This window comes from Paraphotobacterium marinum (assembly GCF_002216855.1).
GTDB lineage: Bacteria > Pseudomonadota > Gammaproteobacteria > Enterobacterales > Vibrionaceae > Paraphotobacterium > Paraphotobacterium marinum.
Genome location: NZ_CP022355.1, coordinates 1,153,428 through 1,268,770, shown reverse-complemented (window position 1 = coordinate 1,268,770; position 115,343 = coordinate 1,153,428). Strand labels below are relative to the sequence as shown.

Annotated in this window: 104 protein-coding genes and 7 pseudogenes (2 of these 111 cut by a window edge); 45 read left to right on the top strand and 66 right to left on the bottom strand. The window is 30.3% G+C overall.

From position 1 onward, the window contains the following. Nucleotides 1-257: the 3' end of an FUSC family membrane protein gene (locus tag CF386_RS06600; protein ID WP_089073597.1), read on the top strand. Its footprint begins 1,807 nt before the window's first position; the window shows 257 of its 2,064 coding nt (coding positions 1,808-2,064); its start codon lies off the left edge, out of view; the stop codon is at nucleotides 255-257. On the opposite strand, the gene CF386_RS06595 is transcribed toward CF386_RS06600, so the two are convergent. The 7 genes from CF386_RS06595 to CF386_RS06565 form a co-directional block, all read right to left on the bottom strand. Beyond that, nucleotides 241-1,173: a DMT family transporter gene (locus tag CF386_RS06595; protein ID WP_089073596.1), complete on the bottom strand. Its 933-nt coding sequence runs from the start codon at nucleotides 1,171-1,173 to the stop codon at nucleotides 241-243. The two genes, CF386_RS06600 and CF386_RS06595, sit on opposite strands and share 17 nt — an antisense overlap. Before the next feature lie 119 nt (nucleotides 1,174-1,292). Further along, nucleotides 1,293-1,958, bottom strand: coding sequence for an FtsX-like permease family protein (locus CF386_RS06590; RefSeq protein ID WP_158522316.1), 666 nt, complete (start codon nucleotides 1,956-1,958; stop codon nucleotides 1,293-1,295). Between the two features lie 146 nt (nucleotides 1,959-2,104). Next, on the bottom strand, nucleotides 2,105-3,745 hold the full coding sequence (locus tag CF386_RS06585) for an FtsX-like permease family protein (RefSeq protein ID WP_089073594.1): 1,641 nt from the start codon (nucleotides 3,743-3,745) through the stop codon (nucleotides 2,105-2,107). Further along, nucleotides 3,726-4,400 carry an ABC transporter ATP-binding protein gene (locus CF386_RS06580; RefSeq protein ID WP_089073593.1) on the bottom strand — a complete coding sequence of 225 codons (675 nt, stop codon included), beginning with the start codon at nucleotides 4,398-4,400 and terminating at the stop codon, nucleotides 3,726-3,728. Before CF386_RS06580 ends, CF386_RS06585 begins: the two co-directional genes overlap by 20 nt. Continuing rightward, complete coding sequence (lgt, locus tag CF386_RS06575) at nucleotides 4,397-5,215, bottom strand: prolipoprotein diacylglyceryl transferase (protein ID WP_089073592.1); 819 nt, start codon at nucleotides 5,213-5,215, stop codon at nucleotides 4,397-4,399. The genes CF386_RS06580 and lgt overlap by 4 nt, the downstream gene beginning before the upstream one ends. An 83-nt stretch (nucleotides 5,216-5,298) precedes the next feature. After that, complete coding sequence (locus tag CF386_RS06570; protein WP_089073591.1) at nucleotides 5,299-5,994, bottom strand: pseudouridine synthase; 696 nt, start codon at nucleotides 5,992-5,994, stop codon at nucleotides 5,299-5,301. A 2-nt stretch (nucleotides 5,995-5,996) separates the two neighbouring features. Continuing rightward, the gene (locus tag CF386_RS06565) at nucleotides 5,997-6,305 is read right to left on the bottom strand and encodes a Dabb family protein (RefSeq protein WP_089073590.1); all 309 of its coding nucleotides are present in this window, start codon (nucleotides 6,303-6,305) and stop codon (nucleotides 5,997-5,999) included. Nucleotides 6,306-6,463: 158 nt separating this feature from the next. Here CF386_RS06565 and CF386_RS06560 point away from each other — a divergent pair, with 158 nt between their 5' ends. Continuing rightward, nucleotides 6,464-8,158 (top strand): DEAD/DEAH box helicase, encoded by a 1,695-nt coding sequence (locus tag CF386_RS06560; protein ID WP_089073777.1) that lies wholly within the window; start codon nucleotides 6,464-6,466, stop codon nucleotides 8,156-8,158. A gap of 136 nt (nucleotides 8,159-8,294) precedes the next feature. After that, nucleotides 8,295-8,573: a 50S ribosomal protein L25 gene (gene rplY, locus CF386_RS06555; RefSeq protein ID WP_089073589.1), complete on the top strand. Its 279-nt coding sequence runs from the start codon at nucleotides 8,295-8,297 to the stop codon at nucleotides 8,571-8,573. A 28-nt stretch (nucleotides 8,574-8,601) separates the two neighbouring features. Here the strand turns inward: rplY and CF386_RS06550 are convergent, their stop codons facing one another. The 5 genes from CF386_RS06550 to CF386_RS06535 all read right to left on the bottom strand — a co-directional run bounded on the left by CF386_RS06550 (nucleotide 8,602) and on the right by CF386_RS06535 (nucleotide 12,065). After that, nucleotides 8,602-8,769: a DUF1289 domain-containing protein gene (locus CF386_RS06550; protein WP_404824966.1), complete on the bottom strand. Its 168-nt coding sequence runs from the start codon at nucleotides 8,767-8,769 to the stop codon at nucleotides 8,602-8,604. A gap of 180 nt (nucleotides 8,770-8,949) precedes the next feature. After that, nucleotides 8,950-9,345 (bottom strand): MFS transporter, encoded by a 396-nt coding sequence (locus tag CF386_RS13065; protein WP_225971697.1) that lies wholly within the window; start codon nucleotides 9,343-9,345, stop codon nucleotides 8,950-8,952. Then, a complete protein-coding gene (locus CF386_RS06545) occupies nucleotides 9,315-10,151 on the bottom strand; it encodes an MFS transporter (protein WP_225971696.1) in 837 nt (278 codons plus the stop codon). Before CF386_RS06545 ends, CF386_RS13065 begins: the two co-directional genes overlap by 31 nt. Before the next feature lie 119 nt (nucleotides 10,152-10,270). Next, the gene (locus CF386_RS06540; RefSeq protein ID WP_089073776.1) at nucleotides 10,271-10,918 is read right to left on the bottom strand and encodes a GTP cyclohydrolase II; all 648 of its coding nucleotides are present in this window, start codon (nucleotides 10,916-10,918) and stop codon (nucleotides 10,271-10,273) included. 28 nt (nucleotides 10,919-10,946) lie between these two features. Continuing rightward, nucleotides 10,947-12,065, bottom strand: coding sequence for a patatin-like phospholipase family protein (locus CF386_RS06535; RefSeq protein ID WP_089073587.1), 1,119 nt, complete (start codon nucleotides 12,063-12,065; stop codon nucleotides 10,947-10,949). A 123-nt stretch (nucleotides 12,066-12,188) separates the two neighbouring features. Between CF386_RS06535 and CF386_RS06530 the strand changes: the two are divergent. The 3 genes and pseudogenes from CF386_RS06530 (at nucleotide 12,189) to CF386_RS06525 (ending at nucleotide 14,953) form a co-directional block, all read left to right on the top strand. Continuing rightward, nucleotides 12,189-13,660: pseudogene (locus CF386_RS06530) on the top strand (sodium-dependent transporter). Between the two features lie 161 nt (nucleotides 13,661-13,821). Further along, on the top strand, nucleotides 13,822-13,980 hold the full coding sequence (locus tag CF386_RS12780; RefSeq protein ID WP_158522315.1) for a hypothetical protein: 159 nt from the start codon (nucleotides 13,822-13,824) through the stop codon (nucleotides 13,978-13,980). 418 nt (nucleotides 13,981-14,398) lie between these two features. Continuing rightward, the gene (locus CF386_RS06525; protein ID WP_225971695.1) at nucleotides 14,399-14,953 is read left to right on the top strand and encodes a LysE family translocator; all 555 of its coding nucleotides are present in this window, start codon (nucleotides 14,399-14,401) and stop codon (nucleotides 14,951-14,953) included. Between the two features lie 238 nt (nucleotides 14,954-15,191). On the opposite strand, the gene CF386_RS06520 is transcribed toward CF386_RS06525, so the two are convergent. From CF386_RS06520 to CF386_RS06505, 4 genes are read right to left on the bottom strand one after another with little or no spacing between them, the layout of a single operon-like run. Then, a complete protein-coding gene (locus CF386_RS06520) occupies nucleotides 15,192-15,758 on the bottom strand; it encodes an HAD family hydrolase (protein WP_089073586.1) in 567 nt (188 codons plus the stop codon). 7 nt (nucleotides 15,759-15,765) lie between these two features. Beyond that, nucleotides 15,766-16,773, bottom strand: coding sequence for a glucokinase (locus CF386_RS06515; protein WP_089073585.1), 1,008 nt, complete (start codon nucleotides 16,771-16,773; stop codon nucleotides 15,766-15,768). Nucleotides 16,774-16,799: 26 nt separating this feature from the next. Then, nucleotides 16,800-17,822: an AGE family epimerase/isomerase gene (locus CF386_RS06510; protein ID WP_089073584.1), complete on the bottom strand. Its 1,023-nt coding sequence runs from the start codon at nucleotides 17,820-17,822 to the stop codon at nucleotides 16,800-16,802. A gap of 48 nt (nucleotides 17,823-17,870) precedes the next feature. Continuing rightward, on the bottom strand, nucleotides 17,871-18,791 hold the full coding sequence (locus CF386_RS06505) for a GntR family transcriptional regulator (RefSeq protein WP_225971694.1): 921 nt from the start codon (nucleotides 18,789-18,791) through the stop codon (nucleotides 17,871-17,873). Nucleotides 18,792-18,938: 147 nt separating this feature from the next. Between CF386_RS06505 and CF386_RS06500 the strand changes: the two genes are divergently transcribed. After that, nucleotides 18,939-19,958, top strand: a complete 1,020-nt coding sequence (locus CF386_RS06500; protein ID WP_192867707.1) for a zinc-binding alcohol dehydrogenase family protein — start codon at nucleotides 18,939-18,941, stop codon at nucleotides 19,956-19,958. A 117-nt stretch (nucleotides 19,959-20,075) separates the two neighbouring features. Here the strand turns inward: CF386_RS06500 and CF386_RS06495 are convergent, their stop codons facing one another. From CF386_RS06495 to CF386_RS06485, 3 genes are all read right to left on the bottom strand, one after another. After that, a complete protein-coding gene (locus tag CF386_RS06495) occupies nucleotides 20,076-20,423 on the bottom strand; it encodes a DUF4870 family protein (protein ID WP_089073583.1) in 348 nt (115 codons plus the stop codon). A 300-nt stretch (nucleotides 20,424-20,723) separates the two neighbouring features. Further along, complete coding sequence (locus CF386_RS06490; protein ID WP_089073582.1) at nucleotides 20,724-21,413, bottom strand: hypothetical protein; 690 nt, start codon at nucleotides 21,411-21,413, stop codon at nucleotides 20,724-20,726. A gap of 4 nt (nucleotides 21,414-21,417) precedes the next feature. Then, the gene (locus CF386_RS06485; protein WP_089073581.1) at nucleotides 21,418-22,266 is read right to left on the bottom strand and encodes an ABC transporter ATP-binding protein; all 849 of its coding nucleotides are present in this window, start codon (nucleotides 22,264-22,266) and stop codon (nucleotides 21,418-21,420) included. A 742-nt stretch (nucleotides 22,267-23,008) separates the two neighbouring features. Here CF386_RS06485 and CF386_RS12775 point away from each other — a divergent pair. Both CF386_RS12775 and CF386_RS06480 read left to right on the top strand, forming a co-directional pair. Further along, nucleotides 23,009-23,182, top strand: coding sequence for a hypothetical protein (locus CF386_RS12775; protein WP_158522314.1), 174 nt, complete (start codon nucleotides 23,009-23,011; stop codon nucleotides 23,180-23,182). A 291-nt stretch (nucleotides 23,183-23,473) separates the two neighbouring features. Further along, nucleotides 23,474-24,145: a phytochelatin synthase family protein gene (locus CF386_RS06480; RefSeq protein WP_089073580.1), complete on the top strand. Its 672-nt coding sequence runs from the start codon at nucleotides 23,474-23,476 to the stop codon at nucleotides 24,143-24,145. A 555-nt stretch (nucleotides 24,146-24,700) separates the two neighbouring features. Here CF386_RS06480 and CF386_RS06475 read toward each other — a convergent pair. The 3 genes from CF386_RS06475 to CF386_RS06465 all read right to left on the bottom strand — a co-directional run bounded on the left by CF386_RS06475 (nucleotide 24,701) and on the right by CF386_RS06465 (nucleotide 28,237). Beyond that, nucleotides 24,701-26,026, bottom strand: a complete 1,326-nt coding sequence (locus tag CF386_RS06475; RefSeq protein ID WP_089073579.1) for an MATE family efflux transporter — start codon at nucleotides 26,024-26,026, stop codon at nucleotides 24,701-24,703. 91 nt (nucleotides 26,027-26,117) lie between these two features. Further along, complete coding sequence (locus CF386_RS06470; protein ID WP_089073578.1) at nucleotides 26,118-26,606, bottom strand: LabA-like NYN domain-containing protein; 489 nt, start codon at nucleotides 26,604-26,606, stop codon at nucleotides 26,118-26,120. Between the two features lie 137 nt (nucleotides 26,607-26,743). Continuing rightward, nucleotides 26,744-28,237: a UxaA family hydrolase gene (locus CF386_RS06465; RefSeq protein WP_089073577.1), complete on the bottom strand. Its 1,494-nt coding sequence runs from the start codon at nucleotides 28,235-28,237 to the stop codon at nucleotides 26,744-26,746. Between the two features lie 354 nt (nucleotides 28,238-28,591). Here CF386_RS06465 and CF386_RS06460 point away from each other — a divergent pair, with 354 nt between their 5' ends. The 7 genes and pseudogenes from CF386_RS06460 (at nucleotide 28,592) to CF386_RS06430 (ending at nucleotide 36,706) form a co-directional block, all read left to right on the top strand. Continuing rightward, a complete protein-coding gene (locus tag CF386_RS06460) occupies nucleotides 28,592-30,049 on the top strand; it encodes a tagaturonate reductase (protein ID WP_089073576.1) in 1,458 nt (485 codons plus the stop codon). Nucleotides 30,050-30,053: 4 nt separating this feature from the next. After that, nucleotides 30,054-31,064, top strand: coding sequence for an aldo/keto reductase (locus CF386_RS06455; protein ID WP_089073575.1), 1,011 nt, complete (start codon nucleotides 30,054-30,056; stop codon nucleotides 31,062-31,064). 19 nt (nucleotides 31,065-31,083) lie between these two features. Next, on the top strand, nucleotides 31,084-32,304 hold the full coding sequence (locus CF386_RS06450; RefSeq protein ID WP_089073574.1) for an amidohydrolase family protein: 1,221 nt from the start codon (nucleotides 31,084-31,086) through the stop codon (nucleotides 32,302-32,304). A gap of 9 nt (nucleotides 32,305-32,313) precedes the next feature. Next, nucleotides 32,314-33,255, top strand: a complete 942-nt coding sequence (locus tag CF386_RS06445) for a sugar kinase (RefSeq protein WP_089073573.1) — start codon at nucleotides 32,314-32,316, stop codon at nucleotides 33,253-33,255. 11 nt (nucleotides 33,256-33,266) lie between these two features. Continuing rightward, a complete protein-coding gene (locus CF386_RS06440) occupies nucleotides 33,267-33,899 on the top strand; it encodes a bifunctional 4-hydroxy-2-oxoglutarate aldolase/2-dehydro-3-deoxy-phosphogluconate aldolase (RefSeq protein WP_089073572.1) in 633 nt (210 codons plus the stop codon). A 212-nt stretch (nucleotides 33,900-34,111) separates the two neighbouring features. Further along, nucleotides 34,112-35,398: an MFS transporter gene (locus CF386_RS06435; protein ID WP_089073571.1), complete on the top strand. Its 1,287-nt coding sequence runs from the start codon at nucleotides 34,112-34,114 to the stop codon at nucleotides 35,396-35,398. Nucleotides 35,399-35,597: 199 nt separating this feature from the next. Next, nucleotides 35,598-36,706, top strand: a pseudogene (locus CF386_RS06430) (phosphoribosylaminoimidazolesuccinocarboxamide synthase). Nucleotides 36,707-37,015: 309 nt separating this feature from the next. Here the strand turns inward: CF386_RS06430 and CF386_RS06425 are convergent. From CF386_RS06425 to CF386_RS13060, 7 genes are all read right to left on the bottom strand, one after another. Beyond that, on the bottom strand, nucleotides 37,016-38,071 hold the full coding sequence (locus tag CF386_RS06425; RefSeq protein WP_089073570.1) for a hypothetical protein: 1,056 nt from the start codon (nucleotides 38,069-38,071) through the stop codon (nucleotides 37,016-37,018). A gap of 262 nt (nucleotides 38,072-38,333) precedes the next feature. After that, a complete protein-coding gene (locus tag CF386_RS06420) occupies nucleotides 38,334-39,152 on the bottom strand; it encodes an ABC transporter ATP-binding protein (protein ID WP_089073569.1) in 819 nt (272 codons plus the stop codon). Further along, nucleotides 39,152-40,096 (bottom strand): FecCD family ABC transporter permease, encoded by a 945-nt coding sequence (locus CF386_RS06415; RefSeq protein WP_225971693.1) that lies wholly within the window; start codon nucleotides 40,094-40,096, stop codon nucleotides 39,152-39,154. The genes CF386_RS06420 and CF386_RS06415 overlap by 1 nt, the downstream gene beginning before the upstream one ends. 306 nt (nucleotides 40,097-40,402) lie before the next feature. Continuing rightward, nucleotides 40,403-41,734 (bottom strand): N-succinylarginine dihydrolase, encoded by a 1,332-nt coding sequence (gene astB / locus CF386_RS06410; protein WP_089073567.1) that lies wholly within the window; start codon nucleotides 41,732-41,734, stop codon nucleotides 40,403-40,405. Nucleotides 41,735-41,808: 74 nt separating this feature from the next. Then, nucleotides 41,809-42,012 (bottom strand): hypothetical protein, encoded by a 204-nt coding sequence (locus CF386_RS06405; protein ID WP_089073566.1) that lies wholly within the window; start codon nucleotides 42,010-42,012, stop codon nucleotides 41,809-41,811. A 98-nt stretch (nucleotides 42,013-42,110) separates the two neighbouring features. Further along, entirely contained in the window at nucleotides 42,111-44,453 is a 2,343-nt protein-coding gene (locus CF386_RS06400) for an FAD-binding and (Fe-S)-binding domain-containing protein (protein ID WP_225971692.1), read from the bottom strand. After that, nucleotides 44,450-45,148 (bottom strand): FAD-binding oxidoreductase, encoded by a 699-nt coding sequence (locus CF386_RS13060; RefSeq protein WP_225971691.1) that lies wholly within the window; start codon nucleotides 45,146-45,148, stop codon nucleotides 44,450-44,452. Before CF386_RS13060 ends, CF386_RS06400 begins: the two co-directional genes overlap by 4 nt. A 197-nt stretch (nucleotides 45,149-45,345) precedes the next feature. Here CF386_RS13060 and CF386_RS06395 point away from each other — a divergent pair, with 197 nt between their 5' ends. The 5 genes and pseudogenes from CF386_RS06395 to CF386_RS06375 all read left to right on the top strand — a co-directional run bounded on the left by CF386_RS06395 (nucleotide 45,346) and on the right by CF386_RS06375 (nucleotide 50,221). Further along, nucleotides 45,346-46,374 (top strand): amino acid ABC transporter substrate-binding protein, encoded by a 1,029-nt coding sequence (locus CF386_RS06395; RefSeq protein ID WP_089073565.1) that lies wholly within the window; start codon nucleotides 45,346-45,348, stop codon nucleotides 46,372-46,374. Between the two features lie 76 nt (nucleotides 46,375-46,450). Next, nucleotides 46,451-47,593, top strand: coding sequence for an amino acid ABC transporter permease (locus CF386_RS06390; protein ID WP_404824965.1), 1,143 nt, complete (start codon nucleotides 46,451-46,453; stop codon nucleotides 47,591-47,593). 3 nt (nucleotides 47,594-47,596) lie between these two features. Further along, nucleotides 47,597-48,684, top strand: a pseudogene (locus CF386_RS06385) (amino acid ABC transporter permease). Between the two features lie 36 nt (nucleotides 48,685-48,720). Next, entirely contained in the window at nucleotides 48,721-49,455 is a 735-nt protein-coding gene (locus CF386_RS06380) for an amino acid ABC transporter ATP-binding protein (RefSeq protein WP_089073563.1), read from the top strand. 103 nt (nucleotides 49,456-49,558) lie between these two features. Continuing rightward, nucleotides 49,559-50,221: a Bax inhibitor-1 family protein gene (locus tag CF386_RS06375; RefSeq protein WP_089073562.1), complete on the top strand. Its 663-nt coding sequence runs from the start codon at nucleotides 49,559-49,561 to the stop codon at nucleotides 50,219-50,221. A gap of 50 nt (nucleotides 50,222-50,271) precedes the next feature. Here the strand turns inward: CF386_RS06375 and bioD are convergent, their stop codons facing one another. From bioD to bioB, 4 genes are all read right to left on the bottom strand, one after another. Continuing rightward, complete coding sequence (gene bioD / locus CF386_RS06370; RefSeq protein ID WP_158522313.1) at nucleotides 50,272-50,925, bottom strand: dethiobiotin synthase; 654 nt, start codon at nucleotides 50,923-50,925, stop codon at nucleotides 50,272-50,274. Between the two features lie 73 nt (nucleotides 50,926-50,998). Further along, a complete protein-coding gene (gene bioC / locus CF386_RS06365; RefSeq protein ID WP_089073560.1) occupies nucleotides 50,999-51,745 on the bottom strand; it encodes a malonyl-ACP O-methyltransferase BioC in 747 nt (248 codons plus the stop codon). Continuing rightward, entirely contained in the window at nucleotides 51,735-52,889 is a 1,155-nt protein-coding gene (locus CF386_RS06360; protein WP_089073559.1) for an aminotransferase class I/II-fold pyridoxal phosphate-dependent enzyme, read from the bottom strand. The genes bioC and CF386_RS06360 overlap by 11 nt, the downstream gene beginning before the upstream one ends. Continuing rightward, complete coding sequence (gene bioB / locus CF386_RS06355) at nucleotides 52,873-53,901, bottom strand: biotin synthase BioB (RefSeq protein ID WP_089073558.1); 1,029 nt, start codon at nucleotides 53,899-53,901, stop codon at nucleotides 52,873-52,875. Before bioB ends, CF386_RS06360 begins: the two co-directional genes overlap by 17 nt. A gap of 91 nt (nucleotides 53,902-53,992) precedes the next feature. Here bioB and bioA point away from each other — a divergent pair, with 91 nt between their 5' ends. Both bioA and queE read left to right on the top strand, forming a co-directional pair. After that, nucleotides 53,993-55,267 (top strand): adenosylmethionine--8-amino-7-oxononanoate transaminase, encoded by a 1,275-nt coding sequence (gene bioA / locus CF386_RS06350; RefSeq protein WP_089073557.1) that lies wholly within the window; start codon nucleotides 53,993-53,995, stop codon nucleotides 55,265-55,267. A 30-nt stretch (nucleotides 55,268-55,297) separates the two neighbouring features. Then, nucleotides 55,298-55,963, top strand: coding sequence for a 7-carboxy-7-deazaguanine synthase QueE (queE, locus tag CF386_RS06345; RefSeq protein ID WP_089073556.1), 666 nt, complete (start codon nucleotides 55,298-55,300; stop codon nucleotides 55,961-55,963). On the opposite strand, the gene queD is transcribed toward queE, so the two are convergent. Beyond that, nucleotides 55,960-56,322 carry a 6-carboxytetrahydropterin synthase QueD gene (queD, locus tag CF386_RS06340; protein WP_089073773.1) on the bottom strand — a complete coding sequence of 121 codons (363 nt, stop codon included), beginning with the start codon at nucleotides 56,320-56,322 and terminating at the stop codon, nucleotides 55,960-55,962. The two genes, queE and queD, sit on opposite strands and share 4 nt — an antisense overlap. Nucleotides 56,323-56,499: 177 nt before the next feature. Here queD and asnS point away from each other — a divergent pair, with 177 nt between their 5' ends. Together asnS and CF386_RS06325 are read left to right on the top strand one after the other, a co-directional pair. After that, nucleotides 56,500-57,897: an asparagine--tRNA ligase gene (asnS, locus tag CF386_RS06335; protein ID WP_089073555.1), complete on the top strand. Its 1,398-nt coding sequence runs from the start codon at nucleotides 56,500-56,502 to the stop codon at nucleotides 57,895-57,897. A gap of 34 nt (nucleotides 57,898-57,931) precedes the next feature. After that, nucleotides 57,932-59,121, top strand: a pseudogene (locus CF386_RS06325) (amino acid aminotransferase). A 41-nt stretch (nucleotides 59,122-59,162) separates the two neighbouring features. Here CF386_RS06325 and CF386_RS06320 read toward each other — a convergent pair. The 5 genes from CF386_RS06320 to msbA all read right to left on the bottom strand — a co-directional run bounded on the left by CF386_RS06320 (nucleotide 59,163) and on the right by msbA (nucleotide 63,344). Next, the gene (locus CF386_RS06320; RefSeq protein ID WP_089073552.1) at nucleotides 59,163-59,471 is read right to left on the bottom strand and encodes a hypothetical protein; all 309 of its coding nucleotides are present in this window, start codon (nucleotides 59,469-59,471) and stop codon (nucleotides 59,163-59,165) included. A gap of 89 nt (nucleotides 59,472-59,560) precedes the next feature. Next, on the bottom strand, nucleotides 59,561-60,322 hold the full coding sequence (locus tag CF386_RS06315) for a TSUP family transporter (RefSeq protein ID WP_089073551.1): 762 nt from the start codon (nucleotides 60,320-60,322) through the stop codon (nucleotides 59,561-59,563). A 95-nt stretch (nucleotides 60,323-60,417) separates the two neighbouring features. Continuing rightward, nucleotides 60,418-60,591 carry a Trm112 family protein gene (locus tag CF386_RS06310; RefSeq protein WP_089073550.1) on the bottom strand — a complete coding sequence of 58 codons (174 nt, stop codon included), beginning with the start codon at nucleotides 60,589-60,591 and terminating at the stop codon, nucleotides 60,418-60,420. Then, entirely contained in the window at nucleotides 60,588-61,592 is a 1,005-nt protein-coding gene (gene lpxK / locus CF386_RS06305; protein WP_089073549.1) for a tetraacyldisaccharide 4'-kinase, read from the bottom strand. Before lpxK ends, CF386_RS06310 begins: the two co-directional genes overlap by 4 nt. Nucleotides 61,593-61,595: 3 nt before the next feature. Further along, nucleotides 61,596-63,344 carry a lipid A export permease/ATP-binding protein MsbA gene (gene msbA / locus CF386_RS06300; RefSeq protein ID WP_089073548.1) on the bottom strand — a complete coding sequence of 583 codons (1,749 nt, stop codon included), beginning with the start codon at nucleotides 63,342-63,344 and terminating at the stop codon, nucleotides 61,596-61,598. A gap of 114 nt (nucleotides 63,345-63,458) precedes the next feature. Here msbA and CF386_RS06295 point away from each other — a divergent pair. Further along, nucleotides 63,459-63,973: pseudogene (locus CF386_RS06295) on the top strand (DUF2062 domain-containing protein). A 32-nt stretch (nucleotides 63,974-64,005) separates the two neighbouring features. Here the strand turns inward: CF386_RS06295 and lolE are convergent. The 3 genes and pseudogenes from lolE to CF386_RS06280 all read right to left on the bottom strand — a co-directional run bounded on the left by lolE (nucleotide 64,006) and on the right by CF386_RS06280 (nucleotide 67,147). Further along, nucleotides 64,006-65,265: a lipoprotein-releasing ABC transporter permease subunit LolE gene (lolE, locus tag CF386_RS06290; protein WP_089073547.1), complete on the bottom strand. Its 1,260-nt coding sequence runs from the start codon at nucleotides 65,263-65,265 to the stop codon at nucleotides 64,006-64,008. After that, nucleotides 65,258-65,937: pseudogene (lolD, locus tag CF386_RS06285) on the bottom strand (lipoprotein-releasing ABC transporter ATP-binding protein LolD). Before lolD ends, lolE begins: the two are co-directional and overlap by 8 nt. Then, on the bottom strand, nucleotides 65,930-67,147 hold the full coding sequence (locus CF386_RS06280; protein WP_089073546.1) for a lipoprotein-releasing ABC transporter permease subunit: 1,218 nt from the start codon (nucleotides 67,145-67,147) through the stop codon (nucleotides 65,930-65,932). Before CF386_RS06280 ends, lolD begins: the two are co-directional and overlap by 8 nt. Before the next feature lie 43 nt (nucleotides 67,148-67,190). Between CF386_RS06280 and mfd the strand changes: the two genes are divergently transcribed. Beyond that, entirely contained in the window at nucleotides 67,191-70,700 is a 3,510-nt protein-coding gene (gene mfd, locus CF386_RS06275; RefSeq protein WP_089073545.1) for a transcription-repair coupling factor, read from the top strand. A gap of 225 nt (nucleotides 70,701-70,925) precedes the next feature. Here the strand turns inward: mfd and CF386_RS06270 are convergent, their stop codons facing one another. The 5 genes from CF386_RS06270 to CF386_RS06250 all read right to left on the bottom strand — a co-directional run bounded on the left by CF386_RS06270 (nucleotide 70,926) and on the right by CF386_RS06250 (nucleotide 74,011). Continuing rightward, entirely contained in the window at nucleotides 70,926-72,212 is a 1,287-nt protein-coding gene (locus CF386_RS06270; RefSeq protein ID WP_089073544.1) for an NAD(P)/FAD-dependent oxidoreductase, read from the bottom strand. An 88-nt stretch (nucleotides 72,213-72,300) separates the two neighbouring features. After that, on the bottom strand, nucleotides 72,301-72,579 hold the full coding sequence (locus tag CF386_RS13665; protein ID WP_225971751.1) for a phosphotransferase: 279 nt from the start codon (nucleotides 72,577-72,579) through the stop codon (nucleotides 72,301-72,303). Nucleotides 72,580-72,596: 17 nt separating this feature from the next. Continuing rightward, nucleotides 72,597-73,061: a protein kinase family protein gene (locus CF386_RS06260; protein ID WP_089073542.1), complete on the bottom strand. Its 465-nt coding sequence runs from the start codon at nucleotides 73,059-73,061 to the stop codon at nucleotides 72,597-72,599. After that, a complete protein-coding gene (locus tag CF386_RS06255; protein WP_158522312.1) occupies nucleotides 73,054-73,632 on the bottom strand; it encodes a hypothetical protein in 579 nt (192 codons plus the stop codon). Before CF386_RS06255 ends, CF386_RS06260 begins: the two co-directional genes overlap by 8 nt. Nucleotides 73,633-73,660: 28 nt before the next feature. Then, nucleotides 73,661-74,011, bottom strand: a complete 351-nt coding sequence (locus CF386_RS06250; RefSeq protein ID WP_089073540.1) for an HIT domain-containing protein — start codon at nucleotides 74,009-74,011, stop codon at nucleotides 73,661-73,663. A 95-nt stretch (nucleotides 74,012-74,106) separates the two neighbouring features. Here CF386_RS06250 and pyrC point away from each other — a divergent pair, with 95 nt between their 5' ends. Further along, complete coding sequence (pyrC, locus tag CF386_RS06245; protein WP_089073539.1) at nucleotides 74,107-75,135, top strand: dihydroorotase; 1,029 nt, start codon at nucleotides 74,107-74,109, stop codon at nucleotides 75,133-75,135. A 56-nt stretch (nucleotides 75,136-75,191) separates the two neighbouring features. Here pyrC and CF386_RS06240 read toward each other — a convergent pair whose 3' ends face one another. Continuing rightward, on the bottom strand, nucleotides 75,192-76,724 hold the full coding sequence (locus CF386_RS06240) for a fumarate hydratase (protein ID WP_089073538.1): 1,533 nt from the start codon (nucleotides 76,722-76,724) through the stop codon (nucleotides 75,192-75,194). A gap of 106 nt (nucleotides 76,725-76,830) precedes the next feature. On the opposite strand from CF386_RS06240, the gene pabB reads away from it, so the two are divergent. From pabB to CF386_RS06210, 6 genes are all read left to right on the top strand, one after another. Continuing rightward, nucleotides 76,831-78,228, top strand: coding sequence for an aminodeoxychorismate synthase component I (gene pabB, locus CF386_RS06235; RefSeq protein WP_089073537.1), 1,398 nt, complete (start codon nucleotides 76,831-76,833; stop codon nucleotides 78,226-78,228). After that, the gene (locus CF386_RS06230) at nucleotides 78,209-78,802 is read left to right on the top strand and encodes an NUDIX hydrolase (protein WP_089073536.1); all 594 of its coding nucleotides are present in this window, start codon (nucleotides 78,209-78,211) and stop codon (nucleotides 78,800-78,802) included. The genes pabB and CF386_RS06230 overlap by 20 nt, the downstream gene beginning before the upstream one ends. 245 nt (nucleotides 78,803-79,047) lie before the next feature. Next, nucleotides 79,048-80,409, top strand: coding sequence for an L-serine ammonia-lyase (locus tag CF386_RS06225; protein ID WP_089073535.1), 1,362 nt, complete (start codon nucleotides 79,048-79,050; stop codon nucleotides 80,407-80,409). A gap of 48 nt (nucleotides 80,410-80,457) precedes the next feature. Further along, the gene (locus tag CF386_RS06220) at nucleotides 80,458-80,715 is read left to right on the top strand and encodes a GrxA family glutaredoxin (protein WP_089073534.1); all 258 of its coding nucleotides are present in this window, start codon (nucleotides 80,458-80,460) and stop codon (nucleotides 80,713-80,715) included. 123 nt (nucleotides 80,716-80,838) lie between these two features. Beyond that, the gene (locus CF386_RS06215; RefSeq protein ID WP_089073533.1) at nucleotides 80,839-81,516 is read left to right on the top strand and encodes a response regulator; all 678 of its coding nucleotides are present in this window, start codon (nucleotides 80,839-80,841) and stop codon (nucleotides 81,514-81,516) included. Nucleotides 81,517-81,521: 5 nt separating this feature from the next. Then, entirely contained in the window at nucleotides 81,522-82,934 is a 1,413-nt protein-coding gene (locus CF386_RS06210) for an ATP-binding protein (RefSeq protein ID WP_089073532.1), read from the top strand. A 64-nt stretch (nucleotides 82,935-82,998) separates the two neighbouring features. Here CF386_RS06210 and fabV read toward each other — a convergent pair whose 3' ends face one another. Next, a complete protein-coding gene (gene fabV, locus CF386_RS06205) occupies nucleotides 82,999-84,198 on the bottom strand; it encodes an enoyl-ACP reductase FabV (RefSeq protein ID WP_089073531.1) in 1,200 nt (399 codons plus the stop codon). A gap of 15 nt (nucleotides 84,199-84,213) precedes the next feature. Then, nucleotides 84,214-85,725 carry a sigma 54-interacting transcriptional regulator gene (locus CF386_RS06200; protein WP_158522311.1) on the bottom strand — a complete coding sequence of 504 codons (1,512 nt, stop codon included), beginning with the start codon at nucleotides 85,723-85,725 and terminating at the stop codon, nucleotides 84,214-84,216. Nucleotides 85,726-85,834: 109 nt separating this feature from the next. Between CF386_RS06200 and CF386_RS06195 the strand changes: the two genes are divergently transcribed. The 4 genes from CF386_RS06195 (at nucleotide 85,835) to CF386_RS06180 (ending at nucleotide 89,425) form a co-directional block, all read left to right on the top strand. Continuing rightward, nucleotides 85,835-86,770: an ABC transporter permease subunit gene (locus CF386_RS06195; RefSeq protein WP_089073529.1), complete on the top strand. Its 936-nt coding sequence runs from the start codon at nucleotides 85,835-85,837 to the stop codon at nucleotides 86,768-86,770. Beyond that, nucleotides 86,757-87,647 carry an ABC transporter permease subunit gene (locus tag CF386_RS06190; protein WP_089073528.1) on the top strand — a complete coding sequence of 297 codons (891 nt, stop codon included), beginning with the start codon at nucleotides 86,757-86,759 and terminating at the stop codon, nucleotides 87,645-87,647. Before CF386_RS06195 ends, CF386_RS06190 begins: the two co-directional genes overlap by 14 nt. Nucleotides 87,648-87,650: 3 nt before the next feature. Next, nucleotides 87,651-88,640, top strand: a complete 990-nt coding sequence (locus CF386_RS06185) for a peptide ABC transporter ATP-binding protein (RefSeq protein ID WP_089073527.1) — start codon at nucleotides 87,651-87,653, stop codon at nucleotides 88,638-88,640. Between the two features lie 155 nt (nucleotides 88,641-88,795). Next, on the top strand, nucleotides 88,796-89,425 hold the full coding sequence (locus tag CF386_RS06180; protein WP_264080462.1) for an ATP-binding cassette domain-containing protein: 630 nt from the start codon (nucleotides 88,796-88,798) through the stop codon (nucleotides 89,423-89,425). On the opposite strand, the gene pyrF is transcribed toward CF386_RS06180, so the two are convergent. The 9 genes from pyrF to gyrA all read right to left on the bottom strand — a co-directional run bounded on the left by pyrF (nucleotide 89,412) and on the right by gyrA (nucleotide 99,582). Then, on the bottom strand, nucleotides 89,412-90,110 hold the full coding sequence (pyrF, locus tag CF386_RS06175; RefSeq protein ID WP_089073526.1) for an orotidine-5'-phosphate decarboxylase: 699 nt from the start codon (nucleotides 90,108-90,110) through the stop codon (nucleotides 89,412-89,414). The two genes, CF386_RS06180 and pyrF, sit on opposite strands and share 14 nt — an antisense overlap. 16 nt (nucleotides 90,111-90,126) lie before the next feature. Beyond that, the gene (gene lapB, locus CF386_RS06170; protein ID WP_089073525.1) at nucleotides 90,127-91,293 is read right to left on the bottom strand and encodes a lipopolysaccharide assembly protein LapB; all 1,167 of its coding nucleotides are present in this window, start codon (nucleotides 91,291-91,293) and stop codon (nucleotides 90,127-90,129) included. A 30-nt stretch (nucleotides 91,294-91,323) separates the two neighbouring features. Further along, nucleotides 91,324-91,605 (bottom strand): LapA family protein, encoded by a 282-nt coding sequence (locus CF386_RS06165; RefSeq protein ID WP_089073524.1) that lies wholly within the window; start codon nucleotides 91,603-91,605, stop codon nucleotides 91,324-91,326. A 130-nt stretch (nucleotides 91,606-91,735) separates the two neighbouring features. Beyond that, nucleotides 91,736-92,014, bottom strand: a complete 279-nt coding sequence (locus CF386_RS06160; protein ID WP_089073523.1) for an integration host factor subunit beta — start codon at nucleotides 92,012-92,014, stop codon at nucleotides 91,736-91,738. 75 nt (nucleotides 92,015-92,089) lie between these two features. After that, nucleotides 92,090-93,763 (bottom strand): 30S ribosomal protein S1, encoded by a 1,674-nt coding sequence (gene rpsA, locus CF386_RS06155; RefSeq protein WP_089073772.1) that lies wholly within the window; start codon nucleotides 93,761-93,763, stop codon nucleotides 92,090-92,092. Between the two features lie 94 nt (nucleotides 93,764-93,857). Then, nucleotides 93,858-94,538 carry a (d)CMP kinase gene (cmk, locus tag CF386_RS06150; RefSeq protein WP_089073522.1) on the bottom strand — a complete coding sequence of 227 codons (681 nt, stop codon included), beginning with the start codon at nucleotides 94,536-94,538 and terminating at the stop codon, nucleotides 93,858-93,860. A gap of 56 nt (nucleotides 94,539-94,594) precedes the next feature. Continuing rightward, nucleotides 94,595-95,893 carry a 3-phosphoshikimate 1-carboxyvinyltransferase gene (gene aroA / locus CF386_RS06145; protein ID WP_089073521.1) on the bottom strand — a complete coding sequence of 433 codons (1,299 nt, stop codon included), beginning with the start codon at nucleotides 95,891-95,893 and terminating at the stop codon, nucleotides 94,595-94,597. 6 nt (nucleotides 95,894-95,899) lie between these two features. Continuing rightward, nucleotides 95,900-96,985, bottom strand: a complete 1,086-nt coding sequence (gene serC / locus CF386_RS06140) for a 3-phosphoserine/phosphohydroxythreonine transaminase (protein WP_089073520.1) — start codon at nucleotides 96,983-96,985, stop codon at nucleotides 95,900-95,902. An 8-nt stretch (nucleotides 96,986-96,993) separates the two neighbouring features. After that, nucleotides 96,994-99,582, bottom strand: coding sequence for a DNA topoisomerase (ATP-hydrolyzing) subunit A (gene gyrA, locus CF386_RS06135; protein ID WP_089073519.1), 2,589 nt, complete (start codon nucleotides 99,580-99,582; stop codon nucleotides 96,994-96,996). Between the two features lie 188 nt (nucleotides 99,583-99,770). Here gyrA and ubiG point away from each other — a divergent pair, with 188 nt between their 5' ends. The 5 genes from ubiG (at nucleotide 99,771) to CF386_RS06110 (ending at nucleotide 105,484) form a co-directional block, all read left to right on the top strand. Then, a complete protein-coding gene (ubiG, locus tag CF386_RS06130) occupies nucleotides 99,771-100,478 on the top strand; it encodes a bifunctional 2-polyprenyl-6-hydroxyphenol methylase/3-demethylubiquinol 3-O-methyltransferase UbiG (RefSeq protein WP_089073518.1) in 708 nt (235 codons plus the stop codon). Between the two features lie 246 nt (nucleotides 100,479-100,724). Beyond that, on the top strand, nucleotides 100,725-102,989 hold the full coding sequence (gene nrdA, locus CF386_RS06125) for a class 1a ribonucleoside-diphosphate reductase subunit alpha (RefSeq protein ID WP_089073517.1): 2,265 nt from the start codon (nucleotides 100,725-100,727) through the stop codon (nucleotides 102,987-102,989). Between the two features lie 25 nt (nucleotides 102,990-103,014). Then, complete coding sequence (nrdB, locus tag CF386_RS06120) at nucleotides 103,015-104,148, top strand: class Ia ribonucleoside-diphosphate reductase subunit beta (RefSeq protein WP_089073771.1); 1,134 nt, start codon at nucleotides 103,015-103,017, stop codon at nucleotides 104,146-104,148. Between the two features lie 15 nt (nucleotides 104,149-104,163). Continuing rightward, nucleotides 104,164-104,439, top strand: coding sequence for a class I ribonucleotide reductase maintenance protein YfaE (yfaE, locus tag CF386_RS06115; protein WP_225971690.1), 276 nt, complete (start codon nucleotides 104,164-104,166; stop codon nucleotides 104,437-104,439). Nucleotides 104,440-104,533: 94 nt separating this feature from the next. Continuing rightward, nucleotides 104,534-105,484 (top strand): AEC family transporter, encoded by a 951-nt coding sequence (locus CF386_RS06110; protein ID WP_089073516.1) that lies wholly within the window; start codon nucleotides 104,534-104,536, stop codon nucleotides 105,482-105,484. Here the strand turns inward: CF386_RS06110 and CF386_RS06105 are convergent. The 7 genes and pseudogenes from CF386_RS06105 to CF386_RS06075 form a co-directional block, all read right to left on the bottom strand. Continuing rightward, nucleotides 105,470-106,438: a LysR substrate-binding domain-containing protein gene (locus CF386_RS06105; protein ID WP_089073515.1), complete on the bottom strand. Its 969-nt coding sequence runs from the start codon at nucleotides 106,436-106,438 to the stop codon at nucleotides 105,470-105,472. The genes CF386_RS06110 and CF386_RS06105 overlap by 15 nt on opposite strands. Nucleotides 106,439-106,481: 43 nt before the next feature. After that, the gene (gene miaE, locus CF386_RS06100; RefSeq protein WP_089073514.1) at nucleotides 106,482-107,261 is read right to left on the bottom strand and encodes a tRNA isopentenyl-2-thiomethyl-A-37 hydroxylase MiaE; all 780 of its coding nucleotides are present in this window, start codon (nucleotides 107,259-107,261) and stop codon (nucleotides 106,482-106,484) included. Between the two features lie 5 nt (nucleotides 107,262-107,266). Beyond that, a pseudogene (gene topA, locus CF386_RS06095) lies at nucleotides 107,267-109,884 on the bottom strand (type I DNA topoisomerase). 29 nt (nucleotides 109,885-109,913) lie between these two features. After that, complete coding sequence (gene sohB, locus CF386_RS06090; RefSeq protein ID WP_089073513.1) at nucleotides 109,914-110,975, bottom strand: protease SohB; 1,062 nt, start codon at nucleotides 110,973-110,975, stop codon at nucleotides 109,914-109,916. A gap of 31 nt (nucleotides 110,976-111,006) precedes the next feature. After that, nucleotides 111,007-111,900 (bottom strand): 23S rRNA pseudouridine(2605) synthase RluB, encoded by an 894-nt coding sequence (gene rluB, locus CF386_RS06085; protein ID WP_089073512.1) that lies wholly within the window; start codon nucleotides 111,898-111,900, stop codon nucleotides 111,007-111,009. A gap of 23 nt (nucleotides 111,901-111,923) precedes the next feature. Next, on the bottom strand, nucleotides 111,924-112,547 hold the full coding sequence (locus CF386_RS06080; protein ID WP_089073511.1) for an L-threonylcarbamoyladenylate synthase: 624 nt from the start codon (nucleotides 112,545-112,547) through the stop codon (nucleotides 111,924-111,926). A 17-nt stretch (nucleotides 112,548-112,564) separates the two neighbouring features. Continuing rightward, complete coding sequence (locus tag CF386_RS06075; protein WP_089073510.1) at nucleotides 112,565-113,404, bottom strand: PHP domain-containing protein; 840 nt, start codon at nucleotides 113,402-113,404, stop codon at nucleotides 112,565-112,567. 136 nt (nucleotides 113,405-113,540) lie between these two features. On the opposite strand from CF386_RS06075, the gene trpD reads away from it, so the two are divergent. Together trpD and trpCF are read left to right on the top strand one after the other, a co-directional pair. After that, the gene (gene trpD, locus CF386_RS06070; RefSeq protein WP_089073509.1) at nucleotides 113,541-114,554 is read left to right on the top strand and encodes an anthranilate phosphoribosyltransferase; all 1,014 of its coding nucleotides are present in this window, start codon (nucleotides 113,541-113,543) and stop codon (nucleotides 114,552-114,554) included. After that, nucleotides 114,551-115,343 carry the 5' portion of a bifunctional indole-3-glycerol-phosphate synthase TrpC/phosphoribosylanthranilate isomerase TrpF gene (gene trpCF / locus CF386_RS06065; RefSeq protein WP_089073508.1) on the top strand. Its footprint extends 584 nt past the window's final position, so only the first 793 of its 1,377 coding nucleotides appear in the window; the start codon lies at nucleotides 114,551-114,553; the stop codon falls past the right edge of the window. Before trpD ends, trpCF begins: the two co-directional genes overlap by 4 nt.

Sequence of the window (115,343 nt, the reverse complement as noted above, 5' to 3'; positions counted from 1 at the left end):
TAAGCCTAATATCATCATTGGGATCGCATAGATTTAACCAAAAATTTTACCGATACAAGAATCAACTAAAACAATTTTATTTCTATAATGAACAATTAACGAAAAACTTAAAAGAAAGTGACAAAAAGTATATTTTTAATAAAATAGATGCCGTTATTGAAAATATACTTTTACAAGCAAAAGAAGAAAATCAAAGTGACTTAATCTTTATTACACTACAAATTAAACAAATTGAGGAGCTTATGCGTTTACATTAGTTTTTAGTTTATTTTTTAATCGCAGTATAAAATGAGTTATCTGTTCTTTTTCAACTTTTGTTAACAAAACACCTATAAATAACGGAATCAACAACAGAACTGAAATACCTGAAATAGTTGTATGATTAACATAGGCTCCGATTAATAATGCTACAACTGGAAAAATTAAAAAACAATTAGAAGCTAAAAACGGAGTTGAGATAGAGTTTAATTTGAAATATGCCATTATCCCACCGACACTAGCGACTATACCTAAGTAAATAATTGCATAAACTGAACTTTCAGAAAAATTACTGACCTCGATATGTTCAAAGCATAATGACACAATAATTAGAAAAATAGAAGCTAACAAACAAGGCAATGTATTATAGGTAATTACTGATATCTGATTACAGTGTTTTTGAACTAATACATAAATCACGGCTTGTATAATAACAGCTAATATCAGTGAGCCGATACCAATAAAATAGGATGCCCCAGTGATATTAAGTTCACGAAATAATATAGCACTTACACTTACTATGCCAAGTAATAGACCAAAGACTTGATGTTTCGAAAGTTTCATATTCAAAAAAAGTAAAGATGACAACATTACAAAAATTGGCATATTTGCAAAAATTATTGCTCCCAAGCCTGAAGATATGTATTTTTCACCATATATCATTAAAGTAAAAGGAATAGCAAAGTAAGCTAATGACAAAATTATAACCCACTTACCTGTGCCCTTTGGAAAAAATATCGGTTGTTTATAAATATATGCAAGAAAAAACAATACTGGACTTGCAATTAAAAATCTTAATCCAGTTGCTAAAATGGGAGGCACGGTTAATACAGCAATTTTCATAGCCATCCATGTTGTGCCCCAAATAATACACACACTTATAAATAAAAAAATTTGAAACTTTCTATTAATCATAACTATCTTACATGAAATTTTAATTAAGAAAATTATACCAATAATGTCATGGAAATATTTAACTTATTTATCAAATAAAACAGTTTTCTGGAAAAATTTTTTCTACTTCACTGATTGATTTAGAAATATTTTTTTATTTCTCTCGATGTGGACGACTTTGATAACTTAATTAATGGAAGTATGCCAATAATCAACAATGAGAACAATGCAAAAACTGCATCATACAAAATAGTTATGTAAGGTAAGCTAAATGATGAATCCATCAAAATATTGGCCGAAATAATAAAGTTAGTAATACTTAAACAAAATATTATTGATAAAGGTAAAGCAAAAATAAAACAAATTAAACCGGTGTAAATTAACTCTCCTAAACTTACCAATATTAATTGCACATTTTTAAGCCCCAAACACTTCAACAAAGCTAATTGCTTAATTTTTCTTTCTTCTCCAGCTAATGAAGAAAAATATATTCCTAAAATAGCTAAAATAAAAATAAACTTAGAAAAATAGCCTATAAAGTAAAAAGACTTATCAAGAACTTGTCTAAAAAAATCATGTCTATATTTAGATTTGTTAATTAAATTGGGTTTTAAATTAAATTTGGAGATTAACGTAGAGCTTATATGATTAGCTTTTAAACTTTTGAGGGAAAAGGATATTTGATAAATATCCCCTGAGGAACTAAGAAGCCTAAATAAATTTTGTTTAACAATAATTTCAGGATAAAAGGTATCCCCTCCATACAAAACATTCTCTATTTTTAATTTTTGATTTATCTCATCCATTTTAAATATACTATTTTTTTGAAGATGAAATTTCTCCAAAAACTTTCTATTAACCATAATGTGATGATAGTTATGAACCTGCTTTACAGATAACTCTTCATTATTTAACCCTTTTTTATTATTGAGGTAAACATTTTGAAAAGAAATTATTTTAATAATTTTTTTCTAAAATAACTATAGTTTATCATTTTAATATGGATATTGTTTACATCTCTTTGACTTTCAAGCCAAGATAAAACTGGCTCATATTCAGATGATTGAAGCGATATTTCAAAATCATACTTATACTTTTTTTCAAGCCAAGTATTTGAATTATGCTCATAATTCTTTACTAAAATTTGAATACTAATCATCCCAATAAAAGAAAGTAATAAGAGGACAGTAGATATGGTTCTGAAAGATAGGCTTGATGAGATATCGAGAAAAAACCATTTAATTAGATTATTTTTAGAAACCTTAGATAAAAATTGTGTGATTAATCTTAAAAAATAAGGAAAAATCAAAGAAGAGCAAATGACAAACGCTATAAGAAATAAATACTCTTTATATTTCCATTCAATATCTAAGCTAATTAACATTATCACAGATATTATGAACACAGCTAACGATGTAATGGCCTGCCATAGATATTCCCTTTTTAAGATATAATAGAACGAAATATGCTTGGCTAAATCTTTTGAGTTGATCTTCACAACCCTTAGAATAGGCCAGCCAAATGCCAATAATAAACCAATAAAAGCTAGAGAAAAGCTAACTTTGAGCCAACTATAATCCCAAGCAGGGCTATTATATAAGCTGAAACCATATATTCTTTCAAAAGTATATGAAAGCTCAGATATACTCAGATTAACAAGCCAAAAACCTATTATATTCCCAAAAAAAAGTCCTAATAACAAAAAAGCTATTATCTCTAATAAAAATATAAAAATTATTTTTATTCGACTCAATCCAAGTTTTCTAAGTTGTCCTATCAAAATCTGCCTTTGAGCAAAAGATAATGACATTGTTTGATAAAAAACAAAAATCCCTATGCAAAAAGCAAGCATGCCTATTGTAAATAAAAGAATATAAAAATATTGAGTAATTGGTTTGAAGTTATATGTTTGTTTTTTTTCAAAACGAAAATCTTTATCAACCACTGAAAAGACTTTCTCTAAACTATCAGATGATAAATTAATACAACTTATATGTTGACTTTCCTTGGTAAAAGAAGCGAGGTTATGAGTTTTGTAGTTTTTACTAGCTAAAATAACATTAGGCTCTCCCCAAAACAGGTTCGTGATATAAAAGTCAAAATTTCTATTTTGATTTATATGTTGGGCAAAAGGCTCGTTACTTTGAATATTAATCCCCCTAGCTGCATTAGGCGTTAATAGCACATTATTTTGCTCTAGTTTTTGAGTAATATTTTTTAAAAAAACTTGTGAGTTACCTTTATTTAATCGTTTTAATTGGAGCGGATCTATTAATGTAAGATCTATGGAATGGTTTAGTGTTCTTAACTTTGCATTCTGTAAAATAAGACACTTATCTGGAACTTTATTATTTATTAGTTGGTATTGTTTGTATACAGAAGGACCTGTTTTTTTAATTGGTGCGATCGTATATCGAAATTCATCAAGGTAGTTTGCCTGATTATTAACCATGACAGATTTAGTTAAAACATTTATTTCAAGAACGCTTACTAATAAAGAGATAGAAAGAACTAAGCTTATAATCAAGAGTACAAGCTGGAGTGAATTTTTTCTGTAATGTTTATATAAAGCTTTATAAGGTAGGACTGACACTATTTAAAATCCCACCATATAATTTATATTTATGCTCAGATAACTTTATATATTTTAAACTATGTGTGACCAATATTAAGGAACAACAAAACTCTTTAGATAATTGAAAAAGCATGTTCATTACAATTTGCGAATTTTTTTCATCAAGTGATCCTGTTGGTTCGTCAGCTAACAATAACTTAGGTTCCATATAAAGTGCTCTTGCTATTGCCACTTTTTGTTGCTGTCCTCCTGAAAGTTCCTCTGGATACATATGCAATAAGCTAATTAAGTTAAGAGATGAAAGAAGCTTTAACCATAATGTCTCATCTTCCTTTAGTCCTTTTATTGCTCGACTGAACTTAATATTATCGCTGATATTTAAAGTAGGTATTAAATTATAATTTTGAAAGATGATGCCAATATGATTGCGTCTCAAAGAGGTTCTCTTCGTTTCACTCATTAAATGAACAGGTTCTCCAAAAAACCAATATTGACCACTTTCTACTTTCTCAATACCAGCAAGGATATTAAGAAGCGTACTTTTCCCTGAGCCACTTTCACCTATCAAAGATATATTTGAACCTTTATTAAGTGTTAGTTCAAGGTTTTGCAGTATAGAAGAATAACCTTGGGAGTCTTTATAACTTTTATTTATCTTTTCTAATTTAATCATATATTGTTTTTTATAGATTTCTCTCCACAAAGACTGGGAGCTTTATTTCTACTTAAATATATTAAAACAAATCCAGCTAAAATCATTGGAATACATAATATTTGTCCCATGGTTAACCAACCAAAAGCAATATACCCAATTTGAGGATCTGGTTGCCTAAAAAATTCGCAAAAAATCCTGAAGACCGAATAACCAATTAAAAACAAAGCAGAAGTTTTCATGGGCTTTCGAGGTTTACTAGAATAAACCCACAAAATTATAAATAATAGCACTCCTTCAGTAAGAAATTCATACAATTGACTAGGATGTCTAACATAAGGACCTCCGTCAGGAAAAACCATACCCCAAGGAACATCTGTAATCTTTCCAAATAATCTACCATTAATAAAGTTACCAATTCTACCTGCAGCAAGACCAATAGGAATAACTGGTGCTATCAAATCAGCAATTGAAAAATAACTACGTTTGTGAAGTTTTGAATAAATCCCAATACTAATTAAAACACCTATTAAGCCACCATGATAAGACATTCCTCCTTGCCATATTTTGAAAATATTTAAAGGATCACTTACATAATAAGGTAAGTCATAAAATAAAACATATCCAATTCGTCCGCCTAAAATACATCCTATACCAACGTAGAGAGTTAAATTTTCAAGCTGAGATTTTGTCCAACTCAGTTGGAGTTTCTTTATTCTTTTGAATAAAAGACTGCCTCCTATAAAATAACCAAACAGATACATTAATGCATACCAGTGGAGTTTTAATGGACCAATTTGTAAAGCAACTGGGTTTATATCAGGGTATTGAATCATAACATCTATTGAATAATAAAATTTATTTATTATAACGGAATCAATTAGGTAATCCTATAAATATTATATGTTAAGTTGCTTTTTTATAAAAAAGAAGCGATTTCTAAATCGGTTAAACGGCGGTATTCTCCTAAATTTAAATTTTCGTCTAATTTAATATTACCAATTTGGATCCTTTTGAGAGAGTTTACTTTATTTCCTATCGAGGCAAACATACGTTTAATTTGATGATACTTCCCCTCATGAATAGTAATATATAATTTTTTTTCAGAAAGAACTTCAATATGCGCTGGTTTAGTTTTTTTTATTTCATTTTTTAGAAGTAACCCCATCTCAAATTCTCTAACATACTTCATATCGAAAGAGTATTCTAATCCAACCAGATATTTTTTAGCGCACTTTTTGTTAGGTGAGATGACATTGTGAAGCCACTTTCCATTTTCAGTCATCAAAACCAATCCTGTTGTATCGACATCTAGTCTCCCTGCTATTTTTAGATCATACTTATCAATTTGCGAAAATAAGTCATAAACTGTCTTATTGCTAGAATCTTCAGATGAGCAGACATAACCTACAGGTTTATTCAACATAAAATATTTAGTTTCAGGTAATTTTACTTCCCTTGTTTCAAATTCGACGATATCCGATATCGGATTTAATTTAGTAGCTGGCTTATTTATCTTTTTTTTGTTGACCAAAATTTTATTTTTTTTCAAAAGCAACTGAGCATCTTTTCGGGAAATATGTAAGGCTTTACTTAAAAACTGATCTAGTCTCATAATTATATTTCATGGTCAAAGACTAAAATTGAGTCTAGATTATTCTTTAAATGTGGGATTAAATATTGCTCCACAACTTTTTGATGCTTGGGGTGTTGAATATATATTTTTCTCGTCTGATGACTTTGGAAATTAAATTCAAAACAATATGTGAATCCTTTACTTAATCCTTCTTCGCTATTATTTTTATACCACTTAAAACCTGAAACTCCATCGATTAATTCTAAGCTCATTAGTTGTTTTTTTAGTTCACTAATTTTTTCATCTGTTATAGAGTCTTCTAACTCTACATAGACTTTGTGTTTCAACATTTTCTTGTGTCTTATATAAATTTCAATTATGGTTGTAGATTATCATAAAGTTGATTTTATTTATATGTGTTTTTATTCGAGTAAATTATTTATTAAGAACTCAATTACCTAGATAAAGTATATATTATTTGTATTACATTTTTCATCAAAATCTTATTATGGAACTTAGAAATTATCAAAAAAGTGCTGTGCAAAGCGTCATCTCTCATTTCAAAGAATCAAATGAATCTGCCGTCCTGACACTGCCGACTGGAGCCGGGAAAAGCTTAATTATTTCTAAGCTTTCTCAACTAGCAAACAACAGGGTGTTAGTGTTAGCACATGTTAAAGAGCTTGTAGAACAAAATAGTCAAAAGTTTAAGTATTATGGCTTAAATTATTCTATTTTTTCTGCTAGCTTAAATCAAAAAAATAGTTCTGCAAAAGTTGTTTTCGGTACGGTTCAATCAGTTGCCAAAAACCTTAGCAATTTTAATCAAAAAATTTCATTGCTGATAATTGATGAATGTCATCGTGTTGGTAAAGAAAAAAACTCTGAATACTTGAAAATTATAAACTATTTTAGATTAAAAAATAGAAGATTAAAAATTTTGGGTTTAACTGCTACCCCTTACAGAACAGATTTGGGCTGGATTTATAAATATCATTACAACGGCTACATTCAGTCTGAAAAACAAACTCCTTTTTCTAAATGTATTTTCGATTTACCAATATCAAAATTAATTCGTGAGGGTTATCTGTCAACACCTATACAAGTTAACCCACCAAAGGATAGATATAACTTTAATACTGAAGATGACCTTTACAACTATGAAAGTTTAAATAAACAGATTGAACAGTCTCCCAGAATCACTAAAGCTATTATTGAACATCTCAAAAAAATTGCCGAAGAAAGATTAGGAGTCATGATATTTGCTAGTTCTATCCAACATGCAAGTGAAATTCATACTTATTTAGGTAATGAAAGTTATCTCATCACTGGAAACACTTCCCTTTCTGATAGAGAGGCTATTATCTCTGGTTTTAAAAACCAAAATAAAAAATTTTTAATCAACGTATCAGTTTTAACTACTGGATTTGATGCTCCCCATGTTGATTTAATAGCTATATTGAGAAAAACTGAATCAGTAAGCTTATATCAACAAATAGTAGGTAGAGGTTTGAGGTTACACCCTAAAAAAACAAATTGTATAGTTATTGATTATGCTGCAAATAATCATGACATTTTTCAGCCTGAAATTGGAAAAAAACCTAAAAATCCAAATGTAAAGATTGTTCAAGTTCAATGTCCAATTTGTGGCTTTCAAAATTTATTTTGGGGAATTTTAGATCCTCACGAAAATATAATTGAACACTATGGTCGAAAATGTAAAGGAATTAATATCAACCAAAATAAAAATGAACAGTGTAGTCATTACTTTAAATCTAAAGAGTGTCCACAATGTGGTGGAACAAATGATATTGCTGCAAGAACATGTTCAAATTGTAATTTTCAACTTATAGATCATGATAACATACTTAAAAAAGCATATGATTTATCCAATCAAGATGTTTTTGTATGTGCAGGAATAACATATTCGTCAGCAAAAAATGGTATCTTTCTAACTTATCATGATGAGAATGGCCAAGAGTTTACTGAAATAACTCCCCAAATCCATACAGAAGCTTTTCATGAGTTTTTCAAACCATACTTCAGCAATCAAAAAATACAAAACTTCAGTGATTTTGAGAAATACTTTTCTTTTATGAAGTACCCTGACTTCTTAATTTTAGAGAAAAGAAAACTTAAATGGGTAATTATTCATAAAATATTTGACTATGTCGGTTTAAAGAGAAAAGCTAATCAAATATGATCATTGAACTTTAAAAATATAATTTTTTTATTTGATTTAGTCCGACATCAATGATAACATCGGCATCGTTTTACAAGTATTAGTAAGGTCGCATTACTAGTATATTATTTTACTTAAATAACAAAGAGAATTAACTATGAAATTCGAAGCAAAAATTAGAACTGACTTAGGGAAAGGTGCGAGCCGCCGTCTTCGTCATGCAGATAAGTTCCCAGCTGTAATTTACGGTGGAAACGAAAATGCAATTTCAATTGAATTAAAACACAGCGATATTATCAATAAGCTTGATGATCCAAAATTCTATGAAGCTATTACATTGATTATCGATGGTAAAGAAGAAAATGTAAAACTTAAAGACATTCAAAGACATGCTTTTAAACCAAAAGTTATGCACATGGACTTTATCAGAGTTTAATGTTTTCTATGAGGCCTCTATTTTATTCTTAAAAGAGGCTTTTCTGCTCAAAAAAATCCTTATCAATATTGTCATTTCGTTTTAATCTAGTAATTTTATTCTTCCTGAGTCTACATAGTCTAATGACATTTCTCTTTTGTTCATTCGTCAATTTGTTCCAATGAAAGCGCTCATTCCTATTTCTAAAGCAGCCCAAGCAATAACCTTTATCATTAACTTGACATAACCCAATACAAGGACAAGGAACATCAAAAAAGTCCAATTGTTCCAAAGTGATTTTCTCTTTAATTAAGATAAAAGGTATTTTATTATAGAACTATCTGACGACTTAATACAAGTAAAGACTCTGGTTAATGAAGTTACTTACCTTTACCAGTTAAACTGACAAGGCATACTTCCTAAATGTTCTATATACCATGGATAGCATTAACAAACTCAAGAAAGAACAAAACAATAATACAATACCTAAATCAATTTCAGTTTGAGTTGACATTTCTGATCCTAACAATACAAAAATACCTGCTCCTAAATTTTGCACTCCTCCTAATAAAGCTCCAGCCGTTCCAGCTTTATTCTTAAAAGGTTCAATGGCAAATGAAACCGATAAGGGAAATATAACACCTGCGCCTAAAAAGTATATAAGCCCACCAAGTATGATAGATATTGTATTAACCTGGTACAACACACCTGCACTGAGTATAATTAATGAACCTAAAACCAAACACAGAGATGATGTCAGCATTAACTTATAAGAACTTTTTTTGTGTGACACTTTCCAGCCAACCAAGATCCAATTAAAAACCCTGGTAGAGGTATAATAAATAGAATGCTGACCTCGGCAGGTTTGAAGTGTAAAGTTGAACCTAATAAAATACCTGCTTCTGCTTCATAAATTGCAAGACCTGAACAAGTTGCAAGGATACATAACAAAAAAGTACTAAATTCTTTATTTAATAGCACATCCTTATATTTTCTGATTATATTCTCTTTTTTTCGCAATTCTACAGGTAACGTTTCGTCAAAAGAAGTTTGCATCAAAATATATACAACCACGCACATACACAACAAAAAAATATAACTTGATTGCCATGGAAAAATGGTAGATAAAAAGCTTCCGAGTAATGGGCCTAGTAATGGACAAATTACTAAACCCATACTAGCTATACTATTAGCCTTGCGTAATTCAAAACCCGAATATTTATCCCTTGGTACAGTCCGAACCATAGCACCACTAGACCCAATGCCAATCCCCTGAATAAATGTTCCTAATAAAAATAAATCAAAATCTGATGTGCAAACTGCTAAAGCAGTCCCTACCAAAAATATAATCAAACTAATAAGAATAATATTTTTTCGACCATATATGTCAGATAAAGGACCATAAATGAACTGTGAAAACCCATAAGGTATCATGTATACAGCCATAACAATAGCTAAATTAGACGGAAGAGTGTCAAAATATATACTCATTAAATTAATAGATGGGACATACATGGTTTGAGTCATTTGTCCCAAGGCCGCTAAAATTACGATTAAAAAAATTAATTTATATGATTTTAATTTTTCAAAAAAACTCATCTCGCAGCCCTAACTATAAAATCTTCATAATATGTGGAAATATGGGCGAATCTTAAATAAATTAGGTCTATAATGCAAGAATGATTTGAGAAAATGTGATGTTTTTTTTGCTATTTTTTTTAATATTTAAGATTAGTAAATCTAATCCAATTTATTTTTTTTATATTTATTTGATGGTTTCCCTTCTCAGCCTTAGTTTTTAAGTATGCTTCGTTTTCACTTTTCAAATGAACTTTAGTATGAACTACTTGTTCAACATCTAAACCATAATCTCTAACTTGCTTTATTTTTTTTGGATTGTTAGTGATTAATTTTATTTTCTTTATATTAAGTGCCTCAAGCATTTGAACAGCCTCTTTAAAATCTCTCAAGTCAGCACCAAAACCAAGATGCTTATTTGCTTCATATGTATTTAAACCTGATATTTGTAACGTATATGCATCTATCTTATTGTAAAGTCCAATACCCCTCCCTTCTTGACGCAAATACAACAACACTCCACCCTCCTTCCCCATTTTTTCAATGGTCTCATTTAATTGTTCGCCACAATCACATCTTGAAGAGTGGAACACATCTCCTGTTAAACACTCAGAGTGAAGCCTTACCAAAGGCGTTTGAGCCCTATTCAAATCAGCATTACCAAAAATAATTGCAATATGTTCTTTTTTGGAATCTAAGCCATGAAAGGTTACAATTTCTGCTGGAATGTTGCTTTGATACCCTACTTTAAATGGGACTCTTGCTCTAATAGTTAATTTAGGGGACATTATTTTTTCTCTTTGGTTTATAATTTTTTTAAAACTTAACATATTTGTTAGACATTAACTCATCAAAATTTTCATTTAAAAATTTCAATCCTGTTTCGTAACCCATCTCATAGTCAGAATTAAGATCATCTTTCTTACTCATTAATACTCTGGCTTGAAGTTGCTTTGGTGGTGCAATTTGTAATATATTAACATTTTTGGGTGGGTTATGAATAAAATTTTCTGTATCAACCATGTTTTGATAATGTTTGGTCATTATATCAAGAAGTTTTGCATGAGTGGGTGTTTTTTCATATTTAATTTCATTGACAATTAAATTAAAGTAACTTTCATCAGCTGACTCCCATGCCAGTTGTGGAGTATGCTCAATATTATGTTCTGAATTATGATGAATGTTGGACATTTTTTCTTTCAAAGCTGCTCTATAATCTAAATACTTATTTCTTACATTTGTTTGCCAATCTGAAAACTTCTCTAATGTCTTTCTATATTTAAATTTCGACCAGTAATTTGGAAGAGATTCCATAATTTGCAGCTTCCATTTAATAATGGTTTCAATATCAATTTTTTTTTCAAATGCAATTGGTTCTGTTCTGATCACAATGATTGTGTCCGATGACAAGCTCCATGCTTTATGGATGGGAACTTGAGCTGAAACTCCTCCATCAAAATAATGTTTTGCACCAATTTTAATAGGTTGTGAACATAAAATAGGTACGCTACTTGTACCAATCAAAACTTCTTTCCAGTTTTTTCTATACAGTGGGAAATATTCATCTCTAAGAGAAGTGCTTTCGGTTAAACAAGCCAGAGCATGCCTTCCATTCATTAATGTTTCATGTGCCTTCTTAAAATCTAATGGTAAACCTCCATCTCTACCAATTTGACTAATACCCCAATTTAAATTTAATGAATTATGTCCTCGAATATATTCCTTCAAGTTAAAAAAATTACTTTGCGAAGAAAAATCTAAAATGAACTCTTTAGCAAGATTTGATTGCCTACTTATGTAAGAAGACAAATTTAAGGCACCTGCAGATGTCCCAACATACAAAGAAAAGGGATCAAACTTATTTTCTAAGAAAGCATCAAGAACACCTGCTGTGAATATCCCTCTTTGTCCACCGCCCTGTGTAACTAATGATATTTTTTTTTATTTTTATCAATCATAATGTTGTGTTTTTCCTAAATTTATTTAAATATCAAAATCTATAAAGTCTTAAATTATATTCTATAATCATATTTATGTAAAAATTAAAAGAACATAGATATGAATGCTCAACGCTGGAATTCTCGATTAGGTTTTATAATGGCTGCAATTGCATCAGCTATTGGTTTAGGCAATATTTGGAGATTTCCATATATTACATTTGAAAATGGTGGTGGAGCGTTTTTAATACCCTATTTATTAGCAATGTTTACTGCAGGGATACCTCTAATGATTTACGAGTTTTATCTCGGTAATAAATATAGATACGGTGCTCCTAAAACTTTTAAAACTATAAATAATAAGTTTGAATGGTTGGGTTGGTTTCAAGTTATCATTGGCGTAGTAATATCAGTTTATTACATGGTTATAATTGGTTGGTCTATTAGTTATTTTTATTTTCTTTTTCCGGTATATGGGGCAATGATACTGAACAATTTTTTATGCAAGATTTTTTGCAGTTATCTGACAGCGTTGACAATCTTGGCTCTATTCAATGGCATATAGCACTAGCGGTCTTCATAGGATGGGCTGCTACATATCTAATAATTATCAGAGGAGTCAAAAAGGGAATAGAAAAAGCCGTAAAAATATTAATGCCACTTCTTTTTTTCATGGTATTAATTTTAATTGCTTCAGTTATTAATTTACCCGGCGCAATAAGTGGCATCAATTATCTTTTTGAACCAGATTTTTCTAAATTATTAGACATAAATATTTGGGTAAGTGCATACTCCCAAATGTTTTTTACACTTAGCATTGGTTTTTCAATCATGATTGTTTATTCAAGTTATATGCCTAAAGAAAGTGACGTATCCTCTAACGCATTCATTACGGTTTTTATTAATTGTGGTTTTTCATTACTTGCTGGTATATTAGTCTTTTCAATAATTGGTTATATGGCTCACGCTGAAAGTCTTTCAATGAAAGATGCTGTTTCATCTGGTCCTGGTCTAGCCTTTATAACCATTCCAAAAGCAATTAATTTATTACCCTTTGCACATATTCTTGGTCCAATCTTCTTTCTAGTATTAACATTTGCTGGATTAACCTCGATAATATCGATCGTCGAATCAGTTATTTGTGCTTTACAATCAAAATTTAATTTTCGGCGATCGTCGATCGTCAATATTTTCTGTTTGTGTGGATTCGTCCTTTCTTTAATATTTACACTAAATGGAGGATTGTATTTAATAGATATTGTTGATTATTTGATGTGTAATATAGGACTATACTTCTCCTGTTTAATGGAAGTAATAATTGGCCTCCTTTTTATAAAATACTATAACATTAGAAATTACATAAACTCGCATTCCGATATCAGAGTAAATACATTCTTTGAATATTGTATAAAATTTGTAGTTCCCGTAATACTTTTCATTTTGTTAATTGGTACAATATACAAGCTATATAACAGTGGTTATGAAAATTACTCAAGCTCAAATCTTTTCTATTATGGTTGGATTATCCTTCTCATAAATATTTTTATAAGTGTTCTTTTGAATATTGTAACTTCCAAAAGGAACAAATTATGACATTTCTTGCAATAATATTTTTAATAATTTCATTTATCCTTACTTGGGGTTTGGGTGGTTTTTTCTTATTTAAGATATTGAGAAAGTAATTTTTTTATTGAAAATTGATTTCAATGGAGTATAGTGAAATCTTCAATCTATTTTTATAAATGGAAATTACAATGGAAGCAAAAAATTTACAAAATAGAAACCAGCTTTTGTTTAATAAGTTCAAAGAGTTCAATATTTCTCCTGATATTGATTCTCTCACTGATATATTAAAAAAATTTAATATTGAGCAAACAGCAGATAGATTAGACGCGTGTGAAAATTTTTTTTAAACTTATCGAGCATGGAATCCAACGACATTAAAAAGTCATTTATGGACAATTTTTCTGTCCAACTTTCCAAAATCAAATTGAATACAGAACTGAAAAATACTCAGGATTTGCTGGATTGCATTCTTAATCTCAATCAATCTGAGTTTATTGAGTTATTATCAAACTGGAAAAAAATTTAGATAATCTTGCCTCGTTATCAACATTTATTCATGAATTAATATTAAAATATACTTTAAATAAGCAATATTAAAATTAATATTGCTTATTGTGCTTTTCTTTAATTTATAATAATAGGTATATTAAATTAATTATTATTTCCTAAAATGAAAAATACCTTTCAATAAAATTCACTTTAAATCGGGAGTTTTTTAATTAAAATATATATCAAATTATTTTTCAATTGGTTCTTGAATAGTTTATGCATCACTATTTAATATATTTATCGATCACTGCTTTTACAGTTTTGTTGCCTGGCCCAGGTGTGTTATTAACCCTACATAATTCAATGCAAAAAAGCACTAAACAGACCTTGACCGGTATCCTTGGGGTTTCAGTTGGTATATTTTTGGTTGGCTTAATTTCAGCAACAAGTTTAGGGTTAATTTTATCCAAATCAATGATTGCCTTTACGTGTATTAAAATTTTAGGTTCAATATATTTGATGTATTTAGGCATTAAAATGTTTAAAAAAACAGGTTTAAACCTAAACTTAGAGTCAGATAAAAATAACCCTAAATCAGTTTTTTCATCATTTTCAAAAGGATTAATTGTCTCTCTATCAAACCCCAAAGCAATCGTTTTTTTTATGTCTGTTTTTCCTCAATTTATAAATTTAAACGAATCATACGCTCCTCAATTCTTAGTTTTAACTCTAACTTATAGTTTTCTTATAATTATCATTCACGCTATCTATGCTATTTCCGCATCATTTGCTCAAGATAAATTATTGTCAAAAAAGGGAATGCAGTTTTAAATAAAGTATGTGGAAGCATTTTTATTATTTTCGGTATAACCCTTGCAGCATCCAATAAATAATTATTTTATAAAAAACATTAGAATCAATAAAGTTTCAGTAAAATGTTTATAAGTAAGCGAAATAACTGATTTCTTGCTTTGATAAAAGAAAAGTTAATAAATAACTTTTAATAGCTTTCCAATTTAACTCATATAAATATAATAGAAGAATCTCTTTGTGATTAAAAAGATTCCATTCAACCGAGAAAAATTTTTTGCTCTATAAATCTTAGGATATTAAAAAATACTTCATTTAACCTATTTTTGTTTTTATTAATTAAAGGATTCGTTAGAAGTATAGGATAACAGCCAGAAATTATAGAAGATAAGCATCCGGTTAATAGACGATCATCAACCAGGCAAATCTTACTAGACTCAATTCCTGAAATTGAAATGATTTCATTTAATCCATCTGGGTATGGTTTTTTTCTGAAAGCTCTTATAAATATAATATTCGGCAAGTTTTTTTTAAACATTTCCGCTCTTATTAAAGATGGTTTATTGCTTAAAATATATATTCTTCCCGGACCTAATTCTTCCGATAAAGAGCTCAAATGTTGAAGTATAGTTTCACAAAGAACATTTTCACCATGTGGTGCTAAAACCCCGTCATAATCCAGCACAAGACATGAAATCTTTAGCTCTTTCAAATATGATTTTGTTAAACAAAAAACATCCTTAATTTGATGTTTTTTATCCTTCAAATTATAGAGACAAGCTCTATATTTGAAGGCGTTAATAATAGTATATATAAATCGCTTCATAAACGTTTTATTTATTCATATTAAAAGCATATTGTTCTGCACCCTGAAGTCCGATATCAGGATTGAGTGAAACATAAACAGGAATATTATGAAGAAGAGACGACAACCTACCTTTATCTCTAAACATAGACATAAATCGTCCATCCTTAAGTTGATCTAACATTTTTGGAGCTATGCCTCCTACAATATACAAACCACCATAAGGCAACGTACTTAAAGCAAGATTACCTGCACTTGAACCGTATACTTTAATAAATATATCAATAACTCTTAATGCTAATGGATCATTATGCTTAAAGGCATATTCAGCAATGGTAGCCCCTAAATCCTTTGAGTTATACATAGCTAAATGCATTTCTGGACTTTCATTTTGCCCTGGAAGTGGATTGCTCAATGCATATTTGTAAATATTGACTAAGCCTGTACCACAACAAACCCGCTCTAGAGAAACTCTACGAAGTTTTTTTCTCAAAAACTCAAGCAATGCTGTTTGATCATCTCCTACTGGAGCAAAATCAACATGACCAGCTTCTGTTGGAAATACGTGTGTTTGTCCATTGGATTCATAACAGATACCTACCCCTAAACCAGTACCAGCACCGATATATGATATGGGTGATTCGCTTCGTAAGTCACCTTCTTGCAGAGTGTAAATATCTTCTTTATTAAGCGTGCTAATACCAAAACCAATAGATTCAAAATCATTAATTAGTTTAACTTTTTCAATCTGAAGAACTTCTTTCATTTGCTCTTCAGTGACAATCCATGGCAAATTAGTTAATTCAACTTCTCCATTTTTAACAGGTCCTGCAACTGCAATACAGGCTGATTTTATCGAAGTTACTTCGATACCTGACTCAACAATAAAAACTTTCAAAACTTCAGCTAAACTTGAAAAGTCAGCTCCTTTGTATTTTTTAATACATAATACTTCATCTAATTGAAATTTTTCATTCATTTTAGCTAGGCGAAGTCTCGTGTTTGTCCCACCAATATCACCTGACAAAACAATCATATATTTTCCTTATCTTTTTTTAAATTTTAAAACGCTTCTTTAAAAGCACTTATCAAATGATATCCAGTTGTTGCTTTAATTTTTTTTGTTAAAGCTTTACCCCTTGAATCAATATATTCTATAGGATAACACTTGTTAAAGTAAAATTGACATATTATTTTAGTTGCAGTATCACTTTTACTATCATTATTTGTCAATAAAAAATATCTAAGTCTTTCTAGGTTCGGCCAAATTCTAAACTCAGCATTTTTCTCACTCACATTTAACTTAGGATATACAAAGCCTAAAGTGGACAAACCCATATTTTCCATAGAATGTACTAAATGTTCACAAAAATCTTTGGTCTCAATTTTCAGTCCTAGTTTTTCACTTTCTAATAATAAAGAAGCCCACTCATAATTATGTCCGGGCTCGTAAACAGTTTCATGATGGTTTTTTGAGTACTCTGCAATCAAGTTGGTTTCTGGGTTAATGAATTTCTGTTTAATCACACTAAACAATAATTTTATTTCTATTTTAGTTGAAGTAGAATTCGTAACTCTATAATACTCTAGCAGTGCTTCATATAAATGCATTATAGCATTTTGACAAATAACGCCACTATCATCTTTTATTGATTCAAATCCTTTTGAAATAAAATCTTGTCTCACTTCATCAAAAAGGAAAAGAATATCATTTTTAATTTCATCCAATAAAAAGTGTTTATATAAAATTGAAAAAGAAAAAATTAAAAAAGAAAATTCATATAAATCATTTAATTTTCCAGATGATGGACGCTTTTTCCAATAACCTTGGACTGGATCAAAATAATTTTTTTTTGTTTGCTTATAAAGTCTTAATGCTAAAAACTTAGATTCTTCATCTTTAAATAGTTCATAATATTTAATTAAGAAATAAATATTTCTGGTTTGACATAAAAGGCGAGTATCCTCAAAGTCAACGTTGAATTCATCATCTAAGATTTCAGGTATAAAATTAAACATATTAAATGACTCTTTTATTAGATTGCAGTAAGAGTCTAAGTATTTTTTATAATTATCATTATTCATTTTAAACCTAATATTTTCTGGTTATAAACTTAATTTTATTATATACATTTAGTTATGTAGACCTTCAACCATATTCTTTTTTGCAGTGTTAAGATGCCTATATAACTCATGAGTTGCGCCGATATCATTTTTGTTAATTAAACAAGTTAAGACAGCCATATGTTCTTCAATTGCAAGAATGTTTCTTTCTTTCAAGTTATCTGATTTTCCCCATTGATAGTGTGAATGAAAAATTATAGTAAATATATCCCAAAATTGGTCAACAAATGGATTGTCAGCCGCTGAAAAAATCAGTTGATGAAATTGCCTGTCTAATTCAAAAAACAATTTGTAATCGCTTCCAACTGTATCTCTTAAACTTCTGTGAGAAATCAAAAGCTCTCTAGCCTGAGACCACCTAATATCATTATCAGGTAGGTTTATAAATTTATGTAAAGCATATGTTTCAAGAAGTTCACGTAATTCAAACACTTGCTGCGCATATTTTTCATCAAAAACTTTCATCATCCATTGACCTCGATTAATATTTTCAATCAAGTTATATTTTGAAAAAGTTAACAAAAACTCCCTTACTTCAATAGGTTGAACACCAACTCTCCGAGCAAGCTCAATTTCTGAGAATGTGTCTCCGGGCTTTATAATACGATCATAAATTAATTGAGTAAATACTTGGCCGAAATGTTCGTTATCATTTGATTTGTTGTGGATAATATCTTTAAAAAAATCTTCTTCTTTCGGTTCTCTTTTTAAAAAATATTCTGTTCCCTTTTCAGACAAAACTCCAATCTGACATAAATATAGGATTACATTTTTGACTGTAGTTCTACTAACATCAAACATATTTGAGAGTGCGCTATTAGATGGAAGTGGTGAGGAGAGATTTCCTTGGCTAATAGAGTCTAAAAATTGGTTAATTACTGTATTTCTCAGGTTCTGATTTCTAGGCATTATTTTTTGAAATAAAAACATATTTAATACATAATAACACGATATTGATCACATTATTATGTCGTAGTTAACACTTTTAAAAATTATTCGTTAATTTAATCACCATTCATGTTCAACACTCATTTAAAGCAGTATTTAAATGAAACAAAATTTAGGCAAATAATTATTATGAAAACACTAGTATGCACAGAACCAAAGAATTTAGAGTATGTAACTCGAGTTAAACCTGAACCTAAATCCAATGAAGTTGTTTTAAAAGTTAAGGCTGTTGGTATATGTGGAACAGATATTCATGCATGGGCTGGGGTCCAACCTTTTTTTGAATATCCCAGAGTTTTAGGTCATGAGATATTTGGCGTTATCGACAGTGTTGGCTCTAATGTTACAAACCTTCAAAAAGATCAAAGAGCCATTGTAATGCCATATGTTTCATGCGGCAAGTGTGATGCATGTCTGAATGGGAAAACAAATTGTTGCGAAAATATTTCTGTTATTGGCGTTCATCAAGATGGAGGTTTTTCTGAGTTTTTAACGGTACCCGCTGATAACATTTTACCTGTAGATGATAATGTATCAGCCGATGCAGCTGCATTTATAGAGCCTTTTTCAATATCAGCACATGCTGTCAGAAGAGCTAATATTAAGCCAGGTCATAATGTTCTTGTGGTTGGTTCAGGTCCAATTGGTTTAGGAGCTGCTGCAGTAGCGAAAGCAAATGGTGGTAATGTTGTTGTTGCTGACATAAGTAAAGAGCGTCAAGCCTTCATTGAGGATAAATTAGAACTAAAAACAGTTAACCCAATGGACGATAACTTCGAAGAGTCATTAAGAAACGCGTTTGGTGGAAGATTACCTCTTAAAGTTCTTGATGCTACAGGTAATATGCACTCTATGAATAATGCGGTAAATTTAATAAGCCATGGAGGAGATATTGTTTTCATAGGACTTCATAAAGGCGATGTTACTTTTAAAGATACAGAATTTCATAAAAAAGAAACGACCATGATGGGGAGCAGAAATGCTACTAAAGAAGACTTCCAACATGTTATTAATTTAATGAGTCAAGGAATTTTATCTTATAAATTAATGTTAACACATAAATTTAAGTTTGATACTTTAGCAAATGTTTACGAAGAAGAAGTTGTAAACAACAAGAATTTATTTAAGGGAATTATTGAGTTTTCATAATTTTCAAAATAGGTCTTAATGAAGCTTCAAAAAGAGAAACCGATAAACGATATAGTGTTTATCGGTTTTCTTTTAATATAGTCATCTTACAAACTACAAATCTAGTGTCAAATAATCTTAAAAGAAGTCTTTACAAGAAGTTAAGTTTGCTAAGCCTTTCAAGAGTCTATAAATAACCCAAATATATGCAAAAAACAAAATGAACCAGCCAATTAAAATTAATGTAGTAAGAAACCCAATAATAGTTAAGCCCAAGCCCACCCAGAATGTAAATTGTATATTCTCGAAATGCCTAGAAAACATTGAATTAATTATTTCATCTTTTTTGACTAATGCCCAAATATACCCCACTATAAAAAAAATTCCCGATATCAATCCTAGAAGCATCATGCCATAACTTATATACAAAGTTACTTTAGCTTTTTCATCTTGTTCATTAGGTACGATTTTGGTTGGCTGACCCATTTTTTTCAATTTCCTTTTTTCAAAAATAATCAATAATATTTTAAAACATAATATTATTGATGTAATTTACTATCTTCAATTATATATATTTTATATATTTCTTACTAGGAATTTAGTTCATTTGGTACATTCAAATAAAAATTTTTAAAATCAATATTTACTATATTGAAAATCGTCGCGACAAACTTTCCTTTCCATATAATTTACTAGCATATAAAAATAAACCAAACCCAATAAATAATAAACCTATCATTCGATTTAAGCCAAAATTAGTTATCTCTTGATAAGGGTGTTCAGAGGTTATAACTTTAAATGATAGGGAAAAATAATTATGGAGCAAGTATTCATACAATATTCCATGAAGAAATAAAGAGCTGAATAAAATATAAAAAATGAAGCTATTATAACAATAACTATCGGACGTTTTGTAATTTGAGACACTACCAGAAACAATGATGCTAATGGAAATAATACTATGCTTGTAAAAAAGATATTTTTTAAAAAATTCAGCAAATTAAATATAAAAAAACTCAAAATTTCCTGAGATACGATATTTCCCCAATGAGCTAAAGTATATTTTATTAGAATCGAAAGTTCCAAAGATAAAAAAAGTAACAAACAATAAAATGGTAATACAATTAAACTATAAAACAGTTTAGAAATTAAGTGCATTGAATTACTTACAGGCATGCTTCTCCAAAACATATAACTACCATTTTTTCTTTCTTTTGGAAGTGTGCTGGAGATATATGAAATAAATAAAAACAAAAAAAGCACTCCAGATAAATCAAAAGCAAAGTTTGACGATATGCCAGAAATGATATGATTAGAAATAAATAAATTTGTAGAGTTAGATTCATAAATAAAATCTTGATTTTTCCAACTTGCGGTGAAGTTAAATAAAATAGATAAAATACCAATTATTAATGGTATTTTAAAATTCATTTTATTTTCTTTAATCTCTCTTTCTACCAAAAAAAACAATTTCATATTATTAGGCTCCCTTTTGATGAGCAAGAAAAATTTCAGATATATTCGGTATGATAGTTTCTATGGATTCTACCTCATCAAGAAATTCTTTTTTAATTAAGATTATATTTTCTCGATTGTTCGACTCCAAAATATAGGGGTTGAACTTTTTCAATTTTTCAAAATGTGAAACTTCCACCTTGCACTTACAATATTCGCTGATTATATTTTCCAAGCTGCTGCGTGTAGTAACAAAACCATTTTTGATAAAAACAACATCTGTTATAAAATTTTCAAGTTCATTTATTTCATGACTCGTAATTAGAATACTTCTTCCGGATTCATTAAACCACTCCTGGACTAATTGATAAAACTCATGTCTATACATTAAATCCAACCCCAAAGTAGGCTCATCTAATATCAAAATTTTACAATTAGTAGCCATAATTAAAGACAAATGAAGTTGCATTGTCATGCCTTTAGATAATTCGGCTATTTTGGTAGTTAAGTTTATATCTGTTTTATTTAAATACGAAACTGCATTCTCTTCTGAAAATTTAGGATGAACTCCTTTCATATATTTTATGATATCTCTAACCTTCATCCATTTCGGAAGACACTCAGCATCTGATAAATAAGCCAAATCTTGCATGATAATTTGTCTATCTTTGTATGGGGTCTTCCCCATCACATTAATTACTCCAGTATAATTATCTGCACCAAGCAATAAATTAATAATAGTTGATTTACCTGCGCCATTATGACCAAGCAAACCAAGTATTTGCCCTTCATATAAATCAAAAGAAATTTTATTTAATATAGTTTTGTGGGCAATTTTTTTGCTCACCTCATCAAATGAAATCAACTTTTTCACATATTCACCTTACAAAATTGATAAAAAATGCTGTTAATCAAACAAATCTACTAAGAAGCGAAATGATCCTGTAATACAAATTGTATAATCAATCGAATAAAAAAAAATTGCAAGAAAGTTTTTTTAAAAATCACTAATTGAACAATGTGCATATAATGATTTATAATGTTCTTTATCAACTATAATAGTAATTAATTAAAAATATGATCCGTGCTTTTTTAATCAACTACATATTGCTGCTCATATTTGTCATGTTCAGTTTTTTTATTTATTTTGTTATACGAAATAATCAAAAATTTGTTACATTTATTTTATATAAATTTCACAATAAAACCTTTCTTTTGTCTTCATTTCGCTTTTCTCTCGTAGGAATTTTAACTACTATTTGGCTTTTCACTTTATTTTACTTCTGTTTAATTGAATGGGTCATTTTTGGCTTTGCCTTTTCTTCATTAAAACCGCCATGAACTTTATACATACCATTTATAATAATATCAATAATATGGTATTTGTTTAAAATTGATATTCAACAATCTTTTAAATCTAAAAAGGGCTTAATATTGAATTTGCTTTTCATATCGCTCTTTATAAATTCATGTATTTTTTTAATGTTAGGTATACTGACTATTTTTATCCCGCAAACAATTTGGTAAGTATATAACTCATAATAAAAATTGATCATTATCTCAAAATAAATTAAATTATATATATTGATGGTTTAATTACATAAAAGGATTTTTGTATGTCACCTCAGGAATTATCAAAACTTAACATTCATATTACTCATGAAGAAACAATTTATTTTAAAGAAATGTATTTAAAACTTTTTCAACTTGAAAAAAAAATAAACTTAACCCTTGAACAAATATTATTAGTCGACAGAATTAAATCTTTTCAAATCACGAAACTTGTTTAAGCTCAAACGCATTTGAACTTATGAAAAGAAAAATAGCTAAATTAGAGCCACAAGAAAAACAAAAATTAATTTTAAAACACCTTCCTAAAGAAGCTCTTCAGTATACTTTTTAATACAAACAAATAGATAAAAAACAAAAGTTTTTTATCTATATCATAATACAGCATGTTCAGACTAAATTTGAAAACATAATATTTTAGTTCTATAAATATCATATAAATAATCACATTTAAAAAAAATTAAAGTGACTTTTATTCTAAAAAATTATTACTATTAAGCTTCTTATTAACTTTGTGCTCATATGCCAAAGTCCCTAAATTTAAACCCGGTTTAATATCTTTAAACTCAAAAGAAGGACAACTAATTTTCGAACAAACAACTTATAAAAATAGCTTTTGGCAATTAATACCCTATTTTATAACACAAAAAAACTTAAGCTTTTGTGGACCAGCTTCTATAGCTATGACCTTAAATGCATTGAAGCTTGACCCGCCTGCTCTAACTGAAGAAAATCTAAATAATTATAAAATGTTTGATCAAGACAACATTTTTAATATTAAAGTAAATAAAATTATAAAAAAAAATAAAATAAAAAAATCCGGGATGACACTAAATGAAATGTTTGAGGTTTTGAATACCTTTAATCTAAAAAATAAGATTTACTATGGTTCTGATATAAATGAAAAGCAATTCATTGAAATTATCATTCAAGCGATTCTAAAAAACAAAATAGTTATTATAAATTATTGTCGTAAGTATATTAGAAACACCACATCCTGTGGTCACTTTTCACCAGTAGGCGCATATAACGCTCATAAGAAAATGTTTTTAATATTAGATGTTTCAAGATATAAATATCAGCCCACTTGGATTCCTCAACAAAAATTATTCACAGCAATTTCTAAAGGAGTTGACTCTGAAAGCAAGAAATCTCGTGGATTCATTATAAGTTACAAAGAATAAAATGAAATACTATTTTTTTTGGTTGATGGGTTTACGTTTACAACAGATCCCATGGGTAGAAATTTTAGTAATGCTCACTAACTCTTTGACTTTAAAATTCGTCCGATCGAACTTAAAATTAAATTTTTCCATTGCTTATTCCTCATTTTTTATGTTTCATAGTTTGGATGCAATATATATCAAACGACAACTTTGAATGTATATTTAAAAAATTTTGGTCTTAATTTTGTGATTATTCAAGTATATTTGAAAATTTTCCGATATAAAGACCAGTTTTATTTTTTACTAATAGATATTCACGTTTTAAATTAAAGAAAATTAAGAATACTAAATTTTACACTGATTACTTTATTCGAAAGTGGTTTTTTTATATTTAATATAAAATATCTCTAAAATTATTCTTTATAAGAAGATACTTCTCACAATTAATTTATAGAAGTACTAAAAAAAGATTTACACAATAAATCACATGAGATTCTAAAATATTAATTTAGATAAATACCAAACCAATAGTTAGAAAGTAGATATAACTTTAAATATTTCGATGATATTTGATTAAGAGCCGTACCCTTTGTAATCTTTATAGGCCCAAAAATATGCAACGCCAGCAACAAATAAGGTTGAAATATTGAAAGAGATAAACACACCTTTAAAACTATATAAATTAAACATAAAATATGAAAGTGGAATAAATAATATTAACATCCTAAAAAGGGAAATTAAAGTTGACCTTATAGGCTTTCCAAGTGAATTAAAGTTTGCACATACCATCATAATTATACCCCACCCTATGTAACTGACTGGTACAATATACATATAACTATCAGAAACCTCTGTTACTTTCAAATTATCACTAAAAACTCTAGATAGATACGGCCCTAAAACGAGTAATAGTAAACTTATAAACACTCCCCAAAATATCGAAAAAATCGAACTCATTTTAAGAGTTAAAAAAGATCTATCCCATTTTTTTGCACTAAAATTTTGACCAATTATAGGTCCAATACTGCCAGATAATGCAAACATGGGAATAACTGCAATCATTTGAATTTTTGTTGCAACACCAAAGCCTGCGACTGCAAATTGACTTACTATTGATAATAAATAAGTGATCCAAAAAGTAGCTAATGGTCCAATCATATTAGCTAGACATGCTGGAACACTCATTTTTATAATTTTATTCCAAGATAATAAAAAACCTTTCATATGATTTTGATAATCAAAGGTAATCATATCCTCTTTTATCAAAATTCTTATCAATATAAACAAACCTGCAAATCTGGAAATCAGACCTGCTATCGCTGCTCCCATAATTCCTAAATTAAGTGAAAAAATAAAAATCGGATCAAGTACCAAATTCAAAATTGCCATATATATTTGAATTTTTGCAGGCCCCTTTGCTTTACCATTAGCTCTCAAAGCATTAGAGCAAACAAAAATCATAAATAATGGGAAAACGCCCAGAAACCATACAATCATGAAATTGTGAATTTCAACGAGTGTATTTCCAGCAGCACCAAGACCTTTAAAAATGGTATCAATATTTAATATGCCAAAAATTGTAATAATCAAAGATAAAAATAAGCAAAATAAAAATGCATGGAAAATAAATGTTTTAATATTTTCAAAATCACCAGAGCCAAACATTCTTGCACCAATTGATGAAATAGCAATACCGATACCTATTGCAACACCGATAATAATATCAATCATAGGTGTTGAATAACTTATAGCAGCAAGTTCATTTTGCCCAAGTAATGAAATAAAATATGTATCAACAATTGTAAAGCTAAAAGTACATAAAATACCGACTAAAGCTGGCAATGTTAACTTAAGCAAATGCGTCGAAATTGAACCAGTTGTTAAAACTGCTTTTGACATGGTTAGAGTTCTCTGCGATTAAAGGATGTGCAATTATAAATAAAATGTGTTTTTTTTCATAGAAAAATATATGACCGAAAACAAACACCTACTATCTCAATAATAATGTATCATCAATTGTTCTAAATAAGTTAGCACTGTTAATAAGGGAGTTTGAAGTGAGAGAATTAACTCCGTAAACATCAACCCTTTTTCTAAATTTAGTTTTTATGGTATCTAATAAAATGGTAAAGTCTCCGTCTCCAGACAGAAGTATTAATCTATCCGAAGTCTCTGCTGCATCAAGCATATCAATTGTTATCCCTACATCCCAATCTCCTTTAGCCGTCCCATCTTTTCTTTTAATAAAAGGTTTTAGCTTAATTTGGAAACCAATGGCCTTTAGGATATTTTGAAATTGTATCTGTTTAATTTCATTTCTTTGGATTGCATATGCATATGCATCTATGATGTTATAACTTTGAGATATTTCAGACCAAAACGCATTGTAATCAAAGTTTCTTTTAAATGCCTCTTGGCAAGTGTAGTAAATATTTTGTACGTCCACAAAAATTGACACATTTTCTTTATCTTGAACCATCTTAAACTTATTACCAGCGTATATCTTTATAATATTAGTGGAGTTATTTTAGTCAAGCTAATTAGAACAATCAACCAAATTTTTAAGGCCTCTAATAACAGAGGCCTATGTAATAAGTTATTTCAAAACAAAAAACTTTAAAGCGTCACACCACTCTTAAAAATAACTAACTCTCGGAAATCATTTATTTCATTTTTAGACTCTTTACCTGATGCAACATCTTGCACTAAATCAATAAAATCAATCAAAAGGTCGTCCATATTTTTGTCTTCAACTAAACTACCTGCATTAAAATCAATCCAATGTTTTTTTCGGTTCGCTAGATCCGAATTAGTCGAAATCTTTAAGGTAGGAACAGAGCCACCTAAAGGCGTTCCTCTGCCAGTTGTGAATAAAACTAAATGACAACCTGCAGCAGCCAGTGCGGAAGTTGCGACAGCATCATTTCCAGGTGCAGATAATAAATTTAGTCCTGGCTTTTTTAAAACCTCTCCGTACTTCAATACATCAACAACATTTGAGTCTCCAGCTTTTTGAGTACAACCTAGGGACTTATCCTCAAGTGTAGAAATGCCGCCTTGTTTATTACCTGGAGAAGGATTTTCATAAATAGGTTGTTCATTTTTAACAAAATAATGTTTAAAGTCATTGATCATATCAACGGCATCATTAAAAACTTCTTTAGAGTCACATCTAGAAAAAAGAATTTCTTCTGCTCCAAACATTTCAGGTACTTCCGTTAATACAGAAGTTCCCCCATAGTTAATTAAATAATCTGAAAATTGACCTAATAATGGGTTGGCAGTAATACCTGATAAACCATCTGAGCCGCCACATTCTAAGCCAACCTTTAATTTACCAATTGAATGATCTTCCCTTTTAAAGTCTTTCATATAATTGAAAAGATCTTTCATCAAGCTAACGCCCTGTTCTATTTCGTCTTCAACTCTCTGAGCTGCCATAAATTTAACTCTTGATTCATTATAAGGGCTTACTAACTCCTTAAAAGCATCTATTTGATTATTTTCGCAACCTAAACCAATCACAAGAACAGCACCAGCATTTGGATGATTAACCATATCCGCAAGAATTTTTCGGGTATTTTCATGATCATCACCTAATTGAGAACATCCATAATTATGACTAAATAAATGAACTCCATCAATGACAGAAGTATCAACTTCTCTTTCAAAAGTTTTGATAATCTGGCGAGCTGTAGCATTCACACATCCAACCGTTGGGATAATCCACAGTTCATTTCTTATACCTATCTCACCATTGTCTCTGGTATATGCTTTTATCTTTCTTTCAGGAAGAGTAACGTTAACTTTGTTAAATTCAGGTTTATAAACATAATCACCTTCTTCTGAAAGTAATGTTTTAATATTATGAACATGAATTATTTCCCCCTGTCGAACATTTTCCGTGAGTTGTCCAATCGGATAGCCGTACTTGAAAACAACATCAAACTTGTTCATATCTTTAATAGCTATCTTAGATCCACGAGTTACATTTTCTTTTAGGATAAAATCAAAACCTAGTTCTACATCTTTAATTTTATCTCCCTCAATCATATCTTTTAGAGCAATAAGAACTGAATCCTTTGGATGGATTAAAACAAACGATTTCATTTTAGACCTCAATAATAATTTAATGTAAATATGTTAAATTTTAGAATTTTTAAAAGCAATTAAACTCATACATTCACAACAATAACATTTATATTAAAAAAAACATTATAAATCAGTATGTTAATATTGTGCACCAAGCCCAAGAAGATAATAATATCTATTAAAATCAACAAGTTAATAATTTTCAAAAAAACAAAACAATATCAAAATAAATATAAAAATCATATAAAAAACACTTTTATGATGCATGAGGCACATTATTTAATTTATAAAAAAATAAAGTTTTTATGAATTTTATTTTTAGGTAAAATCTTTAATATTATTAAGATGACTAGATCCTATCGGAATTAAAATATGAAAACATTAAATAGAACAAACTTTCCAGGTAATAAATACCCAGAAAAAATTATACAGTTTGGAGAAGGCAACTTTCTAAGAGCCTTTGTTGATTGGGTTATTGACGGCTTAAATACTTCTACAGATTTTAATAGTGGTGTTACGATTGTGCGACCTATTGATACACCTCAACCCAAACTAGATAGTCAGGATGGTTTATATACATCGGTTGTGCGAGGTATTAACGAACTTGGCCAAAAAGTAGTTGATACAAAAATTATAAGAAGTGTTAATAAAGAATTATTGGCATATGGTGAATTTGATAAAATTATAGAGTCATTTGAAAATCCAGAGCTTGAGTGGGTTTTTTCAAATACTACGGAAGCTGGAATCAGGTTTGAAGCATCAGATAATCTAAGTGATATGCCTCCATCCACATTTCCAGGTAAATTAACCAAATTATTATTCCATAGATTTAAATACTTTAATGCTTCTCCAGACAAAGGTATGATTCTTATTCCATGCGAGCTAAATGAAAATAATGGTCCACTTCTGAAGTCATGTATTGAAAAGTATGCTCATCATTGGGACTTAGGAAAAGATTTTTTAAATTGGTTTGAATCAAGCAATACAGTTTGCTCTACCTTAGTCGATAGAATAGTGACAGGCTATCCTCGAGATGAAATTTCAGAGCTGCAAGAAAAATTGGGTTACGAAGACAAATTTCTGGTTACTTCAGAATATTTTCATTTATTTGTAATTGAAGGTCCTGAGTTCTTAAAAGAAAAGCTTAAGCTTAGTAAAGTAAATTTAAATGTTGAAATTGTTGACGATATCAAACCCTATAAAGAACAGAAAGTAAGTATCTTAAACGGTGCCCATACAGCTATGGTTCCTGTTTCATTTTTATCAGGAAATAAGACTGTAAAAGAGTCAATGGATGATGAAATAATTTTTTCATTTATATCAAATATGATTAAAGACGAAGTGATTCCAACCTTATCTTTAAACAAAGATCGATTAGAGGATTTTTCACAAAATGTTTTTAAACGTTTTAAAAACCCTTATATTAAACACGAGTTATCTGCAATTGCTTTGAATTCTATTTCAAAATTTCATACAAGGCTTCTACCATCACTTACTCATTATATTGAAAAATTTAACGAAGTCCCCAAAAACATAGCTTTTTCCCTTGCTTGTTTAATTCTTTTTTATAGAGGTACTTTTAGAGATATAAAAACACCTGTAAAAGATAGTACTGAAATAGAGCAATTTTTTAAAGAAAATGATTCTCTATTTGAGAATGACCTAGAAGAACTTGCAAATAAGACACTAGCCAATCAAAGCTTTTGGGGTTGTGACTTAAATCAATATATTGGCTTGAAAGAAACAGTATATCTTTTCATGCAAGAAATTAATAAAAACGGAACCGTATCAACTATTCAAAAATTTGAGTTAGCATCAGAAAGAGTGTAGTAAAATGAAGAAAAATATTATAAAGAAATCAAACCTTGAAATCAGTAATGTTGGTTACGGTGCTAGTGGATTTGGAAATCTGTACAGAACTGTAAAAACTTCCGATGCAATAGATGTGATAAAAAAATGCCATGAAGTTGGAATTAATTATTTTGATACAGCTCCTCATTATGGGGCCGGTTTATCCGAAAGAAGACTTGGACTCGCATTAAGTGAACTCGACGTTGAGAGAAGTGATATTATTATTTCCACAAAAGTTGGTCGGCTTTTAGAACCTAATAAGAATATAGGTAAAGGTACCATTGATGGCTTTGTCAATGCTGGCCCATTTGACAGAACGTATGACTACTCATATACAGGCATCATGAGATCTTTTGAAGATAGCTTACAAAGATTAGGCACCAGCTATGTAGATATTTTATTTATCCACGACATTGGTTCTATGACACATGGAGAAAAAAACAAAGAATTGTTTAAAGTAGCTATGGAAAGTGGGTATAAAGCTTTAGATGAGCTTAAATCAGCTGGACTTGTTAAAGCTATAGGTCTTGGGACGAATGAATGGCAAGTTCAGCAGGAAACCTTTAAATATGCTGATTTTGATTGCTTTATGCTATCTGGTCGATACACCCTATTAGAGCAGACGGCAGAATCTTTTCTAGATCAATGTGTTGAAAAAAATGTATCAATCATTGCTGCAGCAATTTATAACTCAGGAATCTTAGCTACGGGACCTAAAGAAGGAGCCTATTATGATTACGAGCCTGCACCTGAATATATATTAAAAAAAGTTGAGCAAATTTTTGATTTGTGTCATAAATTTAATGTTGCACCTACAACAGCTGCAATTCAATTTCCGTTTGTTCATCCTGCCGTTGTTTCTGTTATGCAAAATACAATGAAATTTAAAAATATTGAGAAAATCAACGCTATGCTTGATTATAAAATTCCATCTGAATTTTGGTCTGAGCTCACGAAAAGTGGACTTGTGACAAGTAAATATTTAAATGAATAAAATTTAAAGGAAATATTAGATGAAATTTTTTTGTAAATATTTAAAAATTGAAAGAAATACTAACCTCACTGAATACATTAAAATTCACCAACCTGAAAATATGTGGCCTGAAATTGTTAAAGGTATGGAAGATGTAGGTATATTAGGTATGGAGTTGTATCATGTGGAAAACATGATCATAATGACAATGAGAACCACAGATTCTTTTTGTGCTGACAGAGATCTATCTTTATTAGCCAGTAAGCCTCGTCAGTCGGAATGGGAAGCTTACGTAAGTTCTTTTCAAGGAGTTGATGCAGATGCATCCGCAAAAGCTAAATGGACAGAAATTCCAGAAATTTATAGCATGGAAAAATGTCAAAAGTACTTAGAAAAACAAAAGCAAAATATAAATAATAAATTAAAAGTGATTGATTCACATCATCATCTATGGGAGTTTAATCAAAGTGAATTTCCTTGGATTGATAATGAAATGTCAGTTTTGAAAAATAATTTTTATCCTAATGATTTAAAAAATGTAACTCAAGAACATAATGTTGTTGGAAGTGTTGTTGTACAAGCTAGACAATCATTGGATGAGACTTTGTGGTTAATTAATCAAGCCGAACAAGATGAATTAATCAAGGGAGTTGTTGGTTGGATTGATCTTAAGTCACCCCAATTAGAAAAACAACTCCAATTTTTCAAAAAATTTAAAGTGTTAAAAGGTTTTAGACATGTAATCCATGACGAGCCAGACATTGACTTTATGATTGACCAAAAGTTTGTGGATGGAATAAAGTTATTAGCAAAGTATGATTATACCTATGATATTCTTATAAAATCATACCACCTGGAAAATACTATCAAACTTCTTCACAAGCTACCCCCCATGAAATTGGTCATTAATCATATCGCGAAACCAAATATGTTAGAAAATGAATGGGAATCATGGGCTAACCACATATCATATATTTCAAAAAATTTTCCACATGTTTTTTGTAAATTATCTGGATTGGCTACTGAAGAAAATCATCAAAATGTTGATTGGGCAAATATAGAAAGATACTCCAACTTTATACTTGAAACATTTACTCCTAGTAAGGTCATGTTTGGAAGTGATTGGCCTGTTTGCATGCTAGCAACTACATACGATGAACATATTTATTTTATTCAAAAAATTTGTGACTCTTTTATACAAACAGATATCGAAAATATCTTTTTTAATGTATCAAAAGATTTTTACGGTATTGAAATTTAGGAAATCTTTATGAATAAACCAAAAATAGCTTTTATCGGTGAGTGTATGATCGAGCTATCAGGAACAGCTTTTGGGTCTATGATTCAAAGTTATGGCGGTGATACCTTAAATGCGGCAACATACCTATCAAGAATTTCAAAGTCAGATATTGATACTCACTTTATTTCTGCTTTGTCTAATGATCAAATTAGTGAAAAGATGAAAAATATCTGGAAAAATGATGGAGTTTTAACGGATTTAGTCATGACAGATCCATTGCATAGCACTGGTCTTTATATGATAGAAGTTGATAAAAATGGTGAAAGATCTTTTTCATATTGGCGGGATAACTCTGCTGCTAAGCATATGATGCACCACCCAGATTTCGGTAAAATAATTGATCAACTACATCATTTTGACTTTATTTTCATTTCAGGAATTACTTTAGCTATCTTATCTGATGCTGATAAAATTGAATTCGTAAAGTTTTTAAAGTCTCTTAAGAAAAATAAAAAAACTCAAATTATTTTTGATTCAAATTATAGACCCAAATTATGGGACTCTAAAGAAAAAGTAAAAAGTACTTATAGGGAGATTCTGGAAATTTCAGATTTAGCACTAATAACATTTGATGATGAAAAAGAGATATGGGATGATGTTGACGTTGAACAAACAGCTAGGCGTTCGGTCAAAATGGGTGTCAAAACAGTTATTGTCAAAGATGGTGAGAATGGTTCTTATATTCTTGAAAGAAATAACGAACAAATAAAACATGTTCCGACAATTAAAGTTAATAATGTTATAGATACAACATCAGCTGGTGATTCATTTAATGCAGGGTTCCTATCAGGTTATATAAAAGGCCTTTCATTAGAAGATTGCTGTGAGCGAGCAAATAAAATTGCAGGTGTAGTTATCCAACATAAAGGTGCAATTATATCATCATCTATAACAGATCAAATTAAATTTTAAGAAGATTAATCATGAAAAATAGTATTATAAATAAAATTGAAAATTTAAAAGTTTTACCAGTCATTGCAATTGAAAATGCTTCAGATGCTGTTAATTTGGGTAAAACTTTAGTAGACAATTTTTTACCTGCTGCAGAAATTACTTATCGAACTTGTGCAGCTACCAAAACAATTGAGAGTTTGAAAGATAATTTTCCAGAAATGCTGGTCTGTGCTGGCACAGCAATAACTAAACAGAATGTTCTAGATGCGACTCAAGCTGGCGCAGATTTTGTAATCACTCCTGGATTTAACCCAAAGCTAGTCGATTTTTGTTTGTCACAAGATATTGATATTATTCCTGGAATAAATAATCCATCTCAAATTGAAATTGCTTTAGACTTTAATTTAAAGTATTTGAAATTTTTTCCCGCAGAAGCATCTGGAGGGATTAAAATGTTAAATTCTTTATTGGGACCCTATAAAGATATAAAGATCATGCCAACAGGTGGCATTACTCCTAGTAATTTAAAGGACTACTTATCAATCAAAGGCGTAATAGGCTGTGGTGGAACATGGATCGCACCCTCAAAAACAATTAGTGAAAATGACTGGCCAACTATTGCAAAAAACGTAAAAAATTTAAATGACCTCTTAAACAAATAGTCTCAAAAACCATTACTTTATCAGAGCTAAAATTTTTATAATTTTAGCTTTTTTTTTACAATAAAAATAAAAGTATAAACATATAAAATAAAAAGCATATAAAAAACACTTTAATTTTAAATATGACACACTTTGGTTCATAATCTTTCTAAAACCCATAAAAAACATTTAAATTATTTGCAATAAAAAACTATTTAGGTAATAGAAATAATATGAAAACACAAACAATGACAAGCCAAACCCATTCGGGAACAAATACAAATAGTAACACTAAACTTGCTTTTTATGTTCTTTGCTCAGCTTTTTTCATTTGGGCTATTCCAAATAATCTACAGACCATAATGATGCCACAACTTCAACTTGGTTTTATGATGAATAATTTCACTACATCGTTACTAGATACAAATTTTTATATAGGTTATTTTTTCGCACCAATTATTGCTGGATTAATTGCGAACAAACTTGGATATAAGTCAACCATAATAATTGGTTTTCTTATTATGGCTCTGGGCTCCTTGCTGTGCTTTTCAGCATTAGATACATATACCTTAAGTTTATTCTTAGGTGGGTTAACAACGACAGCACTTGGTTGTGGTTTTCTAGAAACAGCTTGTAATCCATTAGCTACTGTTTTAGGGCCTAAAGAACAAGCTTCATATAGAATTAATTTTGCTCAAATCTTTAATCAAGTAGGTAATTTAACTACCGCATCAGTTGGAGCAATGATTATTATAGGGGGTTCCCATTATAAAACAGCTGAAGAAATTGCAAAACTACCTAAAGATAGCGCCACACATTACCACCATATGTTAGTAGCCTCAGGCATTCCTGTATATATTTTTATGGCTGCTTTACTTGTATGTCTATCTATTTTATTTGCACTTATTAAATTTCCACATACTAAAGCTCTTGATGAATCATCCGACGGATATTTTTCAACATTTAAAAGAGTTATGAAATTTAGTCATTTTAGATGGTCTTTATTAGCTATGTTTCTGATGAACGGAACACAGGCATGTATGATGGGTTTCTTTTTAAGATATGCAATAGTTGAATTGAACACAGATCCTGGTCATGTATCATTTTTAGCGTCAGTGCTAGCAATTGCAGCAATTTCTGGAAGGGTTGTAGGAACCTATATCCTAAAAAATACAAATAAAGATGGAAATGTGCTCGGGATGTTTAATGCTTTAGGTGTAATTGCCTGCTTGGCTGCCGTTGTTTTACCAGGATGGTTCGGTATATGGTCAATACCAGTCGCATTCTTCTTCTTAGCTCCTTCATATCCAACTATTTTTGCTCTTGGAATTAAAGGACTTGGAAAAGACACAAAAATTGCTTCTTCATTTATGGTCATGATGATTGTTGGTGCAGGTATAATTCCAGTCATACTTGGCTTCTTAGCTGATAAAGTTCCAAGCTTTTCTCTTGTTTGGATAATACCTGCTCTTTGTATGGCTATGATTTCTTACTTTGGTTTTAAAAAATCTAGTCTTTAGTAATTAAAGTTATTTAATTGTAATTACCGCAAAGAAAGCCTCTTAATAAAGATAAGTTAAGAGGCTTTCTTTTTAAACCCACCTAATATAAAAAAACTTTCTAAGTATATTTATTTAAAGCAATCGTTTGCTTTTTTTAAAAAACCATTATCATAAGCATTATTTCTTGTTTACAAATATTCCAAAAAAAGGTAGTAAAATGAGTCAACACAACTTTATATTATCTCAAAATGATGACTTTCCAATAAAAACAGATCAGCCAATTCATAGTGGAAAAGTCAGAGCTGTTTACTGGTTAACAAAAGAAGATAGCCAAAGATTGATTCGAGAAAAAGGATATAATGTATCTCCTGATTCTGACTTGGCAGTGATGATAATAAGCGATCGTCTATCAGCCTTTGAGTGTCACTGGAAAGGTCCAAATGGAAAAATGGTATTCCAGGGAAAGGAGCGGCTCTCAATGCAATCTCTGCTCATTGGTTCAAACTATTTCAAGAAAATAACCTAGCTGACAGTCACATCTTAGATGTTCCTCACCCTCTTGTTTGGATTGTACAAAAAGCTAAACCACTTATGGTAGAAGCTATTGCAAGACAATACATCACTGGTTCAATGTGGCGTTCATATGCTAAGGGCGAAAGAGAATTTTGTGGGATACAAATTCCCGATCATTTGGAAAAAGATCAAAAACTACCTGAACTATTAATTACACCTTCAACGAAAGGTATCTTAAAGGGCATACCAAATGTACCCGAGTTAGATGATGTAAATATTACTAGAGAAGATATAGTAAATAATTTAGAGGCCTTTAATTTTAAATCAGCTGATGATGTTAATTTATATGAAAAACTTTTAACGGAAGGGTTTGATTTAATTAGCGATGAATTAAACAAAGTTTCTCAAATTTTTGTGGATACAAAATTTGAATTTGGTTACGCAAAAAACTCAAATGGCGAAGAAAGACTAATATATATGGATGAAGTTGGAACACCTGATTCTTCGAGAATTTGGGACAAAGAACAATATCAAAATGGCGTCATAGTTGAAAACTCAAAAGAAGAATTTAGACAAGCTCTTCTTAATTTCGTAAATGAAGATCAAAAGGATATTATTGTAAATAAAGATCGCATGGAAGAACGTACAAAATTAGCTGAAACTCTTCGTTTACCACAAGAGCTAATTAATAGCGTATCTAAAACTTATCTAGATATCGCTGAAACAATAACTGGAAACAAAATATCAATAATTGACTCTCCAAGAGAAGAAATTATATCTATCTTGAGAGAACAGTATAAATTAATTAATTAATTAATTAATTTATCCAAAAAAATTGAAAAGCTACCTCTTTATGAAAAATAGAAATTATGCTCAATGGAGGTAGTATTTTAATCCTACTTACTAAAACTGATAACCTATTTATCCGATAGTTATTTTTTATATTTAACTCAATAGTAATACATAAAAAATCAAAACAATTATTTGAACAAAAGAGTGTAAATATCAGTAGAAATCATTAATCAACTTCATGATAAATTGTTTTAAAAATAGGCTTAACCAAATAAAATAAGAAAAGATCAGCTCTAAGTGTAATTTGGTGTTTTTATTTATTTTATATTTTTACCAAGTGTATTGGACTTGAGCATAAAGTCCATTTCCTTGGTGATACGAGCTTTTCTTAGAGATTAAGTCATAAATATATTCAACTCCAGCAGACATGTGCTTATTCCAAACATGATTATATGTTAGGAGTACTTGGTTGATGGCATCATTTGAACCGGTAAGGTTTAGTTTTTTCGTTGAATCTATTTTTAAATTTTCCGAGTTTTCATAATCGTAAAACTGGCCATAATCATATTCTAAACCAATTTGATGTTGACCAGAGGTATATTTTATTCCTGTTATAGATGCGGCAAACCTTGCTAAAGAAGTCCCCCATTTAATAGGGTTAGGATCTGGAATCATAGGATCTGCTTGATTAGTAGCTTTACCAAAAACATATTGTCCTGTCTGATCGATTCCAGAAATCCCTGAAGTAATGCTTTTACCTAGCATAAAAGTTTGTCCAAAAAACCAATTACTATTTGAATATTTTAGATCTGCTTCAGTCATCCAAGCTGTGCCATAATTACCTTCAGGTGTTTTAATTTGTGCAAAGCCACCTCCCCCACCAATTGTGACACCTGTATTATCTAATGCGTATGATAAAAATACTTGATCAGCTCCTTTGTAACCAGAGTTATTACTTCCAATTTTAAGCTCAGATTCGTGATAATTCCCATCACTAAGAGAGAAAGTACTTTTTAAGTAAAAATTGCCTTGATTAAAATTATAACCGATTGTATTTTTTGTTCTTTTTTGAAAGGGCTGAGGTATTATAGATGTTGCTGAACGACAATCCCAATTAAGACCAACATTTCCATATTCCCCCCATGATAACGCTCCATACATAAATCCATATACTAATTGGCCATACCGGTCATCACCAATACCCGCATATAAAGATCTAGGAGCAACACCAACACTACTGCCCCAAATTCTTGTGTAAAAATAACCAATGCCATATGAATGCTCTGAAAAATAGGACTTTCCTTGAATGTATGTATTCATGTAATTAAGATTATACACTGACCCTTTTGAAGCGTGTTCATAATCATCAAAAGTCATCCCTTTCATATGAGATCCACTAATATCGTTATCTAAAGTTGTTAAATTAGATCTTATATATCCCCCCCATAGAATTGAGGTTTTGTTTGGATCACCAAAAGTAATACTTGCTTGCGCATTTAGAGAAAGTATAACCCCAGATAGAATTGTTAATTTTATAAACTTAATTTTTAATTTACTATTTTTTATTTTTTATTTTTCATTTTATACTTTTTTTGTTTTTTGTTTTTTTGTTTTTTGTTTTTTGTTTTCCTTTTAAAGGATTAAGCTGTTAGTAATTTTCATTTTTAATTTTTCTGTTCCTCCGTTCGTGAGATTTAAAGTTTAGGTATTGATTTTTCATATAAATTTTATTTATAAGTAAATAAAATAGGTTTTTTTCAGTTACAATAATTTTTGAATTTACATCAAATACATTTTTAATTAGTGCTGGATCAATAATATTTAAATTTCCATAATCATATAATTCACCATTTTTTATAATTGCAACTTTATCTGAAAATTGTATTGCTAAGTTAATGTCATGAACTACCATTAACCCATAAATGTTGTGTTTTTTAATATAATCGTGCACAAAATGCATTAAAAGTAATTGATTATTTAAGTCTAATGCTGAGGTGGGCTCATCCAGAATAATTATTTTAGGGTTATTAATCAAAGCTAAAGCTAAGCCAACAAGCTGACTTTCACCACCTGAAAGTTGGTTACAGTATTTATTCGCTAAATGAGTGATATCGATTTGTTTTAAGATCTTAATAGAATGTTCTAAACTATTTTTTTTCGTCAATAACGATTTATTGTGCAAGTTTAAAGTTGTTATTAGTAAGTCAAGAACTGTAACTGATAACGGAATACTATAATTCTGTGGTAAATACCCCACATCATCATAAGACACAACTGAAGAATTAATTTTAGCTACTGGTTTTTTTTTACCGATTAAATCTATAAGTTCTTTTAAAAAGGTTGATTTACCTGCACCATTCTTACCTAATATAGTGACTATTTCCCCTTCGTAAATAGGAGGTAATGTAAAGTTATTTAAAATATTTGTTTTTCTAATTTTTTTTGAAATGGAAGAAATAGACAACATCAGAATTTACCTCCACTTTTAATAATCAAGAAAACTAAAAAAGGCACACCGACCAGTGACATGACAACAGTTAACGGTAAAACAGTACCAGGTAATATTATTTTAGATGCAATAGATGCAAGCTCTAAAGATATTGAACCAATTAAAAAAGATGCTGGAATAAAAAAACGTTGATCCTCTCCAATTAACATACGCGTTATATGTGGTGCTATAAGTCCAATAAATCCAATTGCTCCTACAAATGAAACTGAAAGTGCTGTCAAAATAGATATCAATAACAAATTCTTAGTTCGTAAATATTTCACATTTATGCCCATGGATTGGGCTCTGTTGTCACCCATTTTTAAAATAGATAATTTCCAAGAATCTTTTAGTAAAATAAATAAAATAATAGGTATGATGATTACTAATACTCCAATTTTAAGCCACGAACCTCTTGCTAATGAACCCATTTTCCAAAATGTTAATGTTTGGAGTTGCATATCACTCGCAATATATTGAACCATTATCAATAAAGCATCAAAACTAAACATCAATGCAACCCCACAAAGCATTACACCTTCAATAGAAATTCGTGGAATACTAGATACAAAAGACAAAATTAACATTGTTCCTATAGAAAAAATAAACGCCATTGCACTTATTTGATAAACTTGAGGAATGGATGGAATATAAATAACATTTGTGATTACTAACCCCGCACCTAAGCTCGCAGCTGCTGATAAACCAAATGTATAAGGATCAGCCAATGGGTTATTTAAGGTAGTTTGCATCTGTGATCCCGATACAGCTAAAGCTCCACCCACTAAAGGCGCCATCAAAGACATTGGCATACGGATATCCCAAACTATAATAGACGAGGGAGAATTATCTTGATTCATTAATGCAAAAAAAACTTGGCTCAAGGATAAACTTTTTGAACCAATTAAAATATCGAGTAACAAAAAAATAATACTTAAAGCTACACATAATATTAAAAACTTTACCCTAAATTTTTTTTGTAATTATGCACTATGATTTCTTTATTTATATTTGATAGTGTTTCCATAAAAATTCAATTTTCTTAAGTTTGAAATGATAATAATAATGATTATCATAACGATTATTAAATCGAATCATACAGAAAGTATTTTAAAAAGCGACAATATTCGGGTTGATTATGAGAGCGAGTGTTAAGAAGACGTGATTTGATTGACTTTAGGGATATATAATTCATCCCTAAATACCTTTTTTAACTAAAAATAAAAAAGTTAGATTTGTTGAAAATCATAAATACTTCCCAAGCATAATATTTTAGTCAGTTCATCTAAAGCAGCTCGACTCTCATTTAATAAAAGTGGATCTTTTAAATCATTCGGAACCAATTGATCTCTATAATATTTATTGACCCAATTTACAAGTACATTATACTTTTCATCATTCAAAATTACTTCGGAGTTCATTGCTTCTTGTTCTTTTTTATTCAAAACAACACGAAGTCTTAAACAAGCTGGTCCTCCACCGTTAGACATACTTTCGGTTAAATTAAATACTTTAATTTCATCAATTCCAGAATGAGGGTCAGATTGAATATCGTTTATGAAACTCCATACTCTTGGGTTGTTACGAGATTCTTCAGGAAGTACGATAGTGTTTATTTTATTCTGTGTAATAATCTGAGAATTAAATAGATATGATTGCACGCAATCTTTAACACTAACTTTGTTAGTTGGTACCTCAATAATACCCAAATCTATTTTTTGTGTTAATGACTTATATATCTCTGCTTTATTTAAAAAAGCTTCTTCATGACAAAATAAAATATTTCGATTTCCAACGGAGATGACATCATTATGAAAAACACCTTGGTCAATTACATTTGGGTTTTGTTGTGCATAAACTACAAATCTAGGATCTAGTTTATGTTTACGGGCAATTGCCTGAGAGGCTTCATAAGTCTGTCGAGCTACAAAGCTTTTAGGCCTTAATTTACTTTTATCGAAGGCATATTGACCAAAAACAAAAAATTCGATACCTTTATCACCATAATTATTACAAAATCGGGTATGATTAGCAGCCCCTTCATCACCGAAGTGAGATACTGAAGGTAATGCATTATGATGAACAAAATAATTATTATCAGCAAAAATTTTCTTAAGTACTTTTGATGTGGTTTTATGTTCGATGGAGCGATGAAACATTGAGTTTAAATTTGCTGGTGTAAAATGTACTTTATTGTCAGCAGTATCTGATGAGGGAGAAACTGTAGCTGCATTAGCTGTCCACATTGAAGAAGCAGATGTTACACAAGACAAAATTTCTGGTGATGACTTAAAAGCTTGTGTAATGATAGATTCATCTGTGCCTTCAAAGCCTAGACTTTTTAGTACGGCTATATTGGGCCTTTCTTGTGGAGGTAGTACACCCTGTTTAAAACCAAGATCATGTAGGGCTTTCATTTTTAAAAGACCTTGGAGAGCTGCTTCTTTGGGATTTGACATTTGATTTTTGTGTGAACCTGAAGCTAAGTTCCCAACGGAAAGACCACTATAGTTATGAGTAGGCCCAACCAGTCCATCAAAATTAAATTCGAAAATATTCATTAAATAGTATCCATTAATCAAGTCACATTATCAAGATATAACATACAATAATGCTCTCAATCAATGGGTATCTATTATAAATTCATCAAATCTTCTAAAAGGTTGTTAGGGTTTTCATAAAAAAATTCATAATTTTTTTTGGAAGTATTTAGCTTAATATTGGCATCAATAAAATCATTGCAATTATTTAAAATTTCGTGCTCTAAAAACCCAATGGCTGAATCAACATTATTGAAGAAAAAATTTGTGTTTTTAAATTTAATACCACACTCAAACATCACTTTGTCCTTATCCCTGTATTTGTTTGTAACATGAACAAATCCTGTTCATTTAATCATCAATTTTATATTTTTTTAACTTATTTTACAATATTAAATTAGTTCAGGTATCTATTAAGCACTTGAAATGGGTGTAAACTTTTTCGTCCTTCAAGTCTTTTTATTTGACTTCTACAAGAGTACCCTGATATTACAGTGGACTCATTGGGAATATCGTCAATATATTTTTTCCAACTTAATTCGTATAATTTTTTTGAATTTTCAAAATTTTTATTTTCATGACCATATGTTCCAGCCATACCACAACACCCCGTAGAAATCGGATTTAATTTTAAATCAAACTTAGCAAATATTTTTTTCCAAAAAACATCTGAGTCAATTAAATTTGATTTTTCAGTACAATGAGTAAATAAGTAATACTCAACCGAATCTTTTTTTTCTATATGTGGCAGTTCTAATTCATTTAGCCTTTCAAATAAAAACTCATTAATTAATTGAATTTCAACTTCTAATTTTTCACCAATCAACTTTCTGTACTCATCCCTATAGAGTAAGACTGTAGCAGCATCTAATCCTATAATTGGGATGTTATTTTTTTTAAATTGATTCAAAAAATTTATATTTTTTTCAGCTATTTTTTTAAAATGGTTTAAAAAGCCTTTAACATGCGCTGCTTTTCCAGATGCTTTATATGGTAAGATAACTGGATTAAAGTTCAATTTTTCTAAAAATTGAGCAAGCTCAATAATCAATTCTGCGTCAAATAAAGATGTAAAGGCATCTTGTAGAATGAATACATAATTTCCATTTATGTTTTCTATTTTTTTTGTTGAATCATAAAAAAAACTAGGATATTTTTTCTTGTAATCTCTTATTGATGGATTAGATGCTTTAGGCAAATCAACCAAACCAAAAAAATTTTTTAATGTTTTTTTTGTGAAATTCAAACTAATTAACCTATTAAACACGCTAGGTTTAAAATTAATAAAATTAAAAAGCTTCTCAATTGAGACTATTGCATAATCTGATATGTGTCTATAGTACCTAGTATAAAAAATATTATAAAATCTGGAGCGAAATTCTGGAATGTTAATTTTTATTGGACATTGTGATGAACAGGCTTTACAAGCAAGACACTCATCCATTGATTGCTTCACTTCAAGAGAAAAATCATTTGCTAGATTATTTTGTCTTTTTTTACGAAAAAAATTGTAGAAAGAATTCCAAAAGCTAGACTTTTTTTCGAGGACTGAGATATTTTGTCCAGAAACAGTGATTAGTCTTATCCATTCCCTAAACAAAGATGCTCTTCCTTTAGGGGAGTAACTTCTATTATTCGTAACTTTCCATGAAGGACACATCATATTTTGAGAATCATAATTAAAACATAAGCCATTGCCATTACATTCAAATATTTCTTTAAAGCTAGTTCGAGTATTAATGCTTATTTGTTTGTCATAAAAACTCTTTTTGTGATCAATTACTTTCACAATTTCAACATTTGAATTAAATGAGCTACAAATTTTTCCTGGATTCATCTGATTATGTGGATCAAAGAGCGTCTTTACCATTCTTAAAACATTATATAATTTCGTACCAAAAAAATTTTCAACATATTCAGAACGATAACCCTTTCCATGCTCCCCCCACATTAAGCCATTATATTTACATACTAATTCGACCACACTATCTGAAATTGTTTTTAATAAGTTTTCATCACTCTCGTCTGTTAAGTCTAAACAAGGCCTGACATGCAAAACACCTGCATCAACATGTCCAAACATACCATAATCCAGTTTATAACGATCAAGTAATGCACGATATTCGAGAATAAAATCTAGTAAATTTTGAGGAGGAACACAGGTATCCTCTGCAAAAGGGACTGGTTTTCTATATCCCTTAACAGCCCCTAACAACCCAACTGCTTTTTTACGCATACCATAAATCGAAAGAATACTTTTTTCATCTCTACATATAGAATATGATTTAATACCACTCTTTCCATTTTTGATGACTTCATCGAGATACTTACAAATGTTTTGAGCTTGTACTTCATTTTCTTCAGGGTCATTCGATGCATATTCAACAAAATTAATACCATTAATAACTCCAAAATTCACACTATCATGTGGATCTAATATTGCTTTAACGTCTCTCCAGCTATTATCTTTTTTTGCTAAGTTAAAGACTTTAGAGTCTATCGTTTCAACAGACAAAGCTTTCATATCAAGCATAGTTGGAGCACTCTTTAATGCTGAGTCAAAAGTGTCAAATAAAATGTTAAATAAAATTCTACTTTGTGGTATATCTATTAATTTTAATCGCGCTTTTGTAACAAATCCTAATGTACCTTCTGAACCACAAAATATTTTTGACAAGTCAACTTGATCTTTAAAGTTTGTTACATTATTTAAATCATAACCTGTTAAAAATCTATTCAAATCTGGGAATATTTTTTTATTTCTGTTCTATTGTTACTGCACAATCCAAGTATTTTTTTAGAAAAATTAAACTCTAAAGTTTCATTTTTTATAGGAGAGTTTGTGTTAATTTTTGAAGTAACTAATTTTTGACCATTCGGAAGAACAACATTCAAACCCAATACATTATCAGAGGTTTTACCATATCTTAAGGAACCTTGACCAGAGGCGTCAGTATTTATCATACCACCAATAGTCGCTCTATTACTGGTAGATGTGTCAGGGGCAAAAAATAAGCCATGAGGCTTTAAAAAATCATTTAATTTATCTTTCACGATCCCTGTTTCAACTTCAACCCACTTTTCTGCTAAATTGAAATTGAGTATTTTAGTCATATACTTAGAAAAATCTACAATAATTCCTCTATTTAATGATTGTCCGTTAGTCCCGGTGCCTCCCCCTCTTGATGTACAAAAAATTTCACTAAATTCTTGTTTAGAGAGTAAATTTGATAAAATAATGATATCTTCTTCAGATTTTGGATATAGAACTGCAATAGGTAATTTTTGATAAATACTATTATCTGTAGAAAAAATGATTCGAGTAGAGTAAGAAAAGTCAATTTCACCGAGAAAGTTTTCACATTCAGACAAGCATCCAAAAAACTGTCTATACAAATATGGTATATTATCTCTCGGGTTAAGTTGATTAAGCATTAGTACGACCTCTGAACACTTATAATTTTATCAAATTTATTTAATAACTTCAATATTACTCTCAATTTTTCAATTTATGTATAAAATTAAAAAAATAAATTGGATATAAATCAACATCTTTATCTATTGTAACTGAAAATAAACCTTATACTAAAATTTTAATAAAGTAATTTAACGACTAATACAAGGATAAACTTATGAATCTATTCAAAGTCAAAAAAGTATCTTTAATACTAGTATTGACGGCTTTATTTTCGTTCAATGTGTATGCATCAAAAACACTTGAAAAAGTAAAAAAAAATGGGTATCTAAATTGTGGAGTTAGCGCTGGATTACCTGGATTTTCAAACCCTAACGCAAAAGGTCAATGGGAGGGATTAGATGTCGAGTTTTGTAAAGCTGTTGCGGCTGCAGCTCTTGGAGATAAAAATAAAGTAAAATATATACCACTAACAGCTAAAGAAAGATTCACAGCTCTGCAAAGTGGTGAAATAGACGTATTATCAAGAAATACAACTTGGACATTAAATAGAGATACATCTTTAGGAATAAATTTTACTGGTATTATTTATTATGATGGCCAAGGATTTATGATCAAAAAAGATCTTGGTGTTAATAGTGCAAAGGAACTTGACGGGGCTGCAGTTTGTGTGCAATCTGGTACGACAACAGAACTTAATCTAGCTGATTATTTTAGGGTACATAAAATGAAATACAAGCCTGTTGTTTATGATACAGCAGATCAAACTATTAAAGGATTTGAAGCTGGTCGTTGTGATGTTTTAACTACGGATCAATCTGCATTATATGCCTTACGATTAAAAATGAATAAGCCAGATACTGTAAAAATTTTACCTGAAATTATTTCCAAAGAACCACTAGGACCAGTTGTAAGACAAGGCGATGATCAATGGTTTAATATTGTAAAGTGGACGTTGTTTGCCTTGGTTAATGCGGAGGAGCTAGATATAAACTCAAAAAATGTTGATAAAATGCAGAAAGAATCTACGGATCCAAATGTTGAGAGATTAATAGGAACAGGATCAACTCATCATAAATCCATGAACTTACCTCAAGATTGGGGATATCAAATAATAAAACAAGTTGGCAACTATGGTGAAATTTTTAATAGAACGGTTGGCATGAACTCCCCTCTTAAAATCGATAGAGGACTCAATAACTTATGGACAAAACAGGGTCTTCAATATGCGCCTCCAATTAGGTAATAAAAATTTTATTAAAAAGTGATGATATTAAATCATCCTTTTTAATTTTTACTTTTAAGGAGGAAAAGTGAAATTAATCTACAATCAAAAAGCAAGGGCTATATTTTTTCAAATAATTTGTGTAATTATTATTTGTTATTTTTTTTATTACATTTTAAATAATACATTTTCTAATTTATCCTCAAGAGGAATTACAACTGGTTTTGATTTCTTATCTGAAAAATCTGGTTTTGGCATATCGCAGTCATTAATTGACTATTCGGAAAATAATACATATGGCGATACCTTTTTAGTAGGTTTGTTGAATACTGTATTAGTGTCAATCTTAGGAATATTTTTTGCAACAATACTGGGTTTTCTGATTGGTATTACCAAAATGTCTAATAATTGGTTACTAAAAAAATTAGCAACATGTTACATAGAGATATTTCGTAACGTCCCTTTACTGCTTCAAATTTTTTTTTGGTATTTTGCTGTTTTACAAACGCTCCCCTCTCCGAGAAATAGCTTTAATGTTGGAGAGTCTGTATTCTTGAACGTAAGGGGACTTTATCTGCCATCTTTAGATATAATAAATGGATACCAAGTTTTATTATTTAGTATATTTATTAGCTTCATTTTAATTTTCATTTGGTATAAATATGTACATTATTATAAAAATAAAACTGGAAAAGAAGTACCTGCATTATTAATTTCACTCTTTATTTTGATCTGTATACCTTTAATTTCTATCTTCACCTTTAACATAGATATCAACGTTACTAAACCAATTCTCAAAGGGTTTAATTTCTCTGGGGGTATCAGTTTACTACCTGAACTAACAGCACTTTTAATTGCACTTTCATTGTACACAGCTTCATTTATTGCCGAAATCGTGAGATCAGGTATTACTTCAATAAGTCTTGGTCAGTGGGAAGCAGCTTACTCAATTGGTCTTAAAAAAAACAAGATTTTAAAATTAATTATAATTCCACAAGCTCTAAGAGTAATTATCCCTCCCTTAACAAGTCAGTATTTAAACCTTACAAAAAATTCATCATTAGCTATGGCAATTGGTTACCCTGATTTAGTATCTGTTTTTGCAGGAACAACCTTAAATCAAACAGGTCAGGCTATTGAAATTATTTTTATGACTATGGGCGTTTATTTAACTCTAAGCTTACTCACATCAGTCATTATGAATATCTATAATAAAAAAATATCCTTAATAGAGAGATAAATAATGAAAAAACATATATTTAAACCAGACTTGCCCCCACCCCAAAAAACTCATGGCTTAATTTACTGGTTAAAGAAAAATTTATTTTACTCATTTACAAGCGGTATTATCTCTATCATTCTTAGTATATTAGTAATTTATAATATTACTATTTTTTAAATTGGGCATTAATAAATGCAGATTGGTTAGGTAGCACCAAAGCGCAGTGCAACAGTTCAGGTGCCTGTTGGATTTTTATTTTAGTTAGAATTCAACAATTTATTTATGGGTTTTATCCTGATGAATCTATTTGGAGAGTAAATGTTTTTTTTGCTTTATCAACAATATTTTTTATTTTAATTTTATCAAAAACCCCAAATAAAATTAAGATATTTTCAATTTTAACATATCCAATACTCAGCTTTATTATTTTATATGGTGGTTTTTTGGGGTTAGTAAAAGTAGATACTCATCTTTGGGGCGGATTACTAATAACAATTGTTATTGCCGTATCAGGAATAATTGTTTCTCTTCCTCTTGGGATCATTCTTGCTCTCGGACGACGCTCAAAAATGCCAATCATTAGAAGTATATCAATAATATACATTGAGTTTTGGAGAGGGGTTCCGTTAATTACAGTTCTTTTTATGGCCTCAGTAATGCTTCCACTTTTCTTAAATTCAGGCACAGAAATTGATAAATTATCTAGAGCCCTGATTGGGGTTATTTTGTTTAGTTCCGCATACATGGCAGAGGTTATCAGAGGTGGTTTGCAAGCCATACCTAAGGGTCAATATGAAGCTTCAAGTTCCCTCGGCTTAACATATTGGAAAACTAATTTTCTTATTATTATACCGCAGGCTTTAAAAATTTCGATACCTTCAATTGTTAACACATTCATTGGACTTTTCAAAGATACAAGTTTAGTTTTAATCATTGGTATGTTTGACGTATTAGGGATTGGTCAGGCAGCAAATAATGATCCAAATTGGTTAGGCTTTTCAACAGAGAGTTATCTTTTTGTAGGTATGATTTTTTGGTTTTTCTGTTTCATAATGTCTAGATATAGTCACTATCTAGAAAAAAAACTAGACACAAACTCTAAAAAATAATTTTAAAAAAAATCAAGTTAAAAAGGATTAATAGCAATGGATGATGTAATAAAAATTTCCGGTTTGAACAAATGGTATGATTCTTTTCACGTACTCAAAAATATAAATCTGAGAGTTCAAAAAGGCGAAAAGATAGTCATATGTGGTCCATCTGGATCAGGGAAATCAACTCTCATAAGATGTATTAATTATTTAGAAACACACCAAAAAGGAACGATTAATGTCTTAGGCACGAAACTTAATAACAATTTAAAAAATATTGAGTTAGTAAGAAAAAATGTAGGAATGTGTTTTCAGCATTTTAACTTATTTCCTCACTTAAGTGTCCTAGACAACTGTAGTTTAGGTCTTATTTGGGTAAAAAAAATTCCAAAAGTAAGAGCGCAAGAGATTGCAATGTCTTATTTGGAACGCGTTAAAATACCAGAGCAAGCAAATAAATATCCTGGTCAATTGTCAGGAGGACAACAACAGCGAGTAGCAATTGCTCGTTCGCTTGCCATGACTCCAGAAGTGATGCTTTTTGATGAACCAACTTCTGCTCTAGATCCTGAAATGGTAAGGGAAGTTTTAGATGTAATGATTGAATTGGCAAATGAAGGAATGACTATGATTGTTGTCTCTCATGAAATGGGATTTGCTAAAGAAGTTGCTGATAAAGTAATATTTATGGACAGGGGTGAAATTATAGAGGAAAATAAACCCAAAGAATTTTTTGAAAATCCAAAATATGATAGGACCAGAATTTTTCTTGATCAAATAATATTTTAAACTTAACCCTATATTTTAAAATTTATTTTATAATTAAACTTGATTTTTTGAACTTTAACCACAATTCTTGTCTAAGTATGTAGACTATTGCAAGGAGAATTTTATGAACGAGAGAATAGTTACACGCGGTTCTTCCAACCAAAGTGTGATTGCAACAAATAAAGTACTCAGAAATACTTATTTTCTGTTATCCCTAACTTTACTATTTTCAGCTGTAATTGCTGGCGTTTCTTTCGCATTTCAGCTTCCTTATCCAGGTATTATAATTACTTTAGTTGGATTTTATGGATTGTTGTTTTTAATAGAAAAAAATAAGAATAGCTCTCTTGGGCTATTATTTACATTTGCTCTTACTGGTTTTATGGGTTATACACTCGGACCTATTTTAAATTCATATGTAACTGCCGGTCTTGGTGGTATAATTATGCCAGCTTTAGGAGCTACAGCTCTATCTTTTCTGGCAGCATCTGCTTATGCTTTAACGACAAAAAGAGATTTATCTTTTCTCGGCGGACTGATGCTTGCTTTATTCGTTGTTTTAGTTGTAGGTATGATAGCTAGTTTCTTTATACAAATGCCAATTTTCCATGTTGTTTTAAGTAGTTTATTTGCGATATTTTCAACAATGGCGATACTTCTGACAACGCAAGCAATTATTCGAGGTGGTGAAACGAATTATATTTCAGCAACTGTAACTTTATATGTTTCAATTTATAATTTGTTTATTAGCCTATTAAGTATTTTAGGTTTTGCTAACAACGATTGATAGCTTTTGTCAGTATAGACAAATTTGAAAAGCCTCATTTAGAGGCTTTTTTATTCTTGATTAAACTTTATAACGCCTAAAAACTTAGCTGAAATATGTTTTTCTAAGAATTTTATATTTTCATCAGCAATAATTTCATCAACTTCAGATGTGTGATTCATAAACCATCCAATTAAACAATTACCAGAACTCACAATTGACTCTACTGATAATAATGCATGATTTATGCACCCTAACTTATTGTCTACAACTAAAATAACTGGAAATTTGTTTTTTGTGACCCAATCTGAAATAAAGCCTTCAGATGAATAAGGAACTTTCCATCCACCCGCACCCTCAATAATCACACATTCATATTTATTATTTAAATTTTCCAACTTCTCATCTATTTTTGATACATCAATTGGATTTGACTCAATTTGAGAAGCTAGATGTGGAGAAACTGGCATAGTAAAAGTATACGTATTTATATCTTTATAATGTTGTGTGTTTGTTAAAGCACTTAATATTTGATTTACGTCACTTTTATTATCGAACTCCGAATGTCCTGAAGATATAGGTTTATAGGCTGCAACATTTATTCCATTTTTTTGAAATTCTTTTATGATGAGTTTCATTACATATGTTTTCCCTACATCTGTTGAAACTCCGGTCAAAAAGATATTTTTAGGAAGATTATTTAAAAGTTGGTTTAATTTTTTCAATTGATTTGTCCTATTAATTCACTGGAGCTGTTTAATGAATTTTTCACAACATGTCCAAAACAAACTTGGTAACTTAATTCAACCATATTATCTTTTTGAAATTTCTTGAATAAAAGTCAAACATTTTAGTTAGTTTGTTTGCAGTACATAGTCCTTTATTTTGTCTATTTTTCACAAAGTTTGCACCTACATACTTTAGGCTTTTCATTGCCTCCAATGGATTATTAAACTCCAGTTTTATTTCTTTTTTAGTAAGTGATTGAATTTGAAAATTGTTTTCTAAGATGCTTTTTTTCAAATTATCAAATGGTAAAAACTGATTAATATGATCCCCCTGTTCAACAGATTTCCATGACTTATCTAATTCTATTAAACTTCCTGGTAATAAAGTAGAAAAAAAGAAAGTTCCCTGTTCTTTGAGTACTCTATTTATCTCTGATAATGTTTTATCTAAGTTATCAGACCATTGAATCATTAAATTACTACAAATTAAATCAAACGTATTATCTTTAATACCTAATTGATTTACATCCGCATTCAAATACAAAAATTGATTTTCAAATTTATTTTTACACTGCGATAGCATTTTTTGAGATAAATCAATCATTGTTAAATTCTTTATTTTTAGCTTTGAAAGCTTTTCTGAGGTATACCCTGTACCAGCCCCTAAATCTGCACAAATAAGTCTATCATTGACAACTTCAATAGGTATTAAGGAAATCAACAAATCACTCGTTATTTGTTGTAGTAAAGCAAAATTATCATAGTGAGGCACTGCAGCACTAAATGATTTTTTCACAAATTTTAGATTATTTAGCATCAAAGGTACCCTTATATTGATTAAGAGTTTTCGCCAATCTCAATACATCATCAATTTTATGGCTATAATTTAAAGTTATTCTAATTCTAGACATATTCTTAGGAACAGTCGGAGGTCTAATAGGGAATATTAAAAAGCCTTCATGCAATAAAAACTCTGATAATTTAATAGCATTAACATTACTGCCTGTAATTATGGAAATTATTGGGGAATCTCTAGAAACTACTTGAAAACGATTACTTAATTCATCGTGAAAAGCTTCAGAAAGCTGAACTAATTTTAACCGCCTATGATTATCCGTTCTTACAATCTTTAATGCTGACATTAAAGCAAAAGCAAGCGCTGGCTGCATGTAAGTTGAATAAATATAATGTTTAGATTTATTTTCAAAATAATCTTTCAATTCACTATCACATAAAATGGCTGCACCACTTAAACCAAAAGCTTTACCAAACGTAATTACTTTAATGTTTGGTTTAATTCCAAGAAAATCTGAGATACCTTTGCCTTCCTTGCCTATAACGCCAACACTATGTGCCTCATCAACAATAAATTCGTTTTCACTTGGTTTAAGAATATTATGAATTTCTTTAATATTTCCAAAATCCCCATCCATACTAAAAATACCTTCAGTTATAACAATTTTATGAGTAAATTGTTTATCTAATAAAGTCTTTAGATGCTCAACGTCATTATGTTTAAATCTAAACATTTTAGACGGTGAAAGTATTCCTTCCTCTATTAATGACGCGTGATTAAGCCTATCTTGTAGTAATAAAGTATCTTGATCTGTCAAAAGCCTTATTAATGCCTGGTTTGCTGAATAACCGCTGTTGAATAAAATAGCAGCCTCATAGCCTTGCCAAGCACAAAGTTGTTCTTCTAATGATTCATGAACTTCACTTTTACCAGAAATTAATGGAGAGGATGAACTACTCGTTCCAAAGTTATTTATACCCTCAGAATATTTTTTTTTTAAATAAGAGCTGGAACTCAAGCTTAGATAATCATTACTTGAAAAGTTTAATTTTTTATTTCCATGTACAAGAATATGGTTTTTATCTACATTGCAAATTGTTAACGACTTTCTTAAGTTATTATCAATTTTTAATTTTTTTAATTCTTGTTTAAATTGATGCATCATAAAATAGAGGATCTTCTTTATTAATACGCTTCATAATTTGTTCTTCATTAACCTCATCAGGTATTTGAGATTTTTCCACCTGATTTATACCTAATTTTTTGAAGAGCAATTGATCTGACTGTTCCTTTGGATTTGGCGTCGTCAGAAGCTTACAGCCATAAAAAATAGAGTTTGCACCTGCCATAAAACATAATGCTTGCATCTGTTCATTCATGGTTGACCTGCCTGCCGATAACCTAATAGCCGAATTAGGAAGTAAAATTCTTGCCACAGCAATGGTTTTAATGAATTCAAAATCATCAAAGTCTTCGATATCTGCAAGTGGAGTCCCTTTTACTTTAACTAACATATTAATTGGCACACTTTCTGGATGAGGCTTTAAAGAAGCAAGTTGAAGTAGAAGATTGATTCTATCCTTTTGTTGCTCTCCTAAGCCTAATATCCCACCAGAACAAATTTTCATCCCTGAATTTCTCACAAATTGAAGCGTATTAAGTCTATCTTCATATGTTCTAGTTGTTATAATTTGATCATAAAAATCTTTTGAAGTATCCAAATTATGATTGTAATAATCCAAACCAGCTTTGTTGAGACGATCGGCTTGTGATTGCGTCAACATTCCTAGAGTCATACAAGTTTCTAACCCTAAAGATTTAACTTCTTTGATCATTTTTTCTAGCATGGGAAGATCTCTTTCTTTAGGATTTTTCCATGCTGCGCCCATACAAAACCTAGTTGAACCAGCTTCTTTTGCTAATTTAGCTGTGGCAATAACATCTTTAACCTGCATTAAATCTTCATTTTTTAGACCAGTATTATAGCGAGCACTTTGTGGGCAGTATTTACAATCTTCTGGACACTTTCCTGTTTTGATAGATAGTAATGTACTCACTTGAATTTTATTTTTTTCTTGAAATTGACGATGAACAGAATGGGCTTTATAAATTAAATCCATGAATGGAAGTTCAAATAATTTTTTTACTTCATTATAATTTATTGTGGAATTTTCCATAACTTACCTCTTAATATTTGTTGATAACTTAATAAAACATAGTTAGCATGTCAATAATATAAAGAAAACAAAGTTTACAAGTGGCTTATTAATGAACAAAGATCTCAATTTTGATAAACAACATATTTGGCACCCATATACTTCTACATCAAATCCATTAAAAAATTATTTAGTGAAGTCTGCAAAAAAGTCCAAATTAAAAATTGATAACAATAAATTTCTTATCGATGGTATGTCATCATGGTGGTCAACTATACATGGTTACAATAATAAAAAAATTAATAAGTCCATTAAAAAACAATTAAAAAATGTTTCTCATGTAATGTTTGGTGGTATCACACATGACCCAGCTATAGAATTATGTAAAAAATTAAACAAGTTAACTTCATCTAATTTAGATACTCATTTTTTATGTTGCTCTGGCTCTGTAAGTGTTGAAGTAGCTTTAAAAATGGCATTACAATTTTGGCATAGTCAAAACAAAATTAGACCAAAATTTTTAACAATAAAAAACTCTTATCATGGTGATACTTTTGCTGCTATGTCGATAACAGATCCAGATAATTCAATGCACTCAATTTATAAAGGTTTTCTTCCAGAACATATATTTGCAGAACCACCCAAAAGCCAATTTAATGGTTCTTGGAATAAAAAAGATATAGCCTCAATAAGTAAATTATTAGATGAAAATAAAGAAGATATTGCTGCTATTATCTTGGAGCCAATTGTGCAAGGTGCTGGTGCAATGAGATTTTATCATAAAAACTTTCTTACTGAAGTTAGAAAATTGTGTGACAAATACAATATACTTTTAATTTTAGATGAAATAGCAACTGGTTTTGGTAGAACAGGTAAATTATTTGCTTATGAACACGCCAAAATACAACCTGATATTTTGTGTGTTGGGAAGGCATTAACTGGTGGCTACATGTCATTAGCAGCCACAATTACTTCCAAAAAAATTGCAGATACAATTTGTAATGGCCCATCTCAATGCTTCATGCATGGTCCTACTTTTATGGGTAACCCTCTAGCCTGTGCAGCAGCAAATGCTAGCCTAGATATTATCATGACTAATAAATGGCAAAAGCAAGTTCAAAACATTGAATATATATTTTCTAACACTTTTCCCAAATTTTTAAAGTATGAATTAGTAAAAGATATCCGAGTACTTGGTGCTATTGGTGTCATTGAATTACATCATAATATAAATATTGAGTCTTTCCAGAAATTCTGTGTAAAACAAGGCGTATGGATTAGACCTTTTAAAAATTTAATTTATTTAATGCCTCCATTTATTATTTCAAATAAAGAACTGTTAAAATTATTAAAAACAATTGACAATTACCTTAAAAGATTGAGATAATATTTCGTTTTTTATTAACTAACTAACTATATGTATAATATTAATGAAATTTTTGAGACAATCCAAGGTGAAGGACATTTCACTGGTAAACCTTCGATCTTTATCAGACTACAAGGTTGTCCTGTAGGATGTAGTTGGTGCGATACAAAACATTCATGGTTTGTAAATGAAGAAAACCGAATCCCTTTTAAGGAATTAGTAAATGAAAACTCTATCCTTAATTCTTGGGGACAAGCAAGTGAATCTGAAATACTAAATTTTTTAGCCAAAAAATTCAATGCTAGACATATTGTCATTACGGGAGGAGAGCCTTGCATATATGATTTAACTTCTTTAACAGAATCATTGGAGTCACAAGGTTATTTCTGTCAGATTGAGACAAGCGGAACATTTGAAGTTAAGGCCTCATCAAAATCTTGGGTAACTTTATCACCAAAGATTAATATGAAAGGAAAATTAAAACTCAATCATAAAGCCTTGAGCAGAGCAAACGAAATTAAGCACCCCATTGGTACTCATAAAGACATAGCTAACCTAAAAAATATCCTAGCATCGAATCTTTTAAAGCAACAACCAAAAATCTATTTACAGCCAATTAGTCAAAAAGAAAGAGCAACTAAATTATGCGTACAAGAATGCATAAAAAACAACTGGAATTTATCAATCCAAGTTCACAAATATATAAATATAGATTAGTCCTCTGTATAGAAACAACCTGCAGTACACGTTTCCATTATCATAACTTTAGATAACAATGGTAGGTTAGGTTTGACTTTTTTATATATCCATTTGGCTAGCACTTCGCTTGTAGGGTTCTCTAGACCTGGTATATCATTAAGGTAATAATGATCTAATTGATTGTAAATTGGTTTAAATACTTTAGAAACTTCTGAAAAATCTAAGATCCATCCTGTATGTGGATCTACATTACCCGTAATGTATAGTCTGACCACAAATGAATGACCGTGTAATCTCCCACATTTGTGACCTTCTGGGACATTGGGAAGTTTGTGGGCAGCTTCAAACGTAAACTCTTTAAATATTTCTGTTGTCATAATCATGCAAGGTTAAAAAAAAACATTTAATAATAATTAAAAATTTTTATATTTTCAATATAAATTTAATATTTTAATTTTTTTATTTAATTTTCTATTTTTTTTCATAGATACTTGAAGCAATTATAAATACAAGTAATATGATACTTTTAGTGTAATGTAACTGAGGAATACAAAATGTCTGGTTTATCAATAAAGGAAATATTAAAAAATTCTGAACATGTAAATCAAGAAGTCATAATCAAAGGATGGGTCCGTTCTAAAAGAGACTCTAAAGCTGGGTTTAGTTTCTTAGCTGTATATGATGGTTCTTGTTTTGATCCAATACAAGTTGTAACTCCAAATGAACTGCAAAATTATGATGATATTCTCAAACTCACAACTGGGTGTGCAGTTGAAATTAAAGGAAAACTCATCACATCGCCTGCAAAAGGTCAAGAATATGAAGTTCAAGCAAATGAAGTGAGTATTGTAGGCTGGGTAGAAAATCCGGAATCATATCCTTTAGCAAAAACAAGACAATCAATTGAATTTTTGAGAGAAGTAGCGCACCTTCGACCGAGAAGTAACTTAATTGGTGCTGTAGCTAGGGTTAGAAATTGCATATCCCAGTCAATTCATCAGTTTTTTAATCAAGAAGGTTTTTTATGGGTTGCATCTCCATTAATAACTTCTTCGGATGCGGAAGGGGCTGGAGAAATGTTTAAAGTTTCCACTTTAGATTTTCAAAATATACCAAAAACGGCTGATAATAAGGTTGATTATGATAAAGATTTTTTTGGTCAAGAGTCTTATCTTACTGTATCTGGTCAATTGAATGCTGAAGCCTATGCTTGTGCTCTCAGTAAAGTTTACACGTTTGGTCCTACTTTTAGAGCTGAAAATTCTAATACAAGTAGACACCTTGCCGAGTTTTGGATGGTTGAACCTGAAATGGCTTTTGCTGATTTATCTGATGTTACACTTCTAGCTGAAAAAATGTTAAAACATGTTTTTCAAAATGTATTAAATGAATGTAAAGATGACATGTTATTTTTTGAAAAACGAGTTAATAATGAAGTAATACAACGTTTAGAAAAATTTTTAAAGTCAGAATTTATTACGGTCGACTATACTGATGCAATTGAAATTTTAGAAAATGCAAACAAGACATTTGAATTTCCAGTAAGCTGGGGAATTGACCTGTCATCTGAGCATGAACGTTACCTAGCAGAAGAGCATTTTGATAGCCCAGTCGTTGTTGTTAATTACCCTAAAGACATCAAAGCTTTCTACATGAGATTAAATGATGATGGTAAAACTGTTGCTGCAATGGATGTTTTAGCTCCTGGAATTGGAGAAATTATGGGAGGAGCTCAAAGAGAAGAGCGATTAGAGCTTCTGGATAAACGAATGGAATCTGTTGGTATTGAAAAAGAGCATATGGATTGGTATAGGGACCTAAGAAAATACGGTACTGTCCCACATGCTGGGTGGGGATTAGGTTTAGAGAGACTTGTCTCATATGTAACTGGCGTCTCAAATATTAGGGATGTAATCCCATTTCCTAGAGCCCCGAGATCTGCTAAGTTTTAATATGCTCTAATATTTTTAATAATAAGGATTTTAAATGTTTAACAATTTAAAGATGTTACCACCAGATCCCGTGTTTGGTTTGAGTGAACAATTCGCAAAAGATGAACGTTCTGATAAAGTGAATCTTACTATTGGAATTTATAAAAACAATGATGGTGTTACACCAATCTTCGAGGCTGTACATAAAGCTGAAGAGCTACTATTAAAAGATGAGAGGAGTAAGTCCTATCTGAGCATAGAAGGCGATCCTTTGTACAGAAAACTTTCTCAGCAACTAATCTTTGGTAAGAACTCAAATTTGGTTTTAAATAAGAAAGTGCAATCTATACAAACACCTGGTGGGACTGGAGCAATAAAAGTTTTTTCAGATTTTATGTTCGAAAGATTTCCTTCTTCAACAATTTGGATAAGTAATCCAACTTGGGGAAATCATTTAAGCATATTTAAAATTCTGGATTAAAAACAAATTACTACCGATATTTTGATAAAAGTAACCAATCCCTAGACTTTGAAGGGTTCAAAAATGATCTTAAACAATCAAAACCAAATGATGTTGTAGTACTGCACGCATGTTGTCACAACCCTTCAGGGGTTGATTTAAATTTAAATCAATGGGAAGAGCTCGCTGATATTTGTTGTAAAAAAGAACTTATTCCATTATTCGATATGGCATATCAAGGGTTTGGGGATAATCTTGAGTCTGATACTATTGGAATAAAAATATTTGAGAAAAAATTGAATACGTTTTTTTTGGCAAACTCCTTTTCAAAAAATTTTGGTTTATATAATGAGCGTATTGGAGCATTACACATAATTTCTCATAATAAGGATATGAGTGAAACTATACTAACAAATATTCAACCAATAGTTCGTTCAAATTATTCGAATCCTCCTTTCCATGGCGCGGGAATTGTAACTGAAATTTTATCTGATAACGTACTAAAAAATTTATGGATGAATGAATTGAACTCAATGAGAAAACGAATTCATAATATGCGATCTTTGCTCTCAGAACATCTATCGAGAAAACAAAGTAAGGTTGATTTTGACTACATTATTAACCAAAAAGGAATGTTTTCAATCATTGACTTAGATGGGAAACAAGTAACTAGATTAAAAGATGAGTTTGGCGTTTATCTTCTAAAATCAGGAAGGATAAATATAGCAGGATTAAATGATTCAAACATTAGATATGTTGCGGATTCAATAAATTCAGTGCTTTAAAAATTATAAAAACCAATTAAACTTGTTATATAAGGCAAGTGTTATTGGTTTTTTAACTTATCCATAGCAAATATATTCAAATTCAAACTTTTATCAATTTTATTTACTAAAATATCTTCCCACTTCTGCTCTTTAATTTTTATTAAATAAAATTTTTCTCTATTTGTATCAGTCACGAATGCCATACCAAAACGCATTAATTCGTAGTGAATATCGTTGACAAAGTCAATGGTAAAATTCTGCCTACCAGTCAATATGTTAATATCCTGTCTTTCGAGCACAATCCCCTCAAAATCAGAAAACCTTGTTTTAAGCCATAAAGCAAATGCTTTAGCACTTACCATAGACATTATATTTCCTAAATAATTATTATTTGTAATATATATTTATAGATAATTATGTCAGAATTGTCTAATTTTTATATTTAAAATTATTAATATTAAAAGTTCGCAACTATTAATTTAAACGCCATTATTAACGACACAATTATCACCATTGGTCTAATAAACTTAGTCCCCTTCCCTACAACCATCTTCGCTCCTATTTGTGCACCAATAAACTGTCCTATAGCCATTACTAGGCCAATTTTCCAAATAATTGCTCCTCCTAATATAAACATAATGAGTGCAGATAAATTCGCTGTAAAATTTAAAATTTTTGTTTTAGCTGTAGCCTTTACTAAATCTAATTTCATTAAAAAAACAAAAGCGATAGCAAAAAAGGAACCTGTTCCTGGTCCAAAGAATCCATCATAAAAACCAATCAATAATCCTATTATTAATGCAAAATTAAAATTGCTTAAAATGGGTTTTTTAATGTTATTATTAGAAGTAACCTTAGGTGCCAAAAGAAAATAAAAAGCAATTATAATTAAGAGTATTGGTATTAATTTTAATAGAAAGTCTGCGTGGATAATTTGAATAGTAATAGAGCCCAGCAACCCTCCTATGAAGGTAAATAATATAGCAAACTTGAGCTCATTTAGATTAATTAGTTTTTTTTTAAGGAAGTATAAAGTTGAAGATAAACTTCCTACTGTACCCTGAAGTTTGTTAGTTGCAATAGCTTGGGATGGTGGCAAACCAATAGAAAGTAATGCTGGTACAGTTAACATCCCTCCTCCACCAGCAACGGCATCAACATAACCTGCTAATAAGGCAACAAAAAACATTATAAAGAAAATGTAAGTGGGAAAGTCCATAACAATTGCCTTCAAAAATATATAATTAAGATTAAAATAAATAAAAATTCAAATTTAAAACTTTATAAATTTATACCTTTTGCATGTTCTAAGATTCAGTCATCAAGAGTTATTTTGTCAGCTTCTGATTCAATTAAAACAGGAATACCATCAACTATAGGAAAAGCTAATTTATCAAATCTACAAACCAATATATTTTTTTGTTTATCAAATTGTAGTTTCCCTTTACAAAGTGGACATGCTACGATATTGATTAGTTCTTGTTTCATATTTTTAATCCTTCGATTCTTTCTAAAATTTTTTGTTCAGCTCGCACATCAAGGATAGGATCAACTTTTAAACTCCACCAATTATCACTATTGCATATGTGCTTACACTTAACAGCGTCTTTTTCAGTCATTAATAAATTTTGGTTTTTTTCTAATAAACCCTTAAAGTCATTTTTTGAAAATTTGTAATGATCAGGGTATGAAACTTTTTTTAAAATATCGATACCAATTCCTTCTACAGTATCAAAGAATCTTTCAGGGTTTCCAATAGCTGCAATTGCAATTACGTTATGCAAGTTCTTAAAATCAATTTTTTTACGTGTTTTTATATTTACTATTTCAGAAGGTACAAGATCCATTGAAAAATTATACTCATCATTTGTTTGGCCATTATAAACTACCAAATCAACACTTTTAGATTTGCTAATATTCTCTCTCAAAGGTCCAAGTGGTAATAAATATTCATTGCCAAATCTTCTTTTTGCATCAATAACCAATACTTCAATATCATGATGAAACTTATAATGTTGTAATCCGTCATCTGAAATAATAATGTCACAACCGCAATCTAAAAGTTGTTTGATAGATTGAACTCTATCTGGAGAAACAGATACTTTGCAACCAGTCCGATTAAAGATCTCTATGGGCTCATCACCTGTTTCATTAGGTAACATACTATCATCAACTAGTACAGGATAATTTTGACTGTGTCCACCATAACCTCGTGAAATGACACCTGGTTTATATCCATTTTTTTTTAAAAGATTCACTAACCAAATAACCACTGGTGTTTTTCCATTTCCACCAGTAGACAAATTCCCTATAACTATAACGGGAGCCTTAGCCTTATATATTTTAAAAAATTTAAATGTAAAATATAAGTGATATCTTAGTTTAGTAACTAAAAAATATATAAAAGAAAAAAAAGCCAGTATTGGAAAACAGATATAAAATAATATTGTTTGTTTATACCATATCTTATTAAAAAAACGTTCTATCATAAATTACTGTTCAAACTGAGTATTGTGAAAAGCATAATATGCTTCCTGTTTTTTGATTAAGTCACTGTGAGTACCCATTTCGACAATTTCACCTCGATCCATGACTGCAATAGTATCGCAGTTTTCGATTGTAGAAAGCCTATGAGCAATAACAATAACAGTCTTATCTTTTTCTAAGTTTTCTATTGCCTGCTGTATTAATCTTTCAGATTCTGTATCTAAAGCAGATGTTGCCTCATCTAAAATCAAAATTGGTGAACTCTTTAATAACGCTCTTGCAATAGCAATACGTTGTTTCTGTCCTCCAGACAATAATACACCATTCTGGCCAACTACGGTATTTAAACCCGCTTCTAACTTATCTGCAAACTCAGATACATTTGCTAATTTAGCCGCTTTTATTACCTCATCTTCATGAACATTATTGTATGGGTATGCAATATTATTATAAATGGAGTCATTAAATAAATGAATGTTTTGAGAGACTATTGAAATGTTTTTTCTAAGATCATTCAGTTTAAGTTGATTAATGTCATGACCATCAATATAAATATTACCTTCTGTGACAGTGTAAAAACGATTGAGTAAATTAGTAATGGTCGTTTTACCAGAACCAGAACGTCCAACAAGAGCTAAACTTTTACCTTTCTGTAATTTGAATGAGCAATTTTTTAAAGCTTTTGAATCACTATTTTCATACTCAAAACTTACGTTTTTAAATTCTATATTTCCTAAAATTTTATTAATTTCAAGATTACCATCGTCTTTTTCTGGTTTAAAATTAAAAAGCTGGAATAGCGTTTCACAGGCAGCCATCCCCTTTTGGAAACTAGAAAGTGTTTTGGAAAAAGTTTTAACTGGTTTTGGCAACATCATTGCTGAAGAAACAATCAACACAAAAGAGCCCGGTGTCAATGAGTCTCTAATAAATTCAAAATTCATCAATGAAATTAATATGATACCAGCAAAACTACTGATAATGACAATGACTGGATCCCCAATTGCAGTTACAGTCTGCATTTTCATATATTGTCTACGGTAAAAATTATTGGTTTCTAAAAATTTCTTTTTTTCATGTTTTTGTCCGCCATAACTTCTTATTTCTCTGTGTCCTCTCAACATCTCTTCACTTACAGCAGCGACACTTCCCATAGTATCTTGTAATCTTTTTGCGATTGTTCTCATTTTGTTTTGTATATATTTTAAACAATACCCCATTATTGGAACGAGAACTAATGTAGATAAACTTAAAATCCAATTTTGATAAATCATAAGCGCTAAATAACCAATAACAAGTGTTGTATTTGTTATCAAACGTATTAAGGCATCCCCTGAAGCCTGAGCTACTTGCTCAGTATCATAAGTAATTCTTGATAACAAAGAGCCTGTATTTCGTTTGTCAAAAAATTGTACTGGCAATCTCAAATAATGTTCAAATAATTGCTGTCTCAATGACATAACCATTTTAGAGGTGGTATATTCGATTAAATAAACATAAACAAATTGTGTGAACCCTTTAATGATTACTAATCCTAATAAAACTAAGGGCAACCAAACCCAAAAATTATTCCCTTGACTTTGTGCATTAAAACCATCATCAATTATAGGTTTTGTAAGATAAGTGGCACCAAGTGTAGTGACTTGAGTGATAATTAAAGCAATTACAGCTATAATAATAATAACTTTATAAGGTTTAAAATATGGTATTAAAAGCTTAAAAATTTGAAATGATTTTTGATTTTTGCTGTCCATTTTAATTTGTCTTAATCTTCTTAATAAAAGTTAATTTAACTAATACAAAATTAGTCTAAAAAATATATAATAACATAAATTCATTCACTTTACGTTAACTTAAGCCATTTATTTATGCCAAAAAAAACAATCAAAAAATTTTTACCTGATCATCAAAAAATTAAATCTAATAGGTGTTTAAGTATATTTGGTGAATGGCTTCATAAACCAAATCTTTGGCACCTAAATAGGCGCTCCGCGGCTAATGCTTTGCGATTGGTCTTTTTTTTATGTTTATTCCTCTTCCAGCGCAAATGATTTTAGCTGCTTTGTTTGCCATTATCTTTAGTGCTAATATAGCTCTTTCAGTAGCATTAGTTTGGATAAGCAATCCTCTAACAATGCCTGTAATGTTTTATTTTGCATATAAAATAGGCGCTTCTATCTTGCATATACCAAGTAATAATTTTGAATTTGAACTAAGTTGGAAGTTTCTATCATCTCAAATGACTTTAATTGGTTACCCTCTTCTACTTGGTTCATTAATTTGTGCAAGTGTTTCAAGTTTAATTGGTTATTTTTCAATTAGATTTCTCTGGCGATTATCTATTATTTCTCAAATGAAAAAAAGGAAGAAAAATAATAGATAAATTTTGAGAATTATTATTTTTATTTAAATAATTCATCCTGACAATGCTATAGCAGGATTTACTTGACTTGCTTTTTTAGCCGGAAAAAAGGTTGAAACTAAGCTTAGCATAATCGCAGTAAAACTGACCAAAGTAACATCATAAAAATCCACTTGTGAAGGTATAAAATCAATAAAATATATACTCTGATTTAAAAGTGTAACTCCGGTAATATTCTGAAGGAAATTTGTTATATATGTTAAATTTAATGCTATAAATACACCTACCAATGACCCAAACAACGCGCCAATTAAACCAGAAAAAAATCCATACCAGATAAAAATCCTGTATATCAATGCCTTACTTGCACCCATCGTTTTTAATATAGCTATATCTCCTTCTCTATCTTTTACAGACATCATTAAGGTGGAGGTTATGTTAAAGCAAGCAACGCCAATAATCAAAAACATCACGATATACATGATAGTTTTAACAAGGTTTATATCTTTAATAAAATAACCATATTGATTTTTCCATGATCTTAAGCTCCAACTTTGATTAGTAGGAAGTTTTTCAGACACTTGCTTTAATACTTGTTCTACTTCAAATGGATCTTTTAATTTTAATTCAATGTTATTTACAGCATTATTCAAATCTAAATACTTTTGAGCATCCACCAGAGGAATAAATGCCAATAAATCATCAAACTCACCTGATAACTTAATTAAACCTGAAACTTTTAATGTTTTAATTTGATAGGAGTTTATATTTTGTCGATCTTTTCCTGGTAAATAAACAGAAAGTTCATCACCTACTTTAACATTTAATTTTTTGGCAATTCCTTGGCCAATTATAATGTCGTTTTCATTGTTTTCAAATTTTTGAATATCATTGCCGATAATATATTTTTTTATATTTGTAGAAAATGAATTAGTATCAACACCTCTTATAGCAACACCTTTCGACTTGCTTCCATTTATTAGTAAGGCGAATAAGTTAACTGAAGGGGTAACACTTTGTACATTCGGAATATTTGATAAATTGTCAGATATTTTAGACCAATCATTTATTGAGCCACCATTATCCAGGGAGGAAATAGAAACTTGTGGAATAACATTTAAAATTCTAGTTTGAAGTTCTTTTTTAAAACCATTCATTGTAGATAAACCAATAATTATAATTGCTACGCCTAACGAAATTCCTATAATAGAGGATAGAGAAATAAAGGATATCATAGTATTTTTTTGTTTAGAACGACTAAATCTAAACGCAATCCAAAGGGAATATATCTCTCGTTTCCTTCTATTAAACATGTGCTAACTTCCCATCTTTCATTGTAAGAATATTATCAGTTCTTTTTGCCAAATCATTATCATGCGTGACAATCAAAAAGAACAATTAGAGTCCCTATTTAATTCTTTAATCAAATTAAAAGTCTCCTCTGCAGTTTTAAAATCCAAATTACCTGTAGGCTCATCAGCAAGTATAAGCTTTGGATGTCTTATTAATGCCCTCGCTATAGCAACTCTTTGTCTTTCACCTCCTGATAACTCTGATGGTCTATGCTTCAATCTATGTCCAAGATTTACACGTTGTAGCATTTTTTTTGCTTCTAATTCGGCATTTTTTCGTTTTGTGCCTGCTATTAAAAGTGGCATACTAACATTTTCAATTGCATTAAAATCATTTAATAAATGGTGAAATTGATAAATAAATCCAACTTCTGAATTCCTAAAAGAAGCTTGTTTGTTTAACTTCATTTTATGAATGTTAGTTTCATTAAAAAATACTGAACCTTTAGTAGGCTTATCAAGGGTTCCAAGAATATGGAGTAAAGTACTCTTTCCAGAGCCTGAAGAACCAACAATCGATGATAATGAACCTTCATTTAATGTAAAATTAACATTTTTTAAAACTTGAGTTGAAATATTTCCCTCAGTATATGTTTTACAAATATTTTCACACTTAAGTAATATTTTACTCATGTCTCAATTCCTCAGATGGATTAACTTTTGATGCTTGATAAGCAGGAAAAATAGTTGAAATAACACTCAAAAAGATGGCAAGAATGATCACCAATAATATCTGACTTGAATTTACGCTAATTGGCAAGTTTTGTCCCAACAGTAAGTTATTTAAATTAAAAAAATTCAGTATACTGTTAATATTTTTAGCTATCAATACACCGAAAACACCACCTAAAATTGAACCAATGATTCCACTTGTTGCACCCTGAATAATAAAAACTTCAATAATTTGTCGTTGTTTGAGCCCAAGTGTTTTAAATACAGCTATTTCACTTTTTTTCTGTAAAACAACTAATATTAAGGATGAAATCATATTAAACCCAGCAACTAATATTATAAGACCTAACATGAAACCCATAATTTTTCTTTCCATAGCAACAGATTGAAAAAAAGTTCCAAGGTTTAATTCTGTTCTCCAATCTTTCCATTTTAATGGTTTAGGTAAGTTTTGAGCTTCAAGCTGATCTACTTTAAAAGGATCTCTCAGATAATACCTTATTCCTGTATATATATCAGACGGTAATCGAAGCAATTTTTGAGCATCTTTTATGTTGATAACAATCAGATCTTTGTCTAACCATGTCCCAGTATTATATATACCAGAAACCTTGAATTGTCTTTGAGCTGGCAGTAATCCCATAGGGGAATAAATTAGTTTTTGAGGTATAAGAATATCAATTTTATCACCAATACTAACGTTTAATTGGTTTGCTGTTTGCTGACTGAGTATGACATTATATGTATTAGGAATAAGAGAGTCAGGGTTGCCAGCGAAAACAAAGTCCATAAGAGGATCGGGAGATTTATTACTGATACCTTGAATATTTGCGACGGTAATCTTATTATTATTTGAAACTAATGCATTGTTAATTTGAACAATTGGCTCTGATAACTTAACTCTTAACTGGTTGTCTGAATTCAATTTAACCATTTGGTTTTCTGATACTCTATCTTCATCACTAGTTATAACTGCTTGAGGTACTAGTTCCAGTAGACGTCCCTTTAATTTAGACTCAAAACCATTCATTACCGATAAAACAATGATTAGAGACATAACTCCAATTAAAATTCCAAATGTAGAAATGTGAGATATAAATTTATTGAAGTAATTTTGATTTCTACCTTTTAAATACCTAAGACCTATAAATAAACTTATTGGGAAATGCATACTAATAATATCAACATATATAATCTTAAAAAGTCATGTTATAATGTATTCTCAAAATATTCCAGTAATATATTATCAACAAAATGTAAATTTAATTATGATGCAATTCGACTACCCTAACCTTTTCAAATCACTTGTAAATAACTCTAATCATAAAAAACACTTTTTACCTCCCCTTGAAGGATCCTCTCGTGCAGTGTTTATTGATTCACTTTATCAAAGTATGACAAGATCGATGCTGATTATAACGCAAAATAATCAAGAAACATTTATTTTACAAAATCAAATTGAACAATTATCAGGCTATTCAGTTGATGTTTTTACAGACTGGGAAACTTTACCTTATGACCATTTTTCAGCCAATCAAGATATCATATCTAATCGATTAACAATACTAAATAAAGCATTACATTTTACAGAAAAAAAAATCATTATTGTTTCAGTTACGACTCTTTTACTTAAATTACCACCTGTAACTTATATTAACCAATACTCTCTAATGATTAAGAGAGAACAAGTTTTACCCCTAGAAAATTTTGTAAAGAAGCTTATTAATAATGGTTATTCTAGGGTTGAACAAGTTAATGAGCATGGACAATTTGCAAAAAGAGGAAGTCTATTGGATATTTACCCAATGGGTAGTGAGCTTCCGATACGAATTGACTTTTTTGATGATGAAATTGATTCCATTAAATTATTTGATATCGATACTCAATTAAGTACGGATGAAGTAGCTTCTGTAGAGCTTCTCCCAGCTTACGAATTCCCTACTGATAAGAATGGCATTGAATTATTTAGGACAAAATGGAGAGAAAAGTTCACATCCAGCAAAGCTACTGAGTCAATTTATAATAAAGTTTCCAAAAAAATAATCCCTGATGGAATTGAGTATTGGTTTCCATTATTCTTTAAAGAAACAGCGAATTTCTTTGATTATATTTCCCAAAATACCTTAATTTTAAATTTTGCCTACAATACAAAAGATATCCCTAACTTTCTTCAAGAAACAAAGACTCGTTTTGTTAACATGAACGTTGACATTCATCGACCTCTATTAGAACCAAAAGAATTATGGCTGAAGGAAGATCAACTTCATCAACAGTTAACCAAATACGAACAGTATATCATTGGAAATAATGATAAATTTAAAGCTTGGGACTTGTTGACCAAATTACCCAATATATCTATAAATAATAAACAAAAAAATCCACTTCATCATTTTGAAATTTTTCAGAAAAAATTTGAAGGAAGAATTATTTTCACAACAGAGTCATCTGGAAGAAGAGAGGTTTTGCTTCAGTTTTTATCTCAAATCAAAATTTATCCGAAAAGTTACGATACTTTACTTGAATGTGTAAACAGTTCTGAACAATTTACAATCACAATAAATCAATTAGAAGATGGTTTTATTTTCGAAAATAATGTTTTCGCTTTAGTTTGTGAAAATGACTTATTTGGTCAAAGAATCACTCACTATAATAACAAAAAGAATAAAAACAAATCAGTCAAAAATAACCCCAATACAATTATTAAAAATTTAGCAGAGCTAAAATTAAACCAACTAATTGTTCACCATGATCATGGGATTGGTTGTTTTAAAGGTCTTGAAACCATTGAAACAAACAATATGATATCAGAGTTTATGACGATTCATTATCAAAACGATGCCGTCCTATATGTTCCAGTAGGTTCACTAAATCTAATTAGTAGATATACAGGTGGTAACGAAGAAAATACAAAACTCAGTAAACTTGGAACGGAACAATGGGCCATAACAAAACAAAAAGTAAAGGAAAAAGTTCATGATGTAGCCGCCGAACTTTTGGATGTTTATTCACTTAGAGAATTATCTAAGGGCTTTGCATTTAATCTTAATAAAGACCTATATCGTTCTTTTTCTGAAATGTTCCCCTTTGAAGAAACTGAAGATCAATTAAATGCAATTAATGATGTATTAAGAGACATGACCTCACCAAAATCAATGGATAGATTAGTGTGTGGTGATGTTGGTTTTGGAAAAACCGAAGTTGCTATGAGAGCATCCTTTTTATGTGTGGAAAATGCTAAGCAGGCAATCATACTAGTGCCTACAACTCTTCTGGCACAACAACATTTTGAAAACTTTAGAGATAGATTTTCTGCTTTTCCATTCAAGATTGAAATGTTATCAAGATTTAAAACTGCAAAGGAACAAAAACAAATTCTAACTGATTTAGAAGCTGGAAAAATTGATATCCTAATTGGTACTCATAAACTTATCAATACAACAATTGATTACCATGATTTAGGTCTTTTAATTATTGATGAAGAGCATAGATTTGGTGTAAAACAAAAAGAAAAACTAAAAGCATTCAGAAACTCAATAGACATACTTACAATGACTGCTACTCCAATTCCACGTACATTAAATATGGCAATGCATTCAATTAGAGAACTCTCAATTATAGCGACACCACCAGCTAAAAGAATGCCAATAAAAACTTTTGTTACTGAACATAATTCTTCGACTATAAGAGAGGCTATCGAAAGGGAGACATTAAGAGGTGGCCAAGTGTTTTTTTTACATAATGATGTTAAAACAATTGAAAAAGTTTCTGAAGATTTACAATTACTATTTCCTAAAATTAAGGTATCGTTTGCCCATGGTCAAATGAGAGAAAAGCAATTAGAAGACGTGATGAATAATTTTTATCATCAACGATTTCAAATTTTAGTTTGTACCACAATAATTGAAACGGGTATAGATATACCCAGTGCTAATACTATAATCATCGATAGAGCAGATAAATTAGGGCTTGCGCAGTTACATCAAATTAAAGGACGAGTTGGAAGATCTTCTCACCAAGCATATGCATATCTTTTGACACCTCCCAAAAAATTAATAACCAAAGATGCACTAAAAAGATTAGAAGCAATATCTTCTCTGGAAGATCTAGGTGCTGGTTTTATGTTAGCAACCCATGACTTAGAAATTAGAGGGGCTGGAGAATTGTTAGGTGAAGAGCAAAGCGGGCAAATACAATCTGTTGGTTATTCTATGTACATAGATATGTTAAATGACGCTGTTAAAAACTTAAAAAATGGCAACTCTAAAGAATCTCTAAATTTAATCAATCATAGGACCACCGAAGTTGAGCTTGGAATAAGTGCTTTAATTCCTGAAGATTATATTCCTGATACAAATATAAGACTTTCAATTTACAAGCGTTTATCAAGCTGTGAAACTTCAGAACAAATCGAAAAAATTCACATTGAATTAATAGACCGTTTCGGCTTGCTACCTTCTTATGTGAAGAATTTTATTGAAATACAAAAAATTAAAAATATTTCATCATCACTGGGTATCAAAAAAATACAGCTAAATAATAATTCAGGGAAGATTGAGTTTACTAAGCAACCAAATATTTCTCATGAATCAATGATTCAATTACTTCAAAAATTCCCTAACCGATATTCCTTGAAAGGTCCTGATACACTGATTATTAAATATGAAAATAATCAACCTGCAAAAAGAATAGATTTCATAAACGAATTTATTAAACAAATAAAATAATTCATAGAATATTTAAAACTTATTGCTTCTGTTAAATACAAGCAATAAGTTTTTTTTAGCTCTAAGATATGTTAGTTAATCAAGTAAAACTCTTATAATTATTGGATAAAGACATTTGTAAATTAATTTAAAATGTAAAAAATATTATTTCTTTGAAATTAATAAAGCTTATACAATAGATAACAAATTATTAAGTAACAAATCTATTGTATATTTCATGAAAAATTAATGTAGTTTTACAGATGGCTTTAATACCTTATTAATTTTACCTACAAGCATCATTAATAGAGTTTTAAAGGTTCCATGGAGCGCCCTTTGATGCATTCTATAAAGAGAAACATACATAATTCTTGCAATTCTTCCCTCTATCATCATACTTCCTTTTGTCAAATTACCCATTAAATTGCCTACAGTGCTGAATCGACTCAATGAAACTAATGAACCCTGATCTTTATAGATAAAATTTAATTGCGGTTTGTTTTTAAGTCTATTCATTAGATTTTTGTAGCAAGTACTTGCCATTTGATGAGCTGATTGAGCTCTTGGTGGAACAAATTTTCCATTTTCTTGAGTAAATTGTGCTACATCACCTATGACATAAACATCGTCACTGGTTGTCGTCTGTAATGTAGGCTTAACAACTATTTGATTAATACGGTTAATTTCAAAACATTTAAACTCTTTCAGGAAGTCTGGTCCTTTAATGCCAGCAGCCCATACCATTAAATCTGCTCTAATAGTTTCTCCATCTTTAGTATAAAGACCTTGTGAATCAGCTTTGACTATCAAGGTGTTTGTTTTAACTTTTACACCAAGTTTTGATAATTCATTATGAACAGATGATGAAATTCTTGGAGGTAACGCTGGTAAAATTCTATCTCCTGCTTCAATTAAATTAACATTTAAATTTTTCTGTGTTAAATCTTTAAAACCATATCTTTTTAATTCTTGTAAAACGTTATACAGCTCAGCTGACAATTCCACTCCCGTTGCACCTGCACCAACAATAGCCACATCTACTGAGGATTCAATTAAATCTCCTTGTATTTTCATGAAAGAGTTAAAAAGCTTTCTTCTAAATTTATGTGCCTGAGAAGGTGAATCAAGAAAAATACAATTTTCCGATACGCCAGGTGTGTTAAAATCATTAGAGGTTGAGCCAATTGCAAGAACTAAATAATCATAATCAACTTTTCTTTCAGGCAAAATAACTTCACTATTTTCTATTAAGGGAGCAAGTGTTATAAACTTCGATGATGTATCAACGTCGCAAAGCGTGCCCAGTTGAAAATTAAACCCATGATTTTTAGCATGACTACTATAACTTAATGCATCAACACCCTCATCAATTGCACCTGTAGCCAATTCATGCAATAGTGGTTTCCAAACATGGCTTGTGTTTCTGTCAACTAAAGTTACATTAGCTTTTTTGTTTTTACCTAATTTATTACCTAGCTTAGTTACTAACTCTAAGCCGCCAGCCCCACCACCAACTACAACTATATTCATCAAATCAAAACCCCGTTAAAATTCTATCTAACTTAATTATAACAAATTCACGTCAATATGATAATTGTGATCTAGTTAAAAAATCAAAAAATTATTTCAACTTTTCCCATAGTTTGCAAATAAATTTACAGTATGGTGTCCAATATATAATTGCTTTTTTCCATTTCTTTTCATTAATTTGAAAATTTATAGAACAGTATTGACTAACTGCATCATCAATATCCATTTGATTAAGGTATATCATCATAGCCAAGTCATAAGAAGGATCATAAATATAGGCATACTCCCAATCAATAACTTTAAATTGATTTTTAACTTTGAATAGATTACCGGGATGCAGGTCATTATGACAAAGAGTTGGCTTGAAAATGTTGCCATTAAAAGAGTTTAATAAAATATTTTTTTTTTTATTATTGCAGTGTTCTTATGAGAATCTGCAAGCGAATTCCAATAGAGCTCAATAACTGAAATGGGTGAAATAGTATTATGCCAAGTATTTAATTTAATTTTATGAATCCTAGATAGAATTGAAACAGCACAACTTTGAAACTCTTTTAAATCAATTATTGTTCCATTTATAAACTCTTGTATGTAACCAAATTTTGCTTTTGCAATAGGTTTTGGACTAAAGTTCTGATCAATAATTTTTTCTAATATAAAATATTCGTTGAAAGCTGAAAGGCCTAATTTTGGTAGCTCCTCATTTGATTTTTTCCACACCAATTGTTTATTTTGTGTCTTAAAATACAAAACTTCGGAAGACATTCCACCTTCTAAAAAGGCATATTCGATGATTTTATCTTGAGCGTTTAAAAACGCCCAATCATAGAATAGTTTATGAACACTATTCACCTTTTTTACCGAGTTTAACTTTATCTGACCATTTAATCGCCCCACTATTTATGTCGATTAAATTCATTGATAAAAAGTAATTGTTCGATTTACCATTGATATTGGAACGAACAACATAATTTGCTCCGATCATTTTACTAAATTGAAAAATTTGAGATTGATTTACAAAATCATCATTTTCATTAAAACCTAATTGATTCTTAACTTCTGATATTTTCCCGGAATCAGGGTATCCATACTTCCCAGAGTCAACTAAATTAGATTTAATTATGTCTTTTACATTATTAGTATTTATATACTCATTTGTATTATTTTTAACCCCTTCTATAAAAATTAGTGGAGTATTAGATTGATCATTACTAACTGTTGTACTCGAAAGTAACTTTTTAGTGATATCCATTGCTGCGCTATCAGCTTCACTATTAAAATCCCTTTTTACAGGAGGTTTGTTTTGAGCTTTTTGACTTTGCTTTTGCGTTTCCTGAGTATTATTATCTTGACCAAGATTCTTTAAAGAACTACAACCTGACAGGATAAATAAACCAGCTGCAATATAGACAATTTTTTTCATTTTCATTTCCTTTATTAATATTTTGACTCTATAAATTCATTAACATTGGGCCTAATGGCTCACCACCAACTAAATGCATGTGAATGTGATAAACTTCTTGACCGCCATGTTGATTACAGTTCATGATTAATCTATAACCATTTTTACTAATTCCTTCACTTTTTGCGATATTTTTTGCTACTGTAAAAAGTCTGCCTAGCATCAATTCATCACAATCTTCAATATCATTTATTGTTGGGATCAGTTTGTTCGGAATAATAAGAATATGAACTGGGGCCTTTGGATTTATGTCGCGAAATGCTGTTACCAAATCATCTTGATAAATAATATCTGCTGGTAACTCTTGCTTAATAATTTTACTAAAAATTGTTTCTTCCATAAATATCTCCTTATCCAAAATATATTTTTTTAATCACTTTACTTCATTTTAGACAATTTATAAAATAATAATATATTATAATGATGGAAAAAAAAATGAACAAACTCATAATAACTAGACCTGATGATTGGCATATTCACTTAAGAGATGATGATTTTTTAGAACAAACAGTAAAAGATATTAGTCGATATATGTCACGTGCTATCGTTATGCCTAATCTTGTCCCACCTATAATTAATTCAAAAATGGCACAAGATTATAAGAAAAGAATTATGGCTCATGCTGAAAATAAATTTAATCCTCTAATGACATTATATTTGACAGATAATACAACGGTAAAGGATATTGAGGAAGCGATTAAAGATCCTCATGTTTTTGCTGTAAAATTATACCCTGCTGGTGCAACTACAAACTCAAGTTCAGGTGTTACTAACATAAAAAACATTTATCCCCTTCTTGAAATTATGGAAAAAGCGAAATTTCCTCTACTTTTACATGGCGAAGTAACATCAAATGATATTGATATTTACGATCGTGAAAAAGCTTTTATTGATAAACATTTAATCCCTACTAGAAAAAAATTTCCTAATTTAAAAATAGTTTTAGAACATATTACAACAAAAGATGCAGTAGAATATGTACTCTCTCAAAAAAAGAATACAGCCGCCACAATCACTGCTCATCACCTAATGTTTAATAGAAATGATATGTTAGTCGGAGGTTTAAAGCCTCATTTATATTGTCTCCCAATTTTAAAAAGAGATATACATCAAAATGCATTAATAACAGCAGCAACATCTGGTGATTCGAGATTTTTCTTGGGAACTGACTCAGCACCTCATGCTAAACATAAGAAAGAATCTTCATGTTGCGGAGCAGGTTCTTATACTGCTCATGCATCCCTGGAGCTTTACGCTGAGATTTTCGAAGAAAAAAATGCTCTTCAACATTTAGAAGCATTTGCAAGTTTTAATGGGCCAGATTTTTACAATCTTCCTAGAAATAAAGATAAAATAACCTTAGTCAAAGAGAACTGGTTGGTTCCTGATCACCTCCCCTTTGGAGATACAATACTAAAACCTATTCGCGCAAATGAAAATATTTCGTGGAAAGTATTAGATTAAAGTTGAACTAAGCCATTTTTAGTAATAATGGCTTAGCTAACAACAATGAGTTTAAATTATATCTTTTTTTGTTGAAGTTGATTCATTTTTTCAATTTCTATTTTCCATATTCCTGGACCCTTCTCGTGAATATTCTCTCCATTTGTATCAACGGCAACAGTTACTGGCATATTTTCTACTTCAAATTCATAAATAGCTTCCATACCTAAATCAGGAAATGCAACAACTTTTGCTGATTTAATTGCTTTAGAAACCAAATAAGCGGCACCACCAACAGCCATTAAATAAACAGATTTATTTCTTTTTATGGAGTCTACAGTTTTGGGACCTCTTTCAGCTTTACCAATCATTCCAGAAATTTTTAGTTTTTCAAGCATAAAATCTGTAAATTTATCCATCCTAGTTGAAGTTGTTGGTCCTGCGGGACCAACAACTTCGTCACCAACGGCATCCACTGGACCAACATAATAAATAAATTTATTTTCAAAGTTAATGTTTTTTGGAAACTCTTCTCCAGATTCCCACATATTTAATAAGCGTTTATGAGCTGCATCTCGACCTGTAAGAATTTTTCCGGAGATTAATAAAGTTTCACCACAAACCCAACTTTCTATGTCTTGTTTAGTTATATTATTTAAATTAACTCTTTTTGATTCAGCAGAGTTACCCATTGATATTTCTGGCCAATCATCTAAATTGGGTTTTGGTAAAGATGCTTTACCTTGACCATCTAATGTAAAGTGAATATGACGTGTCGCGGCACAATTTGGAATTATACATAAAGGTTTTGATGCGGCATGGGTAGGTGCTGATTTAATCTTCACATCTAAAACAGTTGTCAATCCTCCTAATCCCTGTGCCCCTATACCTAAAGAGTTAACTTTATTATAAATATCTAATCTTAATTGTTCCTCGTCCGTAAGCACATCTTTTTTAGATAAGTGATTAATATTTATATGATCTAATAAAGACTCTTTTGCAAGCACAGCCGCTTTCTCTGCTGTACCACCAATACCAATACCGAGCACACCTGGTGGACACCAACCAGCTCCCATTTTAGGCACAATTTCAGCTATAGTTTCAACTATGTCGTCCGAAGGGTTTAACATCACCAATTTAGATTTATTTTCTGATCCACCACCTTTTGCAGCAAGATAAACTGTAACTGTATTACCTGGTATTAATTCAACATGAACTACAGATGGTGTATTATCTTTTGTATTAAGTCTTCTACCTGCTGGTTCAGAAACAATAGAAGCTCGAAGAGGATTATCCGGATTTAGATATGCTTTTCTAACACCCTCATCAATCATTTCTTGTAGGGAAAGTTTTGAGTCCCACCTCACATCCATACCTACTTTAACAAAACATGTCACAATACCTGTATCTTGACAAATAGGCCTCTTTCCCTCTGCAGACATTTTTGAGTTAACTAATATTTGCGACATTGCATCTTTTGCTGCCTTGCTTTCTTCATTTAAATAAGCTTGGTAAAGTGCATCAATAAAATCTTTAGGGTGATAGTACGATATGAATTGTAGTGCATCTTCCACGCTATCAATCAAATCTTTGCTTTTAATTATTGTCATCAATTCCTTCCTGATACTTTAAATTTATATATCGTGATTGTTTATAAAAATTTTTAAAATGTTATTATATTCTACAAATAATTTATTCTTTCATATATCAAAATAAATGCATAGTCAGAGAAAACGAAAAATTATATTACAAGAATTAGAATATTCGACGAATATATCTATAGAATTATTTGAAAAGTTCGAACACATCCCATGGAGTATTTTACTTAAATCTTCGGGAACAACAGAGTGTGAAAATTCCAACCGCTTCGATATTCTTACTTCTGAGCCTATTTACAAAATTATTCACAAAGAAAAAACTATAGTCTCAGATTCTGTTCAAGAAAAAAAGTACTCTTCTACAGAATGCCCTTGGGTAATAACTCAAAATTTAATGAGAAATAGCTTTGAAAAAGTTCCATCTATACCAAATATTCCATTTTGTGGAGGTGCAATGGGTTATCTAGGTTATGAACAAGGATTAAAACTTCACGATATACCTCAAAAACAAAATGATGAATTAAGAATACCTAATTTTGCTATCGGTATATATGACTGGTGTATTATCGTTGATCATAAATTACAAAAATGTACTCTTGTTGAATGGGATGTCTCCAAAAGATTAACTTGGCTAAGAAATCACTTAACAGTTTCAAAAAATAAATTTAAATTATTATCAAAGTGGAAGTCTGATACGACATATTCAAGTTACGAAAAACAATTTGAAAAAATTAAGGATCACCTTAATCAGGGAAATTGTTACCAAGTTAATTTAACTCATAGATTTTCATCTAAATTTGAAGGGGACACTTGGAGTGCATATCTCAAACTTGATCAACAAAATAAAGCACCCTTTTCAAGTTTTATAAGATTAGAAGATTATAGTATATTATCTTTGTCACCAGAAAGATTCACAAAGTTGTATGCAAATAGGCGCATTGAAACAAAGCCTATTAAAGGAACACAGCCTAGATCATCTGATCCAGTAATTGATAATTTAAATAAAATCAAACTCCAGCGCTCAGAAAAAGACAGATCTGAAAATTTAATGATTGTCGATTTAATGAGGAATGATTTAGGCATATTAGCACAACCAGGAACTGTGAAAGTTTCCAAACTTTTTAAAATCGAATCTTTTAATGCAGTGCATCACCTGGTAAGTACTATACAAGCAAATCTACGCCATCAATATGATCATTTTGATTTACTCAAAAGTATTTTTCCTGGTGGATCAATAACGGGTGCTCCAAAAAGAAAGTCTATGGAAATAATAAATGAGCTTGAAGAAAATTTTAGAGATATTTATTGTGGGAGCATTGGTTACTTTAGTGCCTGTGGTCAAATGGATACAAATATTTGTATTAGAACGTTATTAAGTAAAAATAATATGATATATGTCTGGGCTGGTGGAGGGATAGTTTTTGATAGTGTTTTGGAAAATGAGTATCAAGAAAGTTTTGATAAATTGAGTAAAATTTTATCGGTTTTAGAAAGTGATGAAACTAAGTTATATTGAACAAAATCTTTTATCTCTGATAGTATTACAAAAATCACAAGATAATGTTAATGATCAAGTTATATTTAATAAGGAAGTTCATAAATCATCCGTATTAATTATACTTAATCTAGTGAATAAAACTATTATTCTTACGCAAAGAGCTAAGGGCCTCAGTAGACATAAAAATGAAATTTCTTTCCCTGGCGGAAGGTATGATGCACTTGACAATAGTTTAATAGAAACTGCAACCAGAGAAACTGAGGAAGAAATTGGATTGATAATACCTCGAAAACAAGTTATATCTAAACTAAGTAAAACATACACACTTAGTGGATACGAAGTATACCCATATATAGCTTTTCTTAACACAACTCCGAAATTTATAATTAATAAAAGCGAAGTACAAAATATTGTGGAAATTCCTTTTAAAATATTTCTAAATTTTGAAAATTATAAAAAATTTTCCTTTTTATACAAAAATAAAATAAAAAATACTTTAGCTATCAAATTTAAAAACTATTTCATTTGGGGACTTACTGCAGTGTTATTGCATGATCTATCTAAACGGATTTCATCGAACAGTTCAGAGTAGGACCCTACATAATTAAAATCAAAAGTTTGTGTGAATCACTATAAGCAATGATTTTAGTTCGCACAGGGAACTTATTCAGCTTAGAAAAAACCATATTTTCAGCTATACTAATATGTACACACAAAATTTGCTTAGCTCCTCAAAAATGAAAACTAAAATCAATTTTTTATTTTGAACTTACTCTAATTTCCATTATCATAAAAAACTATGTTGAACTTCAGGAGCTACGAAAAAAGGACATCGTTATGATAAGTGTTTATGATATTTTTAAAATTGGTATTGGACCCTCAAGTTCACATACCATAGGACCAATGAAAGCTGCAAAGCAATTTTTAAATGAGCTTTCGCGTATAAATCCCAAAGATGTAAGTTCAATATATGTAGATATCTATGGTTCTCTATCTTTTACAGGTAAAGGACACCATACAGATAAAGCGATAATACTTGGTCTTCATGGTTATGATCCTGATACAATAACAATGGCACAAAAGAAGCTTATTTTAAATTCAATTAAAAAAAACAAAAAGATTAAATTTAAATTGAATGATTACGATTTCAACTTTAATTTCAATCCAGATGAAAATTTAATTTTTCATTTTAAAAATTTATCTCTACACGAAAATGGTTTAACGTTCCGAGCTCAATATCAAAATAAAACTATATATGAAAACACATATTACTCCATTGGAGGAGGTTTTATTGTTAGTGAACAGGATTTCAATAACCCTACTCCTTCAAAAAAAATTGAGCCATATTCATTCACTTCAGCATCACAGCTCCTCATGCTATGTAAAGAAAATAATAAAAATATATATGAAATTGCCAATGAAAACGAATTAGCATTTAAGTCTGAGCAAGATATAGATAACTACATCAACAGAATATGGGAAACTATGCAAGAATGTATAGCTAATGGCCTAAAAAATAAAGATACGCTTCCAGGACCTCTCAAACTGAAAAGAAGAGCTCCAGATTTATTTAATGACCTAAGTTCCCAAAAGGTAGTTCATGATCCAATGGATATTTTGGATTGGGTTAACTTATATGCCTTTGCTGTTAATGAGGAAAATGCTTCTGGAGGTAGAGTTGTTACGGCACCTACAAACGGTGCTTGTGGAATTGTGCCTAGCGTTCTGAAATACTACGAAAAATTTATCAATCCAATTGATTCAAATAAATTGAAAATTTTCTTTTTAACCACGACCGTAATAGGAGGCTTATACAAACTAAATGCATCAATTTCAGGAGCCGAAGTGGGTTGTCAAGGAGAAGTGGGAGTTGCTTGTTCAATGGCAGCTGCAGGACTTACAGCTTTATTAGGGGGAACTCCTGAGCAAATTTGTATCGCTGCTGAAATAGCGATGGAGCATCATTTAGGATTGACTTGCGATCCAGTTGGAGGTCAAGTACAAGTTCCTTGTATTGAAAGAAACGGAATAGGTGCTGTTAAGGCAATTAATTCATCTCGCATGGCTATGAGAAGAAAGTCTACTCCTTTAGTTTGTTTAGATAAGGTCATTGAAACAATGTTTGAAACCGGTAAAGATATGAATGAAAAATATAGAGAAACATCAAAAGGTGGATTAGCAATAAAAGTTTTATGTTAGTTATTATTTAAGATATAATAATTTTTTTGTTGAAAATAAGGTATATAAATGTTTGTAGTAATTTTTGGAAGGCCTGGTTGTCCTTTCTGTGTTAAAGCAAAAGATTTAGCTGAGGACTTGAAATCAAAACGTGATGATTTTAACTTTCGTTACGTTGACATCCATGCCGAAGGTATTTCTAAAGCAGATTTAGAAAAATCGGTAGGTAAACCAGTTGAAACTGTTCCTCAAATTTTTATTGATGAAAAGCCTATTGGTGGTTATACAGAGTTTAATGCATATGCTCAAGAACATTTAAACAATTAAAACTCCGTTCATAGCTTTTAAAGCATTCAGAGCTTAATATAAACTGAATGCTTTTTTTAAATTCCTGCACATTTTCATCAAATTCATGCATAATTTAAGTGTGTATAAAAAGATAAACCCAAAATGTATAAAATTTTAATAATTGAAGATGATGTTATCTTAAATCATCACTTAAAAGTCCAACTAAACTCTGATGGACATAATGTCTTGAGTGCTAAAACGGCTGAAGAAGGTATTTACTTCTTGAAAGATCATCCATGCGATATTGCTATTATAGATCTTGGTCTTCCTGATATGGATGGAGTTGAACTGGTCACAAAAGTCAGATCTCTAAAAATATCAATACCGATCTTAATTTTAACTGCAAGATCAAATTGGGAAGAAAAAGTTAGAGCACTAGATGCTGGAGCAGATGATTATTTGGTCAAGCCATTTCAAAAAGAAGAGCTTATAGCCAGAATGAATGCGCTCATAAGAAGACATAATAGAATAGCTCAATCAACAATACATGCTGAAAACATGGAGCTGAATCTTTTGCAAAAAAAATTATTTATTTTTGAAGAAGAAATTGAATTAACTGCATTCGAATATGATATTTTAGAATTTTTAGTGAGACATTCATGTCAAGTGAAATCAAAATTCGAAATATTAGATCTTATTTATCAAGACCAGTCAGGAGATCCTAATACTATTGAGGTGATGGTTAGTAGATTACGAAAAAAATTAACTACAGCTGGTATATCAAACCCCATTGAAACAATTCGTGGACAAGGTTATATGTTTAATCTACAAACAACTTAAGCTTTATGATAAAAAAAACTGTTAAGCAAATCGCTTTGATTTTTAGTTTAAAAAAATCATACCGTCCTAAACTTATTAATCGCTCATTTGTAACATCATTCATCATTTTAATTATATCTATATTAATGATGTTTTTAATCTTAAATAAACTCTATAATACTCTGTTAGTAAAAAGTTTTATTGACTCTTTAAGAAACCAAACTCCTATTTTTTTACAAAAAGTAATTGATGGTAAATATTATGACTCTTTAGAAGATGTGGTTGAAACAAATAAGATAAAACCATTAAAATCAATAAAAAGAATAATTTGTATAGATAATCATGCCGATAAAAAGTTTTCTACAGGCACTATTTATGAGTTATGTGATAACTTTTACTTGAATAAATTGAAATTGAATCAACCGAGTGGAGTTCTTTTAAAAATTAAAGACCACACTATTATTGCGTTGGGCTACCAATTTAAAAGAAAAATAAATAACAAAATCCTTACCGAAAACTATGCTGTTTTCTATACAGATGCAGCCAATTATCAAAAGGCACAACTTCATAATCAAAGAGAAGTTTTTGCTCTTTTAATTGTTTTTTTAATTGTAGCAACTATCTTTTTATTGCTCTCTAATTATTGGAGCTTTATTCCAATTAGAAAAATTACTGATGAACTGCAACTTCTATTTGATTCAAAAATAAAAAAACTAAGTTCATCTTATCCAGCTGATTTATTAGAGTTAACAAAAACGATCAATACATTAATTGAAATTAATTCTTCTAGACAAAAAAATTATACAAATGCATTAGATGATTTAGCTCATAGTTTGAAAACAAGGCTTGCGGCAATGTATGCAATTATTGAATCAGATATGACCAGTGGAAATAAACAATCTGAGTTAAATAAAAAACTATTAGAACAACTCAGTCAAATTGATGAATTAATTTCATATCAATTAAGAAAGGCTAGACTAGGACAAAAAAGCTTACAAACGGAATATACAAAACTTTACCCAGTTCTTTTATCAATAACAAAAACTCTTGAAAAAATACACAACCATAAAAATATAAAAATATCCTTAGAACTATCGAATACATTCACTTTACCAATTTCTCAAATGGATTTAATGGAGTTAATGGGGAATTTAATTGAAAATGCTTTTAAGTTTGCCAATAAGCATATTATGATAACGGCTGAGAGAACCGATAATAAATTTAAAATCACTGTAGAAGATGATGGTCCTGGCGTTAATAAGGAGCATCGTGAAGCAATTTTTCAAAGAGGCGTTAGAGCTGATAGGCTAAATCCTGGCCAAGGTATTGGACTATCTGTGTGTCATGATATTGTCTTAAGTTACAATGGGCAAATAAATATTAAAACTTCACAATTACAAGGTGCATGTTTTTATATTACATTTGACATAACCCAATAAAATAAAGAGGTATTTTTAATTAACCTCTTTAGAATTTAATTTATAAAATCAGTGTTCTTACTCTTTAAATTTCGGAAATATTTACCTTTATATCAGTATCTTCATCGTAATTTACTTCATCAAAGTTAAAACCGAAAAGTTTCATAAATTCATCTTTGTAGTATTGATAATCTGTTTCATCAAATAAATTATCATTAGTTAAATTTGGCCAAAGTAGTTTACAGAAGTTTTGGACGTCTTCTCTCAATTCCCAGTCATCAAGTCTAACCTGATCATCATTATCTAATTCGAACTGATTTTCTAATTTAAATAGTTTACTTTCAAACATTCTAAAAATTTGTTCAATACACCCTTCATGAATTCCTTCTTGTTTCATTTTTTTGAAAACCATTGACAAGTATAAAGGCATTACAGGGATAGCTGCACTAGCTTGCGTAACAACACTTTTCAAAACAGCAACATGTGCATGCCCCGAAAGCTTCTCTTCCAAAAATTTATTTAATTTTTTAGCTGTTGAAGTTAAATCTTTCTTTGCTTGACCAATAGTCCCTTCCCAATATATTGGCCATGTTATATTTCCACCAATATATGAGTAAGCTAATGTTAAGCAACCTTTTGATAAAACATCAGCATTTTGTAGAGCATGTATCCATCTAGACCAATCATCACCGCCCATTACTGTTACTGTATTATCAATTTCTTGTTGTGTAGCCGGCTCAATTTTTGCTTCAAACAATTGATCCTTATTTGTATCAACAGCTGTAGCAATATATGGTTTGCCAATAGGCTTAAGAGTTGACTTGATCAACTCTCCTGATTCTGGCATCTTTCTCACTGGAGATGCAAGAGAATATATTACACAGTCAATTTTACCCAAATCTTTTTTAATCAAGTCAATAACTGTTTCCTTAGTTTCATCAGAAAATGCATCTGCATTGATTGTTTTAGCATATAATCCTTCAGCATTCGCAGCATCTTCAAAAGCAACAGTATTGTATAGCCCAGCAGTGGCAGTCTTTTTATCCGTTGCTTCTTTCTCAAAACAAACACCTATAGTTGAAGAGCCACTGCCAAACGCAGATACTATTCTCGTTGCAAGACCATAACCCGTTGATGAACCAATAATTAAAACATTTTTGGGTGCTTGATTAATCTTTTTAGGATTGTTTTTTACAAAAGATATCTGTTTTTCAACATTTTTAGCACAACCTTTAGGGTGAGCTGTTGTTGAAATAAATCCTCTGACTTTAGGTTTTACTATCATATTCAATTCCATATTTTAATTTAATTTAATAACATATTCTTTTAATTTGTTCGCAACTGCTGTATGTGAAATACCTAATCTTTTTGCTAGTTTACGAGTTGATGGATAATTTTTATAAAGACTTTCAAAAATCTTAGCTTCATAGTTTTTCATTATCACATCTAAACTTCTTTTTTCATACTCTAACTGATTTAGAAGACTTTGTTGACTGTCAATTTCATCTACATAAAAAGTGTTGCTAGTATTTACATCAAAAATTTTGTTCAATAAATAATTTTTTAATTCTCTTATATTACCATACCAAAAATTTTGCAAGACTTCTTTTTCAAATTGAGGATATTTGTTAATAAAAGCTTCATAAGTTTGTTTATGAGAATATTCTTTAAAAAAATATTTACAGAATAAAGTAATATCATTTTTTCTATATCTTAATGGTGGTATATCAATTGAAAGAGCATTTAATCGATAATAGAGATCTTTTCTAAAAAGTCCTTGATTCATTAATGTTTTTAATTTCATTTGTGCAGAACAAATAATCTTAACATCTACTTTAATTTCCTCTTCACTACCCACTCTTCTAAAAGTTTTAGTTTCTAATAATCTAAGTAATTTTGTTTGAAAAGTCGAAGACATTTCTGAAGCATTATCAAAAAATACAGTACCACCATTTGCTAATTCAAAAATTCCGCGAGATACTCGACCTGACGAAAGAACTTTTATCCCAAATAATTCAGTTTCTAAACAATAATCTGGAATACTTGCGCAACTTATAACTATAAAAGGGAAATTTTTTCGTTCTGAATAATTATGACTGCACCTAGCCAAAATTTCTTTTCCAGTTCCTGTTTCTCCATAAAGAAATAAAGGTTCATTCACATTCGCATAATTTTTTAAAACCTCGATTGTATTTAAAAATAATTTTGATTCTCCGATTAAATCTTCGAAAAAAATTGCTTCAAATTTTCTTTTTAAAATTTTTTTATCATATGCTTCCAATTTTAAAATATAACCCTTATGGTTATTAACCATGTCTTTTTCTTTTAATGGATATGTTTTAGCTATATATTTATGATTATTCAACTCTAATAATGTTTTATTTGTTTTTTTTAAACTGTCCGAGTACCCAGGAATAAAATCTAAAATTGATTCTCCAATAAAATTTGTTTTTTGATTTTTCGCATTGAGTTTAAGAGTTTTAATTGCTAAATTAGACAAGTTGATAATTTGGTATTTGTGATTTAAAGAAATAATATTTTCATTAATAATTTTATATAAGAGGTTGTTACTATCCTCATGCAGACTATCATACAAAAAACTGACTGTTTTAACATCAGATATCAATTCAATTTCTCGTAATGCTTTCATTAACTCAGAAAAAACTTTAAAGTGAACATTTTCAAATTCTATTTGTAAAGTGTTTTCTTTAGAAATAGTTTTAACAATTCTCATATTTAACTTATTAAAAACATCTAAAATTTGATAAAAACAAACTCCCACATCATTTTTAATAACAATTTGAATGTACATTATTTTCCTGTTAATCTCACTCAACATCAAATATTTTAATTTCGAAAATCTAACAAATGAGTTACAATTATAAATTATATTTTGATATTTGTCTCTCGGATTATTTTTAATGCTTCTTTATTTGTTTAAGAGAGTATCCTTATTTATAGTTAGTAGTTTTTTTTTAACTTTAATTGGTTATAGTATAATTAGATTTGATATTACTCACATTAATTTATTTTCAGGAGTTTTGAACGGTTGGTTTTTTTACATTCAAGAGTTATTTAAAGGTAATTTAGGTATATTTGCTGAAAGGTCAGATATAACAAACCAAGTTCTTAATGTCTTCCCTGCAACTATAGAGCTTTGCTCTCTAGCCCTTTTACTTTCTTTAATGATCGGTATTCCACTTGGAATAATTGCAGGATATAATCATAACACATGGGTTGATAAACTAATTTCGTTTATTTCAAATATCGGTTTATCGATACCTGTATACTGGTTATCCATTGTAGTCATTGTTTTTTTTTCATCATATATACTTAATTTTTTGCCCTTATCAACACATGATGTAAGCTTAGTAACTAATGAGTCTTATTCTTTTTCTATTTTCAAAGGAACTATCGATGTCCAAAATATTTCTCATATTCTAATTCCAATAGTTGTTTTAGCGGTTGTTCCTACATCAGAGGTTTTAAATAATACCAAGGACAAAACCAAATCATTAATTCAAAAAAACTTTATAAAAAATGCTAATGCCAAAGGGCTATCCACAACTAAAACAATTTTTAGACACCTACTAAAAAATATAGTAATTCCAATTATTCCAAAAATTGGCAATCAATTTTCTACTCTAGTAACCTTTGCTATTATTACAGAAACTATCTTTTCTTGGCCAGGAATTGGTCGATGGTTACTTTTTGCTATGGAACATCAAAACTTAATAGCTATTCAGGCTGGTGTTCTTTCTATTGGTATTTTTATCTTATTTATAAATATGGTATTTGATATATTAGGATTCTTTATTGACCCTTTAAGAAGAAGGGAGAATTATGCAAGAGGATAAATCAGTATATAAAAAAGATATAGTAGTAAATAACTTTCAAAAAATAAAAATTTATATTTTAAATAACCCCTTGTCCCATGTTTCATTTTGGTTGGTTATATTTATATGTTTTGTAAGTATTTTTGCTAGTATTGTTTCTCCTTACTCGCCTAACGATTCAGTAGGTATTCCTTTACTAAAACCTTCTTGGGACCAATCAGGATCATTAAATTATTTTTTAGGAACTGACTCCTATGGTAGAGATGTATTTACAAGAATTATCACTGGAATACAATTAACTTATGGATATTCAATATGTGTTGTTTTAATCTCTATTATAGTTGGTGTATTTTTAGGTGTCATTTCCGGGATGACTAGAGGCCTAAAATCTAGCGTGATTAATCATTTTCTTGATCCAATTCTTTCAATGCCCTCTATTTTGATTGCAATTATTATAGTTATAATAGTTGGTCCCGGCGAGTTTAACGTTTTATTTGCAATTGGATTATCTTTAATACCACAATTTATAAGAAATATTAGAACAATCACTAAAGCCGAATTGAATAAAAATTATGTAACTGCAGCTAAACTGGATGGAGAAAAAAATTGGGGTTTATTCAAAAACTCACTTTTACCCAACCTATTAGTTCCAATTATAAATGAATTTACTAGAGGAATGACTATAACAATTATAGATATTTCTGCACTTGGTTTTCTTGGTTTGGGTGCACAACCACCCTCTTCTGAGTTGGGCTGTATGATTGGTAGTTCCATTCAATTTACTTACATTGCCCCATGGTTAATTATAATTCCGGGTATAACTTTATCTATATGTATATTTTCTACAAATTTTTTAAGTAACTCTATTATTAATGCTTTAAATGAAGGAATTGAATAATATATGGCTCTTTTGGATATTAGACACTTATCTATTACCATTAATACACCTCATGGTGAGTTTAAAGCTCTTGATAGAGTGAGTCTTTTAATTAATGAAGGGGAAATTCGCGGATTATTAGGAGAATCAGGATCGGGAAAAAGCTTAATCGCAAAAGCTATTATTGGAGCTACAAAAACTAATTGGATAGTAACCGCTGATAGATTCAGACTAAATGGTATTGATCTTTTGCAATTATCATCTAGAAAACGAAGAAAAATTGTTGCACAAGAAATTGGTATTATTTTCCAAGAACCTTCAAGTTATTTAGACCCTTCAATAAAAATTGATAAACAATTAAAATTTAACCTGTTTAATTCTACTTACACTGGGAAATGGTGGAAAAGATTTAAATGGAAATCTACCTATTTGAAGCAATTGATGCATAAAGTTGGAATCAGAAATTATAAAGTATTAATGAATAGTTATCCTCATGAGCTCACAGAGGGAGAATGTCAGAAAATAATGATTATAATGGCTATAGCTAATAAACCAAAAATTATTATTGCCGACGATCCAACGAACGGTCTGGATATTGTTACGGAAGATCAAATTTTTAGACTTTTAAATAAGATGAATCAAATCAATAAAACCTCCATATTACTAATCAGCCATGATTTAAATAGAGTTATTAATATTGCTCATAAAATCACGGTTCTTTATTGTGGTCAAACTGTGGAATCAGGTACAAACAAAGCTGTCACTTCAGAACCTCATCACCCATATACAAAAGCTTTATTAAATGCAATTCCCTCTTTTAATGTTAATCTGCCTCATAAAAGTAAGCTTACTACTTTAAAAGGGTCAGTTCCTCCCATGGAAGCTTTACCAATCGGATGTAGACTTGGTCCAAGATGCCCTTATGCCCAGAGAAAATGTGTTGAGGTCCCTCCTCAAACAAAATTAAAAAATCACAAGTTTTTTTGCCACTTCCCTCTAAATTTAAAAAATTGAATTAAAATCAGAGAAATAAATATGGATATTCCATTACTTAATGTACAAAACATATCTAAGAATATTAAAATTACAAAAATGTTGTTTTTTAAAAAAATATTAATATATTAAATGCAATAAATTTTGAATTAAATCAAGCCGAAACACTTGTAATCATGGGAGAAAATGGCTCCGGAAAATCAACTTTAATTAAAATTCTTGCTGGTATAACTCAAGCATCTTCAGGATTAATAGAAATAAATGGAGATAGAAATATTTTTTACAACTCTTCTCATAGAACGAGATTAATTAGAATGATATTTTCATATTCAAGCAACTCTCTTAATCCAAGTCTAAAAATTGGTGATATTCTTGAAAATCCACTTAAAACAAATACGAACATGAATTCTACTGAAAGAAAAATAAGAGTAAATAACATATTAAAAAAAGTTGGACTCTTATCTGAACATGCTACTTTTTATTCATCGATGCTATCAGCAGGACAAAAACAAAGAGTAATGATTGCTCGTTCTTTAATTTTACAACCATCAATAATTATATCGGATGAATCAATTAATGGATTGGATATTTCAATCAGAGCTCAAATACTTAATCTATTAATTGATCTGCAAAAAGAAATGGGACTTTCTTATATTTTTATTTCTCAAAATGTAGATTTAGCTAAACACCTGTCAGATAAGGTAATTATTTTAAAAAATGGTGAAATTGTCGAGCAGGGACCAACTAAAGATGTATTATTCAATCCCCAAGAGAACTATACAAAAAAAATCATTAGTTTTGAATAGACGAAATAATACTATCCAATACTGAAGATGGCTTTTCTGAACTTGTTATGCTTCTACCAATAACAAGATAATCTGCTCCATTTTTTATCGCATTAAATGGTGACATAACTCGGCTTTGGTCATTTACATTATCATTATCCATTCTTATGCCGGGTGTAACTGTAAGAAAGCTTTTATCAATATGTTGCTTAATCAAAGGTGTTTCTAGTGCTGAGCAAACAACACCATCAAGTTCACATTGATGAGCTAATTTGGCTAAATGAAGCACCTGTTCATTAGTTGAATTATTTATACCAATAGATATGAGATCCGATGGGCTAAAGCTAGTTAAGACAGTTACTGCAATTAATAAAGGCTTATCATTTCCATAAGGCTCTATTATTTTTTTTGCAGCAGACATCATTTTTTCTCCCCCTGATGCATGAACGTTAACCATCCAAACTCCAAGATCAGCAGCTGCTCGAACCGCATTTGCGCATGTGTTCGGAATATCATGAAATTTCAAATCCAAAAAAACTGAAAACCCCCTAGCATGAATACTTTTAATTAATGAGGGGCCAAATAATGTGAACATTTCTTTCCCCACTTTAATTCGGCAGCTGCAAGGATCTATTGAATCAAGGAAAGTTAAAGCTTTATACTCAGAATCATAATCCAGAGCTACAATAATATTTTTGTTTTTCAAAGTTTTTCTCCTTTATTTATTCGCCTTTTAATCCTCTAACAGGAATAATAGTCTCCCAACTATGACAGGAAGGACAATTCCAAAAAAGTGTGTTTGTTTCAAAACCACAGTTGTTACATTGATATTTTGCTAAAGTTTTAATTTCTTCTTGAACCAAAGCTTGTAATTTAATTAAATTGTTTTTTTCTTGTGCATTTGATGAGCTCTTAATATAAAACAAAATTAAATGTGCAAAATTTCTCATTGAGGGGTTTGCATTGATTTGCTTGTCCATAAAAGCAAGTGCCTTAGAAAAGCCTTCTTTTTTTTCGATTAAATTAGAGTACATAATATCAAATGAAGTACCAGCTTTATTTGATATTAATATATCAAAAAAGTCAGTTATTTCTTTATAAGGTATTTTATCAATGAGATTTACAAGGAATGGGCGTATTTCTGTTACAAAACGAATATCTTGTTTCACAATCAATTCGAGTTGTTTAAATAATTTTTTTTCTTGTTTAGAGTTACTGAGAATGTCGCACATTAATAATGAGGCTCTGACACAATTAGGGTTTTCAGATAGCGCTTTCTTAACAAGAGATTCTGTTTTAGCGTAGTTACCTATGTCAAATTCATTACATGCGAGCTCACAATAAAATTGTGCAATTTGAGTTTTTTGTTGTTTTTTTTCAATATTATTATTTATTTTTGTTATTGAAATGGCTTTTTCCCAATCTCTAGTTCTAATATATATGTTTGCTAGATTTTGTAATGCATTCAAATTATCATAGTTTTGTTCCAAAAGCTTAGAATAAATTTTTTCAGATCTATCATACAAACCAACGGAGTAATAATCTTTTGCGAGTTCTTGAAGTATCAATGAGTTTTGATTAAAAGTTAAACCATCCCTACTTAATAAGCTTTTATGAATTTTTATAGCTTTTTCAATTTCACCATTTTGACGAAATAAATTGCCTAAAGTTAAGTGAGTATCTAAGGTATCATCATCAAGCTCCAATAAATTAATAAATACTTCAAGAGCCTTTTCTGTTTTATCAGCTAACAGTAAATTTAACCCTTGAATATAATTTTTTGAAATATTATATGAATCCTCTTCTTTTTTCTCTCGAACACTTCTACTGCCCATATACCAACCGTAACCAGCAGCTATGGGTAAAAGTAAAAAAAGTAAATCAAACATTAATTCTTAATTTTCTCAGATAATTCAGTATTACTTATCATTGTCTATTTTTGGCTCTTCAGTTGTATTTATTGACTTATTTATTTTTTTTTTCAATTTTCTTACTTCAAACTTATTTTTCAACAAACTTGTAATGCAAAATAACCAGCAAATTATAAATCCTGCTGCAAAAGAAAAACCAATTAATAAAGAAAGTGTGATCTGGTGTGAACCAAACAAATAATTCAGAGTCACGACTTCATCATTGTAAAACCCCAGCGCCAATACAATTATAAGGGCAATAGCTAATAAAAAACCATTAAAAAACTTCATCTTTGTTACCCAAAGCTATTAAAATCAACTCATTTTAACTAGTATAACTAAATTAAAAAAATTACGATTAATATTATTAAATCAAAATAGATATATTCAAAAAAAGCGCTTTGAAGCGCTTTTAGATACACTAGTAATCAACTCTTTCTCTGAGTTCTTTACCTGGTTTAAAGTGCGGGACATATTTGCCATCTAACTGGACTTTTTCGCCAGTTTTTGGATTTCTACCCATCCTTGCTTCCCTAAAATGAAGAGAAAAACTACCAAATCCCCTAACCTCAATTCTATCTCCACTTTCAAGAGTTTGAGACATAGACTCAACAATAACATTTATTGAATCTTCAAGTTGCTTAGAAGACAGGTGAATCTTTAAAGAACATAAAGATTCAATAAGTTCGGATTTTGTCATGAATAAGCTCCAAAATTTACTGACTAATATCTATTATAACTTATATTTTATAATAGATATTATTTTTTTTAGTGTTTACTCACTTTTCGCTGCTTTGAAAGCATCAGCCATTGCATTAGTAAAATTCTGATCATCTTTTTTACTATTAACACTAGCCATAGCTTCCTGCTCTTCAGCAGCGTCTTTTGCTTTAATTGAAAGGTGTATAACTCTATTCTTACGATCTACACCAGTAAATTTAGCTTCTACTTCGTCACCAGTCGCAAGAACTAAAGTAGCGTCCTCGACACGATCTCTAGATGCTTCAGATGCTCTAATGTAACCTTCAACACCATTATCCAAAGATACAGTTGCACCTTTAGTATCAACTTCAATTACTTTACCTTTAACCACTGCACCTTTCTTATTGTCAGCTGTCCATTGATTAAAAGGGTCTTCTTCAATTTGCTTAATCCCTAAAGAAATTCTTTCTCTTTCAGCATCTACTGCAAGCACTACAGCAGATATTTCATCACCTTTCTTAAAGTCTCTTACTGCATCTTCTCCAGCGACATTCCATGAAATATCAGATAAATGCACTAAGCCATCAATACCACCTTCTAAGCCGATGAAAATACCAAAATCTGTAATTGATTTAATCTTTCCAGTAACTTTATCGCCTTTTTCCTGTGCATCAGCAAATTGTTGCCAAGGGTTTGCTTTACATTGTTTCAGACCTAGGCTAATTCGTCTTCTTTCTTCATCTATTTCTAAAACCATAACTTCAGCTTCATCGCCAACATTTACTACTTTAGACGGATGAATGTTCTTATTTGTCCAATCCATTTCAGAAACATGCACTAAACCTTCCACACCTTCTTCAATTTCAACGAAACAACCATAATCAGTTAAGTTAGTTACTCTTCCAGACAAACGTTTACCTTCAGGATATCTTTTAGCAATTGCAATCCAAGGATCTTCACCTAATTGCTTTAATCCCAGAGATACACGAGTTCTATCACGATCAAATTTTAAAACTTTGACCTTAACTTCATCACCAACATTAACTATTTCACTTGGGTGTTTCACTCTTTTCCAAGCCATATCAGTTATATGCAATAACCCGTCAACACCGCCTAAATCAACAAAAGCACCGTAGTCAGTTAAATTTTTAATAATACCTTTAACTTCCATACCTTCTTGTAAAGAAGCTAGTAACTCATCTCTTTCAACACTATTTTCTGATTCAATGACTGCACGACGTGATACAACTACATTATTACGTTTCTGGTCAAGTTTTATTACTTTGAATTCAAGTTCTTTATTTTCTAGATGTAGAGTCTCTCTAACAGGTCTAACATCTACTAAAGAACCAGGTAAAAATGCTCTTATACCATTTAGTTCAACCGTAAATCCACCCTTAACTTTACCATTAATAATACCAAGAATAGTTTCTGCTTTTTCATAAGCATTTTCTAAAACAATCCAAGCTTCATGGCGTTTGGCTTTTTCACGTGATAACTGAGTTTCACCAAATCCATCTTCAATCGCATCTAAAGCAACGTCTACTTCAGTACCAATTTCAATTTCAAGATCGCCTGATGCATTTTTAAATTGTTCTGCTGGGATAGCTGATTCAGATTTAAGACCGGCATCAACCAGAACGTAACCATTATCAATAGCAACTACAGTGCCCTTAACAATTGTTCCTGGACGTGTTTCAATTTCTTTAAGTGATTCTTCAAAAAGTTGAGCAAAAGATTCTGTCATGTATTTTATCTTCATTTTATAAACATCCACGTAGTTTCCTACCACATGGGGCTGTTAAAGTAATTAATTTCGGTCCTTGAAATTAATAGTAAATTTATTTTCTTAATAGAGCATAAGACTCTAAGATATAGCTAACAACATCATTTATAGACAAATTAGTGGAATCTATTACAATTGCATTATCTGCTGGAACTAACGGAGATATGCTTCTATTACGATCTCTTTGATCCCTATCTATTATATTAGCTAAAATTTCATCAATATTAACATCTAAACCCTTATCTTGCAATTGTTTAGTTCTTCTTCTTGCTCTTTCTTCAGGTGAAGCATCAAGAAATATCTTTAATAAAGCATTAGGAAAAATAACAGTTCCCATATCTCTACCATCAGCAATTAAGCCCGGAGGCTTTGCGAAATCTTTTTGTTTCTGAATTAAATATCCTCGAACAATCTCATTTGCAGCAATAACAGACGCAGTTTCACCTATCTTTTCATCCCTTAAGTAATTTGTAATATTTTTATCATCTAACAAAACTTCCGTAGATGATTCAGTTACATTATAGGTTATATCAATAGATTTGATTAATTGTTCAATACAAACCTGATCATCTAGATTAATGTGATTCTTTAAAATGGCATATGCTACAATTCTATATAGTGAGCCTGAATCTAATAAATTCCAACCTAATTTTTCTGAGAGTATTTGACTTACTGTACCCTTTCCCGCTCCACTTGGACCATCTATAGTTATTACAGGAACTATTAAATTATTCATCTTTAATCTCATTTTTATTTTAATAACTGCATATTTTTTAATTTTAAGCTACTCAATCAAACCACCGTTCTTATCGCAACTGAATCAAGAATATCAAAAAAATTAGGAAAAGTTTTATTTACACATGATGGATTCTTAATAGTGACACATGTTCCTGAAAGAGCAATTAAAGAAAAACACATTGCCATTCTATGATCATTATATGTTTCTATTTCAGCTACATTAAATTTTTGAATTGGCGATACTTCAATAAAATCTTTTCCTTCAACAACCTCTGCACCTATTTTTCTTAATTCATGTGTCATTGCACTTAATCTATCTGTTTCTTTTACTCGCCAATTATAAATATTTCTAATAACAGTTTTTTTTCCTGAAAATAATCCTAAGATTAATGCCGTCATTGCTGCATCTGGTATATGATTTAGATCCCTATCAATTGGATGAATTTTTTTTGTAGAGGTAACTCTAACATAATTATCGAATCTTTCAATTTTAGCCCCACTATCTTCTACCAAATCCAGAAAGCCAATATCACCCTGAATACTTTTATTCCCGATTCCATTGATTTTTAATGTTCCTCCTGATATGGCAGCAGCAGCAACAAAATAAGAGGCAGAAGATGCATCACCTTCAATATAATATGAAGAAGGCGACGTATATTCTTGATTTCCATTAATTTCAAAAGTTTTATAATTATTATTAATTACTGTAACCCCAAAATCCTCCATAATCTTTAAAGTAATGTCAATATATGGCTTAGAAACAAGTTCATCTTCAATGTTAATTAGAATCCTTTTTTTCAACATTGGGGCTACTATTAAAATAGCGGTTAAAAACTGGCTAGATATATTTCCTTTAATGAATATATTATCAGAACCACTTAAATTACTTTTTTTAATTTTTAATGGTGGATATCCACATTCATTAAGGTATTGAATATTTGCGCCTAGTTGACTTAAACTTTCTACTAGATCGCCAATCGGTCTTTCATGCATTCTTGGTTCGCCGCATAAAAGATATTCACCACCTGAAAAAGCTAATGCTGCAACAAGAGGTCTCATCGCTGTACCGGCATTTCCAAGATATAATTCCAAACTTTCATTATTTTTAAATAAACCTGCATTGCCAACAACAGAGCACTGTGTTTTATCATCACTTAGGCTTAAATTAATGCCAAGTTTTTTTAAAGCGTCTAACATATAACTTACATCATCACTATCCAGAAGATTATGAATATGACAATTTCCCGATGCCAATGCTGCAATTAAGAGGACTCTATTAGAAATACTTTTCGAACCTGGTATATCCAATTCTCCCGACACACTTTGAATAGGTTCTATCTTCAATTTTTTCATAAATATTTACTTAATGTTTTTTGTGAATAAATCTAAAAAGTTAACTAGTTTTTCAATAGCTTCAAACGGCATTGCATTATAAATAGAAGCCCGCATACCTCCAATAGCTCTATGTCCCTTGAGGTAATGTAAACCATTTTTTTCAGCAGCCTCAATGAACTTTTCATCTAAAAAGTTGTTACCTTCAATATTAAAAGAAACATTCATCAAAGATCTATATTTCGGATCAACATTATTAGAATAATAAGGTGAATTATCTAAGTAGCTATATAAATAATCAGCTTTTTTTTGGTTTTCATGAAATATTTTCATTAATCCACCTCGACTTGAAATCCATTTTAAAATAAGATTTGTAACATAAATTGCATACGTTGATGGGGTATTATATAGAGAGTTACTATCAAGTAATTTTTTATAATTCAGTACGCTCGGAACTCTCTCGTTGTCAGAATTAATAATAGATTTCTTCAAAATAATTACACTTAACCCGGGAATACCTAAATTTTTTTGAGTACCTGCATATATCATAGAAAATTTATTCACATTTATTGGTCTAGACAAAATATTAGATGTCATATCCGCAATAAAAGGAAAATTTTGTTCAGGTAATTGCGTTATTTCAATACCATTTAATGTTTCGTTTGAACAAAAATGTATATATGGTGCATCTATATCAATATCCCACTCATCGCAGGGCTTCAAACTATAAACTTTATTATGATATTGTTCAATTGATGTAAGTTTTGCATTACAAAATAATCTAGCCTCATCATAAGCACTTTGGGCCCAGTAACCTCCATTCAAATATTGTGGCTTATCATTTTCACTGACTAAATTTAATGGCACAGCTGAAAATTGTGCTCGAGCACCTCCATGACAGAATAAAACCTCATAATCATTTGGGATGTCTAAAAGACTTTTAAATCGCTCTTTAGTATCATCAAGGAGATCGATATAACTTGATGATCTGTGACTTATTTCGGCAACTGATATACCTGGAACTTTCCATCCAGATAGATCATTTTGCATACGAACTTTAACTTCATCTGGGATCATAGCTGGCCCAGCTGAAAAATTATAATTTTTCATCATTTTGAAGATCACTCATTATTCAAATTATTGGTTTTTTCATCATCATCAATTACATCATCTTTTTGAAAAATTGCTTCTTCAATTTTCTGAATACCAACAACATGTTCCTTATCAGATGTTTTAATCAAAGTAACACCTTGTGTATTTCTTCCGATACGACTTACTTCAGAAACCCTTGTTCTAACCAATGTTCCCTGATCAGTAATCATCATAAATTCATCAGACTCTTGAACCTGAACAGCCCCAACAACTAAACCATTTCTTTCAGATATTTTAATAGAAATAATTCCTTTATTTGCTCTTCCTTTGACTGGATATTCACTTATATCTGTCCTTTTTCCAAATCCATTTTGAGTGATTGTTAGCACATCACCATTTTCATTTGGAATAATTAACGAAACAACTTCGTCTTTGTCAAGGTTTATTCCTCTAACTCCTGTAGCGCTTCTACCCATAGCTCTTATGTTATCTTCATGGAAATTTACAACTTTCCCTTTCTTTGAAAATAACATAATATTATTTGTTCCGCTTGTTATGGAAACTCCTATTAAGGAATCACCATCACGTAAATTTATAGCAATGATACCGCCAGCTCTTGGCCTACTAAATGCATCTAAAGCTGTTTTCTTTACTACTCCATGAGCAGTTGCCATCACAACAAAGTGATCATTAGTGAAGCTTTTAACTGGCAAAATAGCGGTTATTCTTTCGTCTTCTTGTAATGGCAGTAAATTAACTATTGGCTTACCTTTCGCAGCTCGACTAGCCTGAGGTAATTGATAAACCTTCAACCAATACAATCGACCTCTTGTTGAAAAACATAATATACTATCATGTGTATTCGCAACAATAAGCTTTTCAATAAAATCAGTGTCTTTCATTGATGTAGCTGACTTACCCCTTCCACCTCTTCTTTGTGCTTCATACTCAGTTAAAAGTTGATACTTGACATAACCTTCATGTGATAGTGTTAGTACAACTTCTTCTGGTCTAATAAGATCTTCTAAATCTATATCATGTATCGCTGATGATATTACGGTTCTTCTTGAGTCAGCAAATTCTTCTCGTATTTCAAGCAATTCTTCTCGAATAATCTCCATTAACCTTTGACGACTATTTAAAATATGAATCAATTCTCTAATTTGTTCGAGTAAAGATTTATATTCATCAAAAATCTTTTGATGCTCAAGCCCTGTTAATCGATGTAAGCGCATATCTAGGATTGCTTGCGCTTGTTGTTCTGTTAGGTAATATTTATCAGAAATAACTCCAAATCCATCTTCAAGCCAATCAGGCTTCGCTACATTTTGTTCATTATCACTTTGAAATAATAACGCCTTTACTTCACCTAAACTCCAACCTTGATTCGTAAGTTCATTTTTTGCTACTTGTGATGTTTCCGAATTCTTAATTAATTCTATAATTTCATCTATATTAACCAGTGCTACAGCTAAACCTTCTAATATATGTGCTCTATCTCTAGCTTTTTTCAATTCAAAAATTGTTCTTCTTGTTACTACTTCTCTTCTATGATTAACAAAAGCTGTTAACATTTTTTTTAAGGTAAATAGTTTTGGCTGGCCATTATCTAATGCAACCATATTTATACCAAATGTACACTGTAATTGAGTGTGGTTGAATAAATTATTAAGAATTACTTCAGCTGAGGCATCACGTTTAGATTCAATTACAATCCTCATTCCATCTTTATCGGACTCATCTCTTAAAGCACTTATACCTTCAATTTTTTTATCTTTAACTAATTCTGCAATTTTTTCTATCAAACGAGCTTTATTCACTTGGTAAGGAATTTCAGTAATTACGATTGTTTCTTTACCATTTGAACTTACTTCAATATCTGTTTGGGCTCGCATGTACACTTTGCCACGCCCCGTGTTGTAAGCATCAATAATACCTTGTTGACCGCTTATAATTCCAGCAGTTGGAAAGTCTGGGCCTGGAATAACCTCCATTAATTCCTGAGTCGTAATATTTTCATTATCGATTAACTTAATACAACCATCAACAACTTCACCTAAATTATGTGGTGGAATATTTGTAGCCATTCCCACAGCAATACCTGATGAGCCATTTATAAGTAAATTGGGTACTCTAGTTGGCAAAACTTCGGGAATTTTTTCTGTTTCATCATAGTTTAGTCCAAAATCAACTGTTTCTTTATCAATATCTGCCAATAATTTATGAGACAATTTAGTCATACGAACTTCTGTATATCTCATAGCCGCAGGTGAATCCCCGTCAACAGAGCCAAAATTTCCTTGTCCATCAACAAGCATATATCTTAATGAAAATGGCTGCGCCATACGGACAATAGCATCATAAACAGCAGTATCGCCATGCGGATGGTATTTACCAATTACATCACCAACTACACGAGCCGATTTCTTGTAAGGTTTATTATAATCATTATTTAATCCATTCATGGCGTATAAAACTCGCCTATGAACTGGTTTTAAACCATCTCTTACGTCAGGTAATGCTCTCCCAACTATAACAGACATCGCATAATCTAAATATGAGTTTTGAAGTTCATCTTCGATATTAATTGGTGTTATTGCACTAGCTTTATCACTCATTATTGATAAATCCTTTAGATAGAAGTATGTGAATTTTTTTTTTATTTTATCACACTAGAGTTAATTTTATAACTAGTTTAGTCTCAGTATGATAAATTATATTTTCAATTTTTTTTAAATATGATGTACTTTCTATTAAAATTTAAATAATATTAAATATATAAATTTTAAAATTTTATTAAAATGAAATGAACAATAACATTGATAACACAGAACTGGATAAATTTAACAATATCGCCAATGAGTGGTGGGATCTCAATGGTAAATTTAAACCATTACATGAAATGAATCCTATTAGGCTAGATTTCATCACTGAGCAATGCAGTGGAATATTTGGGAAAGAAATTCTCGATATTGGTTGTGGTGGAGGTATTCTTTCTGAAGCTTTAGCTAAAGAAGGAGCGAAAGTAACAGGTTTGGATCCTGCTTTGGCATCAATCAATATTGCTAAAGAGCATGCTTATGCATCTAATTTAGACATAAGTTACAAGCACCTTACCATCGAAGAGTTTGCTAATGAATCACAGAAAAAATACGATATTATAACTTGTCTCGAAATGCTTGAGCATGTTCCCGATCCTTCTTCCATAATAAAATCATGTGCAAAACTTATTAAACCCAATGGTCACATATTTCTATCGACTCTTAATAGAAATATGAAATCTTATCTTTTAGCAATTTTGGCCGCTGAGAAAATTTTCAAAATTGTTCCTAATGGAACTCATGATTTTAAAAAGTTTTTAAAGCCCTCTGACATTATGGAAATACTTGATAATACCAAATTTGAAGAGCAACGAATTGCTGGCATCTTATTCAATCCATTAACTTACAAGTTTTCACTGAGCAATAATAATGTAGATGTTAATTATATATTACACGCTAAATTTATTGATTAAAATATTTTTAAAGAATCGGATAATTTGAAAAATATTTCAAAAATTCTCTAAAATACTTAAAAGTTTTCTAAAACATACTCTTGCATTGAATAATCACAACTTATTAAATAAAAGTAACGTAATTATCCACAGGTTACTGAATGTTATATACCTTGCTTTTATTAAAAAAATACTCTATCTTGTTTTTATATTATTAATTAATACTACATATTGTGTTTTTAATATTACGCATTAATGGATTTCAAAATGAACAAACAAATAAGCATTCTTAAAAGAAATGGTAAACGCGAACCTCTTTTACTTGATAAAATTCATCGAGTAATAACATGGGCATCAGAAGGCCTTGAAAACGTTTCAGTGTCGCAAATCGAATTGAAAGCACAAATACAATTCTATGACGGTATTACAACATCAACAATTCACGAAACAATAATCAAATCAGCTGCAGATTTAATTTCTGAAGAAACACCCGATTATCAACATATAGCGGCTAGGTTAGCAATTTTTCATCTTCGTAAGAAAGCATACAATCAATTTGAGCCCCCAAGACTCTATGATCACATAGTTAATTTAGTAGAAAAGGGAAAATATGACCAACATATTCTCAATGATTATACCAAAGAAGAAATTGAAGAAATCGAGACCTATATTGATCATTGGCGTGATATGTCTTTTTCATATTCAGCGGTTAAACAACTTGAAGGAAAGTACCTTGTTCAAAATAGAGTGACAGGCGATATATATGAAAGCCCTCAATTTTTATATATTTTAATTGCAGCATGTTTATTTTCAAAGTACTCAAAAGAAACACGATTGAAATACATAAAAGAGTTCTATGATGCTATTTCAACTTTCAAAATTTCTCTACCAACACCTATTATGGCTGGAGTGAGAACACCAACTCGTCAATTTAGTTCTTGTGTTTTAATTGAGTGTGATGATAGCTTAGATTCAATCAATGCTACAGCAAGCTCTATAGTCCGTTATGTATCACAAAGAGCAGGTATAGGAATAAATGCTGGAAGAATCAGAGGTGTAGGTTCCGCTATCAGAAATGGTGAGGCATACCACACTGGATGTATTCCATTTTATAAGTACTTTCAAACAGCTGTTAAATGTTGTTCACAAGGAGGCGTTAGAGGTGGTGCCGCTACTCTTTTCTACCCAATATGGCATGCTGAAGTAGAATCTCTACTTGTTTTAAAAAATAACAGAGGTATTGAAGAAAACAGAGTACGACACATGGATTACGGTGTTCAAATAAATAAATTAATGTATACTCGTTTAATTAAAGGAGAAAATATTTCATTATTTTCTCCATCTGATGTGCCTGGTTTATATGATGCTTTTTTTCAAGATCAAAATAAATTTGAAGAGTTATACGTAAAGTATGAAAATGAAAAAACAATAAAACGCAAACAAATCAAAGCAATTGATTTGTTTTCATTATTAATGCAGGAAAGAGCATCTACAGGACGAATCTATATCCAAAATGTCGATCACTGTAATACTCACAGTCCATTTGATCCAGCAGTAGCTCCAATTAGACAATCTAATTTATGTTTAGAAATTGCATTACCGACCAAGCCTTTAAATAATGTAGAAGACCCTGAAGGTGAAATAGCACTTTGTACTTTATCAGCGATAAATTTAGGTAAAATTCAGTCACTTGATGAATTGGAAAATTTATCCAATTTAACAGTAAGGGCCTTAGACTCTCTATTAGATTATCAAGATTACCCTTTACCGGCGGCCAAACAAGCAACAATGAATCGAAGGACTCTAGGCGTTGGTGTTATAAATTTTGCATATTACTTAGCCAAAAACAACAAAAGATACTCAGATGGGAGCGCGAATCAATTAACTCATGAAACATTTGAAGCTCTTCAATTCTATTTGTTGAAGGCATCTATGGAGCTCGCAAAAGAGCAAGGTAAGTGTCCGAAGTTTCACGAAACAACATACTCTCAAGGAATCTTACCAATAGATACTTATAAAAAAGATTTAGATAAAGTTTGTAATACAGCCCTAAAATTAGACTGGGAGAAGTTGAGAGAAGATATTGTGAAATTTGGATTGAGAAACTCGACCCTTTCCGCATTAATGCCATCGGAGACATCTTCACAAATTTCAAACTCGACAAGTGGCATTGAACCACCTCGAGGATTTGTATCGATTAAAGCTTCAAAAGATGGAGTTCTTAAACAAGTTGTTCCTGAATACGCCAAATATAAAGATAATTATGAGCTATTATGGAATATACCAAATAATAATGGTTATTTAGAATTGGTTGGTATAATGCAGAAGTTTATAGATCAGTCAATTTCAGCTAATACTAATTATGACCCCATGAAGTTTCCTGATGGTAAAGTACCAATGAAAACCTTATTAAAAGACTTATTAACTTCTTATAAGTTAGGTATTAAAACTTTGTACTATCATAATACAAGAGATGGTGCTTCTGATCAGCAGAATGAAACTGCCGAAGACTGTGCAAGTTGCAAAATTTAATAAAGGAATCGAGAGAATTGTTTTTATGAAATATAGTACTTTTGTTCAATCAAGTAATAACCCATTAAAAGAACCTATGTTTTTTGGTCAGCCAGTTAACATAGCTCGTTATGATCAACAAAAATTTGAAATTTTTGAAAAACTTATAGAAAGACAATTATCTTTTTTTTGGAGGCCTGAAGAAGTTGATATATCAGGTGATAGAATAGACTATCAAAATCTACCTGAGCATGAAAAACATATATTTGTTAGTAACCTAAAATACCAAACTCTTCTAGATTCTATACAAGGCAGAAGCCCTAATGTTGCCCTTTTACCTATTGTTTCAATTCCAGAGCTTGAAACTTGGATTGAAACATGGGCCTTCTCGGAAACAATTCATTCAAGATCCTATACCCACATAATAAGAAATATTGTTAATAATCCATCTATAATATTTGATGATATTGTGCAAAATGAACATATAGTTAAAAGAGCTGAAGATATTTCAAAGTACTATGATAATCTTATCGTATCTATCAATGATTATCATAGATTGGGCGAAGGAAATCATATTATAAATGATCAAAAAATTAATATTTCCCTTTATGACATAAAAAAACAATTATATTTATGTTTAATGTCTATAAATGCTCTTGAAGCTATTAGATTTTATGTAAGCTTTGCTTGTTCATTTGCATTTGCTGAAAGAAAACTAATGGAAGGAAATGCAAAAATTATCAAACTAATTGCTAGAGATGAGGCTCTTCACTTAAGTGGTACTCAACATATTTTAAATTTATTCAAAAATAATCAAGACGACCCTGAAATGTTCCAAATATCAAAAGAATTAGAAAATGAGTCGTTTGATATTTTTTACAAAACCGCTGAACAAGAAAAAGAATGGGCTGAATATTTATTTAAAGATGGTTCAATGATTGGGTTAAATAAAGATATACTTTGCCAATATGTTGAATACATAACAAATTTAAGAATGGAATCAGTTGGACTGTCACCAGCATATCCACAAGCCAAACAAAATCCAATTCCCTGGATAAATACTTGGCTTTCTTCTGATAATGTTCAAGTAGCTCCTCAAGAAGTCGAAATAAGCTCATACCTTGTCGGACAAATTTCCAATGATGTTGAGGATGAAGATCTCGGTGATTTTGAATTATAAAAGGGAGAAGGACTTTTGAGTACATTAATTATTGAAAAAGAATCAATAGAGATGAAGCTAAATCCAAAAGAACCCCTCTTAATCCAGCTGGAAAAGGCTGGATTTAATATAGAAAATCAATGTAGAAGTGGATTTTGTGGAGCCTGTAAATGTAAATTGTTATCAGGAGATGTTCGATTTAACCAAGATTCTATTGCCTATATTCAATCAAGTGAAATTTTAACTTGCTGTAGCATACCCCTAACAAATTTAAAATTGGATTTTAATTATAAAATAAAATCTATAAAATAAAATCTATAAAATAAATTAAAGTCACAAAAATTATTTACAATGAGTAGATTAAAATTTAAAGTTAACCTACTCAAAATTATTTAACATCAAAAACATGGAAGCTATATTTTCTTCAATTTTTTCATTTTTATTAATAATCTTACTTGGTTATTATTGCAGTAAAAAAGAATATTTTGCCAATGACTTTTATAAAGATCTTATAAATTTTGTTTTAAACATTGCGCTACCTTGTTTAATTTTCATTCATTTAGCACAAAAAAATATATCCTCGTTAATTAACATAAATTTTGTAATATCATACAGTTTAATATTACTTGTAACCTTTATATTTAGTTTTATCACATTAAAAAGGATTTTTGGAGGTTCTGTATCAAAGTCTTCTTTAAGAGCCCTCACAAGTAGTTTTTCAAACACAGGTTATTTTGGTTTACCTATTCTAACTACACTGATTGGTCCTGAAGTTATATCTCCAATAGTAATAGGAACATTTATAAATGATATTTTTTTAATGCCTTTAGCAATATTTATTGTTGAACTAGATTTAAAAAATGATAGCAAAACAAAATTACATGAAGTTTTTCTAAATGTGTTCAAGAAAAGTGTTGTAATAAGTGCCATTTTAGGTATCGTGTTCTCAATTTTTAAAATTAAATTACCTTTCTTTTTGTCTCAGTGTGTAAATGAAATTAGTCTTTCAACAAGTAGCCTTGCATTATTTTCTGTCGGAATGATTTTACAAAAACAAAAGGTAAAATTATCTAAAGAAATATTTTCAAATATTCTTATTAAGGCTATTTTACAACCAATGTTGGCCGTAGTTTTTGTATATTTTTTTAAGGTTGGCGGTTTATGGGGCATTGTAACTATTCTTCTTTCTGCTCTACCTGTTGGGGCGACTCCAGTTTTATTTTCGCAGAAATATAAAAACTACGAAAAAGAATCATCAAGCGCCTTACTTTTAACAACGCTCCTATCTTTATTTACTATTAGCTTTATAATACTATTTTATAAGGAAGGTCTATTCAATAACCTACTTGACATCTAAAGTTCTGTTGTCAAACATTGAATCAATATCACTTTGATTGCCTGTATAAATCAACTTTTGTACTAAATTTTTGTTTAATTTTGAATTAAAAAGTTCAATAAAATAAAAAGTAAAATCCTTCACAAAACTACTTTTTTTTATTGCAATTTTAGTAGTTGAAAAAGGAAATAAATTTTTACCACAAATTTTCACTAATTCCCTATCAGAATTATATGCCATGTCAGCGATGATTCCAATGCCTAATCCATTTTTGACATAGGTCTTAATAATATCGGTATCACCAGCTGTCAAAATAATATTCGGTATTAATTTTTGTTCAAAAAAACTTCGCTCTAATATAGAAGTGTCATTAAAGCCAAAATTATAAGTTATTAAGGGGTATTTTGATATATGCTCTAAACTTATGCTTGATAACTTTGTTAACTCATGATTACTCGGAAGGATAATTGAGTGGTGCCATTTATAACAAGGAAAAGTTAATGTTGATTCATGTAAAAAGGTATTTTCAGTAATAATAGCAAAATCACATTGGTCATTGTGAAGCCAATCTGATAATTGTTGAGGAGTGCCCTGAAGAAAATTTATTGTTACATTTGGAAATTTTTTTGTGAATTGCAAAATAACATCTGGAAGTATGTACTTTAGCTGGGTATGATTAGTAGCAACATTTAAAACACCAATTTTAGGTTGTATTTCTTGCGCAACAATAAACTCAATGTCAGTTAAATTTTTACAAATATCTTTTGCAATATTATGCACTTTTTTCCCTACTGGGGTTAAACTCAATAATGATTTGCCCTGTCTGTTAAAAAGTTGGATACCCAACTCTTCTTCTAGAATTTTTATATGTTTACTTATCGCAGGCTGGGATGTATGTAATTTTTTAGCTGTATCAGAAACATGAAAATTATTCTGCGTTAGTTCCACCAAAGTTTTAAGATGCTGAATCTTCATATTTTATTTCCTAATAAGTTGTAACTAATAAAATACAGTTTCTTTAACTAAACATTAAATCTTTTGTGATTGGTTTGCCACTATGAAATTTAAAATCAGTATCATCTGATTGAATTAAGCTGGCTTCAATTTTTCCAAAGTAATCAACTCTAGTATAAATGTTAACTTTAGATAAATTTTGAGCCAAAGTTAAATAATCTTGAAAGTGTCGGGCTTCTGATTTTAATAAAGAAAAATAAAATTTTTGAAGCTCATCATCTAAATGAGGGGCTAATTTTGCAAATCTTTCACAGGATCGTGCTTCTATATAAGCACCACAAATTAATTTATCTATTAATGCTTCCGGTTCATAAGTTCTAACATGCGACATCAAACCTTTCGCGTAACGACCTGCAGATATATTACGATATGATATATTCCGCCTTTCCATTATTTCGAGTACTTGATAGAAATGATGTAATTCCTCATTTATTAACAAAACCATCTTATTCACTAAATCTTGATTGAAATGTGCTCCATTTTTAGAAATAATCGATTTACTGAACTTTAAATTTTTAGAAAGTTTTTCTAAACTGCCCTCATTTCGGTATACAAAATCCTCATATGGTTTTAACCAACTTAATAAATGATCTCCGCTTTGTTTGTCAACGGCATATTTTCGAATTAGCCACATTGCTGTTTGGGCAGCTTTTAATTCACATATTAAATGATCCAATAAAATAATCGATAAATTTTCTTTCCTTGAGGCTTCATTAATCCATTCTTTTGGGGTCTCACAATGCAAAAACTCTATAGCCGGCTTAGTTAAATCTTCTATATTCATTTAAATTACTTTTTCTTACCTTTATCTTGAATTTCCCATTTTCCTTCGCGATAAAGTGCACTCCAATTAGTTGGCTTTCCATCTACTTCTGTTCTTACATAACTTTCTTTATTCTTTCTGCTATATCTAACTACTGATTGATTACCCTCTGGATCTTCAAGAGGAGCTTCAGTTAAGTATAAAAATTTATTAGGTAGTCTATCTTTATATTTAAGTAGTTCTGACACCAAGGGCGCTCTTGTTTCTCTAGATTTTGGAAAGCTGCTAGCAGCTAAAAATAAACCTGATGCTCCATCTCTTAAAACAAAATATGCATCAGACTTTGTACACTTTAATTCAGGAAAATGAATAGGATCTTCGCGTGGTGGTGCAACTTCACCATTTTTGAGAATTTTTCTGGTATTTTTGCACTCTTCATTAGTACAAAGCATATATTTGCCAAATCGTCCATCTTTAAGCTGCATATCTGACCCACATTTTTCACATTCAACTACCGGTCCATCATATCCTTTTAACTTAAATTCACCTTTTTCTACTTCATAACCTGAGCATGCTGGGTTATTACCACAAATATGTAATTTACGTTTTTCGTCGATTAAATAGGGATCCATTGCTGTGCCACATATTGAGCACCTTTTTTTGAACGAAGTTCGTCTGTTTCAACATCATCTGAAAGTATATTTACAACACCTTCTTCATTCATTAAATTAAGAGTTGTCTTGCATCTCTCTTTCGGAGGTAAATTATATCCCGAGCAACCTAAAAAGACACCAGTTGAAGCATTCCTTATTCCCATTGGTCGAGAACAAGTTGGGCAACTAATATTTGTTATCACCATATCATTTGGCTTCATTCCACCATCAATGTCTGGAAGTTCCGCCTTATTTAATTCAGTAGTAAATTTACTAAAAAAAGAATCTAAAACTTCAGTCCAGTTAACATTACCCTCTGCGATAATATCTAAATCACCTTCCATTTTAGCGGTAAAGTCATAGCTCATAAGGTCATGGAAACTATAATCTAATCTATCAGTAACTATCTCACCCATTTTTTCTGCATGAAAACGTCTTTGGTCAACCTTTACGTAACCTCTTTCTTGAATTGTCGAAATAATTGAGGCATATGTTGATGGCCTGCCAATTCCTTTTTTTTCTAATTCCTTAACCAATGCAGCCTCTGTAAAACGCGCTGGTGGTTTCGTGAAGTGCTGTTTCTTTATTACTTTGTTTAAAGATAAACTCTCATTTACCGTAACATCAGGTAACAAAATATCTTCATTTCTAGTAAATGACTTCATTACGACTGTCCAACCAGGAAATCTTAAAGTTTTTCCTTTTGCTTTTAATGAAAATTCAGTTACTTTTGCAACTATTGTTGATGAATCATATTCAGCGGGTGTCATTTGACATGCTACAAATTGAGCCCATATTAACTCATAAAGTTTTAAAGCTGCAGGCTCAATATTCAACAATTGTTCTTTTTTTACTAACACATCAGAGGGTCTGATAGCTTCATGAGCTTCTTGAGAGTTGTCTTTGTTTCCATAGCTATTAGCTTTTTTCGGTAAATATTTACTTCCAAAATCTTCTTCTATTAATTGCCTTACCGAAGAAATAGCTTCTTTACTAAGATTTGTTGAATCCGTCCTCATATATGTAATATAACCAGCTTCATAAAGTCTCTGAGCTAGGGACATTGTCCTTTTTACACCAAATCCTAGCTTAGTACTAGCTGCTTGCTGTAGTGTCGATGTAATGAATGGGGCAGGTGGTTTGCTTGTCGTTGGTTTTAATGTACACTCAACAACTTTTACGGTATTTTGTCGAATTTTTTGTTCGATACTTTCTGCATCTTTTTGATTTGGAATTCTATAAGGTTTATCGTTAACGTGTGTTAATTTTAAATTTAATAATTTATTACTAACTGTGCTTGTTTCAACATCAATATCCCAATATTCTTCTGGAACAAAAGCTTTAATAAGTTTTTCTCTTTCAACTAGTAACTTAACAGCTACTGACTGAACTCTTCCAGCAGAAAGTCCTCTAGCAACTTTTTTCCATAACAATGGAGAAACCATAAAACCAACAACTCTGTCCAAAAATCTTCTGGCTTGTTGAGCATGAACTCTATCCATATTTATTTCAGTTGGATGGTCAAATGCAGTTTTTATTGCATTTTTAGTAATTTCATTAAAAACAACTCTTTTAAAGCGAGAATTATCTCCACCAATTACTTCCTTCAAATGCCAAGCAATTGCTTCACCTTCACGATCTAAATCACTTGCTAAATATATACAGTCAACATTTTCTGAAAGCTTCTTTAACTCTGCAACTACTTTTTCTTTTCCAGGTAATATTTGATAGTGAGCCTTCCAATGATCAAAAGGATTAATTCCCATTTTTCTGATTAAGGCATTTTTTTCATCAATTTTTTTTTGTTTTTCTTTTTCGGCTTTAGTTAAACCTTCTTTTTTTTTAACCGCCTTTTTTCGGTCTGAAGAACTTCCTTTTGGTAAGTCTCGAATATGACCCACACTTGACTTTACAATGTAATTTTTGCCCAAATATTTATTAATTGTTTTTGCTTTTGCTGGCGACTCCACAATTACAAGGGATTTACTCATGTTACGATTAACCTTTGAATTTTAATAAATTATAGTAAATGATTTGTATTTCTATGAACAACTTTAGATAAAATATCATCAATTATATTAACACTTGATTTGGTAATTTTATCTGAAATTGACTTCTTCTTTAAGAATTTTATTTCAATAATTTCTTTTTGTTTCACAATATCTTTAATGTAGTCGTCACTAGTTTGAATACTATCTACTAACCCTAAATCTTTTGCTGTTACTCCAAACCAATGTTCACCAGTAGCTACTTTCTCTAAGTCCAAGTCTCTTCTATGATATGCAACGAAATCTTTGAATAACTTATGAGTATGCTCAAGCTCCTCTTGAAATTTTTCTTTTGCTTTAGGGGTGTTTTCACCGAACATCGTCACTGTTCTTTTAAATTCACCAGCTGTCATTTGCTCAAAATCAATATCATTTTTCTTTAAAATTTTACTGAAATTTGGAATTTGGGCAATAACACCAATGGAACCAATTATTGCAAATGGAGCAGATAAAAGTTGATCACCTACACAAGCCATCATATACCCCCCACTAGCAGCAACTTTATCAATCGAAACAGTTAGCTTTATTTTATTCTTTTTAAGCCTATCTAATTGAGATGCTGCTAATCCATAACCATGAACCATTCCCCCACCTGACTCCAAGCGAAGTAAGACCTCATCACCAGGAATTGCAACGGATATTATAGCACTAATTTCTTCTCTTAAACTTTCTACTTCTCGGGCATCAATACTACCTTTAAAGTTAATAACAAACATTTTGTTATCTCTTAGTTTGTTTAAGTCACTTTTATTCTTTAATTCTTTTTTGGTTGCTAAATTTTTTTGTTTTGAAAGCTTTTCTGCTTCTTTTTTTTCTGATTTTAATTTTTGCTTTAATGAGAACTTATCAAATATAACTTCATCTATAACCTTTGTGTAACTCCGATAGTTATCAGATAAATTAGTTGCAACTATACTTCCCTGCTTAGACGCTTTTGATCTTCCCGATTTAAGAATCATTAATATTAAAAAGAAGAATACAATTACACTGACGAATTTAATTATAAACAAACTATATTCTGCTAAAAAACCCACAATATTACTCCCAATAATGAAAAAGTAGTTATTACTTTTTGTGTCTCAGTTTAGAACGAGTAGAAGATTTAAAGGAACTAGAATCTTTTACTAACTTATTTTCATATCTTCTGACTGCTTTTTTTATTTTTTGAACTTTACTTTTTCCCCTTTTAAGATCAGGGGCAATTAAAGTATTTTTTTCTGGAGGAAGGCTGACCAACTCTCTTAAGTAGTTAATTGATTTAAGATCAAGCTCTTTCCAAGCTCCTTTAGGCATATCTTTTGTTAAAAATATTTCACCAAATCGAACCCTTTTAATTCTACTAACTGTTACTTCTTGCGACTCCCAAAGCAATTTAACACTTTTATTTTTACCATCTCGAATCATGACGTAAAAAGTATGATTCATTCCCTCTCCGCCAGCATAAACAACATCTTCAAACCTTAATACTTCACCGTCAATTTTGATCCCGTTAACAAGATTTCTAATTTTACTCTCATCAATGTTCCCAAATACTCTAACCATGTATTCTTTTTCAATTTTTTGACTAGGTTGCAAAAGACCATTAGAAAGTTGTCCATCATTTGTAAATAGCAAAAGTCCAGCTGTATTAATATCTAAGCGGCCTACTGCAATCCATCTGCCTTTATCAAGTCTAGGTAATCTATCAAATACTGAAGGTCTACCATTTTTATCTTTAAGAGTACTAATTTGCCCTTCTGGCTTATTGTAAGCAATGACTCTACAGATTTCTTCATCTTCATTTACAATTTTCACGATACGCCCATCAATTCTAATTATAGAGCTTTTTGAATCAACTCTCGCACCAATTGGAGCAATATTTCCATCAATACTTATTCTTTTTTGACGAATTAGCTCTTCGATATCTCGCCTAGAGCCATAACCTGATCTTGCTAGTAATTTATGTAATTTTTCATTCATTTTTTTGTATATACTCTATAAACTCAATTGACAAAAGGAGAAATATCGCCACTTCCCTCTCTCATAATTTCTATATTATCTTTTTCAAAGTTAACAACAGTAGTAGGAGTATTTCCTAAAACACCTCCATCAATTATAACATCAACTTGATGCTCAAGTTTTTCTCTAATATCTACCGGATCTGATTCGGTAACGTCAGAACCAGAAAGAATTAAGCTTGTTGACATAAGTGGTTCACCTAAATCTTCTAACAACGCCAACGCTATTTTGTTATTCGGAATCCGAATACCAATACTTTTTCTTTTCTGATTCATTAATCTTCTTGGAACTTCTTTAGTCCCTTTGAGTATGAATGTATATGGACCAGGTGTATTGTTTCTTATTAACCTATAAGCTATATTATTAATAGACGCATAGGTTGATAACTCTGATAAATCCCTACACATCAAAGTGAAGTTATGATTAGCATCAATCGTTCTAATAGAACATATCCTATCTAAAGCTGATTTATTTTCTAGCTTACAACCTACAGCATAACCTGAGTCAGTTGGATAAACGAGTAGACCACCATTACGAACAATAGCCACAGCTTGGCTAATGAGTCTAGTCTGGGGAGTTTGAGGATGCACAACAAAATATTGACTCATATATTTCCTTAAATAAATTAAATCCAATCTTTCCAGATAAAGTTATAATCCTTTGTAACCAAAAGATCTTTACCTAATTCATTCCATGCACAAGGATAATGAAAATCGGAACCTTGCGATACTTTAAGTTTATATTTATTTGATAACTCTCGAAGCAAATTTCTTTCTTTATTTGTTTGGTTTGGTTGAATTGCTTCTAAACCATCTCCATTATGAGCTACAAAGTGTTCAATCAATTCCTTCAATTGATATGTAGACAATTTATATCTCAGTGGATGAGCTAATACAGCTAATCCATTACTAGCATGAATTGCTTCAATTGCTTCATGTAAATCACACCACTGTGGTTTGGCGTAACAACTTTTTCCCTTAGACAAAAATTTTTTAAATGCCTGTTGTTCATTATTGACAATCTTTTCATTCACAAGCCATTTAGCAATATGGTATCTAGTAATATTAGAATCAATACCAAAAGTAGAGCGAATCTTGCTATAAATATTATCGATATTTAGACTTTCCTCTAATTTTTTACAAATTAGTTCAGCCCTGATATTACGCTTTTTCTTTTGTTCTTCTATCAACTTTAGTAGTCTTTCATTATTAGGGTTAATGTTTAAACCCACTATATGTACCTCTTTAGTATGATTCCAAATAGTTGATAACTCAATACCTTTTATAAATTTTAAATTTAGATTGTTATTCAATATATATTTTTCAACGACTTTGATGGCATCAATAGAGTCATGATCTGTAATTGAAATCATATGTAAGTTTTTAGAAATTGCTCTATTAACTAACTCTTCAGGCGAAAGAATTCCATCAGATAAATTTGTATGCATATGTAAATCAATAAGCAAATTACCCTCCTCCTCTCCGTATCTCTAAACTAGTTTGCTAGTTCGCCGATTGTATGTTAACTTAACAATATATCAAATATAAATAATATTTTAACATTTTAATTAATGATTTTACAGCTCTTAAATGAGGTACACAATGGAAAAAATACTCTCTAAGCTATATAACCACCAAAGTTTATCAATTGAAGAAAGTCAATTTGTATTCGACATGATTATAAAAGATCAATTCGATTCAGTAACTTTATCTTCATTTTTAACTGCTTTAAAAATGAAGGGTGAGCATCAAAATGAAATTGTAGGTGCAGCTATAGCCTTAAAAAATAATGCTCTTAACTTTCCTTTAATCGATTACCCTGTTACTGATATTGTTGGTACTGGTGGCGATAATTCCAACACATTTAATATTTCTACCACCTCAGCAATAGTAGCATCATCATGTAATATCAAAATCGCTAAGCATGGCAATAAAAATGTTAGTAGTTTGAGTGGTTCAACAAACCTATTGGAGTCCTTGGGAATAAAAATTGATAATAAGCCTGAACATTCTAAATTATTTCTAGATAAACTTGGCATATGCTTTTTATATGCTCCCTACTATCATAAGGGTATTAAATATGCCACGCCCGTCAGAAAAGCACTTAGAACACGTACCATTTTTAATATTTTGGGACCTCTAATCAATCCCGCTAATCCCAGGTTTACTCTAATTGGAGTCTATGATCAAAGTCTCCTAAAACCAATATCTAAATCTTTGGTAAAACTTGGTGTACAAAATGCTGCCGTAATATTTGGCTCAGGGTTAGATGAATTTTCAGTTCATGATAAAACAAAAATTATAGAAATTTATAATAATGAAATGCAATATTATGAACTATCGCCTTTAGATTTTGGTCTGACAAAACATAAATTAAGCGAACTTAAAGGAGGTAATCCTGATAAAAATGCCCGAATAACTACAAATATACTTAACGGTGAGGGAAGTTGTGCTCAAAATTCAGTTATAGCGATGACTGTATCTTATGTAATGAAATTGAATGGACAAAAAAATATTAAACATAATACAGAATTTGTGCTAGAACACCTTAAATCGGGCAAAGCTGCTCAGAAAGTCCATGAAATTCAAGAATTACAAAAGGAAATAACATTTTGAAAAATAATATACTTGACGAAATTGTAGAAAATAAAAAAAAATGGATCATAAATAGTAAAAGTAGCTTCCCACAAGAAATTTTCCAAAATAAATTGTATAAAAGCAAACGCTCTCTACTTAAAGTTTTATTAAAGAACACCAAACACTTTATTTTAGAGTGTAAGAAATCATCTCCATCTCAAAAACTAATAAGAAAAGACTTTGATATTAAAAATATAGTAAGTGAATATGATAAATACGCATCTGCAATATCTGTATTGACAGATGAAAAGTACTTCGATGGTAATTTTGATTTTTTAACAACTGCCTCATTAACAACAGATAAGCCAATTCTGTGTAAAGACTTTATAATATCTGAATATCAAATTTTTCTGGCTAGATATTACAATGCAGATGCAATTTTACTAATGCTATCCATTTTATCAGATGATGAATACAAAAAACTTTCACACGTTGCAAATACCCTAGATTTAGATATCCTAACTGAAGTACATAATACAGATGAGTTAAACAGAGCAATTAAGCTTGAAGCTAAAATTATAGGTATAAACAATAGAAATTTAGAAGATTTAAGTATTGATCTTAACAATACTCTAAAGTTAGCTCCACAAATACCTAAAGATAGGATAGTAATTTCTGAGTCTGGCTTGAAAAAAAATTCAGACATAAAAAAGTTATCTCCTTATGTTAATGGTTTTTTAATCGGTAGTTCATTAATGAGTAAAAAAAATCTCAATAGTGCCGTCAAAAAATTAATCTGGGGTGAGAACAAAGTATGCGGCATCACAT

Bases quoted from the DNA above. Each gene is read 5' to 3' on its own strand.
- CF386_RS06595 (WP_089073596.1), bottom strand. From the start codon at position 1,173: ATGATTAATAGAAAGTTTCAAATTTTTTTATTTATAAGTGTGTGTATT.
- CF386_RS06590 (WP_158522316.1), bottom strand. From the start codon at position 1,958: ATGGATGAGATAAATCAAAAATTAAAAATAGAGAATGTTTTGTATGGA.
- CF386_RS06580 (WP_089073593.1), bottom strand. From the start codon at position 4,400: ATGATTAAATTAGAAAAGATAAATAAAAGTTATAAAGACTCCCAAGGT.
- lgt (WP_089073592.1), bottom strand. From the start codon at position 5,215: ATGATTCAATACCCTGATATAAACCCAGTTGCTTTACAAATTGGTCCA.
- CF386_RS06570 (WP_089073591.1), bottom strand. From the start codon at position 5,994: ATGAGACTAGATCAGTTTTTAAGTAAAGCCTTACATATTTCCCGAAAA.
- CF386_RS06565 (WP_089073590.1), bottom strand. From the start codon at position 6,305: ATGTTGAAACACAAAGTCTATGTAGAGTTAGAAGACTCTATAACAGAT.
- CF386_RS06560 (WP_089073777.1), top strand. From the start codon at position 6,464: ATGGAACTTAGAAATTATCAAAAAAGTGCTGTGCAAAGCGTCATCTCT.
- rplY (WP_089073589.1), top strand. From the start codon at position 8,295: ATGAAATTCGAAGCAAAAATTAGAACTGACTTAGGGAAAGGTGCGAGC.
- CF386_RS06545 (WP_225971696.1), bottom strand. From the start codon at position 10,151: ATGAGTTTTTTTGAAAAATTAAAATCATATAAATTAATTTTTTTAATC.
- CF386_RS06540 (WP_089073776.1), bottom strand. From the start codon at position 10,918: ATGTCCCCTAAATTAACTATTAGAGCAAGAGTCCCATTTAAAGTAGGG.
- CF386_RS12780 (WP_158522315.1), top strand. From the start codon at position 13,822: ATGGAAGCAAAAAATTTACAAAATAGAAACCAGCTTTTGTTTAATAAG.
- CF386_RS06525 (WP_225971695.1), top strand. From the start codon at position 14,399: ATGCATCACTATTTAATATATTTATCGATCACTGCTTTTACAGTTTTG.
- CF386_RS06520 (WP_089073586.1), bottom strand. From the start codon at position 15,758: ATGAAGCGATTTATATATACTATTATTAACGCCTTCAAATATAGAGCT.
- CF386_RS06515 (WP_089073585.1), bottom strand. From the start codon at position 16,773: ATGATTGTTTTGTCAGGTGATATTGGTGGGACAAACACGAGACTTCGC.
- CF386_RS06510 (WP_089073584.1), bottom strand. From the start codon at position 17,822: ATGAATAATGATAATTATAAAAAATACTTAGACTCTTACTGCAATCTA.
- CF386_RS06505 (WP_225971694.1), bottom strand. From the start codon at position 18,791: ATGTTTTTATTTCAAAAAATAATGCCTAGAAATCAGAACCTGAGAAAT.
- CF386_RS06500 (WP_192867707.1), top strand. From the start codon at position 18,939: ATGAAAACACTAGTATGCACAGAACCAAAGAATTTAGAGTATGTAACT.
- CF386_RS06495 (WP_089073583.1), bottom strand. From the start codon at position 20,423: ATGGGTCAGCCAACCAAAATCGTACCTAATGAACAAGATGAAAAAGCT.
- CF386_RS06490 (WP_089073582.1), bottom strand. From the start codon at position 21,413: ATGAAATTGTTTTTTTTGGTAGAAAGAGAGATTAAAGAAAATAAAATG.
- CF386_RS12775 (WP_158522314.1), top strand. From the start codon at position 23,009: ATGTCACCTCAGGAATTATCAAAACTTAACATTCATATTACTCATGAA.
- CF386_RS06475 (WP_089073579.1), bottom strand. From the start codon at position 26,026: ATGTCAAAAGCAGTTTTAACAACTGGTTCAATTTCGACGCATTTGCTT.
- CF386_RS06470 (WP_089073578.1), bottom strand. From the start codon at position 26,606: ATGGTTCAAGATAAAGAAAATGTGTCAATTTTTGTGGACGTACAAAAT.
- CF386_RS06465 (WP_089073577.1), bottom strand. From the start codon at position 28,237: ATGAAATCGTTTGTTTTAATCCATCCAAAGGATTCAGTTCTTATTGCT.
- CF386_RS06460 (WP_089073576.1), top strand. From the start codon at position 28,592: ATGAAAACATTAAATAGAACAAACTTTCCAGGTAATAAATACCCAGAA.
- CF386_RS06455 (WP_089073575.1), top strand. From the start codon at position 30,054: ATGAAGAAAAATATTATAAAGAAATCAAACCTTGAAATCAGTAATGTT.
- CF386_RS06450 (WP_089073574.1), top strand. From the start codon at position 31,084: ATGAAATTTTTTTGTAAATATTTAAAAATTGAAAGAAATACTAACCTC.
- CF386_RS06445 (WP_089073573.1), top strand. From the start codon at position 32,314: ATGAATAAACCAAAAATAGCTTTTATCGGTGAGTGTATGATCGAGCTA.
- CF386_RS06440 (WP_089073572.1), top strand. From the start codon at position 33,267: ATGAAAAATAGTATTATAAATAAAATTGAAAATTTAAAAGTTTTACCA.
- CF386_RS06435 (WP_089073571.1), top strand. From the start codon at position 34,112: ATGAAAACACAAACAATGACAAGCCAAACCCATTCGGGAACAAATACA.
- CF386_RS06425 (WP_089073570.1), bottom strand. From the start codon at position 38,071: ATGAAAGGGATGACTTTTGATGATTATGAACACGCTTCAAAAGGGTCA.
- CF386_RS06420 (WP_089073569.1), bottom strand. From the start codon at position 39,152: ATGTTGTCTATTTCTTCCATTTCAAAAAAAATTAGAAAAACAAATATT.
- astB (WP_089073567.1), bottom strand. From the start codon at position 41,734: ATGAATATTTTCGAATTTAATTTTGATGGACTGGTTGGGCCTACTCAT.
- CF386_RS06405 (WP_089073566.1), bottom strand. From the start codon at position 42,012: ATGTTTGAGTGTGGTATTAAATTTAAAAACACAAATTTTTTCTTCAAT.
- CF386_RS13060 (WP_225971691.1), bottom strand. From the start codon at position 45,148: ATGCTTAATCAACTTAACCCGAGAGATAATATACCATATTTGTATAGA.
- CF386_RS06395 (WP_089073565.1), top strand. From the start codon at position 45,346: ATGAATCTATTCAAAGTCAAAAAAGTATCTTTAATACTAGTATTGACG.
- CF386_RS06380 (WP_089073563.1), top strand. From the start codon at position 48,721: ATGGATGATGTAATAAAAATTTCCGGTTTGAACAAATGGTATGATTCT.
- CF386_RS06375 (WP_089073562.1), top strand. From the start codon at position 49,559: ATGAACGAGAGAATAGTTACACGCGGTTCTTCCAACCAAAGTGTGATT.
- bioC (WP_089073560.1), bottom strand. From the start codon at position 51,745: ATGCTAAATAATCTAAAATTTGTGAAAAAATCATTTAGTGCTGCAGTG.
- CF386_RS06360 (WP_089073559.1), bottom strand. From the start codon at position 52,889: ATGATGCATCAATTTAAACAAGAATTAAAAAAATTAAAAATTGATAAT.
- bioB (WP_089073558.1), bottom strand. From the start codon at position 53,901: ATGGAAAATTCCACAATAAATTATAATGAAGTAAAAAAATTATTTGAA.
- bioA (WP_089073557.1), top strand. From the start codon at position 53,993: ATGAACAAAGATCTCAATTTTGATAAACAACATATTTGGCACCCATAT.
- queE (WP_089073556.1), top strand. From the start codon at position 55,298: ATGTATAATATTAATGAAATTTTTGAGACAATCCAAGGTGAAGGACAT.
- queD (WP_089073773.1), bottom strand. From the start codon at position 56,322: ATGACAACAGAAATATTTAAAGAGTTTACGTTTGAAGCTGCCCACAAA.
- asnS (WP_089073555.1), top strand. From the start codon at position 56,500: ATGTCTGGTTTATCAATAAAGGAAATATTAAAAAATTCTGAACATGTA.
- CF386_RS06320 (WP_089073552.1), bottom strand. From the start codon at position 59,471: ATGTCTATGGTAAGTGCTAAAGCATTTGCTTTATGGCTTAAAACAAGG.
- CF386_RS06315 (WP_089073551.1), bottom strand. From the start codon at position 60,322: ATGGACTTTCCCACTTACATTTTCTTTATAATGTTTTTTGTTGCCTTA.
- CF386_RS06310 (WP_089073550.1), bottom strand. From the start codon at position 60,591: ATGAAACAAGAACTAATCAATATCGTAGCATGTCCACTTTGTAAAGGG.
- lpxK (WP_089073549.1), bottom strand. From the start codon at position 61,592: ATGATAGAACGTTTTTTTAATAAGATATGGTATAAACAAACAATATTA.
- msbA (WP_089073548.1), bottom strand. From the start codon at position 63,344: ATGGACAGCAAAAATCAAAAATCATTTCAAATTTTTAAGCTTTTAATA.
- lolE (WP_089073547.1), bottom strand. From the start codon at position 65,265: ATGTTTAATAGAAGGAAACGAGAGATATATTCCCTTTGGATTGCGTTT.
- CF386_RS06280 (WP_089073546.1), bottom strand. From the start codon at position 67,147: ATGCATTTCCCAATAAGTTTATTTATAGGTCTTAGGTATTTAAAAGGT.
- mfd (WP_089073545.1), top strand. From the start codon at position 67,191: ATGTATTCTCAAAATATTCCAGTAATATATTATCAACAAAATGTAAAT.
- CF386_RS06255 (WP_158522312.1), bottom strand. From the start codon at position 73,632: ATGAAAAAAATTGTCTATATTGCAGCTGGTTTATTTATCCTGTCAGGT.
- CF386_RS06250 (WP_089073540.1), bottom strand. From the start codon at position 74,011: ATGGAAGAAACAATTTTTAGTAAAATTATTAAGCAAGAGTTACCAGCA.
- pyrC (WP_089073539.1), top strand. From the start codon at position 74,107: ATGAACAAACTCATAATAACTAGACCTGATGATTGGCATATTCACTTA.
- CF386_RS06240 (WP_089073538.1), bottom strand. From the start codon at position 76,724: ATGACAATAATTAAAAGCAAAGATTTGATTGATAGCGTGGAAGATGCA.
- pabB (WP_089073537.1), top strand. From the start codon at position 76,831: ATGCATAGTCAGAGAAAACGAAAAATTATATTACAAGAATTAGAATAT.
- CF386_RS06230 (WP_089073536.1), top strand. From the start codon at position 78,209: ATGAAACTAAGTTATATTGAACAAAATCTTTTATCTCTGATAGTATTA.
- CF386_RS06225 (WP_089073535.1), top strand. From the start codon at position 79,048: ATGATAAGTGTTTATGATATTTTTAAAATTGGTATTGGACCCTCAAGT.
- CF386_RS06220 (WP_089073534.1), top strand. From the start codon at position 80,458: ATGTTTGTAGTAATTTTTGGAAGGCCTGGTTGTCCTTTCTGTGTTAAA.
- CF386_RS06215 (WP_089073533.1), top strand. From the start codon at position 80,839: ATGTATAAAATTTTAATAATTGAAGATGATGTTATCTTAAATCATCAC.
- CF386_RS06210 (WP_089073532.1), top strand. From the start codon at position 81,522: ATGATAAAAAAAACTGTTAAGCAAATCGCTTTGATTTTTAGTTTAAAA.
- fabV (WP_089073531.1), bottom strand. From the start codon at position 84,198: ATGATAGTAAAACCTAAAGTCAGAGGATTTATTTCAACAACAGCTCAC.
- CF386_RS06200 (WP_158522311.1), bottom strand. From the start codon at position 85,725: ATGTACATTCAAATTGTTATTAAAAATGATGTGGGAGTTTGTTTTTAT.
- CF386_RS06195 (WP_089073529.1), top strand. From the start codon at position 85,835: ATGCTTCTTTATTTGTTTAAGAGAGTATCCTTATTTATAGTTAGTAGT.
- CF386_RS06190 (WP_089073528.1), top strand. From the start codon at position 86,757: ATGCAAGAGGATAAATCAGTATATAAAAAAGATATAGTAGTAAATAAC.
- CF386_RS06185 (WP_089073527.1), top strand. From the start codon at position 87,651: ATGGCTCTTTTGGATATTAGACACTTATCTATTACCATTAATACACCT.
- CF386_RS06180 (WP_264080462.1), top strand. From the start codon at position 88,796: ATGGGAGAAAATGGCTCCGGAAAATCAACTTTAATTAAAATTCTTGCT.
- lapB (WP_089073525.1), bottom strand. From the start codon at position 91,293: ATGTTTGATTTACTTTTTTTACTTTTACCCATAGCTGCTGGTTACGGT.
- CF386_RS06165 (WP_089073524.1), bottom strand. From the start codon at position 91,605: ATGAAGTTTTTTAATGGTTTTTTATTAGCTATTGCCCTTATAATTGTA.
- CF386_RS06160 (WP_089073523.1), bottom strand. From the start codon at position 92,014: ATGACAAAATCCGAACTTATTGAATCTTTATGTTCTTTAAAGATTCAC.
- rpsA (WP_089073772.1), bottom strand. From the start codon at position 93,763: ATGACAGAATCTTTTGCTCAACTTTTTGAAGAATCACTTAAAGAAATT.
- cmk (WP_089073522.1), bottom strand. From the start codon at position 94,538: ATGAATAATTTAATAGTTCCTGTAATAACTATAGATGGTCCAAGTGGA.
- aroA (WP_089073521.1), bottom strand. From the start codon at position 95,893: ATGAAAAAATTGAAGATAGAACCTATTCAAAGTGTGTCGGGAGAATTG.
- serC (WP_089073520.1), bottom strand. From the start codon at position 96,985: ATGATGAAAAATTATAATTTTTCAGCTGGGCCAGCTATGATCCCAGAT.
- gyrA (WP_089073519.1), bottom strand. From the start codon at position 99,582: ATGAGTGATAAAGCTAGTGCAATAACACCAATTAATATCGAAGATGAA.
- ubiG (WP_089073518.1), top strand. From the start codon at position 99,771: ATGAACAATAACATTGATAACACAGAACTGGATAAATTTAACAATATC.
- nrdA (WP_089073517.1), top strand. From the start codon at position 100,725: ATGAACAAACAAATAAGCATTCTTAAAAGAAATGGTAAACGCGAACCT.
- nrdB (WP_089073771.1), top strand. From the start codon at position 103,015: ATGAAATATAGTACTTTTGTTCAATCAAGTAATAACCCATTAAAAGAA.
- CF386_RS06110 (WP_089073516.1), top strand. From the start codon at position 104,534: ATGGAAGCTATATTTTCTTCAATTTTTTCATTTTTATTAATAATCTTA.
- CF386_RS06105 (WP_089073515.1), bottom strand. From the start codon at position 106,438: ATGAAGATTCAGCATCTTAAAACTTTGGTGGAACTAACGCAGAATAAT.
- miaE (WP_089073514.1), bottom strand. From the start codon at position 107,261: ATGAATATAGAAGATTTAACTAAGCCGGCTATAGAGTTTTTGCATTGT.
- rluB (WP_089073512.1), bottom strand. From the start codon at position 111,900: ATGAATGAAAAATTACATAAATTACTAGCAAGATCAGGTTATGGCTCT.
- CF386_RS06080 (WP_089073511.1), bottom strand. From the start codon at position 112,547: ATGAGTCAATATTTTGTTGTGCATCCTCAAACTCCCCAGACTAGACTC.
- trpD (WP_089073509.1), top strand. From the start codon at position 113,541: ATGGAAAAAATACTCTCTAAGCTATATAACCACCAAAGTTTATCAATT.